The 111284-nt window shown below is 67.4% G+C and carries 105 protein-coding genes and 2 riboswitches (2 of these 107 cut by a window edge); of the genes, 49 read left to right on the top strand and 56 right to left on the bottom strand.

Translation table 11 applies throughout. The features are described from left to right. Positions 1-37: the final stretch of a hypothetical protein gene (locus ACAM55_RS09060; protein ID WP_369655697.1), read on the top strand. 173 nt of this gene lie to the left of the window's left edge; only the last 37 of its 210 coding nucleotides appear in the window; the start codon falls outside the window, past its left edge; its stop codon occupies positions 35-37. Positions 38-62: 25 nt separating this feature from the next. Here ACAM55_RS09060 and ACAM55_RS09055 read toward each other — a convergent pair whose 3' ends face one another. From ACAM55_RS09055 to imuA, 4 genes are all read right to left on the bottom strand, one after another. Further along, the gene (locus ACAM55_RS09055; protein WP_369655696.1) at positions 63-1007 is read right to left on the bottom strand and encodes a hypothetical protein; all 945 of its coding nucleotides are present in this window, start codon (positions 1005-1007) and stop codon (positions 63-65) included. A gap of 73 nt (positions 1008-1080) precedes the next feature. Beyond that, positions 1081-4446 carry an error-prone DNA polymerase gene (locus ACAM55_RS09050; protein ID WP_369655695.1) on the bottom strand — a complete coding sequence of 1122 codons (3366 nt, stop codon included), beginning with the start codon at positions 4444-4446 and terminating at the stop codon, positions 1081-1083. Next, on the bottom strand, positions 4439-5788 hold the full coding sequence (locus ACAM55_RS09045; RefSeq protein ID WP_369655694.1) for a DNA polymerase Y family protein: 1350 nt from the start codon (positions 5786-5788) through the stop codon (positions 4439-4441). Before ACAM55_RS09045 ends, ACAM55_RS09050 begins: the two co-directional genes overlap by 8 nt. After that, positions 5757-6563, bottom strand: a complete 807-nt coding sequence (gene imuA, locus ACAM55_RS09040) for a translesion DNA synthesis-associated protein ImuA (protein ID WP_369655693.1) — start codon at positions 6561-6563, stop codon at positions 5757-5759. The genes ACAM55_RS09045 and imuA overlap by 32 nt, the downstream gene beginning before the upstream one ends. Before the next feature lie 122 nt (positions 6564-6685). On the opposite strand from imuA, the gene ACAM55_RS09035 reads away from it, so the two are divergent. Further along, a complete protein-coding gene (locus ACAM55_RS09035; RefSeq protein WP_369655692.1) occupies positions 6686-7813 on the top strand; it encodes an ABC transporter substrate-binding protein in 1128 nt (375 codons plus the stop codon). Positions 7814-8246: 433 nt separating this feature from the next. Further along, entirely contained in the window at positions 8247-9077 is an 831-nt protein-coding gene (locus ACAM55_RS09030; protein ID WP_369656359.1) for an aldo/keto reductase, read from the top strand. A 13-nt stretch (positions 9078-9090) separates the two neighbouring features. Here the strand turns inward: ACAM55_RS09030 and ACAM55_RS09025 are convergent, their stop codons facing one another. The 7 genes from ACAM55_RS09025 to ACAM55_RS08995 all read right to left on the bottom strand — a co-directional run bounded on the left by ACAM55_RS09025 (position 9091) and on the right by ACAM55_RS08995 (position 17184). Continuing rightward, on the bottom strand, positions 9091-10065 hold the full coding sequence (locus ACAM55_RS09025) for a Bug family tripartite tricarboxylate transporter substrate binding protein (protein WP_369655691.1): 975 nt from the start codon (positions 10063-10065) through the stop codon (positions 9091-9093). A 14-nt stretch (positions 10066-10079) separates the two neighbouring features. Then, a complete protein-coding gene (locus ACAM55_RS09020) occupies positions 10080-11213 on the bottom strand; it encodes a porin (RefSeq protein WP_369655690.1) in 1134 nt (377 codons plus the stop codon). A gap of 116 nt (positions 11214-11329) precedes the next feature. After that, the gene (locus tag ACAM55_RS09015) at positions 11330-13030 is read right to left on the bottom strand and encodes a dihydroxy-acid dehydratase (protein WP_369655689.1); all 1701 of its coding nucleotides are present in this window, start codon (positions 13028-13030) and stop codon (positions 11330-11332) included. Then, positions 13027-13479 carry a DUF126 domain-containing protein gene (locus tag ACAM55_RS09010; RefSeq protein WP_369655688.1) on the bottom strand — a complete coding sequence of 151 codons (453 nt, stop codon included), beginning with the start codon at positions 13477-13479 and terminating at the stop codon, positions 13027-13029. Before ACAM55_RS09010 ends, ACAM55_RS09015 begins: the two co-directional genes overlap by 4 nt. Further along, positions 13476-14771, bottom strand: a complete 1296-nt coding sequence (locus tag ACAM55_RS09005; protein WP_369655687.1) for an aconitase X — start codon at positions 14769-14771, stop codon at positions 13476-13478. Before ACAM55_RS09005 ends, ACAM55_RS09010 begins: the two co-directional genes overlap by 4 nt. A gap of 42 nt (positions 14772-14813) precedes the next feature. Beyond that, the gene (locus tag ACAM55_RS09000) at positions 14814-15656 is read right to left on the bottom strand and encodes an IclR family transcriptional regulator (protein ID WP_369655686.1); all 843 of its coding nucleotides are present in this window, start codon (positions 15654-15656) and stop codon (positions 14814-14816) included. Between the two features lie 73 nt (positions 15657-15729). Then, on the bottom strand, positions 15730-17184 hold the full coding sequence (locus ACAM55_RS08995; RefSeq protein ID WP_369655685.1) for an FAD-dependent oxidoreductase: 1455 nt from the start codon (positions 17182-17184) through the stop codon (positions 15730-15732). Positions 17185-17350: 166 nt separating this feature from the next. Here ACAM55_RS08995 and ACAM55_RS08990 point away from each other — a divergent pair, with 166 nt between their 5' ends. After that, positions 17351-18349: a Bug family tripartite tricarboxylate transporter substrate binding protein gene (locus ACAM55_RS08990; protein ID WP_369655684.1), complete on the top strand. Its 999-nt coding sequence runs from the start codon at positions 17351-17353 to the stop codon at positions 18347-18349. Then, positions 18346-19365, top strand: coding sequence for a Bug family tripartite tricarboxylate transporter substrate binding protein (locus ACAM55_RS08985; protein ID WP_369655683.1), 1020 nt, complete (start codon positions 18346-18348; stop codon positions 19363-19365). Before ACAM55_RS08990 ends, ACAM55_RS08985 begins: the two co-directional genes overlap by 4 nt. A 6-nt stretch (positions 19366-19371) precedes the next feature. Here the strand turns inward: ACAM55_RS08985 and ACAM55_RS08980 are convergent, their stop codons facing one another. Continuing rightward, complete coding sequence (locus ACAM55_RS08980; protein WP_369655682.1) at positions 19372-20256, bottom strand: alpha/beta fold hydrolase; 885 nt, start codon at positions 20254-20256, stop codon at positions 19372-19374. 28 nt (positions 20257-20284) lie between these two features. Next, on the bottom strand, positions 20285-21115 hold the full coding sequence (locus ACAM55_RS08975) for a class III extradiol ring-cleavage dioxygenase (RefSeq protein ID WP_369655681.1): 831 nt from the start codon (positions 21113-21115) through the stop codon (positions 20285-20287). 100 nt (positions 21116-21215) lie between these two features. Between ACAM55_RS08975 and ACAM55_RS08970 the strand changes: the two genes are divergently transcribed. Together ACAM55_RS08970 and ACAM55_RS08965 are read left to right on the top strand one after the other, a co-directional pair. Further along, entirely contained in the window at positions 21216-22157 is a 942-nt protein-coding gene (locus ACAM55_RS08970; protein ID WP_369655680.1) for a LysR family transcriptional regulator, read from the top strand. Positions 22158-22187: 30 nt separating this feature from the next. Next, positions 22188-24044, top strand: coding sequence for an ABC transporter ATP-binding protein (locus ACAM55_RS08965; RefSeq protein WP_369655679.1), 1857 nt, complete (start codon positions 22188-22190; stop codon positions 24042-24044). A gap of 167 nt (positions 24045-24211) precedes the next feature. On the opposite strand, the gene ACAM55_RS08960 is transcribed toward ACAM55_RS08965, so the two are convergent. After that, positions 24212-24640, bottom strand: coding sequence for a VOC family protein (locus ACAM55_RS08960; RefSeq protein WP_369655678.1), 429 nt, complete (start codon positions 24638-24640; stop codon positions 24212-24214). Between the two features lie 73 nt (positions 24641-24713). On the opposite strand from ACAM55_RS08960, the gene ACAM55_RS08955 reads away from it, so the two are divergent. From ACAM55_RS08955 to ACAM55_RS08930, 6 genes are all read left to right on the top strand, one after another. Further along, positions 24714-25334, top strand: a complete 621-nt coding sequence (locus ACAM55_RS08955; RefSeq protein WP_369655677.1) for a TetR/AcrR family transcriptional regulator — start codon at positions 24714-24716, stop codon at positions 25332-25334. A gap of 423 nt (positions 25335-25757) precedes the next feature. Next, positions 25758-27167, top strand: a complete 1410-nt coding sequence (locus ACAM55_RS08950; protein ID WP_369655676.1) for a DUF2868 domain-containing protein — start codon at positions 25758-25760, stop codon at positions 27165-27167. After that, complete coding sequence (locus tag ACAM55_RS08945; RefSeq protein WP_369655675.1) at positions 27164-28576, top strand: GTPase/DUF3482 domain-containing protein; 1413 nt, start codon at positions 27164-27166, stop codon at positions 28574-28576. Before ACAM55_RS08950 ends, ACAM55_RS08945 begins: the two co-directional genes overlap by 4 nt. Positions 28577-28691: 115 nt before the next feature. Next, positions 28692-29312 (top strand): hemolysin III family protein, encoded by a 621-nt coding sequence (locus ACAM55_RS08940; protein ID WP_369655674.1) that lies wholly within the window; start codon positions 28692-28694, stop codon positions 29310-29312. A gap of 94 nt (positions 29313-29406) precedes the next feature. Beyond that, positions 29407-29847 (top strand): helix-turn-helix domain-containing protein, encoded by a 441-nt coding sequence (locus tag ACAM55_RS08935; protein ID WP_369656358.1) that lies wholly within the window; start codon positions 29407-29409, stop codon positions 29845-29847. Between the two features lie 94 nt (positions 29848-29941). Further along, the gene (locus ACAM55_RS08930) at positions 29942-31243 is read left to right on the top strand and encodes a UDP-N-acetylglucosamine 1-carboxyvinyltransferase (RefSeq protein ID WP_369655673.1); all 1302 of its coding nucleotides are present in this window, start codon (positions 29942-29944) and stop codon (positions 31241-31243) included. Positions 31244-31252: 9 nt separating this feature from the next. On the opposite strand, the gene bla is transcribed toward ACAM55_RS08930, so the two are convergent. Next, positions 31253-32146 carry a class A beta-lactamase gene (gene bla / locus ACAM55_RS08925; RefSeq protein WP_369655672.1) on the bottom strand — a complete coding sequence of 298 codons (894 nt, stop codon included), beginning with the start codon at positions 32144-32146 and terminating at the stop codon, positions 31253-31255. A gap of 166 nt (positions 32147-32312) precedes the next feature. On the opposite strand from bla, the gene ACAM55_RS08920 reads away from it, so the two are divergent. The 7 genes from ACAM55_RS08920 to ACAM55_RS08890 all read left to right on the top strand — a co-directional run bounded on the left by ACAM55_RS08920 (position 32313) and on the right by ACAM55_RS08890 (position 36293). Beyond that, on the top strand, positions 32313-32651 hold the full coding sequence (locus ACAM55_RS08920) for an ArsR/SmtB family transcription factor (RefSeq protein WP_369655671.1): 339 nt from the start codon (positions 32313-32315) through the stop codon (positions 32649-32651). Next, positions 32648-32959, top strand: a complete 312-nt coding sequence (locus ACAM55_RS08915) for an SRPBCC domain-containing protein (protein WP_369655670.1) — start codon at positions 32648-32650, stop codon at positions 32957-32959. The genes ACAM55_RS08920 and ACAM55_RS08915 overlap by 4 nt, the downstream gene beginning before the upstream one ends. A gap of 108 nt (positions 32960-33067) precedes the next feature. Further along, positions 33068-33706 (top strand): phosphatidylcholine/phosphatidylserine synthase, encoded by a 639-nt coding sequence (locus ACAM55_RS08910; RefSeq protein ID WP_369655669.1) that lies wholly within the window; start codon positions 33068-33070, stop codon positions 33704-33706. 37 nt (positions 33707-33743) lie between these two features. Further along, positions 33744-34319 (top strand): glutathione S-transferase family protein, encoded by a 576-nt coding sequence (locus tag ACAM55_RS08905; protein ID WP_369655668.1) that lies wholly within the window; start codon positions 33744-33746, stop codon positions 34317-34319. Positions 34320-34329: 10 nt separating this feature from the next. Then, positions 34330-34971 carry a histidine phosphatase family protein gene (locus ACAM55_RS08900; RefSeq protein WP_369655667.1) on the top strand — a complete coding sequence of 214 codons (642 nt, stop codon included), beginning with the start codon at positions 34330-34332 and terminating at the stop codon, positions 34969-34971. Positions 34972-35016: 45 nt separating this feature from the next. Then, a complete protein-coding gene (locus ACAM55_RS08895; protein ID WP_369655666.1) occupies positions 35017-35979 on the top strand; it encodes a DnaJ C-terminal domain-containing protein in 963 nt (320 codons plus the stop codon). Between the two features lie 2 nt (positions 35980-35981). Next, the gene (locus ACAM55_RS08890; RefSeq protein WP_369655665.1) at positions 35982-36293 is read left to right on the top strand and encodes a chaperone modulator CbpM; all 312 of its coding nucleotides are present in this window, start codon (positions 35982-35984) and stop codon (positions 36291-36293) included. A gap of 11 nt (positions 36294-36304) precedes the next feature. Here the strand turns inward: ACAM55_RS08890 and ACAM55_RS08885 are convergent, their stop codons facing one another. The 5 genes from ACAM55_RS08885 to ACAM55_RS08865 form a co-directional block, all read right to left on the bottom strand. Next, positions 36305-36895, bottom strand: a complete 591-nt coding sequence (locus tag ACAM55_RS08885) for a DUF2894 domain-containing protein (RefSeq protein ID WP_369656357.1) — start codon at positions 36893-36895, stop codon at positions 36305-36307. Between the two features lie 22 nt (positions 36896-36917). Beyond that, positions 36918-37577, bottom strand: coding sequence for an OmpA family protein (locus ACAM55_RS08880; RefSeq protein ID WP_369655664.1), 660 nt, complete (start codon positions 37575-37577; stop codon positions 36918-36920). After that, a complete protein-coding gene (locus tag ACAM55_RS08875) occupies positions 37577-39667 on the bottom strand; it encodes a DUF802 domain-containing protein (protein WP_369655663.1) in 2091 nt (696 codons plus the stop codon). The genes ACAM55_RS08880 and ACAM55_RS08875 overlap by 1 nt, the downstream gene beginning before the upstream one ends. Continuing rightward, positions 39660-40352, bottom strand: a complete 693-nt coding sequence (locus tag ACAM55_RS08870; protein WP_369655662.1) for a DUF3348 domain-containing protein — start codon at positions 40350-40352, stop codon at positions 39660-39662. The genes ACAM55_RS08875 and ACAM55_RS08870 overlap by 8 nt, the downstream gene beginning before the upstream one ends. 122 nt (positions 40353-40474) lie before the next feature. Further along, positions 40475-41017: a DUF2867 domain-containing protein gene (locus ACAM55_RS08865; RefSeq protein WP_369655661.1), complete on the bottom strand. Its 543-nt coding sequence runs from the start codon at positions 41015-41017 to the stop codon at positions 40475-40477. 195 nt (positions 41018-41212) lie between these two features. Between ACAM55_RS08865 and ACAM55_RS08860 the strand changes: the two genes are divergently transcribed. The 3 genes from ACAM55_RS08860 (at position 41213) to ACAM55_RS08850 (ending at position 45304) form a co-directional block, all read left to right on the top strand. Next, positions 41213-44293 (top strand): helix-turn-helix transcriptional regulator, encoded by a 3081-nt coding sequence (locus ACAM55_RS08860; RefSeq protein ID WP_369655660.1) that lies wholly within the window; start codon positions 41213-41215, stop codon positions 44291-44293. A 117-nt stretch (positions 44294-44410) separates the two neighbouring features. Next, entirely contained in the window at positions 44411-44770 is a 360-nt protein-coding gene (locus ACAM55_RS08855) for a group 1 truncated hemoglobin (protein ID WP_093017838.1), read from the top strand. Between the two features lie 63 nt (positions 44771-44833). After that, a complete protein-coding gene (locus ACAM55_RS08850; protein WP_369655659.1) occupies positions 44834-45304 on the top strand; it encodes a cupin domain-containing protein in 471 nt (156 codons plus the stop codon). Between the two features lie 42 nt (positions 45305-45346). Here the strand turns inward: ACAM55_RS08850 and ACAM55_RS08845 are convergent, their stop codons facing one another. The 6 genes from ACAM55_RS08845 to ACAM55_RS08820 all read right to left on the bottom strand — a co-directional run bounded on the left by ACAM55_RS08845 (position 45347) and on the right by ACAM55_RS08820 (position 50302). Continuing rightward, positions 45347-45622 carry a DUF4242 domain-containing protein gene (locus tag ACAM55_RS08845; protein ID WP_369655658.1) on the bottom strand — a complete coding sequence of 92 codons (276 nt, stop codon included), beginning with the start codon at positions 45620-45622 and terminating at the stop codon, positions 45347-45349. Positions 45623-45840: 218 nt separating this feature from the next. After that, complete coding sequence (locus tag ACAM55_RS08840) at positions 45841-46179, bottom strand: alpha/beta hydrolase (RefSeq protein ID WP_369655657.1); 339 nt, start codon at positions 46177-46179, stop codon at positions 45841-45843. Positions 46180-46353: 174 nt separating this feature from the next. Next, positions 46354-47232 carry an oxaloacetate decarboxylase gene (locus ACAM55_RS08835; RefSeq protein WP_369655656.1) on the bottom strand — a complete coding sequence of 293 codons (879 nt, stop codon included), beginning with the start codon at positions 47230-47232 and terminating at the stop codon, positions 46354-46356. A 4-nt stretch (positions 47233-47236) separates the two neighbouring features. Continuing rightward, entirely contained in the window at positions 47237-48691 is a 1455-nt protein-coding gene (locus tag ACAM55_RS08830; protein ID WP_369655655.1) for a bifunctional 2-methylcitrate dehydratase/aconitate hydratase, read from the bottom strand. Between the two features lie 34 nt (positions 48692-48725). Next, positions 48726-49892: a 2-methylcitrate synthase gene (gene prpC, locus ACAM55_RS08825; RefSeq protein ID WP_369655654.1), complete on the bottom strand. Its 1167-nt coding sequence runs from the start codon at positions 49890-49892 to the stop codon at positions 48726-48728. After that, positions 49889-50302 carry an acyl-CoA thioesterase gene (locus ACAM55_RS08820; protein ID WP_369655653.1) on the bottom strand — a complete coding sequence of 138 codons (414 nt, stop codon included), beginning with the start codon at positions 50300-50302 and terminating at the stop codon, positions 49889-49891. Before ACAM55_RS08820 ends, prpC begins: the two co-directional genes overlap by 4 nt. Before the next feature lie 106 nt (positions 50303-50408). Here ACAM55_RS08820 and ACAM55_RS08815 point away from each other — a divergent pair, with 106 nt between their 5' ends. Then, positions 50409-51920, top strand: a complete 1512-nt coding sequence (locus ACAM55_RS08815) for a short-chain fatty acyl-CoA regulator family protein (protein WP_369655652.1) — start codon at positions 50409-50411, stop codon at positions 51918-51920. On the opposite strand, the gene ACAM55_RS08810 is transcribed toward ACAM55_RS08815, so the two are convergent. Together ACAM55_RS08810 and metE are read right to left on the bottom strand one after the other, a co-directional pair. Then, positions 51862-52647 (bottom strand): hypothetical protein, encoded by a 786-nt coding sequence (locus ACAM55_RS08810; protein WP_369655651.1) that lies wholly within the window; start codon positions 52645-52647, stop codon positions 51862-51864. The two genes, ACAM55_RS08815 and ACAM55_RS08810, sit on opposite strands and share 59 nt — an antisense overlap. Positions 52648-52787: 140 nt before the next feature. Next, entirely contained in the window at positions 52788-55142 is a 2355-nt protein-coding gene (gene metE / locus ACAM55_RS08805; protein WP_369655650.1) for a 5-methyltetrahydropteroyltriglutamate--homocysteine S-methyltransferase, read from the bottom strand. Positions 55143-55243: 101 nt separating this feature from the next. Here metE and ACAM55_RS08800 point away from each other — a divergent pair, with 101 nt between their 5' ends. Together ACAM55_RS08800 and ACAM55_RS08795 are read left to right on the top strand one after the other, a co-directional pair. Beyond that, a complete protein-coding gene (locus ACAM55_RS08800) occupies positions 55244-56170 on the top strand; it encodes a LysR family transcriptional regulator (RefSeq protein WP_369655649.1) in 927 nt (308 codons plus the stop codon). Positions 56171-56203: 33 nt separating this feature from the next. Further along, complete coding sequence (locus tag ACAM55_RS08795; protein WP_369655648.1) at positions 56204-56359, top strand: hypothetical protein; 156 nt, start codon at positions 56204-56206, stop codon at positions 56357-56359. 3 nt (positions 56360-56362) lie between these two features. Here ACAM55_RS08795 and mmsB read toward each other — a convergent pair whose 3' ends face one another. From mmsB to ACAM55_RS08775, 4 genes are read right to left on the bottom strand one after another with little or no spacing between them, the layout of a single operon-like run. Continuing rightward, positions 56363-57259, bottom strand: coding sequence for a 3-hydroxyisobutyrate dehydrogenase (mmsB, locus tag ACAM55_RS08790; protein ID WP_369655647.1), 897 nt, complete (start codon positions 57257-57259; stop codon positions 56363-56365). A gap of 32 nt (positions 57260-57291) precedes the next feature. Continuing rightward, complete coding sequence (locus ACAM55_RS08785) at positions 57292-58407, bottom strand: enoyl-CoA hydratase/isomerase family protein (RefSeq protein ID WP_369655646.1); 1116 nt, start codon at positions 58405-58407, stop codon at positions 57292-57294. Between the two features lie 28 nt (positions 58408-58435). After that, positions 58436-59590: an acyl-CoA dehydrogenase family protein gene (locus ACAM55_RS08780; RefSeq protein ID WP_369655645.1), complete on the bottom strand. Its 1155-nt coding sequence runs from the start codon at positions 59588-59590 to the stop codon at positions 58436-58438. A 12-nt stretch (positions 59591-59602) separates the two neighbouring features. Continuing rightward, complete coding sequence (locus tag ACAM55_RS08775; RefSeq protein WP_369655644.1) at positions 59603-61126, bottom strand: CoA-acylating methylmalonate-semialdehyde dehydrogenase; 1524 nt, start codon at positions 61124-61126, stop codon at positions 59603-59605. Between the two features lie 139 nt (positions 61127-61265). Between ACAM55_RS08775 and ACAM55_RS08770 the strand changes: the two genes are divergently transcribed. Next, a complete protein-coding gene (locus tag ACAM55_RS08770) occupies positions 61266-62231 on the top strand; it encodes a LysR substrate-binding domain-containing protein (RefSeq protein ID WP_369655643.1) in 966 nt (321 codons plus the stop codon). A 58-nt stretch (positions 62232-62289) separates the two neighbouring features. Here the strand turns inward: ACAM55_RS08770 and ACAM55_RS08765 are convergent, their stop codons facing one another. Then, positions 62290-62928 carry a 3-oxoacid CoA-transferase subunit B gene (locus ACAM55_RS08765; RefSeq protein ID WP_369655642.1) on the bottom strand — a complete coding sequence of 213 codons (639 nt, stop codon included), beginning with the start codon at positions 62926-62928 and terminating at the stop codon, positions 62290-62292. A gap of 1 nt (position 62929) precedes the next feature. After that, positions 62930-63733 carry a CoA transferase subunit A gene (locus ACAM55_RS08760; protein WP_369655641.1) on the bottom strand — a complete coding sequence of 268 codons (804 nt, stop codon included), beginning with the start codon at positions 63731-63733 and terminating at the stop codon, positions 62930-62932. Between the two features lie 104 nt (positions 63734-63837). Between ACAM55_RS08760 and ACAM55_RS08755 the strand changes: the two genes are divergently transcribed. After that, positions 63838-64404 (top strand): LuxR C-terminal-related transcriptional regulator, encoded by a 567-nt coding sequence (locus ACAM55_RS08755; protein ID WP_307576419.1) that lies wholly within the window; start codon positions 63838-63840, stop codon positions 64402-64404. Positions 64405-64552: 148 nt separating this feature from the next. After that, positions 64553-64699, top strand: a complete 147-nt coding sequence (locus ACAM55_RS08750; protein WP_369655640.1) for a hypothetical protein — start codon at positions 64553-64555, stop codon at positions 64697-64699. A 20-nt stretch (positions 64700-64719) separates the two neighbouring features. Here ACAM55_RS08750 and ACAM55_RS08745 read toward each other — a convergent pair whose 3' ends face one another. From ACAM55_RS08745 to ACAM55_RS08730, 4 genes are read right to left on the bottom strand one after another with little or no spacing between them, the layout of a single operon-like run. After that, the gene (locus ACAM55_RS08745) at positions 64720-65715 is read right to left on the bottom strand and encodes a Bug family tripartite tricarboxylate transporter substrate binding protein (RefSeq protein WP_369655639.1); all 996 of its coding nucleotides are present in this window, start codon (positions 65713-65715) and stop codon (positions 64720-64722) included. A gap of 46 nt (positions 65716-65761) precedes the next feature. Further along, entirely contained in the window at positions 65762-66142 is a 381-nt protein-coding gene (locus ACAM55_RS08740; protein WP_369655638.1) for a VOC family protein, read from the bottom strand. A gap of 11 nt (positions 66143-66153) precedes the next feature. After that, positions 66154-67122 (bottom strand): hydroxymethylglutaryl-CoA lyase, encoded by a 969-nt coding sequence (locus ACAM55_RS08735; RefSeq protein WP_369655637.1) that lies wholly within the window; start codon positions 67120-67122, stop codon positions 66154-66156. After that, positions 67119-68294 (bottom strand): CaiB/BaiF CoA transferase family protein, encoded by a 1176-nt coding sequence (locus tag ACAM55_RS08730; RefSeq protein ID WP_369655636.1) that lies wholly within the window; start codon positions 68292-68294, stop codon positions 67119-67121. The genes ACAM55_RS08735 and ACAM55_RS08730 overlap by 4 nt, the downstream gene beginning before the upstream one ends. 113 nt (positions 68295-68407) lie before the next feature. Here ACAM55_RS08730 and ACAM55_RS08725 point away from each other — a divergent pair, with 113 nt between their 5' ends. Next, positions 68408-69319 (top strand): LysR family transcriptional regulator, encoded by a 912-nt coding sequence (locus ACAM55_RS08725; RefSeq protein WP_369655635.1) that lies wholly within the window; start codon positions 68408-68410, stop codon positions 69317-69319. Between the two features lie 13 nt (positions 69320-69332). Here ACAM55_RS08725 and ACAM55_RS08720 read toward each other — a convergent pair whose 3' ends face one another. Together ACAM55_RS08720 and ACAM55_RS08715 are read right to left on the bottom strand one after the other, a co-directional pair. Next, positions 69333-69893 carry an NADPH-dependent FMN reductase gene (locus ACAM55_RS08720; protein WP_369655634.1) on the bottom strand — a complete coding sequence of 187 codons (561 nt, stop codon included), beginning with the start codon at positions 69891-69893 and terminating at the stop codon, positions 69333-69335. 57 nt (positions 69894-69950) lie between these two features. After that, on the bottom strand, positions 69951-70895 hold the full coding sequence (locus tag ACAM55_RS08715; RefSeq protein ID WP_369655633.1) for a LysR family transcriptional regulator: 945 nt from the start codon (positions 70893-70895) through the stop codon (positions 69951-69953). A gap of 104 nt (positions 70896-70999) precedes the next feature. Between ACAM55_RS08715 and ACAM55_RS08710 the strand changes: the two genes are divergently transcribed. The 3 genes from ACAM55_RS08710 to ACAM55_RS08700 all read left to right on the top strand — a co-directional run bounded on the left by ACAM55_RS08710 (position 71000) and on the right by ACAM55_RS08700 (position 75359). Next, entirely contained in the window at positions 71000-72508 is a 1509-nt protein-coding gene (locus ACAM55_RS08710) for a CoA-acylating methylmalonate-semialdehyde dehydrogenase (protein WP_369655632.1), read from the top strand. A gap of 127 nt (positions 72509-72635) precedes the next feature. Next, entirely contained in the window at positions 72636-73481 is an 846-nt protein-coding gene (locus tag ACAM55_RS08705; protein WP_369655631.1) for a class I SAM-dependent methyltransferase, read from the top strand. Positions 73482-73760: 279 nt separating this feature from the next. Next, a complete protein-coding gene (locus tag ACAM55_RS08700) occupies positions 73761-75359 on the top strand; it encodes a glucan biosynthesis protein (RefSeq protein ID WP_369655630.1) in 1599 nt (532 codons plus the stop codon). Between the two features lie 154 nt (positions 75360-75513). Here the strand turns inward: ACAM55_RS08700 and ACAM55_RS08695 are convergent, their stop codons facing one another. Then, positions 75514-75897: an FKBP-type peptidyl-prolyl cis-trans isomerase gene (locus ACAM55_RS08695; protein ID WP_369656356.1), complete on the bottom strand. Its 384-nt coding sequence runs from the start codon at positions 75895-75897 to the stop codon at positions 75514-75516. A gap of 141 nt (positions 75898-76038) precedes the next feature. Between ACAM55_RS08695 and eat the strand changes: the two genes are divergently transcribed. The 5 genes from eat (at position 76039) to ACAM55_RS08670 (ending at position 81688) form a co-directional block, all read left to right on the top strand. After that, the gene (gene eat, locus ACAM55_RS08690) at positions 76039-77463 is read left to right on the top strand and encodes an ethanolamine permease (RefSeq protein ID WP_369655629.1); all 1425 of its coding nucleotides are present in this window, start codon (positions 76039-76041) and stop codon (positions 77461-77463) included. Positions 77464-77470: 7 nt separating this feature from the next. Continuing rightward, positions 77471-78865: an ethanolamine ammonia-lyase subunit EutB gene (locus ACAM55_RS08685; protein WP_369655628.1), complete on the top strand. Its 1395-nt coding sequence runs from the start codon at positions 77471-77473 to the stop codon at positions 78863-78865. Then, positions 78862-79692 carry an ethanolamine ammonia-lyase subunit EutC gene (gene eutC, locus ACAM55_RS08680; RefSeq protein ID WP_369655627.1) on the top strand — a complete coding sequence of 277 codons (831 nt, stop codon included), beginning with the start codon at positions 78862-78864 and terminating at the stop codon, positions 79690-79692. The genes ACAM55_RS08685 and eutC overlap by 4 nt, the downstream gene beginning before the upstream one ends. 75 nt (positions 79693-79767) lie before the next feature. Further along, complete coding sequence (locus ACAM55_RS08675; protein WP_369655626.1) at positions 79768-81030, top strand: haloacid dehalogenase-like hydrolase; 1263 nt, start codon at positions 79768-79770, stop codon at positions 81028-81030. Between the two features lie 79 nt (positions 81031-81109). Further along, complete coding sequence (locus tag ACAM55_RS08670; protein WP_369655625.1) at positions 81110-81688, top strand: peroxidase-related enzyme; 579 nt, start codon at positions 81110-81112, stop codon at positions 81686-81688. Positions 81689-81700: 12 nt separating this feature from the next. Here the strand turns inward: ACAM55_RS08670 and ACAM55_RS08665 are convergent, their stop codons facing one another. From ACAM55_RS08665 to ACAM55_RS08655, 3 genes are read right to left on the bottom strand one after another with little or no spacing between them, the layout of a single operon-like run. Continuing rightward, on the bottom strand, positions 81701-83452 hold the full coding sequence (locus tag ACAM55_RS08665; RefSeq protein ID WP_369655624.1) for a phosphoethanolamine transferase: 1752 nt from the start codon (positions 83450-83452) through the stop codon (positions 81701-81703). Positions 83453-83509: 57 nt separating this feature from the next. Beyond that, positions 83510-84079: a phosphatase PAP2 family protein gene (locus tag ACAM55_RS08660; RefSeq protein ID WP_369655623.1), complete on the bottom strand. Its 570-nt coding sequence runs from the start codon at positions 84077-84079 to the stop codon at positions 83510-83512. Further along, positions 84066-84740: a phosphatase PAP2 family protein gene (locus tag ACAM55_RS08655; protein WP_369655622.1), complete on the bottom strand. Its 675-nt coding sequence runs from the start codon at positions 84738-84740 to the stop codon at positions 84066-84068. Before ACAM55_RS08655 ends, ACAM55_RS08660 begins: the two co-directional genes overlap by 14 nt. A 214-nt stretch (positions 84741-84954) precedes the next feature. On the opposite strand from ACAM55_RS08655, the gene ACAM55_RS08650 reads away from it, so the two are divergent. Further along, positions 84955-85629 carry a response regulator gene (locus ACAM55_RS08650; protein WP_369655621.1) on the top strand — a complete coding sequence of 225 codons (675 nt, stop codon included), beginning with the start codon at positions 84955-84957 and terminating at the stop codon, positions 85627-85629. Continuing rightward, a complete protein-coding gene (locus ACAM55_RS08645; protein WP_369655620.1) occupies positions 85626-86978 on the top strand; it encodes a sensor histidine kinase in 1353 nt (450 codons plus the stop codon). The genes ACAM55_RS08650 and ACAM55_RS08645 overlap by 4 nt, the downstream gene beginning before the upstream one ends. A gap of 151 nt (positions 86979-87129) precedes the next feature. Here ACAM55_RS08645 and ACAM55_RS08640 read toward each other — a convergent pair whose 3' ends face one another. Together ACAM55_RS08640 and ACAM55_RS08635 are read right to left on the bottom strand one after the other, a co-directional pair. Further along, positions 87130-87552, bottom strand: a complete 423-nt coding sequence (locus tag ACAM55_RS08640) for an acyl-CoA thioesterase (RefSeq protein WP_369655619.1) — start codon at positions 87550-87552, stop codon at positions 87130-87132. A 24-nt stretch (positions 87553-87576) separates the two neighbouring features. Then, positions 87577-88359, bottom strand: coding sequence for an SDR family oxidoreductase (locus ACAM55_RS08635; protein ID WP_369655618.1), 783 nt, complete (start codon positions 88357-88359; stop codon positions 87577-87579). 116 nt (positions 88360-88475) lie between these two features. Here ACAM55_RS08635 and ACAM55_RS08630 point away from each other — a divergent pair, with 116 nt between their 5' ends. Next, positions 88476-90173, top strand: a complete 1698-nt coding sequence (locus ACAM55_RS08630; protein WP_369655617.1) for an electron transfer flavoprotein-ubiquinone oxidoreductase — start codon at positions 88476-88478, stop codon at positions 90171-90173. A 64-nt stretch (positions 90174-90237) separates the two neighbouring features. Here ACAM55_RS08630 and ACAM55_RS08625 read toward each other — a convergent pair whose 3' ends face one another. The 8 genes from ACAM55_RS08625 to ACAM55_RS08590 all read right to left on the bottom strand — a co-directional run bounded on the left by ACAM55_RS08625 (position 90238) and on the right by ACAM55_RS08590 (position 101083). Beyond that, positions 90238-93891 (bottom strand): hydantoinase B/oxoprolinase family protein, encoded by a 3654-nt coding sequence (locus ACAM55_RS08625; RefSeq protein WP_369655616.1) that lies wholly within the window; start codon positions 93889-93891, stop codon positions 90238-90240. A 73-nt stretch (positions 93892-93964) separates the two neighbouring features. Continuing rightward, a complete protein-coding gene (locus tag ACAM55_RS08620) occupies positions 93965-94927 on the bottom strand; it encodes a TRAP transporter substrate-binding protein (RefSeq protein ID WP_369655615.1) in 963 nt (320 codons plus the stop codon). Between the two features lie 43 nt (positions 94928-94970). Beyond that, on the bottom strand, positions 94971-96269 hold the full coding sequence (locus ACAM55_RS08615) for a TRAP transporter large permease (protein WP_369655614.1): 1299 nt from the start codon (positions 96267-96269) through the stop codon (positions 94971-94973). A gap of 18 nt (positions 96270-96287) precedes the next feature. Then, entirely contained in the window at positions 96288-96797 is a 510-nt protein-coding gene (locus tag ACAM55_RS08610; RefSeq protein ID WP_369655613.1) for a TRAP transporter small permease, read from the bottom strand. A 94-nt stretch (positions 96798-96891) separates the two neighbouring features. Then, positions 96892-97857 carry a TRAP transporter substrate-binding protein gene (locus ACAM55_RS08605; protein ID WP_369655612.1) on the bottom strand — a complete coding sequence of 322 codons (966 nt, stop codon included), beginning with the start codon at positions 97855-97857 and terminating at the stop codon, positions 96892-96894. Between the two features lie 68 nt (positions 97858-97925). Further along, positions 97926-99218, bottom strand: a complete 1293-nt coding sequence (locus ACAM55_RS08600) for an MFS transporter (protein ID WP_369655611.1) — start codon at positions 99216-99218, stop codon at positions 97926-97928. Positions 99219-99270: 52 nt separating this feature from the next. Continuing rightward, positions 99271-100086, bottom strand: coding sequence for a putative hydro-lyase (locus ACAM55_RS08595; RefSeq protein WP_369655610.1), 816 nt, complete (start codon positions 100084-100086; stop codon positions 99271-99273). Between the two features lie 91 nt (positions 100087-100177). Further along, on the bottom strand, positions 100178-101083 hold the full coding sequence (locus ACAM55_RS08590) for a LysR family transcriptional regulator (protein WP_369655609.1): 906 nt from the start codon (positions 101081-101083) through the stop codon (positions 100178-100180). A gap of 100 nt (positions 101084-101183) precedes the next feature. Here ACAM55_RS08590 and denD point away from each other — a divergent pair, with 100 nt between their 5' ends. The 8 genes from denD (at position 101184) to gcvP (ending at position 110669) form a co-directional block, all read left to right on the top strand. Further along, a complete protein-coding gene (gene denD / locus ACAM55_RS08585; protein ID WP_369655608.1) occupies positions 101184-102200 on the top strand; it encodes a D-erythronate dehydrogenase in 1017 nt (338 codons plus the stop codon). Between the two features lie 63 nt (positions 102201-102263). Continuing rightward, entirely contained in the window at positions 102264-103235 is a 972-nt protein-coding gene (locus ACAM55_RS08580) for a TRAP transporter substrate-binding protein (RefSeq protein WP_369655607.1), read from the top strand. Positions 103236-103318: 83 nt separating this feature from the next. Continuing rightward, positions 103319-103813, top strand: a complete 495-nt coding sequence (locus ACAM55_RS08575; protein WP_021007960.1) for a TRAP transporter small permease — start codon at positions 103319-103321, stop codon at positions 103811-103813. A gap of 37 nt (positions 103814-103850) precedes the next feature. Continuing rightward, positions 103851-105128 (top strand): TRAP transporter large permease, encoded by a 1278-nt coding sequence (locus tag ACAM55_RS08570; RefSeq protein ID WP_369655606.1) that lies wholly within the window; start codon positions 103851-103853, stop codon positions 105126-105128. A 139-nt stretch (positions 105129-105267) separates the two neighbouring features. Then, the gene (locus tag ACAM55_RS08565; protein WP_369655605.1) at positions 105268-105813 is read left to right on the top strand and encodes a hypothetical protein; all 546 of its coding nucleotides are present in this window, start codon (positions 105268-105270) and stop codon (positions 105811-105813) included. A 50-nt stretch (positions 105814-105863) separates the two neighbouring features. Then, positions 105864-105953: riboswitch (glycine riboswitch) on the top strand. A gap of 12 nt (positions 105954-105965) precedes the next feature. Further along, positions 105966-106081: riboswitch (glycine riboswitch) on the top strand. Between the two features lie 45 nt (positions 106082-106126). Further along, the gene (gcvT, locus tag ACAM55_RS08560) at positions 106127-107299 is read left to right on the top strand and encodes a glycine cleavage system aminomethyltransferase GcvT (RefSeq protein ID WP_369655604.1); all 1173 of its coding nucleotides are present in this window, start codon (positions 106127-106129) and stop codon (positions 107297-107299) included. 42 nt (positions 107300-107341) lie between these two features. Then, positions 107342-107713: a glycine cleavage system protein GcvH gene (gene gcvH / locus ACAM55_RS08555; protein ID WP_012748398.1), complete on the top strand. Its 372-nt coding sequence runs from the start codon at positions 107342-107344 to the stop codon at positions 107711-107713. 49 nt (positions 107714-107762) lie between these two features. Further along, the gene (gene gcvP / locus ACAM55_RS08550; protein ID WP_369655603.1) at positions 107763-110669 is read left to right on the top strand and encodes an aminomethyl-transferring glycine dehydrogenase; all 2907 of its coding nucleotides are present in this window, start codon (positions 107763-107765) and stop codon (positions 110667-110669) included. 51 nt (positions 110670-110720) lie between these two features. On the opposite strand, the gene ACAM55_RS08545 is transcribed toward gcvP, so the two are convergent. Together ACAM55_RS08545 and ACAM55_RS08540 are read right to left on the bottom strand one after the other, a co-directional pair. Next, positions 110721-111020 (bottom strand): hypothetical protein, encoded by a 300-nt coding sequence (locus ACAM55_RS08545; RefSeq protein WP_369655602.1) that lies wholly within the window; start codon positions 111018-111020, stop codon positions 110721-110723. Positions 111021-111070: 50 nt separating this feature from the next. Then, on the bottom strand, positions 111071-111284 hold the final stretch of the coding sequence (locus ACAM55_RS08540; RefSeq protein WP_369655601.1) for a DUF3014 domain-containing protein. 728 nt of this gene lie beyond the right edge of the window; 214 of the gene's 942 nt are visible here — the last part of the coding sequence; its start codon lies off the right edge, out of view; the stop codon is at positions 111071-111073.

Below are 111284 nucleotides of genomic sequence, written 5' to 3'. Positions count from 1 at the left end.
AACGACGGCCGGGCAATGGTGGCCGCCGGCCGATTGAGCAGAGAGAAGACCCGGCCTTCGGGCTACCGCGGACTCTTCGCCCCCAGCTCGCCGAGCATGTCCTGCGCATCGTCGTCGAAGCCCGCAATGGGCTGGGCCTTGGCAAGCGTCAGCCACACCCCGAACGGAATGCGCTCGAAGGCGCGGTGCACGGCGGCGCGCGCCACCACCAGCCGTTCGCCTTCGAGCACCAGTACGCCGCATTCCGGCGGAATTTCGTCGGGCGACGCGATCGAGCGGCCGCGCGCGTCGTTGCCCAGCACGTACCAGCACTCGCCGCCCAGGTCGAGATAGGCCGCGCGCTTGTCGGGCTTGCGCAGGTCGCCCAGCAGGTCGGCGCGGCTCACCTTCACCTCGTGCACGATCGGGTGCGCATAGGCTTCGACGCTGGTATTGCGTATCGAGAACACGTCGGGCCTGGCAATGCACCAGCGCGCCTTGCCGCCTTCTTCGAGCGGCGGCAGGCGCGCCCGCAAACCAAGGCCGCGCCAGGCGATGCGGCCACCGCGCGTCATCTCGCGCGCCACGCGTTCGACCAGCGCTTCATGCGGCGAGAGCGCCGCGCGGTTGATGGTGAGCGTGGTGGCGATGCGTGCAATGCCGGCATCGGTCACGCGCAGGGTTTCGTGGCCATGCGAAGTGCGCACGCGTTCGAGGAACCCGCCCGCCAGCAGCTCGATTTCGATGGCGTCGCAGCAGGGCCAGCCCGCCGAGCGGTAGATTTCGCGCAGCCGCCGCGCATGCAGCTTTCCGAACGGCACCGCGCCGGCCGCCCGCTGCATGGGGGGCTCCACCACGGGCGGCGGAAATCCCGGGTCGGTGAACGGCGGCTCGACGGGCGGCGGATCGCCTTCGGGCGGAGGCCCAGGCAGCGGTGGCGGCGGCATCGGGATCGGCACGTCGGGCGCAGGCGGCGGCGGACCGATCGGCCCGGCGGCGACGTGATCAACAAGGGCGAGTGCGGACATGGGAGAAACAGGTTAGCGAAAAGTCGTGGTGCGTGCGAGACATGGAACGATCGGTTGCATTCAATTCAATGCCTCAATGGAAATCGCGGCTGGTGTTGCTCAGCGCCAGCCGCCCCATGAGCGGCGTCAGGTCCTTGAAGCCGGTGGCGATCAGGTGCTGCACCTTGCCGCCGCTGTCGTCGTCGCGCTGCCAGGTGCCTTGCACCGCGAGCAGGTGCGACTTGAGGAGCGGCTCGCGCCAGGCCTCGATGACATGGCTCCAGACGATGACGTTGACGTTGCCGGTCTCGTCCTCGAGCGTGACGAAGATGGTGCCGTTGGCGGTTCCGGGGCGCTGCCGTCCCTTGACGATGCCGCAGGCGCGCGCGGTCTGGCCGCTGGGCAGCGCGCGCAATTCTTCGGCGCTCATGAGGTTCATGCGCGCGAGGCGCGGTCGCAGCAGCGCGAGCGGATGGCGGCGCAGCGTGAGGCCGAGCGCGGCGTAGTCGCCGACGATCTCCTCGCCTTCGGGTGCGGCCGGCAGTTCCAGGGCCTCTTCGTTGATGGGAACGCCGCGCAGCAAGGCGGGCGAGCGGTGCTGCGCGGTGGTGGCGTCCCACACCTGCTGGCGCCGGTGGCCCGAGAGCGACATCAGCGCATCGGCGGCGGCCAGCGCGGCCATGTCCTTGCCATCGAGCTCGGCGCGCAGGGCGAGGTCTTCGGTGCTGGTGAAAGGCGCTTGCGCACGCGCTTCGAGCAGGCGCTTCGCACCGGCTTCGCTGAGGCTCGAGATGCGGCGCAGGCCGAGCCGCACCGCGGGCTGGTTCTCGTTGCCCAGGCGATGTTCGACATAGCGCGCATCGGTGCCGGGCGGCACGCGCGGCGCATCGGGGCTGCGGGCTTCGAGCGTGGTATCCATCTCGCTGCACATGACATCGACCGGCCGCACTTCGACGCCATGGCGGCGCGCGTCCTGCACCAGTTGCGAGGGGCTGTAGAAACCCATGGGCTGCGAATCGAGCAGCGCTGCCAGGAAGCAGGCGGGCTCGTAGTTCTTGAGCCAGCTGCTCACGGTGACCAGCAGCGCAAAGCTCGCAGCGTGGCTTTCGGGAAAGCCGTAGTCGCCGAAGCCGAGGATCTGCTTGAAGATGGCTTCGGCGAACTCGGCCTTGTAGCCGTTGTGGACCATGCCTTGCACGAGCTTGTCGTGGAACTTGTCGAGACCACCCTTGCGCTTCCACGCGGCCATGGCGCGGCGCAGCTGGTCGGCCTCGTCGGCCGTGAACTTGGCCGCGATCATGGCGATCTGCATCACCTGCTCCTGGAAGATCGGCACGCCCAGCGTGCGCTCGAGTGCGGGCCGCAGTTCTTCTTTCTCGTAGTGGATGGGCAAGCCCTTGTCCACGCGCTCGCGCTGCTTGAGATACGGATGCACCATGCCGCCCTGGATGGGCCCCGGCCGCACGATCGCAACCTCGATCACCAGGTCTTCATAGGTGCGCGGCTTCAGGCGCGGCAGCATCGACATCTGCGCGCGGCTCTCGATCTGGAATACGCCGACGGTGTCGGCGTCGCAGATCATGTCGAACACCTTCTGGTCGTCGTTGGGAATGTGGTGCATCTCCACCATCGAGCCGCGCCAGCGGTTCATGTGGTCGAGCCCGCGGCGGATGGCGCTGAGCATGCCGAGCGCGAGCACGTCGACCTTGAGCATGCCCATGGCCTCGAGATCGTCTTTCTCCCACTGGATGACGGAGCGGTCCTTCATCGACGCCTTCTCGACCGGCACCAGCCGCGTGAGCCTGGTGTGCGTCAGCACGAAGCCGCCCACGTGCTGGCTCAGGTGGCGGGGAAAGCCCTTGAGCCGCTGCGTCATCTCGATCCATTGCACCAGCCTGAGCTCGTCTTCCTCCACGCCCACGCGGGCGGCCGCCTTGAACAACTGCTCGCCCAGCACGGTGTCGTCGAACCAGTAGTGGTCCTTGGCGAATTCGTCGATCAGGCGCTCGTCGATGCCCAGCGCCTTGCCCACGTCGCGCAATGCGCTGCGCGCGCGGTAGCAGATGACGACGGCCGCGATGGCCGCGCGCTCGCGGCCGTATTTCTCGTAGATGTACTGGATGACCTCCTCGCGCCGCTGGTGCTCGAAGTCGACGTCGATGTCGGGCGGCTCGTGGCGGTGGCGGCTCAGGAAGCGCTCGAACAGCAGGTGGCCCTTTTCGGGATCGATGGCGGTGATGCCCAGGCAATAGCAGACCGCCGAATTGGCCGAGGAGCCGCGGCCCTGGCAGAGGATGTGCTGCGACTTGGCGAAGCGCACGATGTCTTCCACCGTGAGAAAGAACATCTCGTACTTGAGCTCGAGGATCAGGTCGAGCTCCTTCTGCACCTGCTCGCGCACCTTGGCGGGAACACCGCTCGGATAGCGCTCCTGCGCGCCCTCCCACGTCTTGCGCACCAGCGTCTCGGCCGGCGTCTCGTGGCTGCCCACGGTTTCGAGCGGGTACTGGTAGTTCTCGCGGATCACCTGCGGATCGAACCTGCAGCGCTCGGCCGCCACCAGCGTGTTGGACAGCATCCGGGGCAGATAGAGCTCGGCCAGCCGCACTCGCTGCCGCAGATGGCGCTCGGCATTCGACTGCAGCGCAAAGCCGCACTCGGCCACGGTCCTGCCTTCGCGCACGGCCGTCAGCACGTCGTGCAGCGGCTTGCTCGATCGCGCATGCATGTGCACGTCGCCGGCCGCCACCAGCGGCACGCCGGCCTGCTCGCCCGCCTGCATCAGCGCGGCAAACCACAGGTCGTCGTCGAGCTCGTTGAGCATCTCGACCGCCAGCCACAGGTTGCCCGCGTAGAGCGCCTTGGCGGCCAGCAGGTCTTCATGCAGCGTGGCGCCGTCCATGGCCTCGCCTGGCGCCCGATGCGGCACGAAGAGAACCTGGCAGTCCTGCAGCGAAGCCACATCGCTGCCCTCCCAGCTCACGCGGTATTCGCCCTTGGGCAACTCGGTGTTGCGCGCGGCGGTGATGAACTCGCAGAGGTTGCCCCAGCCCTCGGTGCCGTTCGCGATGACCACGAGCCTGAAGCGCTCGAAGCGGAACTCGCTGCCGAACAGCAGCCGGAAACCGGGGTTGCGCGGAATCGCCGGCTCGTCGGGGTGCTTGCGTTCGTATTCGTCCAGCTTGGCCGGCAGATCGCGCAGGCAGACGTGCGCGCGCACGATGCCCGCCACCGAGCATTCGTCGGTGATGGCCAGGGCCGTGTAGCCGAGCTGGTAGGCACGCTCGACCAGCTCCTCGGGTGTGGAGGCACCGCGCTGGAAGCTGAAGTTGGTGAGGCAGTGCAGCTCGGCATAGTCCGGCAGGCTTGGCAGCCCCGGCTTGGATCGCGCCCGCTGCGGCAGTGCATGCACCTCGGCCGAGTTGCGCCCGCGCAGTTGCTTTTCGCTCAGGTCAGGCATAGAGCCCCTGCAGGTACCAGCGCACTTCGCCCGGGGAAAAACGCGCGGAGGGCCGCTCGCGAAAGATCCACACCAGGCCGGCTTCGGGGCTTTCGGCGATGTAGTAGTCGCGCATCGCGGGCTGGCCGCCGTCTTCCTTGCCGCCCCACCAACCGGCCTCGACGCGCTGCGGCCCGACCAGCTTGCCGAGCGGGCCGCGATAGCAGGGGCGCTCGCCGTCCATCTCGAGCAGCAGGGGTTCGGGCAACAGCCATGGCGGATAGATGGCATCGGGCTGCGAGGCCCGGGCCTTCGCTTCCTTGCGGGTCTTGTCCGGCGGCGCCTTGTCCTTCTGCAGCGCGGGCCGCCAGGTCTGCTTGCGCTCGGGCCGGTGGTCGGCCTCGGGAGCCGGCACCACCACCTGCTGCGGCCCGAGCCGCACGCTGAGCCGCTCGACCATCTCGTGCAGCTTGTCGCCCTTGCGGTTGTCCTCTGGCAGAAAGCTGGTGCTGGCGCCAGCCCACGGATCGGTTTCGAGCGTGCGCAGCCGGAGCCAGCTCGCAGGCGCCGCAAGCGTGGTGAGGGCGAGCTTTTCGGACAGCAGCCGGCGCAGGTGCGCCATGTCCTGCGTAGGCTCGGCCGTGCGCACGGTGACCTGCTGGTGCGGCGGCAGGTTCACGCCGTTGAAGCGCTTGAGGTCGAGCGTCCATTGCAGTTCGAGCGCACGGGCGCCACGCTGGCGGGCGCGCAACCAGATCTGCAGCGCCGTGAGCAGGCGGTTGGCCGACCACATCAGCTCGGGCGCAGTCTCGGCCAGCGCGGGCAGTTCCAGCTTCTGCTCGAACACGTCGGGGAGCGTGAGCCAGTGGTGGCTTTCGGGGCGCAGGCCCCAGGCGGTGTCGAGCGCTTCGCGCAGCACCGCGCCGAAGCGCCGCGTGAGGCCGCCACGCGGCAAGGCCGCCACCTCGCCCCAGGTGCGGCAGCCGAGCCGCGCGAGCAGGTCGAGGTGCTCGCGCGCGGCACTCAAGGTGTCCAGCGGCAGGCCGGCGGGAATGTCCTTGGGCCGGTTCTCATTGCGCTCGAACAGGCGCAGCCGGGCCAGCGCGACCAGGCTCGTGGCGCCCTGCGCGCCCAGCATGCGCACGTCGGGCGCAGGGTTGGAAGCGACCAGCTGGCGCATCAGTTGAAGCCGCCCGCCCCACAGGCGCTCGCAGGTCGAGACTTCGAGCATCAGCGCTTCGTCCTGCCAGGCGACGTGCGGCGTGTAGTGCAGCGCCCACCAGCCCAGCGCCTCGGGCGTGGGCAGGGTCGGCGCTTCAGGCGCGTTGGATTCAAGCGACCACCGCAATGCGATCCAGTGCATTGGGGACTCCCTTCCATGCGTCGATGCGCACCACGGTTGCGGACGTTGCCGCTTCGCCGACGGGCGCCGTGCCTTGTTGCTGCAGGCGCAGCTTGCGGCGCAGCCGGGCGGCGGCCAGCAGTGCGGCCATGCGCTCGTTGCGCGCGGGCAGCATCACCGGGGCGGCCAGCGGCGGGCCGCGGCGCTTGAGGATGCGCAGTTCGATCTGCGAGCTGTCGGCCTCGCAGCTTTCCACCTGAAGCCGCAGCCGCGCGGGCGAAGCGCCGTGCGCGGCCGATTCGGGGCGGCACACGAAGAGCAGCACCTCGTGCTGGGCGGCCGCCAGCTGGAGCCGCCGCAGTTCGCCGACCCGGACCTGCGGCAGCCAGGCCAGCACGGCTGCCACGTCCGCGCAGCGCAGCGCCTGCTCGCAAGCCCACAGCCGCGCGGCCTGGGCCTCGCTGCGGACCCACATCAGCGCTTCCACCGGCAGGCCCTGGGCCGCCAGCGACGGCCCGCAGGGCTCATAGGGCGCGCCGATCAGCACCACCGGCCCGCCGCGCGCCTGGACCGCCTGCGCCAGGGCGGGCAGCAGCAGCCGCCAGACATGCGCCTCGGGCGTGCTTTGCAGCAGTTCCGTCATGGCGCCGACCGGCCAGCCGCCGCCCGGCAACTCCGCGTCGAGCGCGGCGTGGCCGGTGGCGGCGACCTGTGCGTCGGCCAGGCCGAGTTCGTCGGCGTGCCAGACGCCACGGCCGGCGGCAGCGGAAAAGGAGTCGAGGAAAGGAAGGCCCATGATGCAACTGTGAACTGTATTTTTATACAGTATTTTCATGGGCCGCAACAGGGAAGAAGGGTAAAGAACGATTTACCCAAAAGGGCTAGCCCTTTAATATGGGCAATTAACATTTTGTGACCATGAAATACACAAAGATTCACTTGCTCGCTTCGGCCCTGGCTGCCTTCGTCCTGGGACTCTCGCCTGCCGCGCAGGCACAGACCAAGCCGCTCCTCATCGGCCAGACCTACGTGCAGACCGGGCCGTTGGCGTCCCTGTCGACCGAACCCCTGGTCGGCATCCGTGCTTTCTTCACCACACTGAATGCCGCCGGCGGCATCAACGGCCGGCCGGTCGAACTGCGCCAGCTCGACGATGCCTTCGACCCCGCCAAGGGCGCCGAGAACGTCAAGACCTTCGTGAAAGACGGCGCCGTCGGCATCCTGATGCCCATCGGCACGTCGTCGTCGGTCGGCGCGCTGAAGGCGGCCAACGAGCTCAAGATTCCCGTCGTCGGCCCGTACACGGGCGCGGCCCCGGTGGTGAAGGCCACCGACTACGGCTTTCCGGTGCGTATCAGCTACGACGAGGAGTACAACCGCATCGTGAACCACCTGTTCACCATCGGCCTCTCGCGTATCGGCTTTGCACACAACGACAACCCCGGCGCGCGCTCGGCGCTGGAAAGCACGCAGAAGTTCGTTGCCGAACGCGGCGAGAAGCTGGTAGGCAGCGTGGCGATCAAGAACGATGGCTCCGACGCCGCCGAACGCGCCGCGGAACTGGCCAAGCTCAAGCCCAAGGCGGTGGTGCTGTCGGCCACCAACGAGGTGGCGGCCAAGTTCATCTCGGCCTACCGTGCCGCGGGCGGCGAGACGGCCTTCTACTCGTTCTCGCTCCTGAACGGACAGAAGCTGTTCCAGGACATCAAGAAGGACGCGGCCGGCGTGGTCATCTCGCAGGTCGTTCCCTACCCGTGGAACAGCGCGATGCCGGTGATTGCCGAGTACCAGGCGGCCATGAAGAAGATCGGCGTGACCGAGTACAGCTATGCCAGCCTCGAAGGCTATGTGGCGGCCAAGGTCATGGTCGAGGGGCTCAAGCGTGCGGGGCCGAACCCCACACCGGATTCGCTGCACAAGGGCCTCGAGTCGTTCAAGACGCTGGACATCGGCGGCATTGCCGTGTCGTACCGGCCCGGCGAGCACCGCGGGCTGACCTTCTCCGAGCTGTCGATGCTCAAGGCGGACGGGCGCTACCTGCGCTGAGAGCCTGTCTGCTTCTATTCGGGGCCATGTCGTGAGCTGCATGGCGTAGTCGAATTCATTCGGGGCACGCTCCGGGTGTACCGCCGATCAACGGCCGCTCTGACCAACGATCACGTCGATGGGGTGCCTTGCGCAGCGAAATAAAGGAGGAGGCCGCAGGCCGGGGGACATCGCGGAGCAAGGTACCCCGTCGGCGAGATCGCGCCCTGAATGCCGTCCCCGAACAATGCGCGTCGCCCCACATGGATCGTGGACGAACCCGAGAGCTTCCGTTCAAAGCCCTCCCTAGCGCAGAATTTCGTTAGTGACGACTCCATCCACGAACGAACTACGGCGCCCCGCCTTCACGCGCGCCCAACTGCTCAGGCTCGGCGCCGCACTCTGCGCCGGTGCCGCGTTCCCCACGTTCGCACAGCAACAAGTCAGGCCCGTGATGAAGATGAACACCCGCCCCATCCCCTCCACCCAGGAGGCGCTGCCCGTCGTCGGCTGCGGCACCTGGATCGGCTTCGACCAGCGCCCCGGCACCGACGAATACCAACGCCTGCCCGGCGTGCTCGACGCTCTCTTTGCCGCCGGTGGCAAGGTGATCGACAGCTCGCCGATGTACGGCCGCTCCGAGGAAACCACCGGCGAACTGCTGGCCGCATCGACGCAGCCCGAGAGCAAGGCTTTTCTCGCCACCAAGGTCTGGACCTCGGGCCGCGAAGCCGGCGTGGCGCAGATGGAGCAGTCCTTCTCGCGGCTGCGCACCACGCGCATGGACCTGATGCAGGTACACAACCTGATGGACTGGAAAACCCATCTCGCCACGCTGCGCGGCTGGAAGGACAACGGCCGGGTGCGCTACATCGGTATCACGCACTACACGGCCTCTGCCTACGGCGAGGTCGAGGCGGTGCTGCGCGCCGAAAAGCTCGACTTTCTCCAGATCAACTATTCGATCGACGCGCGCGAAGCCGAGCAGCGCCTGCTGCCGCTCGCGGCCGAACGCGGCGTGGCGGTGATCGTCAACATGCCCTTCGGCGGGGGTGGCCTCTTGCGCCGGCTGCGCAACCAGCCGCTGCCCGCATGGGCCGGCGAGATCGGCTGCACGAGCTGGGCGCAGGTGCTGCTGAAGTTCGTGCTGAGCCACCCGGCCGTGACCTGCACCATTCCCGGCACCAGCCGCGCCGAGCACATGGCCGACAACGCCGCGGCCGGCGCGGGCGCGTTTCCGGATGCAGCGTTCTGGCGCAGCAACGCGCGCTCGATCGGGCTCTGAGCCGCCACCGAGGCTATTCGAACTTCACGTTGTGCTGCCGCACCGTAGCGCCGAAGGCCTCGTACTGCGCGCGGAAGAATTCGGCGAACTTCGCGGCACTCATGCCGTAGCCCTCGAAGCCCTGCTGCACCAGCTGCGCATGCACCTCGGGCCGCTTGAGCGTGTTCTGCAGCTCCATCGAAAGCTTGTCGGTGATGGCCTGCGGCAGCCCCGGCGGCCCGAAGAAGCCGGCCCAGGGCGTGATGGTGAGCTTGCCCAGCCCGAGCTCGCCGCCCGTGGGCACGTCGGGCAGCAAGACGCTGCGCTGCGGCAGCAGCGTGACCAGCGCGCGGATGCGCCCTTCCTTCACGAAGCCCGGCGCCAGCGTGCCGGTGGTGAACATCATGTGGATCTGCCCGCCCAGCAGGTCGGTCATGGCCTGCATGTCGCCCTTGTAGCGCGCGTTGACCACCTTGCGCTCGCCCAGCAGCTGCAGCATGGCCAGCTCCGAAGCGCTGTTGCTCGATGCCGAGTTGTAGGCGCCGGGCTTGGCCGCCACCATGGCCAGCAGCTCGTTCACGCTCTTTGCCGGCAGGCTGGCCGGCACCACCAGGAACATAGAGAACTGGCCGGCCGAGCTGATCGGCGTGAAGGCCTTGAACGGGTCGTAGGGCGGCGTCGGCCGTAGCGTGGGCGCAGCAACCATCGCGGTGTTGGTGCCCATCAGCAGCGTGTAGCCGTCCGGCCTGGCGGATGAAGTGGCCTGCGCCGCCAGTACGCCGTCGGCGCCGGGGCGGTTCTCCACGATCACCTGCTGGCCGAGCTGCTTGGAGAGCCCTTCCGCGATGATGCGCGTGAGCATATCGGCACCGCCGCCGGGGGCAAAGCCCACGATCAGGCGCAGCGGCTTGTCCGGATAGGTTTCGGCGCTCCATGCTGCCGCGCCCGGCAGCATGGCCAGCGTGCCAACGGTCGCGAGGGCCGCCAGGGTGAGGTTTCTGCGTCGCATTTTTTGCTCCTTGTTCAAAAGAGATGCCGCACACCAAGCTCCCAGCCCGATGAGCGGCGCCCGCCCGCCGGCGCCACGCCGCCGCTCACCACATAGCGCGCCTGGCCGCCGTTCATGATCCGCGCATAGGTGCCGTAGAGCGCGGTGCGCTTCGAGAGGTTGTGCACGTAGCCGATGCCGAACTGGCGCGCGTCGTCGCGGTTGCGCGGCATGCCGTTGGCGTTGCGCAGGCTCTCGTCGCTGTGGTCGTCCAGGTAGGCGTAGCTCACGCGGATGCGGCCGACCTCGAAGGCCGGAATATGTGCGCCGATCTCGGCGGTGTTCTTGCGCACCGTGCCGGCAGCAAGCTTCACCGCCACCTTGTTGTAGAGCGCAAAGAACTTCGCAAAGCCCGCGTCCCATGTGCCGCCGATGTTGGCATGCGTGTAGTTGCCGATGGCGGCGGCGGCATTGAAGTGCGTGCGCGTGACGGCCGCCGCGATGTCCAATGCACCCGAGGCAAAGCCGAAGCGCGCGCCGGCAAAGTTGCCGTCGTCGCGGTTCGGCGCGGTGGACTCGTTCTCCCCGGTGCCGATCATCGCCATGCCGTAGAAGCCGCCGAGCCCCGCCGGCAGCCAGTAGCTCGCCGTGTTGCTGCCTGTGATGCCGGTGGGCAGCGGCCCGGTGCCCGCGCCCGCGAACGTGAGGTTGCCTGCGCGCGCCACGCCGTTGGCGTTGAAGGGATCGAAGTAGATGCTGTTGTAGTGCGTGGGAATGAAGTCGCGGCCCAGGCGCAACTCGCCGAACTTCTCGTGCGACAGGCTCACGAAGGACATGCGATCGAAGGTGATCGGCCCCGCCGTGCCCGCGCCGCTCGCCTGGTTGTTGCTGTTGCTCGGTCGGCCGGTGCCGGTGTCGGGGTTCAGGCTGCCTTCCATCCAGAAGCCCGCGCGCAGGCCGCCGCCCAGGTCTTCGGTGCCGCGGAATCCGAGCCGGCTCGTGGAAAGTCCGCCGTTCGACAGCGCCTTGACCGAGCCGCCGCCCTCGCCATTGGTGTACTGGATGCCCAGGTCCATCACCCCGAACACGGTGACGCTGGACTGCGCGTGCGTGGCGCCGCTGCTGGCAAGCCCCAGCGCCAGCGCCGGCCCCATCAAAAATCTCTTCATGGTTTCTTGTCTCCTGCTTCTTCTCTTGGTTGAAAAACTCGTGAACGCGCGCAGGGCTGCGCCACCGGGTGCCGACGGGGGTCCGCACCGGTTGGCGAAGGCCGGGTGAAAAGGTCTTAGCTCGAAGACTCGGGTCGTTCGGTGCGCACGAGCACGGCGCCCTTCGACAGCGGGCTCACGTTGCGCCGGTACTGCTGCAGCCAGCCGGTGTCGAAGGCAGGCGGCGGCGCCTGCCAGTCGGCGCGGCGCGCCTGGAGTTCGGCATCGGTCAGCGCAACGTCGAGGCGGCGTTGGTCGAGGTCGATGGTGATCACGTCGCCGTCGCGCACCAGCCCGAGCGGCCCGCCGAGCGCGGCTTCGGGCGACACCTCGGCCACCACCAGGCCCTTGCAGACCAGGCCCGAGAGATGCCCGTCGGTCAGGATCGCGACCTGGTCGCCCAGGCCCGCGCCGTCGATGGCAAACACCACGCGCGAGGCCCCGCCGCCCATGGCCGGGCCGCCGCAGGCACCGGCGCCGCGCATCACGACCACCTGGCCCGGCACGATCTCGCCCTTCTTCAACGCCGCGATGGCCGCGTCCGAGGTCCAGAAGCACACCGCCGGCCCAGCGAAGCTGCGAACCTTGCGCGGGGCGATGCCGGTCTTGATCAGGCCCGACTCGGGCGCGAGGTTGCCGCGCAGCAGCACGATGGCGGGATGCGGCGCGACCGGGCGGTCGATGGGGCGGATCACCTCGGGCTCCGTCACCTCGGCATCGCGCAGGTTGTCCGCCACGGCGGCGCCCGTGACGGTGAGTGCACCGGTGTCGAGCAGCGGCGCGAGCTGCTTCATCAGCGCGCGGCAACCGCCCGCCGCCTCGAAGGCCTCGATGCTGTGCTCGCCGATCGGCCGTACGCCGGCCAGCACCGGCGTCGTGGGTCCGAGGCTTTCGAACAGGCCGTACACGTCGACGCCGCACTCCCCTTCGGTCGACACGGCCTGCAGGTGCTTGGCCGTGTTGAGCGAACCGCCGATGGCCAGCACCGCGCGCACCGCGTTGGCAAAGGCACCGGGCGTGAGGATGTCGCGCGGCTTCAGGTCGTCCCACACCATCTGCACGATGCGCGTGCCCGCGGCGCGCACGTCGGCCATCATCTTCGGGCTCAGCGCCGCCACTGGCGCACTGCCCGGCAGGGCCATGCCGAGCGCCTCGCAGACGATGTGCATCGAGTTGGCCGTGCCCAGGCCCGAGCACACGCCGGGTCCACGGATCGCCTCGCGGCTCATGCCCACCAGTTCTTCCACCGGCAGGTGGCCGGTGACCGCATGCATCGCGCCGATGAACACCTCTTCGATGTCCATGTGCCGGCCGCGGTACTCGCCGCTGGGCTGGTAGCCGCAGGGCACCAGCAGCGTCGGGATGTTGAGCCGCGCGGCCGCCATGAGCTGGCCCGGCACGGTCTTGTCGCAGGAGGTGAGGCAGACCATGCCGTCGAGCTGCGCGCCCTCGACGGCCACCTCGATGTCGTTGGTGACGAGATCGCGCGCACCCAGCATGTAGGCGCCGCGCGCGCCCGCGCCAGTGATGAAATCGCTGGGCGCGGCGGTGCGGATCTCGAAAGGCACGCCGCCGGCTGCGCGGATGGCGGCCTTCACTTCCACAGCTACGCGGTCGAGGTGGCTGAAGCAGGCCGCGAGTTCGGAGGAACTGTTGACGATGGCGATCTTCGGCTTCTCGCAGTCTTCCTCGGGAATGCCGAGCGCGCGCCAGTGCGCATTGCGCACCGACCAGAGATACGAGCCGCGCGGAAAGTTGCTGCGCAGGGGGCGGGTCATGGGCGGTCTCCGAGTTTCTTTTTGGTGACCTCGATCACGCCGCGGTCGGCATCCACGCGCACCCAATCGCCGGTCTCGATGCACTCGAGCGGGTCGCGTTCGAAATCGGTCATCGAGGGCGAGTGCGTGACCACGGCGCCGAGCGCCATCTTGGTCGTCATCTCGTTGAACAGGAATGCCGCCGGCGACGAGTTCATAAGCCGCGTCATATGGAACATCGCCGACCATCCCGACGAGCCCTTGGCCCCCGGAAACACCAGCACCTTGCCCGCGAAGCTCTGGCCGCGCAGTTCGTGCCGCGTCTCGATGACGGTGCCGGTGCGCGGATCGATGCCGCCCCAGCCCGAGATACGGTCGCGCGTGACCAGCGCCTCGCCTTCCGCAATGCCGCCCACCACCTTGCGGCCGCGGATCACGATGGTTAGTTCGTTCATGACGGTGTCGCTCATGCATAGCCTCCATTCCACCGCCCCGTACACGCCGCATCGACGCACTCCGCCGTGCTGCCGAACCACGCCTGCACGCCGAGGATCGCGGGCAGGTAGTGCGCCTGCTTCGCGGAATCGAGCGCCACCGTCTTCGTGCCCTTGGGCACGGCGCGGCTCATGGCGGAACAGCTGTCGGCCATGAGGATGCCGCCCGCGTCCTCGATGATCTTCGTGTAGCCGTTGCGGTCGGCCAGCGACTTGATGGCGCGCGGCGTGAAGATCCAAAGTTCGCAATCCGGGTGCACCTTGCGGCCCTCGATGAGCTGCGCGGCCTCCCAGATCTGCTCGATGGTGTAGTGCGGGCAGCCGAGCATCACGTACTGCACCTCGGCGTCTTTTCCGGTGGCGTTGATCTTCTCGTAGGTGGCGCGGCGCTCGGCCTCGCAGTAGCGCAGCACCTCGACCGGCGCGCGTGCGCCGAGCGCCTGCTCCAGCGTCAGCGCCTCGGGCGTGATGCCGGCGATGTGGTACATCTCCACGCCGCCCGAAGACGAGGCGGCCGCGCCGAAGTGCTTGAGCCTCGGCAGATTCGGCACGCGGCCGATGCCGCGCCTGCTGTGCACCACCGGCACGCGCTCCTGCACATGCTCGCCGATGTAGTAGCCCAGCAAGCCCCAGTCCTGCACCGATTCCACTTCGACGTCGAGTTCGACGACGTGCGTGGCATAGCGGTTCTCGTCGAGGTGGTAGCCCCAGTACGGAATGCGGCCGGTGAGCATCGCCGCACCCGTGCTCTCGCGGCCCTCGGTGTTGGTGCGCGCGCCGAGCACCGAGTTGCAATACACCACGGCCGACGACTCCATCCACGCGCAGTGCTCGCCGCGTGTCGGGATGTTGCCCACCTGGTACGGCGTGCAGGTGTTCATGATCTGCGCGCCGAGGCCGGCCGCATGGCGCTCGCTCTTGTTGTAGAACTGCACGATCTCCTCGCTCACGCCCATGCGCTCGGGCTGGCCCGGGTCGAAGCCCAACTGCAGGTGGCTCGTGAAGACCTTGAACTTCGGGATCTCGACGGTCTCCTGGCTGTCGAGGCTGAACTCGGAGAACACCGCGTCCATGCCGCCGCCCTTGGCGAGCGCGAAGTCGCGCTGGAACGGTGTGGTCGAGGTGATGGTGGCGCAGACGTTGCGCGTCTCCACCAGCCGCTCGGCGCCCAGCGCTTCGCCGTAGCGCATCAGGAGGTCCATCGCCTTCTGCACGGCCGGTCCGTCGCGCCCGTCCATCATGGCTTTTTCTTCATCGCTCAGGTGCATGGCCTGTGTCTCCGTTCTTGTACTGTCGTGGGGTCGGCCGGGCTAGCCCGGCAAGGGCGTGGGCACGTGGCCGCCAATGTCGCGCGCAATGGTGAGCGCGATGTCGTGCAGGCGCGGTGCCAGTTCGTTGCGCAGGCGCTCCTCGGTGAACACGAAGGCCGCGCCGCCGCCGTTGAGCGCCATCACTTCGCCGTCGGGCCCGATGAGGGGCACCGACACGGAGTTGATCTCGCGGTGGAACTCGCCGAGCGAGAGGCAATAGCCCAGCCGCCTGGCTTCGCCGATGGCGCGCGTCATGCCGGGCGCGATGCTGTCCCATTCGGGGCCGCGCAGGAGACGCATCGAATCGACCAGCTGGTTGCGCTGCGCTTCGGGCAGGGCAGAGAGATACGCGCGGCCCAAAGCCGAATTGGCCAGCGGCGCACGCGAGCCCACGTCGAGCCGCGCCGACAGCATCGACGAGCGCGGCCGGCAGGCCTCGATCAGCACCATCTCCATGCCGTCCCGTATCGCCAGGTAGACCGAGGCCCCCACCTCCTCCGCCATCGCCTGCATGCTGGGCCGCGCGGCGGCTCGCACGTCGAGGCTGCCGAGGAATACGCGCGACAGCGACACCACGCCCGGGCCGAGCATGAAGCGGTCGGCAATCTGCGCGGCCTTGAGCATGCCCAGCGAGAGCAGCGTGGCGACGAGCCGGTTGACGGTCGGCCGCGGAATACCGGTCATGCGCGCGATGTCGGCGTGGCCCAGCACGGGACGCTCTTCGCTGAAGCAGCGCAGCACCGAGATGCCGCGCTCCAGCGCGCTCACGGTGTCGGAGCGGTCGCCGCGCGCATCGGCGGATTCGGCAGCGGAAAAGGAGGTGTCGTTTTTGTCAGTGGACATGGAGGAACCCTTTGCAAGACGCTCCAATGTAGAGGCTGGCGAAAGCGCGTCGGCCGGGTTCATGGCAAGACATTCACACGCCGGCTTCGGCCACAGCCGGCGCATGCGCGCCCTGCCCCGCGGCGCCGGCACGCAGGTACACGCCCTGCGCGAGCAGCGCGGACTGCAGCGCGCTCACGTCGATCGCGCGCGGTTCGACGCCGCCCTGCGACGCCAGCGCCGCTGCCACGCCCGCGGCCTGACCGGTGATCCAGCATTGCGGGATCTCGCGCATGAAGCCGTGCGAGTTGCGGTCGCACGAGATGTGGCGCCCGCAGGCCAGCAGGCCGTCGAGCTGCTGCGGCACCAGCGCGCCGTAGGGAATGGAGATGTTCGGAAACTTCGGCGATACCGCGGGCGTCACGCCCACCTCGTCGGCCAGCGCCACGCCGTCGGGCCACTGGCTGCGCAGCACGGCGCCCACGCCGCTCAGGCGCCGCGCATGGCGCACGCCGATCTGCGGTGCGCTGAGCATGAGATAGGCATCCTCGAAGCCCGGCGCATGCGCCTTGAAGTAGTCCAGGTGCGCGGCCATCGCACGGTGCGAGCGCACTTCCACGGCCGTGAGGTCGTCCACGTCGAGCGCAGAATAACCCGACTGGCGCGGCCCCATGAACAGCGCCACGTCGTTGCGCCACGAGACGAAGGGCCGCTCGAACAGGCCGCATTGCTCGCGCCCGCGCGCCATGAAGGCGCTGAACGCCTCGGGCTGGCCGGCCTTGAACCCGATCCAGCGGTTCATGTCCACGCCGCCGAAGAGCCACGAGGTGTTCATGCAGTGGTGCACGTCGGCCTCCTCGATGTCGTTCACGTAGGCGGCGCCGGCACGCGCGAACAGGTCACCGTCGCCGGTGGCGTCGACCACCACGTCGGCCATGATCGCCATGCGGCCTTCCTTGCTCTCGAACACCACGCCTTTCACGGCACCGTCCTGCACGATGGGAATGGCCGCCCACGAGTGGTAGATCAGCTTGACCTTGCGCTCCAGCACGATCTCCTGCGACAGCAGCTTGAGCCGTTCCGGGTCGATGGTGGGCGACCACGTGACCACGCCGTGGTAGGCGGCGGTGCGCTGCGACCAGTGGGCGGCCTTGGCCGCGTCCTGCGAGCCCCAGTCTTCGCGCGCGGGTCCGGCGATGGCATCGGCCGGCAGGCGATCGAACAGCTCTTCGGCAAAGCCGCGGATCACCAGCTGGCCCTCCCAGTCGGTCATGCGGTCGATCCAGATCACGAGGCCGCCGGTGGAAAGCCCGCCCAGGTGGTTGTAGCGCTCGAGCAGCGCCACGTCGGCGCCCGCGCGTGCCGCGGCTGCGGCGGCCGCGGTGCCCGAAGGCCCGCCGCCCACCACCAGCACGCCGCAGCGGTGGTAGACCGGAATGTCCTTGCCGGGCTCGGCCCAGGTGCCGTGGTCAGTACGCTTGACGCGGCTGTCGCGGTCGAAGATGTCGGAGGACAGGATGCGCTCGTCGGTGCGGACGACAGTTTTCATGGATGAGTGTCTTGGATGGGCTGTTTCATCGTATTTTGATTTCAATGTTCATTTTGTCAAACACAAATCCTCTAAAATGGCATTTCTTCGGGGTATTCCCTAGATCATGTGGATTTTTATGATTTTCTAAATCAATATAAGAAGAACATTCCAAACGGAGACATCGATGAAGAAACCCTGCGGCACCCGCCGCGCGTTCGGTGCGGCGCTCGGCGCGGCGGCCCTCCTGGGCGTGGCACCCCTGGCCCTGGCGCAAGACTTCCCCGTGCGCGGCGGCAAGCCGATCCGCATCGTGGTGGGCTTCACGGCCGGCGGCGGCACCGACGCGCAGGCGCGCATCGTGGCGCAGAAGCTCGGCGAGGTGCTGGGCACCGGCGTGATCGTCGACAACAAGCCCGGTGCCAGCACCATGCTCGCGGCCAGCGAGGTGGCGCGCGCGCTGCCCGACGGCTACACCCTGCTCTACGCGCCCTCGTCGACCATGGCGCAAAACCCGCACACCTTCTCCCAGGTGCCCTACGACCCTTGCAAGGACTTCACCGCCATTTCGATGGGCGGCCGCGGGCCGCTGGTGCTGTCGGTGAGCACCACCGTGCCCGCCAACAACGTGAAGGAACTCGTCGCCTACGTGAAGGCGAACCCCGGCAAGGTGAGCTATGCCTCCTTCGGCGCGGGCACCTCGTCGCACATCTACGGCGAGGCCTTCGTGAAGAAGGCCGGCATCGACGCGGTGCACATTCCCTACAAGGGCGGCTCGGACGCGGCCAAGGACCTGATCGGCGGCCGCGTGCAGTACATGTTCGATTCGGCCTCCTCGGCCGTCATCACCTCCGGCACTGGCAAGGTGAAGATCCTGGCGATTGCCGCGAACGCGCGCATTGCCGCGCTGCCCGACGTGCCGACGTTCGCCGAGCAAGGCGTGACCGGGCTCGACCTGCCGAGCTGGCTCGGCTTCTACGGACCGGCGCACATGCCCGCGCCAGTGGTCGCCAGGCTCAACGCGGCCCTCGCGCAGGTGCTGGCGATGCCGCAGGTGCGCGACTTCTACCGCAGCGGCGGCTATGAAGCCGGGGCCAGCACGCCCGAGGAGTTTGCCGGCATCACGCGTTCGAGCTACGAGCGCTGGGGCGCGATGGTGCAGCAGGTCGGGTTGGCCAGGCAATGAACCGCTTGCCTTCCTCCATCGTCCGCCGACGCGCTACCGCGTGGCTCGGGCTCGGGGTCGCATTTGGCGCGGCCGCATTGCCGTTGGCCGCGCTCGCCGCCGGGCCCGCGCCCTTCCCCGAGAAGGGCCGCAGCATCCGCATCGTGCTCGGCCTCGCGGCGGGCGGTGCCTCGGATGCGCAGGCGCGCTTCGTCGCCAACAAGCTCGGCGAGGTGCTGCAGGCGCCGGTCATCGTGGAGAACCGGCCGGGCGCGAGCTTCATCCTTGCCACCGAGGAAGTGATTCGCGCCGCGCCCGACGGCTACACCCTGATGTACGCGCCCTCCTCCGTGGTGGCGCAGAACCCGCAGACGTTGGCGCAGGTGCGCTATGACCCGTTCAAGGACCTGACGCCCATCTCTCTCGGCGCGCGCGGCCCGCTGGTGCTGACGGTGCATGCGAGCGTGCCCGCGCGCACGGTGCAGGAGCTGGTGGCCTACATCAAGGCCAACCCGGGGAAGATGAGCTACGCCTCCTTCGGCACCGGCACCTCGTCGCACATCTACGGCGAGGCGTTCGCGAAGCAGGCGGGGCTGGACGTGGTTCACGTGCCCTACAAGGGCGGTGCCGATGCCGCGAAGGACTTTCTCGCGGGCCGCGTGCAGTACTACTTCGACGCCGCGCCCAACGCGATCCAGAACACCGCCACCGGCAAGGTCCGCATGCTGGCGGTGGCAGCGCCCAGGCGCAGCGCGATGCTGCCCGACGTGCCCACGATGACCGAGCAGGGCGTGAGCGGCGTCGACATGCCGAGCTGGCTCGGCTTCTACGGCCCCGCGCGCATGCCGGCGCCCGTGGTCGCCCGGCTCAACGGCGCGCTCGCGCAGGTGCTCGCGATGCCCGCCACGCGCGACTTCTTCCGCCAGGGCGCCTACGAGGCGGAGTCGTCGAGCCCGGCGCAACTGGCCGAGCTCACGCGCGCGACCTACGAGCAGTGGGGCGACATCATCCGCAAGCTCGGGCTCGCGAAGCAATAGCGCGGCTCAGCCCAGGAAGCGCAGCAGCAGCCGGTTGAATTCGTCGGCGCGTTCGTACTGCGCCCAATGCCCTGCCCCGTCGATCACCACGCCTTCGCGCTGCGGCTGGCCGGCCGTGAGCTGCGCCACCAGCGGACGCGGATCGGCGGTGACGTCGTACTCGCCCCACAGCAGCATTTGCGGTCCGCCGAGCGTGTCGAGCGCGGCCTGCAGTCCGCCTGCCTGCGACACGTCCTTGCTGCGAAAGCGCGTGCCGTGGCACGAGATGTCGTGAATCTCGAAGGCCAGCGGGTCGATGGCCGCCTTGTCGTGCAGCATGAGCGCGCCGAGGTTGTGCAGCAGCGCGGCGCGTTCTTCCTCGCGGCTGGGCGCGGCACGCCAGTTGATCATCTCCACCGACATGCGCCGCATGGTGCCGTGGCCTCCGCTGCCCACGAGCGCCAGGCGCCGGATGGCACCGCGCCGTACGGCGAAGCGCGCGGCGGTGAGCCCGCCGAAGGAGAAGCCGCCCAGATCGATGGGCGTGCCCGCGCCGATCAGCTGGTCGAGCGAGCCGCCCAGTGCATCGAGCAGCGGCCCGAGCGGATCGTCGCCGGGGGCTGCGCGCGGCGGCGCGTCGGAGTCGTTGAACCCGGGCATGTCGGGAAGCCACAGCGTGTGCCGGGCCGACAGCGCCTCGACGTTGCGCAGCCAGTGCATCCAGCTGCCATGGCCGCCGTGCAGCAGCACCAGCGGCGGATGGGCGTTTTCAGCACCGAAGCGGCGCCAGCAGACGCGAACGCCGCCGTGCACCACGTCATGGCGCGTACCGCTCGCGGCGATGCGTTCGATCAAGAGGCGGGCTTCGCGGCCTGAATCTGAAGTGGAATCTGAATCGGGAATGGAAGGCATCGCCCGATTCTGCCAACCCGCCGCCTTTTCAGCTGGCGGCAGCGCCGAAGCGGTAGCTCGACACCACCAGTCCGCCCATGAAACCGTCTTCGTGATAGACGCGTTCGCCGGGCTCCTGCTCGGCCGCCCCGACGGCCACCATCAGTGGAATGAGGTGTTCCTCGCGCGGATGCGCCATGCGCGCCGAGGGGGCCGATGCCCAGTCCTGCAGCCGCTGCGCGCGCGCCTGCGGCGCCGCTTGCACGGCGGTGTCATCGAGCCAGTCGCCGAAGGCCTTCGACACGCCGTGCGCCTGCGGGCCGAAATTGCGCAGGTTGTGATAGCTCAGGCCGCTGCCCACGATGAGCACGTTCTCATCCCGCAGCGGCGCGAGCGCGCGGCCGAGCGCCAGGTGCTCCGCCGGATCGAGCCCGCGGCGCAGCGACAGCTGCACCACCGGCACGTTGGCATCGGGATACATCGCCTTCATGGGCGAGAACATGCCGTGGTCGAAGCCGCGCTCGGGGTCGATGGCCGCCGGCAGCCGGGCCGCGGCAAGGAGCGCCTGCACGCGCTGCGCCAACTCGGGCGAGCCGGGTGCGTCGTAGCGCACTTCGTAGGTGTGGGCGGGAAAGCCGCCGTAGTCGTAGATCATGGGCGGGCGCGGGTTGCCCTGCACCGTGAAGACCGGCGCCTCCCAATGGGCCGACACCATGAGGATGGCGCCCGGCGTGCGGCCGATCTGGCGCGGCATGTCGGCCAGCGCCGCGGCCAGCTGGTCGTAGACCCCGCCCATCTCCTTCTTCATCCAGGGCCAGGGGCCGCCGCCGTGGGAGATGAAATACGTGGGCAGGCGCGAGGTGTTGTCGTCGTGGGTCAAGTCGATGCTCCTTGAAAGCGTTGCATCGACTGTAGACATTTCCCATCAGGAAATCGACAGGCTAGGATGCATCGATTCATTTCTCCACAGGAAAGCCTCCATGGACCGCCTGACCAGCCTTCGCGTGTTTCGAGAGGTCGTCGAGTCGGGCAGCTTCGTGGCCGCGGCCGAGCGCCTGTCGATGTCGCCGCCGATGGCCAGCAAGCACGTGGCGCAGCTCGAAAAGTCGCTGGGTGCGCGGCTGCTGCACCGCTCGAGCCGCCACTTGAGCCTGACCGAGGCCGGCACCGCCTGGTACGACCAGAGCCGGCGCGCGCTCGACCTGCTCGATGCCGCCGAGGCGGCCATCGGCCAGAAGAGCGAGGCGCCGCGCGGCCAGCTCAAGGTGAGCGCGCCGGTGTGGTGTGCCACGCCGCGCTTCGCGCGCGTGCTGGCCGACTACCGGGAGCGCTTTCCGGAAGTGCTGATCGACATTCACCTGGAAAACCGCAAGGTCGACCTCGCGGCGGACGGCTACGACCTGGCGCTGCGTGCCACCCAGGAGCCCTCCCCGGCGCTCATCGCGCGGCCGCTGTGCCGCGTGCCTTTTCATCTGGCGGGCACGCCCGCCTACCTGCGCCGCATGGGCAATCCCGCGCTGCCGGCCGACGTGGGCCGGCTCGGCGCGATCGTGCCGAGCTACGTGAACCTCGACAACCTCACGCTCAAGGGGCCCGGCGGGCGGATGTTTCCGCTGCGGCTCGCACCCGCGATGCGGTCGGACGACACCACGCTCACTCTGCATGCGGTGCGCGCGGACATGGGCATTGCGTTCTTGCCCGAATGGCTGATCGACGACGACCTGGCAGCGGGACGGCTGGTGCGGCTGCTGCCCGACCACGCCCCGCATCCGGTCACGCTGTTTGCGGTGTACACCAGCCGCCAGTACATGGCGCCCAAGCTGCGCAGCTTCATCGACTTTCTCGGCGATCGGCTGGGCGGCCAGCCACCGGCCGCCGCGGAACGCACCCCTTCGGTGCAAGGACATGCGGCCCCGGGCTAAAGTCGTGGCTTCCCCAGGAGACTGCACGCCTTGTTCCGTTTCTTCGAAAAACTCCTTCATCCCTATCCCGTTGCCGAACCGGCGCTCCCTCCAGCAGGCTTCTTCGCCTTTCTGTGGGCCTGCACCCAGGGCCTTCGCCTCAAGATGGCCGTCATGGCCGCGCTCACGGCCGCCATCTCGACTTTCGAGGCGCTGCTGTTCGCCGTGCTCGGGCGCATCGTCGACTGGCTCGGCGGCCAGGTGCCGTCGCGGCTGTGGGCGGAGCGCGGCGACACGCTGATGTGGCTGGCCGCGCTGCTGGTGATCAGCATCGGCGTGGTCGCGCTGCAGACTATCGTCAAGCACCAGACACTGGCGGTGAACCTGCCCATGCGCCTGCGCTGGAACTTTCACCGGGTGATGCTGGGCCAGAGCATGGCCTTCTACCAGGACGAGTTCGCGGGCCGCATCACGGCCAAGGTGATGCAGACCGCGCTCGCGGTGCGAGACACCCTCTTCGTGCTGGCCGACGTGGTGGTGGCCATGGGCGTGTACGTGGTGACCATCATCGTGCTGGTGAGCGTGCTCGATGTGCAACTGGTGCTGCCCTTCATCGTCTGGCTCGTGCTGTATGCCGCATCCCTGATGTACTTCGTGCCGCGGCTCGGCAAGGTGGGCAAGGCGCAGGCCGATGCGCGCGCATTGATGACCGGCCGCGTGACCGACGCCTACACCAACATCGCGACGGTCAAACTGTTCTCGCACACGCAGCGCGAGGCCGGCTTCGCGCGCGAGGCGATGCGCGAGTTCATGTACACGGGCTATGGGCAGATGCGGCTGGTGAGCGCCTTCGAAATCGTCAACCACGCGCTCAGCATGGGCCTGACCGCGGGCATGGCCGGCACCGCGCTGTGGCTCTGGTCGAACGGCACGGTGGGTGTGGGCGCCGTGGCCGCGGCCACCGCGATGGCCCTGCGCCTGCAGGGCATGTCGCACTGGATCATGTGGGAGATGACCAGCCTGTTCGAGAACATCGGCACCGTGCAGGACGGCATGAAGACGCTGTCGCGCCCGCGCACCGTGCTCGACGCGCCCGACGCCGGCGTGCTCGACGTGCCACGCGGCGAGGTGCGCTTCGAGCATGCGAGCTTCCGCTATGCGGATGCGGGGCGCCGCGTCATCGACGACCTGAACCTGGTGGTGCGGCCCGGCGAAAAGATCGGCCTGGTCGGCCGCTCGGGCGCGGGCAAGTCGACGCTGGTCAACCTGCTGCTGCGCTTTCATGACCTGGAGGGCGGCCGCATCCTGATCGATGGGCGCGACATCGCCCACGTGACGCAGGATTCGCTGCGCAGCCACATCGGCATGGTCACGCAGGACACCTCGCTCATGCACCGCTCGGTGGCCGACAACATCGCCTATGGCCGGCCCGACGCCACAGAAGCGCAGATCGAAGCGGCTGCCAAACGCGCCGAAGCGCACGACTTCATCCAGACCCTGAACGACGCCAGCGGCCGCCGCGGCTACCAGGCGCACGTGGGCGAGCGGGGCGTCAAGCTCTCGGGCGGCCAGCGCCAGCGCGTGGCCATTGCGCGCGTGATGCTCAAGGACGCGCCGATCCTGCTGCTCGACGAGGCCACCAGCGCGCTCGACTCCGAGGTGGAGGCCGCCATCCAGCAGAGCCTCTACCGGCTGATGGAAGGCAAGACCGTGATCGCGATTGCGCACCGCCTGTCGACCATCGCGGCGATGGACCGGCTCATCGTGCTCGACGAAGGCCGCGTGGTGGAAGAAGGCGACCATCGCTCGCTGATGGCGCAAGGCGGCCTCTACGCAAGGCTGTGGGCGCATCAGAGCGGCGGCTTTCTTGGCGACTCGCTCGAAGAAGACGAGGCGCTGCGGGCTTGAGCGCAGCCTAGGGCCTGTTCACACTACTAACGGAGTCGCGAAGGCATGCCAAAGCGGACAAATCAAGGCGCACGACGATGCGTGTGCGTCGGCACACGCAAGGAGTGCAACGCGGAGTTGGCCGCTTTGCCGAACAACGCGATCTCCGTTAGTAGTGTGAACAGGCCCTAGCGGGGCAATGCGCCGGCCTCGTACAACGCGGCGAACTCGGCGCTCGGCGGAATCGGCTTGACGATGTCGATCAGCACACCGTTCGGGTCGCTGGTAATGAAGTGGCGCTGACCGAAGTCCTCGTTGCGCGGCGCAAGAAGAATCGGCAGCCCGGCCGCCGCGAGACGGTCGTGAATCGCGTCGGGGTCGTCCACTTCGAAATTGAGCAGCATGCCGCCCACCACCTGACCGCGCGCGGGTGTGGGAATCGTCTCGTGCCGGCCGTCCAGCACGGCGAGGTTCACCGCGGGGTCGCCCGCCAGTTGCAGATGCACATACCAATCGCTCGTGAACAGCGGCGTGAATTCGAAATGCGCCTGGTAGAAGCTGGCTGTTGCGGCCACGTCGCTGGTCATGATCACCGGGTAGTAGCTCGTCACTTTCATGGTGTCGGCCCTTTCAATTAACATACAGACTGCATGTACGTCAGATATTAATCTACAGACAGACTGTATGTAAATGCCAAAGCCAGTTGCCTCCTCTCTGTCCAGAACCAACCGCGAGCGCACGGAAGCCACCCGCCTCGCGCTCATTGATGCGGCACGGGCCCTCTTCGTCAGCAAGGGCTACGGCGAAACCTCAACGCCCGAGATTGCTGTTGCCGCCGGTATCACCCGTGGCGCCCTGTATCACCACTTCGTGGACAAGCGCGATCTGTTCAGGCAGGTGCTGTTGCGCGAGGCCGAAGCCGTGGCGGCAGACATCGAAGCGGCCACGCCCCGGCAACTCACGCCGCGCGAAGCGCTGCTCGAGGGCAGCAAGGCCTACCTGAAGACCATGACCGCGCCGGGCCGCACGCGGCTGCTGCTCATCGAAGGCCCTGCCGTGCTGGGCCTCGCGGAAACCATGGCCATCGACGAAGCCACCTCGGCCAACTCGCTGCGCCAGGGGCTGGAGAAAGCCAAGGTCGGCAAGGATGAGGTTTCGCTCGAAGCGCTCGCCCGGCTACTTTCGGCGGCCTTCGACCGGGCGGCGCTGGAGATCGATGCGGGCGCCAACGCGGAAGAAATTCGCTCGGCGATGCACTGGCTGCTCGAACAGGCGCTGGGCCCGGTACCTGGTCGCAAGGCCGCTCGCTGAGGCGATGCCGGCACGGCACATCCGGTCGCCCGGGCCTTCGCGAGTCCTACAGCACAGGCCGTCCCTCGCCGACAGCAACCCGCCCACCCGGGCGCGATGCTGAATCTGTCGTCAACAACGAGGAGTCCTCGCATGAGTTCCATCATCTATATCGTCGGCCTGATCGTGGTTGTCGTGGCCGTGCTTTCGTTCTTCGGCCTTCGCTGAACCTGGCCCCACCCCCAGGCGCGCACTTCGTGTCGCTTGTTCCGTGCCCTCGTCGGGGGCCACACCAGCGGCCCGGCCAAGCCGGTTCCGCGGTGTTCCACGTCATTCCGCAAACGGGACCGCTCGCGGTCCCGCTTCTCATGGTCTCCCCGTAACGCGCCGGGCATAATTCGCGCGCCCCGCTCACCATGGGGCGCCACTAGCGAAGGGACCCTGTTGACCAACACCGCGTTGCGCGAATCTGCTTTTCCGGACGCGGTCATCACCGAGGCCATCCGATGGACCGAGGAGAAAGGTCCACTCGACGATGTGCAAGCCATGCGCATCGCCGCCTCCCGCGCATCCAATGAACACGCACGCATCACCGCGCGCGCGCTTGAGTTGGGCGAACGCATCGGGCTGCAACCCGAACTGGCACGCACGCGCCAGTGGGGGCCGTGGGTGCTGCTCGGCCTGGTCGCGCTCGTCGTCGTCGCCGGCCTGGGGCTCGCGGGCAACGTGCTCAGCGGCGGCGAACGGCACATCAATGTGATCGTCGCGCTCGTGAGCTTGCTCGGCATTCACCTGCTCACGCTGCTGCTCTGGCTGGTCGGCCTGTGGCTGCCGCTCGGTTCTTTCAACACCAGCTCGCTCGGCTGGATCTGGCTCTCCCTCACCGCGCGCGTGGCCGGCGGCAAGCGCGGACAGGCACCGGTGCTGGTACGCGCCGCCACCGGGCTCTTGGCGCGCGCCAGGCTGCTGCCCTGGGCCTTCGGGCTGGTGAGCCACGGCATCTGGTCGCTCTCTTTTGCGGTGGTGCTGGCCGCGCTGCTGTTCGCGCTGGCATTCCGCAGCTATACGCTGAGTTGGGAAACGACGATCCTCGACCCGACCTTCTTCGTGCGCGCCGTGCAGGTACTGGGCTGGACCCCGGCGCAGATCGGCTTTCCGGTTCCCGACGCGGCGACCGTGCTCTCGGCCACGCCCGGTGCCCCGGGCCAGCGCACGTGGGCGCTGTGGCTCACCGGATGCATCGTCGTGTATGGACTGCTGCCGCGGCTTGCGCTCGTGCTGCTGAGCGCCGTGGTGTGGCACCTGCGCCGGGCGGCACTGCAGCCCGACTGGAGCGAGCCCTATTACCGCAAGCTGAAGGCGCGCTTCGCCGCGCTTGCGCCGCCCGCCATCGTCGATGCCGACCCGGGACGGGCACCAGACATCGCGCCTGACGGGCTGGCGCCTACGGACCTGCGGGATACCCTGTTCGTCATCGGCTTCGAACTGCCTCCAGATGCGCCGTGGCCGCCCGAGAGTCTGCAAGCCCATTCGAACACCGAGATGCACCGCATCGACGGCAGTGCGCCCGCGCGGCGCGCCCTGCTCGACCGGCTGGCGCAGGCCCGCCCGCGTGCGGTGTTGCTCGTGTGCCATGCGGCATCGAGCCCCGACCGTGGCACCGAACGCTTCCTGCGCGACCTGCTGGCCCATTGTGGCAAATGCCGGCTGTGGCTGACCGATGCCGCGCAGAGCGCAGCGGATGCCGGCGCATCGCAACGCTGGATCGACTGGCTGCAGGACACCGGCCTGCCGCGCGTTGCGGCCACGCACAAGCTCGAAGATGCCTTGCAGGGCCTTGGTGCCGCACCATGACGACACAGCAAGCCATCCGCATCGCCGTTGTCGGCCACACCAATGCGGGCAAGACCTCGTTGCTGCGCACGCTGACGCGGCGCGCCGGCTTCGGAGAGGTGTCGCAGCACCCCGGCACCACGCGCCACGTGGAGTCGGTCGATCTCGACGTGAACGGCCAGGCCGCCGTGCGCTTCTTCGACACGCCGGGGCTCGAGGACGCGGTGGCGCTTCGCGAACACCTGGCGGGCCTGGACCCGCAGGCCACGCCGCCCGAACGCATCCGCCTGTTCCTTCAAGGCCCCGAAGCGCATGGCGTGTTCGAGCAAGAGGCCAAGGTGCTGCGCACCATGCAGGGCATCGATGCTGCTTTTCTGGTCATCGACGTGCGCGAGCCGGTGCTGCCCAAGTTCCGCGACGAAATCGAACTGCTCAACTCCTGCGCCCGGCCCGTGATGCCGGTGCTGAACTTCGTGCGCGACGCGGCAAGCCGCGAGCCGGCCTGGAAGGAACTGCTCTCTGCCTATGGCCTGCACGTGCAGGTGAGCTTCGATGCCGCCGCGCCTTTCGTGGGGGCGGAGCGCGAGTTGTACAGCGATCTCTCCACCCTGCTGCGAGACCGGCGCGAGTTGCTGCGCGTCGTGGTGGACTCATTGACCGCCGAGGCCGCGGAACGCCGCCGCGCGGCTTGCACGCGCATTGCCGGTTTGTTGATCGACGCCGCTGCGTTGCGCCGCAGCATGCCGGCCGAAGAGTTTGCCGACACGGCGCGCCGGAAGGCATTCGTCGCTGCGTTGCAGAAAGAGGTATTCGACAAGGCGCAGCGCTGCACCGACGACCTGCTCGCGCTCTACGGCTTCCGCCAGGACGATGCCGGCGAGGCGCCGCTGCCGCTCATCGAAGGCCGCTGGACGCTGGACTTCTTCAGCCCCGAAGCCATGAAGGACGCAGGCCTGCGGCTCGGCAAGGGCGCCGTCATCGGCGCTGCCGTGGGCGTGGTGGCGGATCTGGCGCTGGCCGGCATTTCGCTGGGCACCGGTGCCGCGGTGGGCGGCGCCATCGGCGGCGCGGTGTCGCAAGGCTGGGGGCCCTTCGGTCGCAAGCTGGCAAACAGGCTGCGCAACGTGCACGAGCTCACGGTCGAAGACGGCGTGCTCTTTGCGCTGGTGGCATGGCAGCTGAAACTCGCGCGGGCACTGGAGCGCCGCGGGCATGCGGCCACCGGGCGCATCGCAGCCGAGACGAGTGCGACGCAGGACGCGCCGACGCGCGCCACGGCCGCCGCCGTGCGCGCGGCACGGCCCGCGCGCAGCCATCCGGAATGGGAATCGGCCGGCGTGGCAGCGCGCACCTTCTGGCGCCCCGCGCCGCAACGCGATGCGCTCGCGGCCGATATCGCGCACACGCTGCAGGACGCCTTCGACGCCTGAGCGCTCCGGCGCGGTCGCGCACGCAGGCCCGCGCTGCGGTCACCGCGCCGTCATGAGGCAAACCTAGCATCCGCTGGCCTTTGCCCTCCACAACCAAGACTGCACTCCCGACCCGATGTACCCCGGCGAACGGCTCAACGGCTACACCCATCTGCTGGGCCTGGTGCTCGCCCTGTTGGCCACGGCCCTGCTGCTTGCCAAGACCGTGCCCACCGGCGACCCCGCGCGGATTGCCGGCGCACTGGTGTTCTCGCTCTCCGCGGTGGCGCTGTATGCGGCATCCACGCTGTTCCACAGCACGCGGGGACGCCGGAAGCGCTTCTGGGAACGCGCCGACCACTGCGCCATCTACCTGCTGATCGGGGGTACCTACACACCGTTCGCACTGGTCACGCTGCACGGCTTGTGGGGCTGGCTGCTGCTTGCCGCCGTATGGAGCGCCGCGCTCTTCGGCATCGGCCGCGAGTTGCTGCAGGCCGACGGCGCAGCATCCAAGCCTCCGCTGGCGCTGTACATCGGCATGGGCTGGCTCGGCGTGCTGGCCGCCGTGCCGCTGGCCGCACGGCTCGAGAGCGGCGGCTTGGCCTGGCTGCTGGCCGGCAGCGTGCTCTACACCGTGGGCACGGTGTTCTACCGGAACCGGCGCGGCTTCAGGCATGCGCATGGCACCTGGCACCTGTTCGTGCTTGCAGGCACCGCGAGCCACTTCGTGTCCGTGGGCTGGTTCGTGCTCTGACCACAGGCAGCCGGCCTGCGCCTTCAAGGGCCGCAGGCGCATGTTGCCGTATCTCCCAAGGCAACGCGCCCCAAGAGATGTGCAAAATGCGCGCATGCCAAATATCGCCTCCATCCTCAAAGCCGAGATTTCCCGTGTTGCCCGCAAGGAGGTGCGCACAGAGATCGAAACGCTGAAAAAAGCATCCACGCACCACCGTGCCTCGATCGCCGCATTGCGCCGGCAGGTCGAGAAACTCGAGAAGGAATTGCGGCGCGCCACCAAGGTCTCCGCGCGCGTCTCCCCAGGAGCCGATGCGAACGAAGCAGGCGAGTCAGGACCGGCCCGCCGGTTCAGCGCCAGCCGCCTGGCTTCGCACCGCGAAAAGCTCGGCCTTTCGGCGGCGGCCTATGGCAAGCTGGTGGGCGTCACCGGCCAGACCATCTACAAATGGGAACAGGGCAAGGCCCGTCCCCGCAAGGCCCAGCTCGAAGGCCTGGCATCCGTGCGGGGACTGCGGCCGCGTGAAGCGGCGGAGCAACTGAGCGCGGATTGATGCACACCCGGCACCACGCCTGAGCCCGCCTGGCCGGGTACAGTGCCTGCATTCATCCATCGCAGTTCGACGCGTTCCTGCCTCGCATTCCCCCATGTCCAACCTCATCGTGCACGGCGGCACGCCGCTTCGCGGCCGCATCACCCCTTCCGCCAACAAGAACGCCGTGCTGCCCGTGCTGTGCGCCACGCTGCTCACGAACGAGCCGCTGCGCCTGCATGGCGTGCCTGACATCACCGACGTACGCAAGATCCTCGACATCTTCCGCAGCCTGGGCAGCGAGGCGCGCATGGACCACGCCACCGGCACGCTGGAGCTGCACCACCGCGAAACGGCTTTCGACGCCGCGCGCGACCGCCTGCCCGAGGAAATGCGCTCGTCGATCATGCTGGTGCCCCCGCTGCTCGCGCGCTTCGGCATCGCGCGCCTCGAGGACAACGTTAAGGGCTGCACGCTGGGCGTGCGCGAGATCGATCCCCATGTGGATGTGTTCCGCCGCTTCGGCGGGCAGGTGGAGCGCGCCAGCGGCTCGCTGCTGGTCCGGTGCGACGGACCGCTGACGCCCACCGAGCACTGGCTCGACTACGCATCCGTCACGACGACCGAGAACTTCGTGCTGTGCGCGGCGGCGGCCAACGGCTCCTCCACGCTCACCAACGCGGCGTCCGAGCCGCACGTGCAGGAGTTCTGCCGCTTCATGGCCATGCTGGGCGTGCGCATCGAAGGCATCGGCACCTCGCGGCTCACGGTGCATGGCGGCAATGCCTTGCGTGGCGGGGAATTCCGCTTCGATGAAGACTTCCACGAGATCACCACCTTCCTGGCGCTGGGCGCCATCACGGGCGGCGACGTGGTCGTGCGCAACAGCGCGCCCGAGAATTTTCCGCTGATCGATCGCACCTTCGCCAAGTTCGGCGTCACGATCACGCACGAAGACGGTTGGTCGCGCGCCAGCTGCGCCGGTCCGCTGAAGGTGCAGGCGCCTTTCACCAGCAACGTGCTCACCAAGGTGGAGGCTGCACCCTGGCCCTATTTCCCGGTCGACCTGCTTCCCATCTTCATTGCGCTGGGCGTGCGTGCAGAGGGCAATGCGATGTTCTGGAACAAGGTCTACGACGGCGCCCTGGGATGGACCGGCGAACTGTCGAAGTTCGGCGCCCACGTCTTTTCGTCCGACCCGCACCGGCTCATCAGCTTTGGCGGCAGCCCCCTCACGCCGGCCGTGGTCGAGAGCCCCTACATCATCCGGGTGGCGATTGCGCTTTTCATGGTGGCGGCCAGCATCGAAGGCCGCTCCGAAATCCGCAATGCCACACCGATCCGCCGGGCCCATCCCCGCTTCGCCGAAAACCTGCGCAGCCTGGGCGCGCAGGTGGAGTGGACGAGCGAAGAGTAGGCGCCGGGCTCAGGCCCGCAGTGCGTTCGCGACGATGCGCGCCGCCGATGCGATGACGTCGTTGCGGCCCTCCGCATCCTTGCGCGCCGGAAACGTCAGGTAGACCGCCAGCACCAGTGGCGCGCCGGCCGGCGGCCACAGCACGCCCGTGTCGTTAACGGTGCCGTACGAACCGGCGCCGGTCTTGTCGCCCACCTTCCAGTCGGCCGGCACGCCGGCGCGAATGCGCGTGGCCCCGGTGGTGTTGCCCAGCAACCAGGCCTGGAGCTGGCTGCGCTGTGCCGTGCCGAGCCCGTTGTCCAGCACCAGCCGCTGCAGGCTTGCGGCCATGGCCTCGGGCGTCGTAGTGTCGCGCGGATCGCCTGGAATGGCGCTATTGAGTTCCGTCTCCCAGCGATCGAGCCTGAAGGACTGGTCGCCGATGGAGCGCGCGAAGGCGGTCACCGCAGAAGGCCCACCGAGAATTTTCATCAGCAGGTTGGCGGCGGCGTTGTCGCTGTATTGAATGGTGGCGGCGCACATCGCGGAAACCGCCATGCCCTGTCCCAGGTATTTTTCGGTGATGGGCGAATTGGGCAGGATGTCGCCCTTGCCGTAGTTCACGTGGCGCTCCAGCAGGCTGGCGTCGCGAGTGCTGCGCTCAAGGATGGCCGCGGCCAGCATGGTCTTGAAGGTGCTGCACAGTGGAAAGCGCTCGGTTGCGCGGTGCTGCACGCGCGCGCCGGTGGCGGTGTCGAATGCGGCCACACCGAGCCGGGCGCCCGCGGAGCTTTCGAGCGCCGCGAGCTGTGCCTCGGCCGAAGCCACCTGCGGCACTTTCGCGGACCAGGCGGTACAGGCGCTGGCCAGCGGCAGTGCGGAGGCGGCAAGCAGGAAGGTGCGGCGATGGACGAAGGATTTCATTGCATTGTCAGCGGAGTGGATGGAACGAAGGCCATCGTAGGAGCGGCATCGCACAGGCTCCAGCGCCGGGCGGCGCCAACGCGTCTCGCCTGTATCGGGTGTAACCGTAAAAAATCATTCAACTTTTCGGTTGAATGATGCTCGCCGGGTGACTATATTCAACCACATGGTTGAACTAGACGACGAACGGCTCGACGCCGTGTTCCACGCCCTGGCCGACAGCACGCGCCGCACCATGCTGCAGCTGCTGGCCCAGGGCGAATGCAGCGTGGGCGAGCTCGGCGCGCCGTTTCACATGTCGTTCGCGGGCGCATCGAAGCATGTCAAGGCGCTGGAGCGCGCCGGCCTGGTTTCTCGCACCGTGCAGGGGCGCGCGCACGTCTGCCGGCTGGAGCCGGCGGCGCTTGCATCGGCCAACGCATGGTTGCGGTACTACGAAGGCTTCTGGAGCAACCATCTGGACGCGCTGGAGCGCGAGCTGCGGCGCGAGGCATCCCGTCAGTGAAGACCTTCCCTTCCCAGGCATCGCGTGTCATCCAGATCGAGCCGCTGAAGCGCCTGACCATCAGCTGGGGCAGCGAAAGCGCCACCGCCTCCGAAGTGAGCTTCGAGTTCACGCCCGAGGGCGATGCGACACGCCTCGTGCTCACGCACCGCCGCCTGCCCGACCGCAAGGAAACGCTCGGCGTCTCCAGCGGCTGGCATGCCCACCTCGACGTGCTCGACGACGTGCTGCACCAGCGCAAGCCCCGAGGGTTCTGGACCCGCCATGCAGAGCTCGAAAAGGCTTACGAGGCCCACCTTCCCGCCTGAGCCGCCGGACCCGCCTCGCCGGCCGCTCCCGGAGTCGGATGGCGACTACAGGCAAGCGGCCTGGCTTGCGTTAAGGTGCGGAGCATCCGCCGACTCCGAAGCACGCCCATGACCACCCCCTCCCCCGCACCGGCCCGCAAGCATTTCTCGATGATCCGCGGCTTTCACCTGGCCGACGCATTCACGCTCGGCAACGCGGCTTGCGGCGTGGGCGCGGTGTTCCTTGCCATGGCGTTCATGGCGAGCCAGTCGCTCGCGCAGTTCTTCTGGGCGGCGGCGCTCGCTCCGGCGGCCTTCGTGTTCGACGTGTTCGACGGCCGCATCGCGCGCTGGCGGCAGACGCACTCCGCCCTGGGGCGCGAGCTCGATTCGCTGGCCGACGTCATTTCCTTTGGCGTGGCGCCCGCCGCGCTGGCCTTCGCCGCGGGCCTGGACGGCGGCTGGGACTGCGTGCTGCTGGTCTATTTCGTCTGCTGCGGCGTGAGCCGGCTCGCGCGCTACAACGTCACGGCCGAGGCGCTTTCCGCGGGCGCCGACAAGGTGAAGTACTTCGAAGGTACGCCCATCCCGACCAGCGTGGTGCTGGTCGGCGTGCTGGCCCTTGCAGCCTGGCAAGGCCGCATCGGCGACGCGGTGTGGGGCGGCGCCTTGGCGCTCGGTCCCTGGCAGCTGCATCCGCTGACGCTGCTCTTTGCGCTATCGGGCACGCTGATGATCAGCAAGACGCTGCGCATTCCGAAGTTCTGACCCGCCCCCGGTGCCGATCCATGAAAGGAGTCCCCTCATGAAGTTGTATTTCGATCCACACAGCCGCGCGCAGGTCGCGAAATGGATGCTCGACGAAGCCGGCGTGGACTACGAAATCGTGCCCACCCTCATCCGGGAAAAGGCGCACAAGAAGCCCGAGTACCTCAAGATCAATCCGGCGGGCAAGCTGCCGGCGCTGGTGGACGGCCGCACACGCGTGTTCGAGAACGCGGCCATCTGCATGTACGTGGCCGAGAAGTTTCCGCAGGCCAAACTGGCGCCGCCGGTGGGTTCGCCCGAGCGTGGCCGCTACCTGTCGCTGATGGTCTATTCGACGGCGCAGCTGGAGCCCTCGATGGGCGACAGCCTGCTGGGGCTGCACAGCAACAACAGCGCGCGCGGCTGGACCGATTTCGAGCAGGCCAAGGACGCGGTGGAGCGCGAGCTGGGCTACGGCCCCTATCTCTTCGGCGCTCAGTTCACCGCGGCCGACGTGATGATCGGCTCGATGTTCATCTGGCACCGCGCATTCGGCGGACGCTCCAACCGGGCCAAGATCGATGCCTACATCGACCGCCTGCAGGCGCGCCCCAAGGGCCTGAAGTTCGGCTGAGCCACGACCCATGTCACAGGCACCTTTCCCCCACGGCGCGACCGCAGGCCTCGACCAGCTGGTCCGCATCGCCGCCGAGCAGCCGCTCGCACCGGCCTGCGACCATTTCTACTTCCTGCGCCATGGCCAGACCGGCCGCAATGCGCAGCGCATCTTCCAGGCCGTGGACGAGCCGCTGAGCGAGCTCGGCCTGCAGCAGGCCGCGCGCGCCGCCAAGCTGCTGGCGGGCGAGCCGATCCGCACCATCGTCTGCAGCGATGCGCGGCGCGCGCACGACACGGCGCATACCGTGGCCGCAGTGCTCCGGCTCGCGCCCACGCCCCAGGCGGCGCTGCGCGAACGCAACTTCGGCGCGCTCATCGGCACCTCGTCGGCCAATATCGACTGGGCCTGCGAACCCGAAGGCGGCGAAACGCTCGCGCAATTCGTGGCCCGCAAGCGGCTTGCCCTCGACGCCGCGCTGGCGCAGCCGGCGCCGGTGCTGGTGGTGGCCCATGGCGGCACGCTCTACGCGCTGGCCGCGTTGATCGGCGTACCCATCGATCTGAATCTGCTCGGCAATGCGCAGCCATTGCGTTTTTCGCGCAGCGGCCCCACATGGGCCGTAACGCCGCTACTGCGGCATGCCGACGGCGATTCAGCCCTGGCTTGAACGAGCCGGAGCGCGTACTGTTCGGCGTTCACACCACCAACCGCCATGGAATTCAAGGACTACTACAGCGCCCTGGGCATCGACCGGACCGCTTCCGACGACGAGGTGCGCAAGGCCTACCGCAGGCTTGCGCGCAAGTACCACCCCGACGTCAGCAAGGAGCCCGACGCCGAGAAGCGCATGCGCGACATCAACGAAGCCAACGACGTGCTGCGCGACAAGGAAAAGCGCGCCGCCTACGACGCACTGGCCGACCGCGTGGCGCGCGGTGGCCATCCCGAGGGCGACTTCCAGCCGCCACCCGGCTGGGACACCGGCTTCGAATTTCACCGCGGCCCGAACCAGGGCCCGGCCGACCACGCGGATTTCAGCGAGTTCTTTTCATCGCTCTTCGGCGAGGCCGAGCGGCGCGGGGCGGCAAGGCGCAACTACCGCGCGCGCGGCGAAGACCATCACGCGGCCATCGAGATCGCGCTCGAAGACGCACTCAACGGCGCCGAGCGCGAGATCACGCTGCGTTCGCAGGAACTCGACGCGCAGGGCCGGCCCACGTTCAAGACGCGCACGCTCAGCGTCAAGATTCCGCCCGGCATGCATCCGGGGCAGTTCATCCGGCTTGCCGGACAGGGCATGCCAGGCCATGGCGGCGAACCTGCCGGCGACCTCTACCTGGAGGTGCGCATCGCGCCGCACAGGCTCTACCGCCTGGAAGAACGCGACATCTACATGACGCTGCCCGTCACCCCGACGGAGGCGGCGCTCGGCGCGCAGGTGAAGGTACCTGTGCCAGCCGGCGGCGCGGTCGAGGTGACCGTGCCGCCCAATGCGCGCAGCGGCCTCAAGCTCAGGCTCAAGGGCCGAGGGCTCGGCGGCAAGCAGCCCGGCGACCTGTACCTGCTGCTCGAGATTGCCCTGCCCCCCGCCACCGCGGAGGCCGCACGCAAGGCCTACGAGCAGCTCGCGCAAGCGTCGGCTTCGTTCAACCCACGCCAGCATCTGGGAGTGTGAGCATGGCGACCGTTTCCGTCACAACAGCCATCAGCGCGTCGCAGCCGCTCGCCGCGAGCGAGCTGGCCCATGCCTGCGGCGCCGACACCGAATGGGTGGTGCAACTCGTCGAAGTCGGCATCGTGCAGATCGCCATGGCCGAAGCGCCACCCGAGCGGTGGCAGTTCTCGAGCACCGACCTGCAATACGCGCTCGAGGCGCGCAGGCTCGAGCGCGACTTCGGCGTGGGCCTCGACGCCGCCGCGCTGATTCTCGATCTGCAGCACGAGGTGCGGCGGCTGAAGGCCGTGATCCGCGCGCACGGCTTGCGCTAGCCGGCCAGGCTTCAGCCGGATTTGCCGCGCGCCGTCTTCTTCGGGCTTTCGGCGCGCGGGGTGTTCGCCGCTGCCGGGGCATTGCTGCCGTTCACCTGGTCGACCCACAGCAGGGTGTCGACGTACGACATGAACCGGTTCAGGTATTCGGGCGAGAGCTCGTGCATGAGCATCAGCGACCGATGCACCAGGTGATGCGAATTGAGGGGGCCGGCATTCTCCGGCACCTTTGCCAATGACTGCGTCAGCCGCCGGTCGGCGCTGAGCCGCGACCACGTGCTTTTGAAGTACCGCAGCGTCTTCAATTCGGGAGCGGATGCGGCCTGCCCTCCGGCTGGCGGCGGCGACTGCCGGGCGATGTGCTCGACGAGTTCGGCGAGCGGCCCGCGAGGAGGCGCGGCGTCCTGCTTCACGCCGGCATCGGCGGCCCGGGCTTTTTCGAGATTCTCGCGATAGGCCGCAAGCAGGCTGTGCACCTTGCCGTCGAGGATGCGCCGCGCATCGCCCTGGTGCGCGGATGCCCGCCGGGCCAGCGCCTCGATGAAACGAAAGCGCACCGGGTCCACGCGATGCTCGCCGCGCGCACGCCACGCATCGAGCATCGCCACGGGGTCGTCCATGCGGCTACTCACGGGCCTTCGCGCCGGCGCCGGTCTGCTGGCGGGGCGCAGGCGCCATCTCGACGCGCCGGTTCTTTGCCCGTCCTTCGGCATCGGCATTGGACGCCACGGCCTGCTCCGACCCGAAGGCCGCGGCAAACACCGAGGACGAGGGAATGCCTTCCTCGATCAATGCGCGGGTCACGGTCAAGGCGCGCTGGGCCGAGAGCTCCCAGTTGTCCGCGAACGGCCGGTTGCCTTCCTTCGTCTGCCGCATCTGCCGGTCGTCGGTGAAGCCGCTCACCATCAGCACCTCGTCACGCGCGCGGAGGTAGGCGGCCACGGGCGCAGCCAGGCTCTTGAGCACTTGCCGGCCCTCGGGCTGCAGATCGGCCGAGTTGAAGGCAAACAGCACGTTGCCGCTGATGCCGATGCGCCCGTTGTTGAGCGTGACCCGGCCAGCCGCGAGCGGCCCTGCCAGCGCCTGCTCGAGCGCCTCACGGCGCTGCGTTTCGGCCTGGCGCTGCTGCACCTCGGCCTGCAGCTTGGCGGCGAGGTCCAGCTGCATGCCGAGCGCCCCCACCAGAATCAGCACGAAGGCGCCGACCAGGCCCGACATCAGATCGCCGAAGACCGCCCACACCGGCACGCTCGGCTCGAGGCCGGCGTCGAGGTCGTCCCGCATCACGCTTCGCTCGCCACGGCCTGCTGCCGGCCGGCAATCTGCTGCAGGTCTTCGACGATCTGCTTCTGCGACATGATGCTGAGGTCGATGACTTCCCTCGCCTGCGCCACGTAGTACGCCAATTGCTCATCGCTGCGCGCAATGGACTTGCCGAGCGCGCCTTCCACGCGCTGCAGATGGGCCACCAGCTTGTCGTTCGATTCGCTGAACAGCTGCACCGCAAGACCGAAGGCTTCGCCGAGGCTCGCCACTTCGACGGCGCTGCCGGTGATTTGCGCGGCGACGCCGGCCATCTTCCCGGTTTCCGTCTCGACCTTGTCGATGAAGCGGCTGCCGACACGCTCCAGCACATCCGCCGACGCGCCGACCAGCGCATCGACTGCCGAGCGCTGCTCGGTGGAGGCATGGTTCACGGCGTCGAGCAGGGTTCCCAGCGTTTCCATGATGCGGCTGCGCTCTTCCAGCATCGCGTTGTCGCGCGCCATGCTGTCGGAAAGCTTCTGGCGCAGTTCGGCCACCACTTCGGCCGCCACGCGCGGTGCTTCCGACGCGGCCTGCAGGAGCTGGGCGATTTCGGCCACGGTGCCCTTCGCGTGGGCTTCTGCCTGGGCCGACATGTCGCGTGCGGTCTGCGCCAAGGTCTCGAAGAGTTGCTGCTGGTGGCCCGCCGTGTGCGCGCCCGCCTGCTGCCACTCCTGCTGCAGCGACGTGGCCATTGCCGCCAGCGCCTGCGTCCAGGCCGACAGGCGCTGCTCGTCGCGCGCCGCCATCTCGGTCTGCAGATTGGCGTGCGCCTGGTCCACGGTGCGCAGCAGCGATGCCGCGTGCTGCTCGAAGCCTGCCGCCGCCGCCGCGAAGGACTGGTGCGCGTCTTCCGACAGCTTTTCGCTGACGCGCTGATGCTGCGCGAGCGCATGGCCCCAGGTGTCCGACACGCTGCCCACCGTGCTTTCGAGCCGGGCGGACACGCTCTCCACCAGCGATGCCGAACGTTGCTCGAAGGTCTCTGCAAAACGGTCGTGCGACGCGTGCAGGTCTTTCGACAGCGCCCCGGAGGTACGCTCATGTTCGGCGAGCGCAGCCTTCCAGGTGTCGGCCACGCGGGTCGTCGTGGCTTCGAAACGGCTCGAAAGCCCTTCGAGCTGCTGCTGCATGGTGCGGGCGACGGTGTCGTGCAAGGAAGCCGTCTCGCGCGCAATGCCGGCCATGGTGGCTTCGACGACCGGCTGGATGGTGGCGCCGGCGATGCGGGCGCTCTCGGTCAGGCTCTTCTTCAGCGACTGGTCGACCGAGGAAGCGAGGCCGGCATACACGGCCTCGGCCTGGGTGTGGAATTGCGCCTGGCCGGTGACGAGCCGCTCGTTCAAGGCCTGGGCCTGGCGCTCCATGGCGGCCATCATCGCCTGCAGCTGGTCGACCAGCCGGGGCATCAACTGCGCCTGCTGCTCGAGGAGCTGGAACGACGCTTCGCGCCGATGGGTCTCCGAGTAGATGCGCAAGGTGGTTGCGATCCTGCTGTCGAGCATCTGCCCGGCCTGCAGCCGCTCGCGCCGGCAAAGGGCCGAGGCAAGGCCGAGCATCGCCGAGGCGGCCACGCCGGCCACCGAGGTGCCGAACGCCAGCCCCAGCCCCTTGACCGGGGCCGACAGCGAGGCACGGATGGCCGGCAGGTCGGTCGCGGTCTCCAGCGCCAATCCGGTGCCGTTGAGCGTCACCACCATGCCGAGGAAAGTGCCCAGCATGCCCAGCAGCACCAGCAGTCCCGCCAGATAGGGCGTGAGCGCCGGGCCGGGTAAGCCGACGCGCTCGCCCTCGATGCGCAGGCGCACCGCGTTGCGCAGCGTTGGATGCAGCTGGCCGAGCCAGGCGCCAAGATCTTCCGGGGCGGCAGACAGGTCGGCCACAGCGCGGCTCAAGGTGGACGTCGCCTGCTGGAACCGGTGCAGTTCCAGCGCACCCATGATGTAGAACGCGCCGACGATCATCGTGACGATGAGCGCCAATGGATGCGACCCGACGTAGCCGGCTCCGACCCAGCACACGACGGCCAGGCCCGCGGCAAAAACAGCGTAGTGAAGAAATCTATTCATGGCACTCTGGTTGCCTCATGCGAAGGGCTTCGAGCAGCCCTTCGATCGGTTGAAATCGGAAATCCAGTTCGGCGAGCAGCACGTTCTTCATGTCCTTGCGGAACACATGCAGCCACTCGCCGGCCTGGGCCTCGCTGCCGGGTTCGCCTGTCGTTGACAAGCTGTCCCGGCTCAAGCGGGTGAAATGTTTTTCGAGCAGCGCGGGCACGCCCGCCAGCAGGCTGTGCTCGCGCCCGGCCAGGACCTGCTCCATGACCACGTCCACGGCGGCCAGCCGGGCCATGGCCGGCGACCTGGCCGCCAGTGCCGCCCGCAGGCGCCCGCGCAGGGGGCCGATGCCCGCTTCCATGGCCTGCTGCAGGGCGAGGTAGCGGCGGCGGAATGGGGCGAAGTCGGCCGCAGCCGCGGCAGTGCCGTCTTCTGCGATGGCGTTGGCCAGCGCGGTACGCGCACGGGCGCATTCCCGCTCCTCGGCGTTCGCGAAAGCCCGTTGCCGGGAAGAAGCAGCCGCCGGAATCCCCTCCAGCGCCGCGGACAGCGAAATGGCATCGGTCCAGCCGAACCACTGGCTCAATCGATCCGCGGTGGCTTGTCGGGGTTCGCGCACGCCTGTGTCGGCCAGTCGGGAGAGCAGGCGAACGAGCGCCGAACCATTGAAAACTGTGCGCTGTGAAACTTGCGCCATACCGCCAGAACGAAAAACCTGGCAGTCTACACTGGCCACCCCTCCCGGAAGCCCTGTCCGGCGGCCCCTGCCCCGGTGAAACTTCAGGTAACGCGGCGGACGGTTACCAGGCGTTTTTCCGTTCAGGCCGCCGCGTCGGCCGGCCAGCCCGCCCGCGCCGCGCGTTCGAGTGCCGAACGCACCACCAGCCGATGGAACGGCGCGATCAGCCGGATGTAGTTGCGGCCGAACAGGTTGTGGCAGTGCACCACCGTGACCGCCGTGAGCGAATCGCCCGCCGACGAGCGCATCACCGAGAGGCGGAAGTCCAGGTGCCGGTCGTCCTCGCCCAGCACGACTTCGTCCGCATGCGTCTCGTAGATGCGGAAGATCCCGATACGCGGCGCACCGCCCGGGGTGCCGGCGCGCAGGGCGCTCGCCGTCTTGATGCCGAAGCCGCCGACCAGCCGGTCGCGCAGCGCCATCAGCCTTTCGACCCAGGGTGCCGGGCGTTCGAGTGCGAAGCGCGCGAGCGCCAGGACGTCGCGGGTGGCGCCCGGTGGCAGGTCGATGGCGTAGGCGTCGGCCAGGAAGGCGCCGCGATAAAGGCCGGCCACGCGCGCGCCAGCGGGCAGTGCCTCGCGGCGGGCGTGGCTGGGCGAAACGGGAAGTCGGTCTGGTGCCATGCGGGCCTCGCGGTGTTGATTCCTTGGCTCATCGGCGCCCATCATCGCCGCAAACGAACACGCGGTGACCGTTCAGCCGGGCGGCCGGACTCCCCGCCAAGGCGTGGCGTAAGTCCTAAGCCCTACAAGCGCTCACCGCGTGCAGACTCGTCCATGCCGGCCCCATGGCCGGAAAGCTCTAGGAGCGGCATGGCCATGCAGGATCGGATCGCTTGTCATCGCTGCGGGCGCGTGTGCCTGCACGCCGACGCGCCATGCCCGGCCTGCGGCGCTGCGCCGGTGGCGAGCCCCGCGGTGGCAGGCGCGACCGAGCCCTTCGTGGGGCGCCGCGGCGAACTGCAGCTGGCTCACGACGCGCTCGGCGGCGCACTGGCCGGGCGCGGCCGCGTGATCATGCTCAGCGGAGAGGCCGGCATCGGCAAGACCCGGCTGGCACAAGAGGTGGCAACGCTGGCCGTGCGGCGCGGCATGCTGACCTTGTGGGGCCGCTGCCTCGAGGAGCCCGGCGCGCCGCCTTTCCTGCCCTGGACGCGCGCCATGCAGGCCTGCCTGCGGGCCTGCCGCGACGAGCGCCTGCCGGCGCTGCTCGACCGGGACGCCGCTGCGGCGGTCGAGATTGCACCTGAACTCGCCGAGCGTCTGCCGCCGGGCACCGCGGTGCCGGCCATCGGCGAAGGCGACCAGGCGCGCTTTCGCCTGTTTGCCGCGGTGGCGCATTTCTGGCGCCAGGTGGCAACGCTGCGCCCGCTGCTCCTGATCCTGGACAACCTGCACTGGGCCGATGCTTCGTCGCTGCGGCTCCTGGCCTTCATTGCGCAAGAGCTCGGCGAGAGCCGCATCGTGCTGCTCGGCTCCTACCGCGAGGCGGATCTGTCGCGCCAGCATCCATTGGCCGCAACGCTGGCCGAGCTGTTGAACACGCGGCAGTTCTGCCGACTGCCGCTCCCGGGCCTGAGCCTGGAGGAAACCGAGCGGATGGTCGCCGCGGCAAGCGCCGTGATGCCGCCGCCCGCAGTGATTGCGACCATGCACCGCCGCACCGAAGGCAATCCGCTGTACCTGGTGGAGACGCTGCGCTTCTTGCTGCAGGGCCCGTACGGAACCGACCCGCACGCTGCCGCGGCGCTGGTCGAGACCGTGCCCGGCGGCATTCGCGCGGTGATCGGCCAGCGGCTCAACCGGCTCTCGGCGCCCTGCTGCGCGCTGCTCGCGATTGCCGCCTGCATCGGCCGCGACTTCGATCTGCCGCTCTTGGCCGAACTGGCCGGCGCCGGCAGCGAGGCCGAGCTGCTGGCCAGGCTCGACGAAGCGCTGTCGCACCGGATCATCGAGACATTGCCGCCCGGACCGCAGTACCAGTTCAGCCACGTGCTGATCCGCGAAGTGCTCTACGACGAGCTGCCCGCGGCACGGCGCGTTGCCCTGCACGGGCGCATCGCCGAGTCGCTGGAGGCACGCCATGCCGCCGATCCCGAGGCGGTGCTGGCGCAGCTGGCCTACCACGCGGCCGCGGCATTGCCCGTGGGCAGCCCGGGGCGCGCGCTGGACATTGCACAGCGCGCCGCCGCGCGGGCCGTCGCGGTGATGGCGTACGAAGAGGCCTTGCGCTGCTACCGGCTCGCGCTGCAGCTGCAGGAGCGCTGGCTGCCGGCCGAGCGCGAACGGCACGGCGCTTTGCTGCTGGCGCTTGGCGCGGTGCAGACGCATGCCGGCGAGAATGATTCCGCCGCCGCCACCTTCCTGGAGGCCGCCACGCTGGCGCGCGCGCTCGGCGATGCGGGGCTGTTTGCGCAGGCGGCGCTCGGCTTCGAGAACAACGGCTGGCGTATCAGCGGCCCGGGCGAACAGGCGGCGGCCCTGCTCGAAGAGGCACTGGCGGCCGCCGACCGCTTCGATGCCGCGCTGCGGGTCGACCTGCTCGCGGCGCTGTGCCGCGCCTGCATCTTCTGCGGCCGCCAGCCCGAGGCCAATGCGGCGCAGCGCAGCGCGGTGGCACTGGCGCGCGAACTGGCGATGCCGCGGCCGCTGTTCAAGGCCCTGGCCGCGATCGTGCCCGCGCGCGGCGACCCCGGGCAGCTCGACGAGCGCCTGCGCTGCGCGCGCGAAGCCTTCGACGTGGCGGAGCGCGCCGGACATCTCGAATGGGTCGATTCGCTCACGGGCTGGTACTTTGGCGACCTGGTCGAGAAAGGCGCGCTCGATGCGGCGCGCTCACTGGCGCAGATGCACGTGCGGGTGGCGGACGCGATCCGCCAGCCCTTCATGCAGGCCATGGGCCTGGCCAGCCTGACCCTGCTCGCCGCGTACGAAGGCCGTTTCGCGGATTCCGAACGGCTGGCCGGCGAGACCTTCACGCTCGGGCAGCGCTTCTTGTCGGGCAATGCGCAGGGTGCCTACAGCCTGCAGATCTTCGTGCTGCGGCGCCAGCAGGGCCGGCTCGGCGAAGTGCTGCCGGTGCTGCGCGGGCTGGTCGGCCGCGTGCCGCGCAACAGCCTGTGGCAGCCCGGCCTCGCGCTGATCTGCGCCGAGCTCGATCTGCACGAGCCCGCCCGCGAAGCCTACGAAGCGCTGGCGGCCGACGGCTTCGCGGGCATTGCGCGCGACGGCATGTGGCTGACCAACATCGTCTTTGCGGCCGAGGTCTGCGCCCGCCTGGGCGACCTGCCGCGCGCGGCAACCCTCTACCGGCTGCTCGAACCCTACGCCGGGCGCAACGTGGTCACCGGCACCAACATTGCCTGCTTCGGCGCCGTGGACCGTTACCGCGGCATGCTGGCCGCACTGGCGGGAGACGATGAGAGCGCTGCGCTCCATTTCGCGGCAGCAACCGCACTCGATGAGCAAGGCGGCAGCCGGCCCTGGCTCGCGCACAGCCGCTTCGAATGGGCACGGTGGCTGGCCCGGCGCGGCGGCGACGAGGCCGCCGCAAGGTCGCAGCTCGACGCGGCGCTCGCGATCGGCCGCGAACTCGGCATGGCCGGCCTCGCCCGCCGCTGCGAGGCCCTGCAACGCGAGCTCGAAGGCGCCGCCGCTGCTTCTTCGCCCGCGGCGCCCGAGGGCCTGAGCCGGCGCGAAGTCGAGGTGCTGCGACTGCTCATCGCCGGGCATAGCAACCAGGCCATCGCCGAGCGCCTGTTCATCAGCCCGCACACGGTGGCCCACCACGTGCGCCACATCCTTTCCAAGACCGACTGCCGCAGCCGCACCGAGGCCGCGGCCTGGGCGCACCGCCATCGCGTCGCGTCCGAAGGCTCGGCGGCGGCCGCTGGCCGGTAGCCACCGGCCGCGCGCGGCCGAAATGGTCAATTCGGGCGATGTGCGGCCGCGCGGGCCGTCCTATGGTCTGTCCCAGGCCCGGCGCCGCCGGGTCGGCAACCAGAAGGAGTGTTTCGTATGCCCGCAACCCTCTATGAACGACTCGGCGGCGAGGAGCGCATTCAGCGGCTCGTCACCGACGTCGTCGAGAACCACTACAACAACCCGCTGATTCGTGCCCGCTTCGCGAACAGCAACCGCCCCGAAGTGGAGCGCCACGTGGTCGAGTTCCTCTGCGCCGGCAGCGGCGGCCCGCAGTGCTACACCGGCAAGGACCTGGTGACCGCGCACAAGGGCATGAACATCAACGAGCAGGAACTGGTCGCCGCCATCGACGACATCCTCGCGGCGATGTCCAAGAACGGCTACGACCAGGCCGAAAAGAACGAGGTGGTCGCCATTCTTTATTCATTGAAGGGCGACGTGGTGCGGCTGTAGAGAAAGCCCTGCCTCCCGCTCGCGCCCCGGCGGCGTTCGCCGGTGAACCGGAAAGGAAAGACCATGACACGCCAACCATTTGTTGCCTGGGCGATCGGTGCCACCCTGATAGCGGCCATCGCGACGAGTTGGGCCCAGACCGCCGACCACCGGATGATTTCGCCCGCCGATTTGAAATGGGCCGACGTTCCCTCGCTGCCGCCGGGCGCAAAGCTCGCGGTGCTCGAAGGGCCGATGAGCGAGGCCGTGCCCTTCACGGTGCGCATCAAGGTGCCGGCCAACTACCGGATTCCGGCGCACTGGCATCCGGCCGTCGAGCGGGTGACCGTGCTCTCGGGCACCTTCCACATGGGCCTGGGCGACAAGCTCGACATGCAGAAGTCGATGCCCGTGGCCACGGGCGGCATGATGATCCTGCAGCCCAAGACGCCGCACTTCGCATGGACCCAGGAGGAAACCGTGGTGCAGCTCCATGGCACCGGCCCGTGGGGCGTCACCTACGTCAATCCGGCGGACGACCCGCGGTCGAAATAGCCAGAAGAGCGAACGAGCGGCGCCAGGCCGCTCGCTGCCGGTTCAGGCCACGGCGGCCTCGGCCTGCACCGCCGGTGGGCGCAGTTCGTCGACCTCGATCACCACGTCGGCCGGCAACCCGTTGCGCTGCGCCGCCTCGCGGATCATCTCGGCGCTGGGCGCCTCGTACAGGCAATAGGTCTTCTTCTTGTCGGCGCTCAAGAACGAATACAGCCAACGCACTCCGACGTCGTCGTTGATACGCATGATGCTGGCTGCGCCCTCGGGGGAGACCTCGAGCTTGTCGGCAAAGGTGCGTTCGATCAGATAGAGAGGCATGGCAACTCCTTCGTTCGGATGAGGCTGCCATCGTAGGACCGGCAGGCGCCGGGCGGCCCCAAGTGTTTCCCCCGCCTGGCCGTTCGTACTAACCTGCCGCCTACCCACTCTTCGCGCCCAAAAGCAAAAAAGCCGGACGGTGCTTTGGGCACCGTCCGGCTTTTTTGTTGTTGCTGGGGCAAGCAGCGTGTTGCCGCTGTTCCCCGTGCCTGCCCTGGTTACAGGCCGGCCTGGCGCGTGAAGCTGCGAGCTTGCGAAGGGATCACGCTGTCTGCGAAGGCTTCGCGGCGCAGGTTCTGGCCGGGTGCGTGCGCAGCGGCAACGGCTTCGTTGCGAACTTCGGCGCGGTCGGTCGAAGCCAGCACGGGAGCCACGGTGGCCGAAGCAGCGTCGCTGTAGGCGTTGCCTTCGCGGGCGGCTGCTGCGGCTTGAGGAGCCACGTCGGCACGGCTGTAGCCGGCGCTCAGGGGCTGCACGCCTTCGTAGGTTTCTGCATGGGCGCCAGCGGCGGCGAGCAGGGAGAGAGCGGCGGCGGCGAGGATGTTCGAGGTCTTCATTTCAATTTCCTTCTTGATCGGGCTTTGGATGCCTCGAAGTTTGCACCGCAATTAGCAGGGAAAACCCTAGCCAATCGAATCGCAGTGTTCATGAAACTGAAACAATGACGGGGAACTTTCCGAGGAGAGGGCAAAAGTGAACCTCTCATATAAGAAATTGGACCACTCCGCACCCTACTCCGCGTATTTTTGCTCCAACGCGTCGAGCGCGGGCTTGCCGACCAGGCGCTGCCGTTCGGCAAACGAAACCACGAGCGAGGGGTCTTCGTCGAGGCGGCGAGTATCCCGTAAAACGGTCAATGCACGTTGCATGCCAGCCACCGCGCCCTGCAATGCGGCATTGGCGTACAACACCAGCCCATAGCCCAGCGCACCGAGCTCTTCGGCGCCGAAAGTCGGCGTCTTGCCGCCGATCACCATGTTCATGAGCTGTGGCTTGCCCAGGCGCCGCGGCAAGGCGCGCACCTCGTCGGCCAAGGTCACGGCCTCGACGAAGAGGATGTCGGCGCCGGCCTCGCTGAATTGCTGCGCCCTTTCGATGGCCGCCTCGAAGCCGTGCACGGCCGCTGCATCGGTGCGGGCCATGACGAGCATGTCGGCATCGGTGCGCGCGTCGACCGCCGCCTTGATCTTGCCGAGCATCTCGGCCGTATCGATCACCGCCTTGCCCGCAAAATGGCCGCAGCGCTTCGGACTGACCTGGTCTTCGAGCTGGATGCAGTCGGCCCCTGCCCGCTCGAGCACGCGCACCGCGTGCCGCACGTTGAGCGCATTGCCAAAGCCTGTGTCGGCATCGACCAGCAGCGGGAGCTTCACCGCATCGCGGATGCGCGCGGTGTGCTCCGCGATGTCGTGCAGGCCCATGAAGGCCTGGTCAGGCAGCCCCAAGTGCATGTTGGTGACCCCGGCGCCGGTCACGTAGATGGCCTCGAAGCCGAGGTCTTCGATCACGCGGGCCGACAGCGCGTTGAACGCGCCCGGCACCAGCACCCCGCGCCGCGCCTCGGCCAGTCGGCGCAGCGCCATCCTCGGGGATTCGATGTTCGTTCGCATCGGATCAGGCGGCATAGAGGTCGACATATTCGTGCACCGGCATGGCCTCGAGCTTCTTCGCATCGAGCGACACATCGAGGATGGCCTGCTGCTGCTTCTGCGCGAAGCGGCGTGCCAGGTTGGTGCGGAACTTGGCTTCGAGCAGCGGAATGCCATCCGCCCGGCGGCGCTTGTGGCCGATGGGGTATTCGACCACCACCTCGGCAAAGCTGGTGCCGTCCTTGAACTCCACGGTCAGCGCGTTGGCGATGCTGCGCTTCTCGGGGTCGTGATAGTCGGTCGTGAAGCGCGGGTCTTCCACGCACACGATCTTGTCGCGCAGGGCATCGATGCGCGGGTCGCTCGCCACGCCGTCTTCGTAGTCGGCGGCCGTGAGGCGGCCGAAGATCATCGGCACCGCCACCATGTACTGGATGCAGTGGTCGCGGTCGGCCGGGTTGTCGAGCGGCCCCTTCTTGTCGATGATGCGGATGCAGGCCTCGTGGGTGCGGATGGTCACGCGCTTGATGTCGTTCACCGTCTTGCCGGAGCGCTGCAGCTGCGCATGCAGCGCCATGCCCGCCTCCACCGCCGTCTGGCTGTGGAACTCGGCCGGGAAGCTGATCTTGAACAGCACGTTCTCCATCACGTAGGTGCCGTACGGCCGCTGGAACTTGAAAGGCTGGCCCTTGAACAACACGTCGTAGAAGCCCCAGGTCCTGGCGCTGAGCACGCTGGGGTAGCCCATCTCGCCGGTCTTCGCAATCAACGCCAGGCGCACCGCGCGGCTGGTGGCATCGCCCGCTGCCCAGCTCTTGCGGCTGCCGGTGTTGGGCGCATGGCGGTAGGTGCGCAGGCTCTGCCCATCGACCCACGCGAGCGACACGGCATTGACGATCTCGTCACGCGAAAGGCCCATCAGGCGGGCCACCACCGCGGTCGAGGCCACCTTGACCAGCACCACATGGTCGAGCCCCACCTTGTTGAACGAGTTCTCCAGTGCCAGGCAGCCCTGGATCTCGTGCGCCTGGATCATGGCCGTGAGCACGTCGCGCATCACGAGCGGCTTGCGTCCCGCCGCCACCGCGTTGCGGCTGAGCCAGTCGGCCGTGGCGAGGATGCCGCCGAGGTTGTCGCTCGGATGGCCCCATTCCGCCGCAAGCCAGGTGTCGTTGAAATCGAGCCAGCGGATCATCGTGCCGATGTTGAACGCGGCCTGGATCGGGTCGAGCTGGTGCGGTGTGCCGGGCACCTTGGCGCCGTGCGGCACCACCGTGCCCGGCACGACCGGGCCGAGCAGCTTGGTGCAGGCCGGGTACTCGAGCGCCTCGAGGCCGCAGCCCAGCGTGTCGATCAGGCAGTGGCGCGCGGTTTCATATGCCAGCGCGCTGGTGATCTGCTGGTGGGCGAGAACGTAGTCGACGATATCGACCAGCACCTGGTCGGGTTCGGGGCGGACGTTGCTGATGTGAGCTGACATGATTTTTCTGTGACGTTGAACGGGACGGGATTTTTCAGCGGCGATCGGAGATGGGCACGAAGATCAGGTCTTCCGGGCCGGTGTAGTTGGCGCTGGGACGGATGATCTTGTTGTCCTGCCGCTGCTCGATGATGTGCGCGGCCCAGCCGCTGGTGCGCGCAATCACGAAGAGCGGCGTGAACATTGCCGTGGGCACGCCGAGCATGTGATAGCTCACGGCACTGAACCAGTCGAGGTTCGGGAACATCCTCTTCGCGTCCCACATCACGGACTCGATGCGCTCGGCAATGTCGTACATGCGGGTGGAGCCGGCCTCGTCGGAGAGCTGCTTCGCCACCCGCTTGATGACTGCATTGCGCGGGTCCGACACCGTATAGACCGGATGGCCGAAACCGATGACGACTTCCTTGGCTTCCACGCGGCGGCGGATGTCGGCCTCGGCTTCGTCGGGCGAGTCGTAGCGCTTCTGGATCTCGAAGGCCACCTCGTTGGCGCCGCCGTGCTTCGGCCCGCGCAGCGCGCCGATGGCGCCGGTGATGGCCGAATACACATCGGAGCCCGTGCCTGCCACCACGCGCGCGGTAAACGTCGATGCGTTGAACTCGTGCTCGGCATAGAGATTGAGCGAAGTGTGCATGGCGCGCGCCCAGCTCGCCGATGGCGCGCGACCATGCAGCAGGTGCAGGAAGTGCGCGCCGATCGAGTCGTCGTCGGTCTCCACCTCGATGCGCCGGCCCTGCGTGGACCAGTGGTACCAGTAGAGCAGCATCGAGCCGAGCGACGCCATCAAGCGGTCGGCGATGTCGCGCGCGCCGGGCAGCGAATGGTCGTCTTTCTCGGGCAGCACGCAGCCGAGTGCCGAGACGCCGGTGCGCATCACGTCCATCGGATGGGCGCTGGCGGGCAGGCGCTCCAGCGCCTCCTTCACGCTCGCGGGCAGGCCGCGCATGGCTTTCAGGCGGCTCTTGTAGGCGCGCAGCTCGGACGCATTGGGCAGCTTGCCATGCACCAGCAGGTGAGCGATTTCCTCGAACTCGCAGACATCGGCAATGTCGAGGATGTCGTAGCCGCGGTAGTGCAGGTCGTTGCCGGTGCGCCCCACGGTGCACAGCGCGGTGTTGCCCGCTGTCACGCCCGACAGCGCGACGGATTTCTTCGGCTTGAAGCCGGCGGCGGGCGCGTTCTCTGTCGTCAGTGTCATACAGTCTCCTCGAATGTCTGTTCATGAAGGCGCGGCGGGCTCGCCAGCCGCACCGGCCGTCCGGCGGCGTCCACCGCCACCATCTCGAATTCGCCGTCGAGCACGCGTGTGAGCGCCTCGGTGGCCACGTCCTGCACCCTGCCGGCCACCCGCACGGTGAGCGAGCTGCGGCCCACGCGCGACACCTCTGTGTCGAGCACGAGCGTGCTGCCGAGGCGCACCGGCGCATGGAACAGCACTTCGCCGCAGCGCGCCATCACCACGTCGCCGCGCACGAAGCTGCGGCCCGACAGAAAGGCCGCCTTCGACAGCAGCTGCAGCGCCTGTCCGCCGAACAAGGTGCCGTAGTGGTTGGTGTGTTCGGGAAACACCACCTCGATCAATCGGACGGTGCCGCGCGCGTTTTGCATATTCGCAATTTACGCAAGATCGTGTCCATAATGAAGGACTAAATTGGCGAATGATTGCGAAGACAGCGCAGTCGATTTTGCGAATTTTGCGAATAAAAGGACGACGATGAAGAAGACCTTCATGGGTGTGCGCCTGCGAAGCCTGCGCGAAGAGCGCGGCCTGAGCCAGCTCGCGCTCGCGCAGCAGCTCGGCCTGTCGCCGAGCTACCTGAACCAGATCGAGCAGAACCAGCGTCCGCTCACCGTGCCGGTGCTGCTGCGCCTGCATGCCACGCTGGGCGTCGACATCCAGGCCTTCTCGGAAGACGAAGAGGCGCGACTCGTTGCCAGCCTGCGCGAGGCGCTGGCCGACAACCCCGGCGGCGATGCCGTCGCACTCGCCGAACTGCGTGAAGTCGCCACCCAGATGCCGGCCGTGGGCCGCGCCCTGGTGGCGCTGCACCAGCGGCACCGCGATGCGATGGAACGGCTCGAAGCCATGGCCGCCGAACTCGGCGATGGCCGCGGCGATCTCGCACGCATGCCGCAGGCGCGGCCCATGCCGTTCGAAGAGGTGCGCGACTTCTTCTTTGCGCACCAGAACCACATTGCGCCGCTCGACGATGCCGCCGAGGCCTTCTGCGCACAATGGCGGCTGCGCGAAGGCAACCCTGGCGACCGGCTCGCGCACCGGCTGCTCGAAGCGCATGGCGTGCAGGTGATCCCGGCCGAAGACGACGAAGGCGGTGCGCAACGCCGCTACGACCCGGCCACGCGGGTGCTGCGGCTCTCGCGCTACCTGGAGCCGGGCCAGCACGCCTTCCAGCTCGCAACGCAGCTCGCGTTCCTCGAACTCGGCGACATGATCGACCGGCTCGTCGCGGAAGCGCCGCTGTCGAGCGACACCGCGCGTTCGCTGGCACGCATCGGCCTGGCCAACTACTTCGCTGCCGCCCTGCTCCTGCCCTACGGGATTTTTCTTGAAGCGGCCGAGCAGCTGCGCTACGACATCGACCAGCTCGCGCGGCGCTTCGGCGTGGGCTTCGAGACCATCTGCCACCGGCTGAGCTCGCTGCAGCGTCCCGAGGCGCGCGGCGTGCCCTTCTTCCTCATTCGCGTCGACCGGGCGGGCAACATCTCGAAGCGGCAGTCGGCCACGCACTTCCACTTCTCGAAGACCGGGGGCACCTGCCCGCTATGGAACGTGTACGAGGCCTTCGCACAGCCCGGCCGCGTGCTCACGCAGCTGGCACGCATGCCCGACGGCCGCGCCTACCTGTGGATCGCACGCACCGTGTCGCACGGCTACCGTGGCTACGGCTCGCCCAACAAGACTTTTTCCATCGGCCTCGGCTGCGACATCAGCCACGCCACGCGGCTCGTCTACTCCAAGGGCATGGACCTGCGCGACCCCGATGTGCCGACACCCATCGGCGCCGGCTGCAAGGTGTGCGAGCGAGAGGCCTGCCCGCAGCGTGCCTTTCCATTCGTGGGCCGCCCGCTCGACGTGGACGAGAACCAGAGCCGCTTCATGCCCTATGCCGTGGCGCCCGACAAGTTCGGCACCGCGCGCGCCAACCTCAAGAGCGGGGCCAGCCGCGCACCAGCGTCCGGATCGCCACGCCGCCGCTTGCCTTGACCTCGGCGCGGTAGGTGCCCACCAGCGCTTCGCGCTCGGCCGCGGCCTGCGCATCGTTGCGCCAGGCCAGCAAAGCGGCCACGTCCGCATCCGGCAGGGCAGCGAGCAGCGCTTGCGTGACCTGCTTTTCGAACTCGCGCGCCACGATCAGCAGGTTGCGCGGGCGCGGCGAGGTGACGCCGCGCGACCACAGCGTGTCGACCGCCATGTCGAGCGTGCGGTCGGGCAAGGAAGTGAACTGGCTCGCGTTGCCGCGCGCCAGCTGCTTGACGACGGAACTCAACAGCAGCTGGCTCGAAAAATCGACCTCGCGCACGTCGGCCACCGCCATGCGCTCGAGCAGTTCCGTGCGTGCGGAATCGGCCGGCTTCGCCCGCTCGCGATTGAAGAACTCCAGCTTGCCCGCGTCGTCCATCGCGGCGTAGTCGGCGCGCAGCTTCGAGAACCGGGCCACCGCGGCCTGCGCCTGCGGACTCGGCGCTGCGCCGCCCTTGCCGGCAGCCGCCACTTCCTGCTGGATTGCGGCAACGGATGCGGCCACATCGAAAGACCGCGCAGCGGCCGCGTCCAGCGCCTGGAGCGCCTTGTCGGCGATGGCCTGGTCGGAAGGCTCGAGCAGCTGGCGCGCATCGCGCGACACGGCACCGGACGCATAGGCCGCCTGGTAGCGAGCCTGCACGCCCTCGAACTGCAGCAGGACCTGGGCACGATCTTGTGCCCAGCCCATGACGGGTGCGAGCAACAGCGACAGCAGGAGGAGAAAAGGTGCGAGAAAGAAACGTCTCGGTGAAGCTGAAAATGAAAAGGCAACCATGCGCCATTATTGATTGGCGCTTGCCACGGCCGCCCTCTCCCGCCCCCGGGGCTTCAGGCCGCCGCCAGCTCCTTGCGCAGCAGCTTCGCGGCCGCCACCATGTTCGACAGCGCGGCCTCCGTCTCGGGCCAGCCGCGCGTCTTCAGGCCGCAGTCGGGGTTGATCCACAGGTTTTCATGCGGCACCACGCCCGCGGCCTTGCGCATGAGGCGCACGATCTCGTCGACCGAGGGCACACGCGGCGAATGGATGTCGTACACGCCCGGACCGATCTCGTTCGGGTAGCGGAACCCGCCCGCATCGGTCTCTCCACCCAATCCGCCGAACGCGCGCAGCAACTCCATGTCGGAGCGGCTGGTCTCGATGGTGATCACGTCGGCGTCCATGGCGGCGATCTCGGGCAGGATGTCGTTGAATTCCGAATAGCACATGTGGGTGTGGATCTGCGTCTCGTCGCGCACGCCCGAGGCGCTGATGCGGAAGGCCCGCGTGGCCGACTTCAGGTAGGCCGGCCAGCCGGCGCGGCGCAGCGGCAGGCCTTCGCGGATCGCCGGCTCGTCGATCTGGATGATGCCGATACCGGCGGCCTCGAGGTCCACCACCTCGTCGCGGATCGCCCAGGCAATCTGCTCGCAGGTGGTGCTGCGCGGCTGGTCGTCGCGCACGAAGGACCATTGCAGGATGGTGACCGGCCCGGTCAGCATGCCCTTCATGGGCAGCTTGGTGAGGCTCTGCGCATAGGCGGTCCATTCGACCGTCATGGGCGCGGGGCGCGCCACGTCGCCGAAGATGACCGGCGGCTTGACGCAGCGCGAGCCGTACGACTGGACCCAGCCGTTGGCGGTGAAGGCAAAGCCGTCGAGCTGTTCGCCGAAGTACTCGACCATGTCGTTGCGCTCGGCTTCGCCGTGCACCAGCACGTCGATGCCCAGTTCTTCCTGCTTGCGCACGGCCAGTGCGATCTCAGCGCGCATCTTCTCGCGGTAGCCTGCGGCATCGAGCTCGCCGCGCTTGAAGGCGGCACGCGCGGCGCGGATCTCCGTTGTCTGCGGGAACGATCCGATGGTGGTGGTGGGCAGCGCGGGGAAGGCGAAGCGCGCGCGCTGCACCGACTGCCGCTGCCCGAACGCGGAAGCGCGCTCGTCATCGCCTGCCACGCTGCGTGCCAGCCGCAGCGCCACGTCGACGCGGTGCACCCGCGGGCTGCTGCGCCGTGCGGCCACTGCCGCGCGCGCGGCCTTGAGTTCTTCGGCCACCGAGCCTTCCCGGCCGTCGAGCACGGCGCGCAGCACGCGCAGTTCCTCGAGCTTTTCGACCGCAAAGGCGAGCCATGACTTGAGTTCCGCATCGAGCTTGTTTTCGGCCGCGAGGCTGAACGGCACATGCAGCAGCGAGCACGATGGCGCGATCCACAGTTCGCCGCGGTTCTTGTCGACCACCGGGCGCAACGTGGCAAGCGCCGCATCGGGATCGGTGCGCCAGATGTTCCGGCCGTCGACGATGCCGACCGACAGCACCTTGTGTGCCGAGAGCCAGTCGGCCACGCCGGTCAGATCCTGCGGCGCGCGCACGGCGTCCACGTGCAGGCCGGCCACCGGCAGCTGGCAAGCCAGGCGCAGGTTGTCCGAGAGTGGCGAGAAATACGTGGCCAGCAGCAGCTTGGGAGCGCTGCGAGCCAGTTGCCAGTAGGCGCGCTCGAAGGCGTTGCGCCAGGCGTCGGGCAGGTCCAGGCCGAGGATGGGCTCGTCGATCTGCACCCACTCCACGCCCTGCTGCTTGAGGCGGTTCAGCACCTCCTCATACACGGGCAGCAATGCGTCGAGCAGCGAGAAGCGGTCGAAGCCGGCTTCTTTTTCCTTGCCGAGGTACAGGAAACTCAGTGGTCCGAGCAGCACGGCCTTGACCGCATGCCCGGCCTGCTGCGCCTGTGCCACTTCGTCGAACAGCCGCGTCGATGCGAGCTTGAACTGCGTGGCTGGGGTGAACTCTGGCACGAGGTAGTGGTAGTTGGTGTCGAACCACTTGGTCATCTCGAGCGCGAAGGTGCCTTCGCTGCCGTGGTTGCAGCCGGCATCGTGCACATGGCCGGCCTCGTCTTCCACGCCGCGCGCCATCTTGAAGTAGCGCGAAAGTTCGGGCTCGCCCCCCTTGAAGTCGAAACGCGCCGGCTCGCAGCCGAGCAACTGGATGTGGTTGGCGACGTGGTCGTAGAAGGCGAAGTCGCCCACGGTCACGTAGTCGAGCCCCGCGTCGCGCTGGGCCTGCCAGTGGCGTTCGCGCAGCTGTTCGCCAACGGCCTCGAGCGCGGCACGGTCGATCTCGCCGCGCCAGTGCTTTTCGAGTGCGAACTTCAATTCCCGGTGAGCGCCCATGCGCGGAAAGCCGAGGGTGTGGATGCGGGTGGTCATTGCAGGTATTCCGGTCGCTGTATCTTGAGAATCCGCAATGGTCGGGCTTTGGAGAATATGATTCAAACGAAACGTTTTGCCCTTTCACTTGAAATTCATTCATGTTGCAGTCGATCCTCGAAATACGCCACCTGCGCACGCTCATTGCGCTGCGCGACACCGGCAGCCTGGTGCGCGCGGCGCAATTGCTCAACCTCACGCAGTCGGCGCTGTCGCACCAGATCAAGCTGCTCGAAGACCGCTACGGCACGCAGCTCTTCGAGCGCAAGTCGGTGCCACCGCAGTTCAGCACCACCGGGATGCGGCTTTTGCAGCTGGCCGATACCGCGCTGCCGCTGGTAGAAGAAGCCGAGCGCGACGTGGCGCGGCTTGCCTTGGGACGCAGCGGGCAGCTGCGCATCGTGGTCGAGTGCCACACCTGTTTCGACTGGCTGATGCCTGCCATGGACGCCTTCCGGCAGCGCTGGCCCGAGATCGAGCTCGACATCGTCTCGGGCTTTCACCCCGACCCGATCGCGCTGGTGATGCAGAACCGTGCCGAAGTGGCGATCGTTTCCGAGCAGGACCCCGACGAGACGGTGGACTACCACGCGCTGTTCCGCTTCGAGATCGTCGCGCTGCTTGCCAACGACCATGCGCTCGCGGCCAAGGCGCACCTCACGGCACGCCACTTTGCCGACCAGACGCTCATCACCTACCCCGTGCCCGACGAGATGCTCGACATCGTGCGGCAGGTGCTGGCGCCCGCCGGCGTGGAGCCCGCGCACCGGCGCACGACCGAGCTCACGGTCGCAATGCTCCAGCTGGTGGCGAGCGGCCGCGGCGTGGCGACCCTGCCGCTGTGGGCGGTGCAGAACTACCTGGACCGCGGTTATGTGACGGCGCGGCGCGTGGGCAGCAAGGGCTTGACGGGACGGCTCTACATGGCCTGTACCCAGGCCACTTCCGGCCGGCCGTGGCTGGCCGATTTCGTGCGCATCACGCGCGAAAGCTGCTTCAAGAGTTTGCCGGGCATCGAGCTGCTCTGACGCGGCGGCCGCGACCGCAGGGTACAGTCGGGAATGAACCCACACCCGCCCACCGCCGTCAATCCGCCCGAAACGGCTCCTGCCGAGATCACGGAGACCCAGGCGTTCACGCGCGCGTGGGTCGTGTTCCTGCTGCTGTTCGTGGGCGTGCTGGCCCTTCTGTGGGCCAACGACGCCCTGTTCGGCTAGAGGCTAGGAAACCTTCTGCACCAGCTTCAGCACGCTTGAGAAATCGAGCGCGCCGTGGCCCGCGAGGCTGTGCGCCGCATAGAGGCTGCGCGCCAGCCCGCCAAGCGGCGTGGCGGCACGCACGGCCGTGGCGTTTTCCTGCGCGAGGCCGAGGTCCTTGAGCATCAGGTCGGTGCCGAAGCCGCCCGCGTAGTTCTTCGATGCGGGTGCGGTGTCCATCACGCCGGGCATCGGGTTGTACTTTTCGAGTACCCAGTTCCCACCGGAGCTGCGCCGCATGATTTCGGACAGCACCTTGGGGTCGAGCCCGTTGGCGACGCCCAGCGCCAGCGCCTCGGAAGTACCGATCATCAGGATGCCGAGCAGCATGTTGTTGCAGATCTTCGCGGTCTGGCCCGCGCCGATGCCGCCCGCATGGAAGATGTTGGCGCCCATCTTCTCGAGCACCGGACGCGCGCGGTCCAGGTCATCGGTCTCGCCGCCGACCATGAAGGTCAGCGTGCCGGCAATCGCGCCGCCCGTGCCGCCGGAAACCGGCGCATCGATCATTGCAATGCCCTTGGCAGCCGCTGCCTCGGCCACCTTGCGCGACGTGGCGGCCGCGATGGTGCTGCTGTCGATCACGAGCGCGCCGGCGCGAATGCTGTCGAGCAGTGCCGGCTTGCCCGCGCTGCCGAGAAACAGGCCTTCCACGTGCGCGCTGGCCGGCAGCATGCTGATGACCACGTCTGCGTCCGCCACCGATTCGGCGGCCGATGCGGCGATGGGCAGGCCTTCGGCAGCGTATTTCTTGCAGGCCTCGCCCGAGAGGTCGAAGGCCTTGAGCGTGTACCCCGCCTTGCGCAAGTTCAGCGCCATGGGGCCGCCCATGTTGCCGAGTCCGATGAATGCGATTTTCATTTGCTTGTCTCCGTTGTATTTGTAGAAGAGGCTCAGGCCAGCGCAGCCAGTTCCGCCGGCATCCCTCCGCGCGGACGCAGGTGGTCTTCAATGAAGGCGGGCGTGATCTCTTCGATGGTGGCCGGGTTCCAGCGCGGATTGCGGTCCTTGTCGATCAGCACCGCACGGATGCCCTCGGCAAAGTCCTTGTGCGCGCAGAAGCCCAGCGAAGCCCAGTATTCGAGCCGGAACACCTCGGCCAGCGACATGCGGTGCACGCGCTGCCAAAGCTCGAAGCTCAGCGCGGCGGAGCTCGGAGCGCCCTTCACGAAAGTCTTGGACGCGGACTGCAGCCACGGGTCGTCGCTCTGCAGGCTGCGCAGGCGCTTCGCGATGTCGAGCAGGTCGTCGCCGGCCATCAGCGCGTTGATGGTGTCGTAGTGCTCGCGCACCTTCGAGGGCGGCATCCCGGCGCCCTCGCCGGCACGCGCAAGAATGCGCGAGAGTTCGGCGCGGTCGGCCTTCTGCTCGCCGCTCCAGCGTGCGGCCGCAATGGCTTCGAGCACCTGGCCCTTGCGTTCATGCGGCACCAGCACGTCGGCCAATCCGCAGAAGATGGCATCGGCCGCATTGAGGTTGGCGGCTGTGAGCGCCAGGAAGAGGCCCGTGCGCCCGGGCGTACGCCTGAGGAACCAGCTGCCGCCCACGTCGGGATAGAGCCCGATGCTGATCTCGGGCATGGCGATGCGGCTCTGCGCCGTGACCACGCGGTGCGAGCAGCCCGACATCAGGCCTACGCCGCCCCCCATCACGATGCCGTGGCCCCAGCAGAGAAAGGGCTTGGGAAAGGTGTGGATCAGGTAGTCGAGCTCGTACTCCTCGCGAAAGAAATCTTCGGCGTAGGTGTTGCGCGCGGGGCCGCATTCGAGCAGCGTCTGATACAGCTGGCGCAGGTCGCCGCCGGCGCAGAAGGCCTTCTCGCCCGCGGCCTGCAGCAGCACGCCGACGACGCCGTCGTCGGCCGCCCATTCGCGCAGCTTGGGCGTGAGCAGGCGCACCATGTCCACGGACAGTGCGTTGAGCGAGGCCGGTACATTGAGCGTGGCAACGCCGAAGCGCTGGCCGCCGGCGGTCTTGATTTCGTCGAAGAGAACTACGGAGTCGGTCATTGTCTTGAGAGGTTCTGGATGCGGGGCTTCAGCGGATGTCGCTGTCCCCTTCCAGCAATTTTCGCGCAACGATCACGCGCATGATCTCGTTGGTGCCTTCGAGAATCTGGTGCACGCGGGTATCGCGCACCAGCCGCTCGAGCGGGAACTCGCTCAGGTAGCCATACCCGCCGTGCAGCTGCAGCGCGTCGTTGCAGACATTGAAGCCCGCATCGGTCGCAAAGCGCTTGGCCATGGCGCAGTAGGTGCTGGCATCGGCATGGCCCGCGTCGAGCTTGCTTGCCGCGAGCCGCACCATCTGCCGTGCCGCAACGAGTTCCGTCGCCATGTCGGCCAGCTTGAACTGCAAGGCCTGGAAGCTCGCGATCGGCTTGCCGAACTGCTGGCGCTCGTGCAGATAGCGCCGGGCCGCATCGAGCGCGCCCTGGGCCGCACCCACCGAGCAGGTCGCGATGTTGATGCGCCCGCCGTCGAGCCCCTTCATCGCGATGCGAAAGCCCTCGCCTTCCTTGCCCAGCAGGTTCTCGGCCGGCACGCGCACGTTGTCGAAATTGATGGTGCGCGTGGGCTGGCTGTTCCAGCCCATCTTGTGCTCCTTCTTGCCGTAGCTCACGCCCGGCGCATCGGCCGGCACCGCGAAGGCCGAGATGCCGCCCGCCCCGCCACCGCCCGTGCGCGCCATCAGCACCAGCACGTCGGTGGCCCCCGCACCCGAGATGAAGGCCTTGCCGCCGTTGATGACGTATTCATGGCCCTGGAGCTCGGCGCGCGTCTTGAGCGAGCCCGCATCCGATCCGGCCCCCGGTTCGGTGAGGCAGTAGGAAGCGAGCTTGCGACCGCTCGTGAGGTCTTCGCCCCACTGCTTCGCGACCGCATCGGTCGCCCAGGTGCCGAGCATCCACGTGGCCATGTTGTGGATCGTGATGAAGGCCGTCGTCGACGGATCGACCGCGGCCATCTCCTCGAACACCAGCGCCGCGTCGAGCCGCGGCAGCCCCAGGCCGCCGATGCGCTCGGGCGCATAGAGCCCGCAGAAGCCCAGCTCGCCGGCCTTGGCGATCGCCTCTTTCGGAAAGATGCCCTCCGCATCCCACTGCGCCGCGTGCGGCGCGAACTCGGCCTGTGCGAAGTCGCGCGCACTCTGCGCAAAGGCGCGCTGCTCTTCTGAAAGTTCGAAGTCCATTCGCCGAGGTTCTTACTTGAGGCTGATCGTGGTGTTGACGCCGTGGGAGACGGTGCTGTCGTCGAACCAGCGTGCGGTCACGGTCTTGGTCTGCGTATAGAACATGATGACCTGCTTGCCGTAGGGGCCCAGGTCGCCGAGCTTGGAAGCGCGTGAACCGGTGAACGAGAACATCGGCACCGGCACCGGAATCGGCACGTTGATGCCGACCTGGCCCACGTCGATGTCTTCCTGGAAGCGGCGCGCCGCGGCGCCCGACTGCGTGAAGATCGCCGTGCCGTTGCCGTTCGGGTTGCTGTTGATCAGCTCGATAGCCTCGTCGATGTTCTCGGCGTCGGCCACGCACAGCACGGGCCCGAAGATTTCCTGGTCATAGATCGTCATGCCGGGCTTCACGCCCGAAAAGATCGTCGGGCCCACGAAATTGCCCTTCTCGTAGCCGGGCACGGTGGGCTTGCGGCCGTCGAGCTCGAGCTTGGCGCCGTCGGCCACGCCGCGTTCGATGAGGCCGTTGACGCGCTCGTAGGCCGCGCACGACACCAGCGGGCCCACGTCCACGCCCTTCTCGGTGCCGGCGCCGATCTTGAGCGTCCTGGCCTTCTCGATGAGTTCGGGCACCCAGTTGCGCGCCTCGCCCACCAGCACCGCCACCGACACCGCCATGCAGCGCTGGCCCGCCGCGCCGAAGCTCGCGCCGGCCAGTGCGTTGAGCGTCTGCTCCTTGTTGGCGTCGGGCATCACGATGGCGTGGTTCTTCGCGCCCATCATGCATTGCACGCGCTTACCGGCCAGCGTGGCGCGGTTGTAGACGTGCGTGCCGACCTTGGTCGAGCCGACGAAGCTGATCGCCTTGATGTCCTTGTGGTCGCAGATGCCGTTGACCACGGCCTCGCCGCCATGCACCACGTTCAGCACGCCGGGCGGAATGCCAGCTTCGAGCGCCAGTTCGGCCAGGCGCATGGTGACCATCGGGTCTTGCTCGGAAGGCTTCAGCACGAAGGTGTTGCCGGTGACGATGGCCATCGGGAACATCCACAGCGGAATCATGGCCGGGAAGTTGAACGGCGTGATGCCGGCGCACACGCCCAGCGGCTGGAGCAGCGTGTAGGTGTCGACCCCGTTGGCCACGTTGTTGGCCAGCTCGCCGAGCTGCAGGTTGCCGATGTTCGATGCGTGCTCGACCACCTCGAGGCCGCGGAACACGTCGCCCTCGGCGTCGGGCAGCGTCTTGCCCTGCTCGGCCGTGAGAATGGCGGCCAGCTCACCCATGTTCTCGCGGATGAGCTGCTGATACTTCAGGAAAATGCGGGCGCGCGCGCCGATCGGCGTCTTGCGCCAGGTCTTGAAGGCGTCCTTGGCCGAGGCCACGGCGGCGTCGAGCTCGGCCTGCGTTGCAAAGGGCACGCGGGCCAGTACCTCCTGCGTGGCCGGGTTGACGATGTCGCGCCATTCGGTGGTTTTCGATTCGACGAACTTGCCGCCGATCAGCAGCTTGACGGTGGCGACCTGGGTCTTGGGGGTGGTGGTGGCGTCCATGGGGTTTTGTCTCCTGTGAATCCGGGGCCTGCGTGGCAGGTTCAAGCCGCATCCTAGCTTTGCAGATTTGCCATGACAATAGACAAATATGCGCTATCGCTTTGCAAAAATGCAGAGCCAACCGAGGGAACGCGAGCACATGGACTGGGACAACCTTCGCTACTTTCTGGAGCTGGCCCGCTCGGGCACGCTGATGAGCGCCGCGCGCCGGCTGGAGGTGGACCACACCACGGTGGCGCGGCGCATCCAGGCGCTCGAAAAAGAGGTGGGCGCGCCGCTTTTCTCGCGCGAGGCGGGCGGCCACCGGCTCACCGAAGCGGGCCGCAAGCTGCAGCCGCAGGTCGAGGCCATGGAAAGCGCCTTCCAGGCGGTGGAAAGCACCGCGCCGGCCTCGCAGGAGGGCTTGTCGGGGCTGATCCGCATCGGCGCCACGGAAGGCTTCGGCACCGTGGTGCTGGCCCCGCAGCTCGCGCGCTTTGCGCAGCAGCATCCCAAGCTCACCATCGACCTGCTGGCCATGCCGCGGCTGGTGCACCTTTCGCGGCGCGAGGCCGACATCGTGATCTCGCTGGAACGGCCCGCACGCGGGGCCGTGGTGGTGACCAAGCTCACCGATTACACGCTGCGGCTCTATGCGTCGAAGGAGTACCTGGCCGCCCACAGGCCGATCAAGAGCCGCGAAGACCTGCGCGGCCACAGTTTCATCAGCTACGTGGACGACCTGCTCTTCAGCAAGGAACTGCAGTACCTCGACGAACTGCACCGGCCCGATGCCTTTGCGCTGCGCAGCACCAGCGTGCTCGCGCAGCACCAGGCGGTCGCGGCGGGCGCCGGCATCGCGGTGCTGCCGGCCTTCGTGGCCGAGCGGGACCCGGCTTTGCGCCCGGTGCTGGAGGGCCAGGCGAATTTCACGCGCACGTTCTGGATGTCGATGCCGGCGGAGACCAAGCACCTAGTGCGGATGCAGACGATATGGAACTTCTTGCGCGAAACCGCCGAGGCGCAGCGCGACAACCTGATGCTGCCGCAAGGCACGGAGAACAGGAACGTCGCATCCGCCCGGCCCGCACGCTCCGCCAAGCCATCACCGAAGGCCGCTTCATGAAAAAAGGCAGGGTCCGCGCATTGCGGCCCTGCCTTTTTCGGCAGCGCGTTGCCGCGGCCTACTGGATCAGCTTGGCGCCGGTCTTGGCCTGCAGCGTATCGAAGCTCACGCCCGGCGCGAGCTCCACCACCTTGAGGCCTTCGGGCACCACGTCCATCACGGCCAGGTCGGTGATGATGCGGTCGACCACGCCCACGCCGGTCAGCGGCAGCGTGCACTTCTCCAGGATCTTGAGGTCCTCGGTGCCGTCCTTCTTCCTGGCGACGTGCTCCATCAGCACGATGACGCGCTTCACGCCAGCCACCAGGTCCATGGCGCCGCCCATGCCCTTGACCATCTTGCCGGGGATCATCCAGTTGGCGAGGTCGCCCTTCACGCTGACTTGCATCGCGCCGAGGATCGAGAGGTTGATCTTGCCGCCACGGATCATCGCGAAGCTGTCATGGCTGCCGAAGATGGCCGAGCCCGGCAGCGTGGTGACGGTCTGCTTGCCGGCGTTGATCAGGTCGGCATCGACCTGGTCTTCGGTCGGGAACGGGCCGATGCCGAGCATGCCGTTCTCGCTTTGCAGCCACACCTCCTTGTCGCCCACGAAGTTGGCCACCAGCGTGGGAATGCCGATGCCCAGGTTCACATAGAAGCCGTCTTCGAGTTCTTGCGCCGCACGGGCGGCCATTTGGTCTTGGGTCCAGGGCATCTCAGGCTCCTTTGTTGTTCTTGACGGGGGCGGGCACTTCGCTGCCGGCGGCGGCCTGCGCAATGGCGGCCTGGGCTTCGACCTTGGCGGCCGCCGCGTCGACCGGCAAGGCCGCGCTCACGGTGCGCTTCTCGATGCGCTTCTCGGGGTTCGTGTTGAGCACGATGCGGTGCACGTAGATGCCGGGCAGGTGAATGTCGTCAGGGGCCAGCTCGCCCACTTCGACGATCTTCTCGACTTCGACGATGCAGATCTTGCCGGCCATGGCCGCGGCGGGGTTGAAGTTGCGCGCCGTGAGGCGGAAGCGCAGGTTGCCCGACTTGTCGGCCACGTCGGCCTTCACCAGCGCCACGTCGGGCACCAGCGAGCGTTCCATCACGTAGGTTTCGCCGTCGAACTCGCGCAGTTCCTTGCCCTCGGCCACTTGCGTGCCGACGCCGGTCTTGGTGAAGAAGGCCGGAATGCCCGCGCCGCCCGCGCGCAGCTTCTCGGCCAGCGTGCCCTGGGGCGTGAATTCGAGGGCGAGTTCACCGGCCAGGTACTGGCGTTCGAACTCCTTGTTCTCGCCCACGTACGACGCGATCATTTTCTTGATCTGACGGGTTTCGAGCAGCTTGCCGAGGCCGAAGCCGTCGACGCCCGCGTTGTTCGAGATGACGGTGAGGTTCTGCACGCCGGTGTCCTTGAGCGCATCGATCAGCGCCTCGGGAATGCCGCACAGGCCGAAGCCGCCGACCGCGAGCATCTGCCCGTCGGCCACGACCCCCTTGAGTGCCGCGTCTGCGGAGGGATAAATCTTGTTCACTCGGGCTCCTTGATGGATGGTGGAGAGTTGGCGAAAGCGTTGCGAAAGAGCCTTGAACGATACTACGTAGTCGCATACGTAGTATTTCGTAATGGTGACCCCCGATGCAGGAGATCGATTACCGCCTGGCCTTCGAGCATGCCCCCGTGGGCATGGTGGTTTCGCGCAACCGCACCATCGTGGCCTGCAACGAGCGGGTGTGCGAGATTTTTGGTGCAACGCCCTCCGCGTTGGTCGGGCATTCGTTCAGCATTCTCTACCCGAGCGTGGCCGAGTTCGAGCGTATCGGCAAGCGCATGGAGCCCTTCCTCAACGCCAGCGGCCGCTATGCCGACAACCGCATGATGAAACGCCTGGGCGGCCTGCACGGCGCCATTGCCGGCGAAACCTTCTGGTGCCACGTCACAGGCCACGCCATGAATCGGGCCGCGCCGCACGAGGCCGGCATCTGGACCTTCGAAGACCTGGGATCGCGCCGAGCGGTCAAGGCCGAGCTCACGCCGCGCGAGCGCGAGGTGGCGGCGCAGGTGATGCGCGGGCTCACGTCCAAGGAGATCGGCAAGGCGCTGGGCATCAGCCACCGCACAGTGGAACTGCACCGCGCGCGGCTGATGCGAAAGTACGCGGCGGCTACCACGGCGGAGCTTGTGCAGAAGCTCATTGCCGGCTAATTCTTCGCAGCTACTCTGACCTGGTTCCGCGGGGATCGTTGCAAAAACGGAAACGCGGTGTCGCGCAAAGGCCCGTGCCGCGGTGCCTTGCGATGACTATCTTTGAGGCACGCGGGCAAGTCGCCCGCAGCCACTCAGGAGTATCGATATGACCACACCTCTTCATTCCGAAAAGAACCTGCTTCTCGCGTCGAAGCTGTCGATTGCGCGGGTGCAAGCCCTGGCGTCGCACCGACTGCCAGTCACGCTGACCTTGGCAGCCATCATTCTCTCGGTGCTCGGCGTCAAGCCGTAGCACGTTACGTTCAAGCCGGGTCACTCCGGCTTGATGTCCGCCGCCTTGATTACCTTCGCCCAGGCCGCCAGTTCCTGGTCGACGAACTTGCCCAACGTGGCCGGGTCCATGTAGGTGGCGAAGGCGCCCTGCTCGTCCACCTTCTTGCGGAACGGCTCGCTCTCGACGATTTTCTTGATCTCGGCGCTGAGCTTGGCGACGACCTCGGGCGGCGTCTTTGCCGGTGCGAACACCGCGAACCACGACTCCACCTCGTAGCCGGGCAGCCCGGCCTCGGCCGAGGTCGGCACGTCGGGCATCGACGGATGGCGCTTGCTGCCGGTGTAGGCCAGCGGCTTGATGCGGCCGCCCGCGAAGTGGCCGATGACCGAGGGCGGCGTGGTGATGAACATGTCGACGTTGCCCGCGATCAGGTCGTTGATGGCCGGGCCCGAGCCCTTGTAGGGCACGTGCGTCATCGGCTGCTTTGCCTGCCGCGACAGCAGCTCGCCTGCGATGTGCTGGATGGAGCCGTTGCCCGACGAGGCGTAGAACAGGCCGCCCTCTTTCTTCTTCTTGCCGTATTCGACCAACTCCTTCATCGAGCTGACCGGCAGCTTGCCGCTCACCGCGACGACGTGCGGTGCGCGCATCACCAGCGCCACGGGCACGAAGTCCTTGGTCGGGTTCCACTTGATCTGCGGAAAGAGCGCGGGGTTGCCGACGTGGTAGCCCGAATACTGCATGAGCAGCGTGTAGCCGTCGGGCGCGGCGCGCGCCACGGCCTCAGTGCCGATGTTGCCACTGGCGCCCGGCTTGTTGTCGACCACGATGGGCTGGCCCAATGCGCGCTGCAGCGGGTCGGCCACCATGCGCGCAATGATGTCGGTGGACCCCGCGGGTGCAGTGGGCACGATGAAGGTGATCGGCTTGGCGGGCCATGTGTCGGCGCCGGCCGCGGAGGCCGCCGAAGCCGCCGAAGCGGCAAGTGCGAGGCCAAGGCTTGCGGTGGCCAGAATGCGATGAATGGGTTTCATGGTTTTGTCTCCGATGTTTTTGCAGCTTGTCTTCCCGGCCAGCCTGTCAGGGCACCAGCTCGGATATCTCGATGAGATTCAGGTCGGGGTCGCGCACATAGACCGAGCGGATGCGCGACGTGGCGCCGGTGCGCATCACCGGGCCTTCGAGGATCGGCACGCCCTTGTCCTTCAGCCGCGCGATCACGTCCTCGAGCGGCACGCTCGCAATGAAGCACAGGTCCAGCGAGCCCGGCGTCGGCAGCTGTGCCTTGGGCTCGAACTCGTGCCCCTTCACATGCAGGTTGATCTTCTGGTTGCCGAAGCGGAAGGCCTTGCGGCTGGTGCCGAAAGTCTCCAGCGCCATGCCCATCACATCGACATAGAAGCGGGTGCAAGCCTCTTCGTCGGTGGTGGTCAGCACCAGGTGGTCCAGATGGTCGATCATGCGTGCAGCTCCTAGCCGCGGCGCGCATGCGCACGCGCCGCAATGTCGTTGAAATCCGCCGGCGGCGCATGCCGCGTGAGCCGATGTCCGGCGCGGGCGACCTGGCTCGGCAAGTCGTGCTGCACCAGGGCCTCGAGCTCCGACGCGGCGCCGATCAGGCCTTCGAGATCCATACCGGTGTCGTAGCCCATGCATTGCAGCATGTGCACCACATCCTCGGTGGCCACGTTGCCAGTGGCGCCTGGTGCGTAGGGGCAGCCGCCGATGCCGCCCAGCGACATGTCGAGCCGCTCGATGCCCGCCTCGACCGCGGCCACCGTGTTCGCCTGTCCCATGCCGCGCGTGTTGTGAAAGTGCGCCGTCCATTGCAGGCCGGGATGCCTTGCCATCACAGCCTCGCAGAGGGCCTGCACCTGCGTGGGAAAAGCCATGCCCGTGGTGTCGCACAGCGTGATGCCCTGCACCTGCAGCGCCGCGAAGCGGTCGATCCATTCCAGCACCGCGGCCAGCGGCACCTCGCCTTCCATCGGGCAGCCGAACACGCATGAGAGCGAGACATTCACGGGTACGCCGGCCTGCCTGGCCAAAGCGATGACCTCGGCCAGTTGCGCAAAAGACTGCTCGCGCGTCATGCGCAGATTGCTGAGGTTGTGGGTTTCGCTCACCGACATCACGATGTTGAATTCGCCGATGCGGCTTTCCAGCGCGCGCTCGGCCCCGCGCAGGTTCGGCACCAGCGCGGTGTAGACCACGCCGGGGCGGCGCGCGATGCGCTGCATCACCTCTTCGCCGTCGCGCAGTGCCGGAATCGCCTTGGCCGAGGTGAACGAGGTCACTTCGATCTTGGCGTAGCCCAGCATGCTCAAACGGTCGACCAGCGCGATCTTGTCGTCGGTCGGGATGAAGCGGCTTTCCATCTGGAAGCCGTCGCGGGTGGCCACTTCATTGATGAAGAGCCGCTTGCCCTTGCCTTCTTTCATACGGCCTCGCTTTCTTGGGCGCGGCGCACCGGCCAGCCCGCGCCCTGCAGGTCGCCGGTGTGTTCGCCGAGCCGTGGCGCGGGATGCGCGATGCGCCCCGGCGTCGCGCTGAGCTTGGGCACGACGCCGGGCACCTTGAGCATTTCTCCGTCGGCGGTGCTCGTTTCCACGATCATCTGCCGCGCCAGGTATTGCGGATCGGTGGCAATGTCGGCCACGGTGTAGATGCGCCCGACCGGCACGCCGGCCACGTCGAGCACGGCCAGCACCTCGTCGCGGCTGCGCCGCAGTGTCCAGGCTTCGATGGCGGCGTCGATCTCTTCCACGCGCCGCACCCGGCCGTCGTTGTGCACCAGCTCCGGGTCGTTCTCCAGGTCCGTGCGGTCGATGGCCCGCATCAACCGGCGAAAGATGCTGTCGCCGTTGCCCGCCACCAGCACGTAATGTCCGTCGTTGCACTTGTAGGCATTGGTGGGTGCGATGCCCGGCAGCGCACTGCCGGCGCGCTCGCGCACCGCACCGAACGCGTCGTACTCGGGCAGCAGGCTTTCCATCACGTTGAAGACAGACTCGTAGAGCGCCACGTCGATGAACTGTCCTTGCCCGCCATGCGCCGTGCGGTGATGCAGCGCCGTGAGCACGCCGATCACGCCATGCAGCGCGGCCAGCGTGTCGCCGAGCGAAACGCCCACGCGCACCGGCACCCGGCCCGGCTCGCCGCTCAGGTAGCGCAGCCCGCCCATCGATTCGCCCAGCACGCCGAAGCCCGGCTTGTCGCGGTAGGGGCCGGTCTGCCCGTAGCCCGAGATGCGCAGCATGATGAGCCGGGGGTTGAGCGCATGCAGCTGTTCCCAGCCCAGGCCCCAGCCTTCGAGCGTGCCGGGCTTGAAGTTCTCGATCAGCACGTCGGCCTCGAGCGCCAGAGCACGCACCGCCTCCTGGCCTTCCGCGCTGCGCAGGTCCAGGCACACCGAGCGCTTGTTGCGCGACTGCACCTCCCACCACACCGAGGTGCCTTCGCGCAGCATCCGCCACTTGCGCAGCGGGTCGCCGACGCCCGCGGGTTCGACCTTGATCACGTCGGCGCCGAACTCCGCCAGCGTCTTGCCGGCGAACGGTCCGGCGATGAGCTGGCCGAGCTCCAGCACCTTGAGGCCTTCGAGTGCGTTCATGTCTGCTTGTCTCCTGTGGGAATGCCTGCACTCTAGGAACAGAAGGCGGAGAACGGAATTGCTTTGATCGCAGGAGGCCTTCGCAAAACGCGAAGGCTTTCTAGAATGGCGCGATGGCCGCCCCCATCAACCCCGCACGTGTCGATTTCGTGACGCTGCGCCTGTTCTGCGCCGTGGCCCAGTCGGGCAGCATCACCAAGGGCGCGGAGGCCTGCCACCTGGCGCTCTCGGCGGCCAGCCGGCGGCTGTCGGACTTCGAGGCGGCGACCGGGTCGAAGCTGCTCGAACGCAGCTCGCAAGGCATTGCTCTCACGCCCGCCGGCCACGTGGCCATGCAGCATGCGATGCGGCTCTTCCAGGGCTTCGAGCAGTTCAGCAACGAGCTCGGCGACTACTCGAGCGGAGTGCGCGGCCATGTGCGGCTGTGGGCCAACATGTCGGCGCTCACCGAGTTCCTGCCGGCCACGCTGGCTGCCTTTCTGGGCCAGCACCCGGACATCCGCGTGGAGGTCGAGGAGCAACTGAGCGGGGACATCGTGCGCGCGCTGGTCGACGGCCTGGCCGACGTGGGCGTGTTCGCCGAGAACACGCCGGCCTACGGGCTCGATGTCGCGCAGTTCCAGACCGACGAGCTGGTGGTGCTGTGCGCCAGGCAGCACCCGCTTGCGCGCGTGCGCCGGACGGATTTCAAGACCTGCCTCGCGCACGAATTCGTGGGCCTGAACCGCAGCAGCTCGCTGCTGGAGCTCACCTCGCGCGCGGCCGAGCAGGCGGGCATTCCGATGCGCCTGCGCGTGCAGGTGCGCAGTTTCGATGCGATGTGCCACATGATCGCGGCCAACCTCGGCATCGGCGTGGTGCCGCTCGCAGCCTGCAAGGCGCAGGTGAGCGCGCTCGACCTGAAGGTAGTGCGACTCAAGGACGCCTGGGCCGTTCGCCGGTTGCTGATGGCCACCAAGACGGGCGAGACCTTGTCGCCGGCGGCGCAACTGCTGGTTGCGCAGCTGCTCGCGTCGTCGACCTGAAGCAAAGACCGGCTCAGGCCATCCGCTTCACCGAGCCGATCCACTTCTCGAACGACCTCATCTGGTCGCCGACGAACTTGCGCGTCGTGTCGTCGGTGCAGTTGCCTTCCGCGTCGAACTTGCCGCCCGCGCCGCCGATGAAGACCTCGGGCTTGACCAGCACCATCGCGTTCACGAACAGCATCACGCGGCGCAGGTCGTATTGAACGCGCGCGCCGCCCAGCGGGCCCGGGGCGGCCGAGAGAATGGCCACGGGCTTGTTCGCGAAGGGCTGGTCTTCGCCGCGGCTGACCCAGTCGATCACGTTCTTGAATACGCCGGGAATCGAGAAGTTGTATTCGGGCGTCGCGATCAGCAGCGCATCGGCGCGGCGGATTCGCTCGCGCAATACCTGTACGGGCGCGGGATATCCGTGGGCCAGAAGGTCGGCGTCGAACGGCGGCACCTCGCGCCATTCGACGACCTCCATGCGCATGGAATCAGGCATCAGCGAACCGGCGAGGTTCAGTGCCGCGCGGTTGATGGAACCGCTGCGAAGGCTGCCACAGAGGCCGACGATGTCGAGTGTGCTCATTGCTTTCCTTTTCCTGGGTCATTCGAATATGAAGAAGCGGGGCCGGGACGCCTGGCGTCACGGCAGCTGGAATCCGGCCTTGAGAGTTTCCCTCAAGTGGCTCACGAACAAATTCACCGCACGCGGTATGTGCAGCGAGTACGGGCGTATGGCGTAGATCTGGTCCGCAAAGGCGCCCGTGGGCTGCCAGTCGGGCAGCACCTCGACCAGCTTGCCCGCCTGCAGCGCCGACTGGGCGCTGAAATCGGGCAGCAGCGCAATGCCCAGGCCAGCCTGGGCGGCATCGCGCAATGCTTCGCTGTTGTTGGCCGCCAGCGGACCGGCAATGGGCACGGTGACCCGCTCGCCAAGGCGCGTGCGGCCCGTGCGGCGCTCGAACGACCACACGTTGGTTTCCTGTCCGCGCGGATAGTGGAGGCAGTCGTGGTCGGCCAGCATGGCCGGCGCCAGCGGCGCGCCCTTGCGCCGCAGATAAGCGCGGCTGGCCACCAGCACCGATCGCGTGTCGCACAGCCGCCAGGCCACGTGCGTGTCGGGCGGTGAAGCCGCGTGCCGCACCGCGAGGTCGAAGCCCTCCGTCGCGAGCGAACTCAGCCGGTCGGAGAGCTCCATCTCGACACGGATCGACGGATGCGCCAGGAGAAAGTCGGCCAGCCGGGGCAGCAACTGCTGCCGCCCCAGCGCCACAGGCGCGGTGACCCGGATCAGGCCGCGCGGTTCGCCCGCTTGGTCTTGCGCCTGCAGGAAACTGTGGGCAATCTGCTCGAAGGGTTCGCGGGTCTGGTCGACCAGCTGTTGCCCGGCCTCGGTCAGCCGCATGCTGCGGGTGGTGCGACGCACGAGCGTGACGCCCACGGCCCGCTCCAGTTCGGCGATGTGCTGGCTCATGGCGGCCTTGCTCACGCCCAGGCGCGCCGCGGCGGCGGTGTAGCTGCCCTGCTGGCCGAGCACGATCAGCCAGTGCAGGTGGGCCCAAAGAGACTCGGCTTTTTGCAAATCCATAGATTCATTGTTCACCATGGCGAACAAACAGTTCAGGTTTCGAGTATAGGCAGGCGCCCTTCCCTTTCCTAGACTGTCGCATCACTTCATTCTTGGCGGTACCCATGACCCAGCAGATTGCCCATTTCATCGGCGGCCAGCACGCCGCCGGCGGCTCCACCCGCACGCAGGACGTCACCAACCCCGCGACCGGCAAGGTCACGGGCAAGGTGGTGCTCGCTGCCCAGGCCGACGTCGATGCCGCCGTGGCCGCCGCGCAGGCCGCCTTCCCCAAGTGGGCAGACACCCCGCCGATCCGCCGCGCCCGCGTGATGTTCAAGTTCCTGCAGTTGCTCAACGAGCACAAGGACGAGCTGGCCCACCTCATCACCGCCGAACACGGCAAGGTGTTCACCGATGCCCAGGGCGAGGTCAGCCGCGGCATCGACATCGTCGAGTTCGCCTGCGGCATTCCGCAGTTGCTCAAGGGCGATTTCACCGACCAGGTTTCCACCGGCATCGACAATTGGACGCTGCGCCAGCCGCTGGGTGTGGTGGCCGGCATCACGCCGTTCAACTTCCCGGTGATGGTGCCCATGTGGATGTTCCCGGTGGCGATTGCCGCGGGCAACACCTTCGTGCTCAAGCCCAGCCCGACCGACCCGACCCCCTCGCTGCGCATGGCCGAGCTGCTGAAGGAAGCCGGCCTGCCCGACGGCGTGTTCAACGTGGTGCAGGGCGACAAGGCCGCGGTTGACGCGCTGCTCGAGCACCCCGACGTCAAGGCCGTCAGCTTCGTGGGCTCCACGCCCATTGCCAACTACATCTATGAAACCGGCGCCCGCAACGGCAAGCGCGTGCAGGCGCTCGGCGGTGCGAAGAACCACATGGTGGTCATGCCCGACGCCGACATCGACCAGACGGTGGATGCGCTGATCGGCGCCGGCTACGGCTCGGCCGGCGAACGCTGCATGGCCATCAGCGTGGCGGTGCTGGTGGGCGACGTGGCCGACAAGATCATTCCCAAGCTCGTCGAACGCACGAAGACGCTCCAGGTGCTGGACGGCGAGAACCTCGCGGCCGAGATGGGTCCGATCGTCACGCGCGCGGCGCACGAGCGCATCACGGGCTATATCGCCCAGGGCGAGAAAGAAGGCGCGAAGCTGCTGGTCGACGGGCGCCAGTTCGACGGCAGCAAGGCCGGCGTTGGCTGCGGCGACGGCTTCTGGATGGGCGGCACGCTGTTCGACCATGTCACGCCCGAGATGCGCATCTACAAGGAAGAAATCTTCGGGCCCGTGCTCTCTTGCGTTCGGGTGGCCAACTTCAAGGACGCGGTCGACCTGGTCAACGACCATGAGTTCGGCAATGGCGTGAGCTGCTTCACGCGCGACGGCAACGTGGCGCGCGAGTTCAGCCGCCGCATCCAGGTGGGCATGGTCGGCATCAACGTTCCGATCCCGGTGCCGATGGCATGGCACGGCTTCGGCGGCTGGAAGCGTTCGCTCTTCGGCGACATGCATGCCTACGGCGAAGAAGGCGTGCGCTTCTACACCAAGCAGAAGTCGATCATGCAGCGCTGGCCCGAGAGCATCGGCAAGGGTGCCGAGTTCGTGATGCCGACCGCAAAGTAGGCGGCGATTGCCGGTGGCGACGACGAGCGCCGCCAGAGAGCATGGGCGCGTCCAGGGTTAACGAAAAGCTGACTTGCTCCCCGCCCGGGGAGCGGCCAGACTTGCGCATGCCCCTGTGCCAGCGCCCATGACAACAATCAAGAAGCCCGCGCGAAGCCTGTCGGCCGTGCCGTCCACTCTGCGAATCCCCCTCGCCGCGCGCGCCTCGGGCGATGCGATGTTTCCCCAGATGGCGGTGCGGGACGCCTATGCCGCGTCGATCCTCGAGAAGATCCGCGACGACGGGCAGGCCCTTCCCGAAGATCGGACGACCATCTACGGCATCCTGAGCCGCACGCGGCGCTTTCGCAGCCTCGCGCAGGAGTTCCTCAAGCAGCACCCGGGCGCGCGCGTGGTGAACATGGGCTGCGGACTCAGCCACTATTTTCAATGGCTGGACGACGAAAAGTGCCGCATGACCGATGCCGACCTGCCCGAGGTGCTCGCGCTGCGCCGCGAGCTCATTCCGGAAACCAATACGCGCCACGATGTACGCGCGCTGGACCTGACATCGCCCAGCTGGTGGGAGCAGCTCGACCTGCCGCGCAGGCGCCAGGCGCAACCGGTGTTCCTCTTCGCCGAGGGCGTGCTGATGTACCTCGAGCCGCAGCAGGTGCAGGCCGTGCTCGCGACCTTCGACGAGCGCGCGCCCGCAGGCTCGGTGCTGGCCTTCGATGCGATGTGCTGGCTCGGGGTGGGCCGCGCCGCGCAGCATCCGTCGGTGCGGCCCACTGGCGCCGAGTTTCGATGGGGGCTGCGCAGGGCCGCCGAGTTGACGCAAGGCCATCCGCGCCTGCGCCTGGACTCGACCTACCGGGTGCTGGAAGGCTTCGGCCTGCCCTACACCTTGTTCGCGCCGCTGCTCCTGATGCTGCTTGGCGTGTCGATCTATGCCGTCTATGCGCTGAGCGCGGCGGACAACGCCGATACATAAACGCACAAATTTCTGCTCGAATGCGCAATTCCCGGCCTTGTCCGGCCCGGATTGCGCAGGTTGGCTGACGCGGAACGGGCCGCCGCCCAGGCATGCTCGGCGCTCTTCGCCGCGAAATCCCGGTGCGGGCTGCGCTAGGATGGTTTTCTTCCGAAGCAACCGACAGGCACCCGCCGACGATGCCGCGTCGCCCCTTGCATCCCTTGCATCCCTTGCATCCCTTGCATCCCTTGCGTCTTTCCCAACGTATTTCCAAGACTCGCAACCCTCAAGAAACACATGCTTGATCGCCGATCCTTCCTTGCCGCAGGTGGTGCCGCCGCCGCACTCGCCGCCCTTGGACTGCCTGAAGAGGCGTTGGCCGCCAACGGCCTGCAGCTGAGCCAGCCTTCGCCCTTCTCGTTCGACCGCCTCGTGGCACAGGCCAAGCGCCTGGCGTCGCAGCCGTATGCCGCCGCCGCGCCGCTCGCACCCGACGTGCTCGAGAAGATCGACTACGACGCGCACGGCAAGATCAAGTTCGACCCTGCCAACGCGCTCTTCCGCGATGGCCCCGGTGCCTTTCCCGTCACCTTCTTTCACCTCGGCCGCTTCTTCCAGACGCCGGTGCGCATGCACGTGCTCGAGAATTCCGATGGCGATGCCTTTGCGCGCGAGGTGCTCTACAGCCCTTCCTACTTCTCGATGCCGCCCGACAGCCCGGCGCGCGCGCTGCCGCCCGGCGCGGGCTTTGCGGGCTTCCGCCTGCAAGAGAGCCGCCTGGGCGACCAGGGCAAGCTGGACTGGCAGAAGAACGACTGGGTGGCGTTTCTCGGCGCTTCGTACTTCCGCGCCATCGGCGAGCTGTACCAGTACGGCCTGTCGGCGCGCGGCCTCGCGCTCGACGTGGCAGTGCCCGACAAGCCCGAAGAGTTTCCCACCTTCACGCGCTACTACTTCGAAACGCCGGCCGCCAACAACACCACCTCGATGACGGTCTACGCGCTGCTCGAAGGGCCGAGCGTCACGGGCGTGTTCAAGTTCGTGATGCAGCGCGGCAAGGCCGTGATCATGGACATCGATTCGCGCCTCTTCCTGCGCCGCGACGTGTCGCGCCTCGGGCTGGTGCCGCTCACCTCGATGTACTGGTATTCGGAAACCATCAAGCCCACCGCCATCGACTGGCGGCCCGAGGTGCACGACTCCGACGGCCTGGCCATCTGGAATGGCGCGGGCGAGCGCATCTGGCGGCCGCTCAACAACCCCATGCAAACGCGCGCCTCCGCGTTCGCAGACACCAGGCCGCGCGGCTTCGGCCTGCTGCAGCGCGATCGCTCGTTCGACCACTACCAGGACGGCGTCAACTACGAGAAGCGCCCGAGCCTCTGGATCGAGCCGCTTGGCGACTGGGGCGAAGGCTCGGTGCAGCTGATCGAGATTCCGACCGACGACGAGATCCACGACAACATCGTCGCTTTCTGGGTGCCCAAGGCCGATGCCAAGGCGGGCGCGAGCTACAGCCTGCAGTACCGGCTGCACTGGACCGACCAGGAGCCCTTTCCCTCGCCGCTCGCGCGCTGCGTGGCCACGCGCATCGGCCGCGGCGGGCAGCCGGGCCAGCCGCGCCCGCCGGGCGTGCGCAAGTTCATGGTGGAGTTCATCGGCCAGCCGCTCACCACCGTGCCCTTCGGCGTGAAGCCCGAGCTGGTGCTGACCGCGCCGCGCGGCAAGTTCTCCTACGTCTTTGCCGAGGCCGTGCCCAACGGCGTGCCCGGCCACTGGCGCGCTCAGTTCGACTTCACGCCCGAAGGCAACGAGCCCATCGACATGCGGCTCTACCTGAAGACCGGCGACAAGACGCTCACTGAAACCTGGCTCTATCAGTACCAGCCAGGTTGAAATGAACCCACCCCCGTCCCTCGCTCACTTCGTGTAGCTCGACTCTCCCTCAAGGGGGCAACACCAGCGGCCCGGCCAAGCCGGTTCCGCGGTGTTCCTGGTGTGGACTGCGCCGGTCTCATGCGCTGCGGAACAGCACGGCGCCGGGGCCGCGTCAGCGCTTCTTGACGGAGACCAGCTCGACTTCGAAGTTGAGCGTGGCGTTCGGCGGAATTACGCCGCCCGCGCCGCGCGAACCGTAGGCAATGGCCGGCGGGCAGGTCAGCTTGGCCTTGCCGCCCGGCTTCATCTTCTGCACGCCTTCGGTCCAGCAAGGGATCACACCGTTGAGCGGAAACTCCGTGGGCTCGCCGCGGCTGTAGGAGCTGTCGAATTCCTTGCCGCTGTCGGGGAAGGTGCCGCGGTAATGCACCTTGACCACATCGGTCGCCGCGGGCGAGGCACCGGTGCCTTCTTTCAGCGACTGGTAGACCAGGCCGCTTGGCGTGGTGACGGGAGCGGACTGCGCCCAGGCGGTAGACACGGCGCACAGGGACACGAAAGCAACACAGAAGAACGACGAAGAAGACTTCACTGGAATACCTCGGAAGGATGGGGAAAGCGTGATTATGGCGAGCGGTGGAACAGCCCTTGCTTTGCTGCATATGCACTGTCAACATCCGCCAAGAGAGGAAGCCCCATGCAGTCCATCGAAGCCACACCACCGGCCGCAATCGCTGTTCCGGCCGGCACCGGCCACCTGAAGAAGGTGCTCGGCCCCGTCCAGCTCTGGGGAATTGCGGTGGGCCTGGTCATATCGGGTGAGTACTTTGGTTGGAGCTACGGCTGGAACACGGCCGGCACGCTCGGCTTCCTGGTGGCCACGGTGCTGGTGGCCACGATGTACACCACCTTCATCTTCAGCTTCACCGAGCTCTCGACCGCCATCCCTCATGCGGGCGGCCCATTCGCCTATGCGCGGCGCGCCTTCGGACCGACCGGCGGCTTCGTGGCGGGCTTTGCCACGCTGATCGAATTCGTCTTTGCACCGCCGGCCATCGCACTGGCCATCGGCGCCTATCTCAACGTGCAGTTTCCGGGCATCAATCCCAAGTGGTTCGCGCTGGGCGCCTATGTGATCTTCATCGCGCTCAACTGGATCGGCGTGGGCATCGCGGCGGCCTTCGAACTCTTCGTGACCGTGCTGGCCATTGTCGAGCTGCTGGTGTTCATGGGCGTGGTCACGCCGGGCTGGACCATGGCCAACTTCGTCGCCAACGGCTGGGCCGGAGGCAGCGTGCTCAACGGCGCGGCCATCTCGGGCATCTTCGCGTCGATACCGTTCGCGATCTGGTTCTTCCTGGCCATCGAGGGCGCGGCCATGGCGGCCGAGGAAGCGCGCGACCCGCACCGCACCATTCCCATCGCCTACACCACGGGCATCGTCACGCTGGTGGTGCTGGCCTTCGGCGTGATGATCTTCGCGGGCGGGGTGGGCGACTGGCGCAAGCTCGCCAACATCAACGATCCGCTGCCGCAGGCCATGAAGGCGGTGGTGGGCGACAACAGCGGCTGGCTGCACATGCTGGTGTGGATCGGCCTCTTCGGGCTGATTGCCTCGTTCCACGGCATCATCATGGGCTACTCGCGGCAGATCTTCGCGCTGGCGCGCGCGGGCTACCTGCCGCTCTACTTCGCCGGCCTGAGCCCGCGCTTCGACACGCCGCACCGCGCGCTGCTGGCCGGCGGCGTGATCGGCGTGGTGGCCATCTTCAGCGACGAGTGGGTGCAGTTCGGCGGCCAGACGCTTACCGCCAACATCGTGACCATGGCGGTGCTCGGCGCCATCGTGATGTACCTGATCTCGATGGCGGCGCTCTTCAAGCTGCGCAGGAGCGAGCCCGACCTGCTGCGCACCTACCGCGCGCCCTTCTATCCGGTGTTTCCGGCCATCGCGCTCGGGCTCGGCGTGGTCTGCCTCGGTGCGATGGTGTGGTTCAACGCCATGCTCACGCTGTTGTTCCTGGTGCTGATGGCGGCGGCCTATGGCTACTTCCTGCTGACCTCCGCACAACGCAAGGCGGCGGCGCCCGACGAGATGCTTTCCTCGAGCACCATCGCGTGAACGAAAGATGCGCTATCGCACCACCATCGCCGGCCAGGTCTTCGACTTCGACGACCTGAAGCAGGTCATGGCCGTGGCCAGCCCGGCGCGTTCGGGCGACTACCTGGCGGAAATCGGCGCTGCCACTGCGCAGCAGCGCATGGCGGCGCGCCACGTGCTGGCCGAAACGCCGCTCAAGCAGTTCCTGACCGAAGCACTGATTCCCTACGAGAGCGACAACATCACGCGCCTCATCATCGACAGCCATGACGCGCAGGCCTTCGCGCCGGTGTCGCACCTCACCGTGGGCGACTTCCGCAATTGGCTGCTGTCGGAGCAGGCCACCACCGAAACGCTGACTGCGCTGGCACCGGGCCTCACACCCGAGATGGTGGCGGCCGTGTCCAAGCTCATGCGCAACCAGGACCTGGTGTCGGTCGCCAGGAAGTGCAGCGTGGTCACGCGGTTCCGCGACACCATCGGCCTGCCCGGCCATCTGGCCGTGCGCCTGCAGCCCAACCATCCCACCGACGACCTGCGCGGCGTGGCGGCCTCGACGCTCGACGGCCTGCTCTACGGTGCCGGCGACGCGGTGATCGGCCTCAACCCGGTGTCCGACAGCATGCAGGTGCTGGGCCGGCTGCTGCACATGCTCGACGAGGTGATCCAGCGCTTCGCGATTCCCACGCAAAGCTGCGTGCTCACCCATGTCACCAATACGCTCAAGCTCGCCGAAGCGGGCGCGCCGGTCGACCTGGTGTTCCAGTCGATCGCTGGCACCGAAAAGGCGAACCTCTCTTTCGGCATCACGCCCGAGCTGCTCGACGAAGCCTATGCCGCGGCACTGGCGCTGAACCGCGGCACCGTCGGCAACAACGTGATGTATTTCGAGACCGGCCAGGGCAGCGCGCTCTCGGCCAACGCCAACTTCGGTGTCGACCAGCAGACCTGCGAGGTGCGCGCGTATGCACTGGCCCGCCGCTACAAGCCGCTGCTCATCAACACGGTGGTCGGCTTCATCGGGCCCGAATATCTTTTCGACGGCAAGCAGATCATCCGCGCCGGGCTCGAAGACCACTGCTGCGGCAAGCTGCTGGGCCTGCCCCTCGGTTGCGACATCTGCTACACCAACCATGCCGAGGCCGACCAGGACGACATGGACAACCTGCTCGTGCTGCTCGGCACCGCGGGCATCAACTTCATCATGGGCATTCCGGGCGCCGACGACGTGATGCTCAACTACCAGAGCACCTCGTTCCACGACGCGCTGTTCCTGCGCCAGACGCTGGGCCTGAAGCGTGCACCCGAATTCGAGGCCTGGCTGCAGCGCATGCAGATCACCGATGCGGCGGGGCAACTCGCGCCGCCCTCGGCCAACCGCCTGCTGGCGGACATGAGCGGGCTGACCGCACTCGGGCAATGAGCAGCGGCAACGACCCCGTCACGCCGAACCCCTGGGCGCAGTGGCGTTCGGCCACGCCGGCACGGCTGGCGCTGGGCCGCGCCGGTGCCGGCATGCCGACCGACGAGACGCTGCGCTTCGGCTGGGCCCATGCCATGGCGCGCGACGCCATCCATGCGGCACTCGACGTCGACGCTCTCGAAGCCACCTTGCTTGAACAGCATTGGCAGGTGGCGCGGGCGCGCAGCCGCGCGGAAGACCGTACCACCTACCTGCGCCGCCCCGACCTCGGCCGGCAGCTCGACCCCGCCGACGCGGAGCGCCTGCGCGCAGCGGCGAGCCGCGATTGCGACGTCTGCGTGGTCATCGGCGATGGCCTTTCCTCGCTCGCCGTGGCACGCCATGCCGCGCCGCTCCTGGCCGCGCTGCGCTCGCAGCTGCCGGCCGGGACGCGCTTTGCCCCCGTCGTCATCGCCACGCAGGCGCGCGTCGCGTTGGCCGACGAGGTGGGCGAACTGTTCGGCGCCGCCCTCTCGGTCATGCTGATCGGCGAGCGCCCGGGACTCAGCTCGCCCGACAGCCTCGGCATCTACCTGACCCATTCGCCCAGGCGCGGCCGGCACGACGCCGAGCGCAACTGCATCTCCAACGTGCGGCCCGAAGGCCTGCCCTGCGAAGCCGCCGCGTTCAAGCTGGCATGGCTGATGCGCGAGGCGCTGCAAAGAGGGCTGACCGGCGTCGGGCTCAAGGACGAAAGCGATCTCGCGGTGCTCGAGCCGGGCCGCTCGGCGCCCTCCTTGCCCGCAGCACGCACGGATCCGCGCGTGGCTGGCATGACTGATGCGTAGGTGGTTGCAGAAGTGTCACGGGCGTTGCATACGCTCGGTGCTTCTCATCCACAAACGCACAACAACAGGGAACGCATGCAACGCCGCCTCGTCCTCCTCACCCCGCTCGCCACTGCGCTCGTCGCCACTGGCTGCGCCAGCCTCTCGCCCGCCAAGGGCCTTTCGCCCGCCCACTGGGACGCCTTCAACCGTACCCAGATCGAAGGCCTGATCGCCAGCCTCGGCAAAGGAAGCCCCGGCTACAACGCCGCCAAGCCGCCTTACGTCGTCTTCGACTGGGACAACACGAGCGTGTTTCTCGACATCGAGGAAGCCTCGCTGATCTACCAGCTCGAAAACCTGGTGTTCGGCGCCACGCCCGCGCAGCTCGAAGTGGCGCTGCGCAAGAACATCCCGAAGAAGGACTTCCTGCCGGCGCACAACAACGCGGCGGGCAAGCCCGTCAACATCGATCTGCTGGTGCCCGACATCGTGGCCAGCTACACCTGGCTCTACCAGAACTACAGCGGCCTCAAGGGCAACCAGCCGCTGGCCGCGGTGAAGCTGAGCCCGCACTACATCGCCTTCACCACCAAGGTGCGCTTTCTCTACGAAGCGATCGGCGACACCTTCGACCACGACACGGCCTACCCCTGGGTGACCTACCTCTTCGTCGGCATGACCGAGGCGCAGGTGCGCAAGCTCACGGCCGAGACGGTGGCATGGCAATTGAAGGAGCCCGTGGCCAAGGTCAAGTGGACCTCGCCGGCCGCGCTGCCGGGCCAGGCGGGCGTGGTCTCGGTCAGCTGGAAGAACGGCCTGCGGCTGCAGCCCGAGATGCAGGAGCTGTACGCCGCATTCCGCAACGCGGGCTTCGATGTCTGGGTGTGCTCGGCATCGTTCGTCGACGTGATCAAGGAGATCTCGTCGAACCCCGCCTTCGGCTACAACAACCCGCCCGAGCGCGTGCTCGCGATGGAGCTGGAGCGCGACGCCAACGGCGTGATCCAGCCCGAGTTCCGCCGCGGCTACGACCAGACCCAGGGCCCCGGCAAGACCAAGAACATCCAGCGCTTCCTGGTCAGCAAATACGGCTACGGCCCGAGCTTCATTGCCGGCGACAGCGAGGGCGACCAGAACATGATGGCCGACTTCGCCGACACGAAGAAGGTGCTGATCGTGAACCGGCTGCGCGACCCGAAGACCGACATCGGCAAGTTCTCGGCCATGGCGGTGCAGAACTACGGCAAGCCGGACACACGCTACCTGCTGCAGGGCCGTGACGACAACACCGGCCAGTGGGTGAGCTCGCAGCTGCACACGCCGCTGGGCGCGACGCAGGGCAAGGCGCTCAAGTAAGGCGCAGAAAGCCCCAGGGCGGGGCAAGGGGCGCCGGTTGCCTATGATCGATCCTGGCATTCCACCCAGGAGACGAAAAATGGCCGACCGCTACCCTCTCGCCGAGTTGAAGGACCTGCCGGAAGACATCCGCACCGCGATTCTTGCGGTGCAGGAGAAAGCGGGCTTCGTGCCCAACGTCTTCCTCGCGCTCGCGCGCCGCCCGGCCGAGTGGCGCGCCTTCTTCGCCTACCACGACGCGCTGATGCTGAAGGAGGAAGGTTCGCTCACCAAGGGCGACCGCGAAATGATCGTCACGACCACCAGCGCGGCCAACCAGTGCCTGTACTGCGTGGTGGCGCACGGCGCGCTGCTGCGCATCTACGAGAAGAAACCGCTGGTGGCCGATCAGGTGGCGGTGAACTACCGCAAGGCCGACATCACGCCGCGCCAGCGCGCCATGCTCGACTTTGCGATGAAGGTCTGCGAACGCTCGCACGAAATCGATGACAGCGACTTCCCGCCGCTGCATGCCCACGGCTTCGACGACGAGGACATCTGGGACATTGCCTCGATCACCGCCTTCTTCGGCCTGAGCAACCGGCTTGCGAGCTTCAGCGGCATGCAGCCGAACCCCGAGTTCTTTCTGATGGGGCGGCTGCCCCGCGAGAAGAAATAGCGGGCCGCGGCTTCAGGCCTTGTTGCGGCAGGACGCGAGCGCGTCCAGGGCGGGCTTGTAGGTGGAGTTGCCCACGTCCATCAGCCCCAGCACCGTGTGATAGAGGTTATCGTGCGTGAGCGGCGCATCGAGCCCCGCTTCCATGCACGGGCGAGAGAGCTTGCGGCGCTGGCTTATGCCGTCGCTGAACCAGGTGACCATGGGCACGTGCTTCTGGGCTTCCGGCGCAAAGCTGTAGGGCACGCCGTGCAGGAACAGGCCGTACTCGCCGAGCGATTCGCCATGGTCGCTCACGTAGAGCAAGGCCGGGTCGTACTGGTTCGACTGTGCCTTGAGCCAGTCGATGGTCTGGGCGAGGAAACGGTCGGTCTGGGCAATCGAGTTGTCATACACGTTCTGCAGCTCCGCATGACCGCACTCGGCCAGCGCGTTGGTCTTGCACTCGGGCAGAAAGCGCTTCACGTCCGCCGCCGAACGCTTGTAGTAGGCCGGCCCGTGGCTGCCCATCTGGTGCATGACCAGCACCACGCCCTTGGCGCGGCGTTCGGCCGGCAGCGCCGCAATGCGCGCGTCGAGCCCCTTGAGCATGACGTCGTCCAGGCACTCCTCGCCGTCGCACAGTGCGCTCTTCTGCACCGGTGAAAGACTGTCGAACGCAGAGGCATTCGGAATGCGGGTGCAGACGTCCTTGCAGCCGGCCTGGTTGTCGAGCCACAGCACCGCCAGCCCCGCGGCCTGGAGCACGTCGACCAGGTTCTCGTAGTCGTCCTTGCGCGACTCATAGCCCTGCTTGCCCAGCGGCGAGAACATGCACGGCACGGAGGCCAGCGTATTCGTGCCGCACGAATGCACGTCGCGGTAGCTCAACACGCCGCGCGCGGCCAGTTCGGGCGTGGTGTCGCGCGCATAGCCGTTGAGGCCGAAGTGGTCGGCCCGGGCTGTCTCGCCCACCACCATCACGAACATCGGCGGACGGGCCTGGCCCGCATAGCTCGCACCCAGGGTGGTGCCGGCGGTGATGGGGATCAGCTTGCGGCTGCGCTTGAACATCGGCTTGATGAGCACCGAGCCGGCCGAATACAGGCTCGCGACCGGGTTCATCATGTAGCGCAGGTGGATATTGTTGCGCATCAGCGGCGCGAGTTGCCGGTTCATCGACACGGCAGCCACCAGCGCCACCGCCACCGCCAGCAGGAGCAGCGCCGCATTGCGCCAGAGCCTGGAGACGAAGCGCATCGGCACGATGCGCGCCCTCCAGAGGGCCAGGCCCGGGAGCAGGACAACCACCAGAACATGGAAAGCCATGCGCCAGCTCATCAGGTCGCGCGCCTCGTTCGGGTCGGTCTGCAGCACGTTGGCGATCATGGTCGGGTCCATCACCACGCGGTACTCGAGCATGTAGTGCTGGACGAACGCAGCCAGCAGCACCACCGCGAACCACAGCGGCTTCATCCAGCGCGACCATGCGGTGAAGGACAGCATCGCCACCGTGGCGCACACGACGAGCAGCCCCATGGCAGCGATCGTGGGCATGTAGGTACTGGGCGCGCCGCCGATGCGCGCCAGCTCGTTCCACAGCGGCCAGTTGGCGGCCACGGCCAGGTAGATGCCCAGCCATAGGACGAGCGACTGCGCCGAACGCGGCTCGCACAGCCACAGATCGAAGCGCGCCCAGAGCGCGCGGGCAGGGGCCAGGTGCGGCAAACCGGCCGCGGATGACCCCGTGCTCCGCGCAAGCGGGGGTTCGATTCGCGAAAAAGACATCCACCGAATGTAGGAAGCGCAACTGAAGGAAGCCTGAACTGCGCGTTCAGCCAGCGTTCAGACTCGAGCCCTTCTCGCCCTCAACCTGGGCCGCATGTAGGCCCTGAGCGCCAGGTTCAGCGGGCGGCTGACGCCGCGCTCCACCACGATCGAGACCAGCGCGGCAAGCATCGCCCCGACGACCACGTCGAGCGGAAAGTGCAGCCCCAGGAACACCCGGCTCCATCCGACCACCGCGGCCACCGCCAGCGCCGCGAACATGGGCGCGCGCCAGGGCAGGCACCAGAGGGAAAACGCCGCCGCGAAGGTGCACGCGGCATGCAGGCTCGGAAAACCCGGCCGTGCGCCCTGCGGCGCCCACTGGATGCCCAGCCCGTAGAACGCGGGCCGCTGGAACGGCATGGCGGAACGAAACACGTTCACGAAGAGCCAGACCAGCAGCACGCTGAACAGCGCGGTGAAGCAGGCATAGCGCAGGCGCCGGTCGAGCGCCGCCCCGCCGATGATCGCAACGGCCAGCAAGGCCGGCAGCACATCGGAGGCAAAGCGCGCGAAATAGATGCTCCACGCCGGTGCCGCGGCGCCTGCGTTGATCAGCGCGAACAGGGTGACATCAAGAGCCTGCATGCAGGACGGCGGGTTGAGCCGTTGGCAGTCGAGGGGCCCGGGGTGCGGCCAGGAGGTCGATGGCAAAGCCCACCACCCAGCAGATCCACGCCGTCCACAGCGTGTGGCTCATGTAGTGCGCGCCCCGCAGCTGCTGCGACAGCCCCAGCGCGAGGCCCGCGGCCAGCGACACGCCGAGCCAGACGAGCGCGGCACGCGGCGACACCCTGCGCAGCACGAAATAGCCGCCCAGGTACGCGAAAGCCGCGGAGGCATGGCCGGCGGGAAAACACCCGCCCGGGCCGCCGTCATAGACCTTCCATGCCCAATGCGAAACGTGGCTTGCGACGCCGCCGAATTCCTTCAGGTCCCAGGGGCAGCTTGTGTGGCTCGCATGCTTGAGCACGCTGACCGCAACCACCGAAAGCAGCACTGTGAAGGCCAGCTGTGCCCGGGCGCGAACCGGCAGCCGCCGCAGGATGCCCAGCGGCCAGCGGATGCCGGCGAACAGCGCAATCACGAGCAGCCAGCTCAGGTTCTTGGCGCTTTCGTGCATCACATGGACGAGAAAGGCGTTGTCGCGCAGCGGAAACCCCATGGGCGTGCCCGCGAGGCGCGCCAGGGCGAGGTCGCCGCCGGTGGCGTCCCAGCCCAGCAGGAGTACCAGCGCCAGAAGGGTCATGGCCCCCAGACGAAGATTCGAAACAGTCGGCAGATTCAGCACACGCGTCATGAGCAGGGAAACAAGCAGCAAAAAACCAAGTCCGGGAAACCCCATGAGCCTACGTTCCTGGTCTGAACCAATCCTGAAGCAGCCTGAACGAAAGCTGACGTGCTCCCGGACCACCCGGCGGTCGGCGCTAGACTCGGTTTTTTGAAAGAAAGAGTGACCTCGCGTGCGCATATTGCTCGTCGAAGATGACAGTGCGTTGGCAGACGCCGTTTGCAGCTATCTGATTGCGAAAGCTTTCGTGGTCGACGTGGCGTCCAGCCTCGCCGAGGCCCGGGGCGCCCTGCATTCGGTGCAATACGCCGCCGTCCTGCTCGACCTGCACCTGGGCGACGGCGACGGCCTTTCGCTGCTGCCGCAGGTGCGCGCGCTGCGGGAGCCGCCCATCGTCATCGTGCTGACCGCGCGCGACCAGGTCACCGACCGCATCCGCGGGCTCGATGCCGGCGCCGACGACTACCTCATCAAGCCCTACGACCCGGCCGAGCTGCTGGCACGGCTGCGTGCGGTCGAGCGGCGGCGCAGCGCCGGCAGTTCGCCCGTGCTTCACCTCGGCACGCTCGAGATCGACCTGGCGCAGGACCGGGTCCGCAAGGACGGGAATCCCGTCGTCCTGACCCAGAAGGAATGGGCGCTGCTGCGCGTCATGGCCACACGGCCCGAACGCATCCACACCCGCGAAAACCTGGCCGATGCGCTCTACGGCTTCGGCGACGAGGCCGACAGCAACACGCTCGAGGTGTTCATCAGCCGGCTGCGGCGCAAGCTCGGCCGCAGCCATATCCAGACACTGCGCGGCCTCGGCTATCGCCTGTCGACTTCGGCAGACGACGACGAATGAACGCAGTTCTTCCCCCAACCGGCCCCGACACGCTGGCCGGCCGCCTGACTCGCACGCTGATCGTCTGGGTGGGCGGCGTGTGGATGCTGTGCGTGCTGGCCGTGGTCTGGTATGTGGACCGCGAGATCAACCATAACTTCGACAACGAGCTGGTCGAGGTATCGCACCGCATGTTCGACATGGCGGTGCAGGAACTCGACAAGCTGCAGCAAGGGGGCACGCCTTCGGCCCTGCCGATGGTCGCGCCCAAGCAGCTGTTCTCGGAAGACGCCGTGAACTACCAGGTTGTGGACATCCACGAGCACGTGCTGCTGCGCTCGGCCGAGTCACCCAACGATGCCTTCGACGTTCCGCTGGCGGCGGGCTTCGCGAACAACCAGACCTGGCGCATCTATACCGTGCGGCACCCCACGCGAGGCCTCTACTTCCAGGTGGCCGATCCGCTCGACGAGCGCCGCACGGCGCTGAACCGCACGCTCTACGGCCTGATCATTCCGCTGGGCGCCGTGCTGCCGCTCCTGGCGCTGGTGCTGCGCAACGTGGCGCGCACCGAGCTGCGCGTGCTGCAGCAGCTTGCAGGCGAGATCGAGAAGCGCAGCGGCTCCGACCTGCGGCCCATCACGCTGCCCGGCCTGCCGAGGGAGCTGCGCTCGGTGGGCGACCACGTCAACAGCCTGCTGGAGCGCCTGTCGCAGTCGCTCGACGTCGAGCGCGCGCTGGCCGCCAATGCGGCCCACGAGCTGCGAACGCCTCTGGCCGCGGCGCGGCTGCGCCTGCAGACCGCGCTCGAGCACGACCTGCGGCGCAACGATGTCCAGGCCGCAATCGACGCGCTGCAGATACTCAGCCACCGCACCGAGAAGCTGCTCCAGCTCTCGCGCGCCGAATCTGGCGCGTCGCTGGCCCGCTCACGGGTCAATCTGGTCCAGCTCGCGGGCGCCGTGGTGCAGGAATTCTGGAAAGACCCACAGATCAGCGAACGCCTGGCACTCAAGGTGCCCGACGCCATCGCGCCCATTGCCTCGGGCGACGTCGACGCGCTGGCCATCGCGCTGCGCAACCTGGTTGAAAACGCGCTGCGCTACAGCGGCAGCGGCCGCGTGGTGATCGAGGTGATGGCGCCCTGTACGCTCGCGGTGCGCGACTTCGGCCCGGGCGTCAGCGCGGAGCAGCTCGCCACGCTGCAGCAGCGCCACATACGGCACAGCTCCGACCGCACGGGATACGGCCTGGGCCTTTCGATCGTGGGCACCATCGTCGAGAAGCACAACGCGAAGCTCGAACTGGCCTCGCCACCGGCGGGCGCCGCCAGCGGGTTCGAGGCGCGCATCGTGCTGCGGCCGGCCTGAGGCCGTCGCAAAGCCCTTGCCTCCGGGCAACGATGCGCAACGCGTTCGCGGGGCAGGCATTGTTCTCGGCCTTCGTCTGGGCCTGCCCGTGGCTCGAAGCGGCAAACTGCACGAGGGCCGCAAGCGCCAGCGTTCTTTGCGGCATTTCGCCCTATTCGCTCACCAGCGTGCGCAGCCAGTCGGGCAAGGCCAGCGCCTTCTGCTTCGGAAAATCGACCCAGATGGTGGTCGCCCCGCCTGCGGCGCAGATCACGTCGGGCGCCTCGGCGCGCGCCATGGTGGCCCAGCTTTCGAAGGTGGTGCGGCCCGGGTCGCTCACGTACATCTTGAGCAGCACGTCCCCGGGATATTCGATCTGGCGGTAGAAATTGCAGAAGGCATTGACGATCACCATGCCTTCACCGCCCGGCGTGGGCTCGATGCCGAGCGAATGTATCCAGTCGATGCGCGCAGTTTCCAGGTAGCGAAAGTAGGTGCCGTTGTTGAGGTGGCCCATGGCGTCCATGTCGCCCCAGCGGATGGGAATGGACATCTCGTACACGAACTTCTTCTTCTCGGGGATTTCAATTCTCATCGGTGGATCTTGTGGGATGGAAGATCAGAGCGCGAAACCGTCGTCCGCGGCAATCACCGCGCCGTTCACGAAGTGGCTCTGCCCGCTGGCCAGCAGCACGATCAGGCCGTCGAGATCTTCGGGCTTGCCCACGCGCTTGCGCGGCAGCATGTTCACGAGCTTGGCGCCGCCTTCGGAAAGCCAGTGGTCCTCGTTGAGCTCGGTCGTGATGTAGCCGGGGCACAGCGCGTTCACGTTGATGCCGAAGCGGCCCCATTCGAGCGCCATGGCCTTGGTCATCTGCACCACCGCAGCCTTGCTCATGCAGTAGGTGCCGATCTGCGGCAGCACCTTGAGCGCGGCGACCGAGGCGATGTTGATGATGCGCCCGCCGATGTAGGTGCCCGGCGCCGAGCCGTCGGCGCGCGCCAGCATGCGTTTGCCCACCTCCTGAGCGACGAAGAACGAACCCTTCACGTTGGTGTCGAAGATGTAGTCGTAGTCGTCGGGCGTGACGTCCTGCAGGCGCTGGGTGGTGCTCACGCCCGAGTTGTTGACCAGGACGTCGATCGGGCCCACCTCGGTCTCGGCGCGCGCCACGGCGGCCTTGATGCTGCCGATGTCGGTCACGTCGAGCTCGACCACATGGGCGTCGCCGCCCTCGCCCTCGATGCGCGCACGCAGCTCCTTGAGTTTCTCGATCCGGCGGCTTGCCAGCACCACCGCCGCACCGGCGCGCGCCAGCGTCTTGGCAAACTGCGCGCCCAGGCCGCTGGAAGCGCCGGTGACGAAGGCCACGCGGCCCGAAAGGTCGATGCTGTAAGCCATGAAAGAGGGTCCTGTTGAGTCGTTGCCGAGTCGCCGAGGCGACGCCCCGCACTCCACATAAAATGTTTCGCGCCCTCGAAGCGTCCGAGCCTCAAATCATTATCGACGAGACCCACATGACCCACGACGAAATCCTCGCCCAGTTCGGCCCCCGCGAATCCATGGAATATGACGTGGTCGTCGTCGGCGGCGGTCCGGCCGGCCTCTCGACCGCCATCCGGCTCAAGCAGCTGGCCGCCCACCACGAAAAGGAAATCTCGGTCGTGGTGCTCGAAAAAGGCTCCGAGCCCGGCGCGCACATTCTCTCGGGCGCCATCATGGACCCGCGCGCCCTCAACGAGCTGCTGCCCGACTGGAAGGAACAGGGCGCCCCGCTGAACCAGCCCGTGACCGACGACGCCATGGTGTTCCTCGGCGAAAAGTCGGGCCTGCGCACGCCCAACGCCTTCCTGCCGGCCTGCTTCCAGAACCACGGCAACTACATCATCAGCCTGAGCGACTTCACCAAGTGGCTGGCACAGCAGGCCGAGAGCCTGGGCGTGGAGATCTTCCCCGGCTTCCCGGCGGCCGAAGTGCTCTACAACGAGAACGGCTCGGTGCGCGGCGTCGCCACCGGCAACCTGGGCGTGGGCAAGGACGGCGAACCCACCGAGAACTTCCAGCTCGGCATGGAGCTCCTGGGCAAGTACACCGTGTTTGCCGAAGGCGCGCGCGGCCACCTGGGCCGCCAGCTCATCGCCAGGTTCAAGCTCGACGAAGGCAAGGACCCGCAGACCTACGGCCTCGGCGTGAAGGAAGTGTGGGAAATCGACCCCAAGCGCCACCAGCCCGGCTTCGTGCTGCACACCGCCGGCTGGCCGATGAAGAGCGACACCTACGGCGGCGCTTTCCTCTATCACATGGAAGACAACAAGATCTCCATGGGTTTCATCACGGGCCTGGACTACAGCAACCCCTACCTGAGCCCGTTCGAGGAAATGCAGCGCTGGAAGCTGCATCCCAACATCCGCTGGTACCTGGAAGGCGACGAAGCCAAGGGCATCAAGCCCGCCAAGCGCATCGGATACGGCGCGCGCGCCATCACGGCCGGCGGCCTGATGTCGCTGCCCAAGACGGTGTTCCCGGGCGGCGCGCTGGTCGGCTGCGAGGCCGGCTACCTCAACGTGAGCCGCATCAAGGGCAGCCACGCTGCCATCAAGACGGGCATGCTGGCCGCCGAGGCCGCGTACGACGCCGTGCAGGCCGGCCGCCAGCACGACGAGCTCACGGCCTACCCGGCCGCCTTCGAGAAGAGCTGGCTCTACACGGAGCTGAACAAGGCACGCAACTTCAAGGCCTGGTTCAAGAAGGGCCTCGGCATTGCCACCTTCATGAACGGCGTCGAGCAGTGGCTGCTCAAGGGCCACATTCCATGGACCCTGCGCCGCCACAAGCCCGACCACCTGTACCTCAAGCCCGCGGCGGAGTGCAAGCCCATCGCCTATCCGAAACCGGACGGCAAGCTCACCTTCGACCGCCTGTCGAGCGTGTTCATCAGCAACACCAACCACGAGGAACAGCAGCCGGCCCACCTGACGCTCAAGGATGCGTCGGTGCCGGTGAACATCAACCTGTCGAAGTTTGCCGGCCCTGAAAGCCGCTACTGCCCGGCCGGCGTCTACGAATTCGTGGGCACCGAAGACGGCAAGCAGCGCCTGCAGATCAATGCGCAGAACTGCGTGCATTGCAAGACCTGCGACATCAAGGACCCGACCCAGAACATCGTGTGGGTCACGCCTGAAGGGGGCGGCGGGCCGAATTACGTGGGGATGTAAGCCGCGCGCCGCTTTCTCGGGGCCTCTTCGGCGGGATCGCACCCCCGCCGGCAGAACGCACAATTCAGCGCCCGACTTCGCCCCACCCGCCGCCGCCGGGCGTCTCGATCACGAACACGTCGCCCGGGTGCATCTGCACCTGTCCGATGTGGTCGAGCCTCTCGACGGTGCCGTCGGCCCGCTCGACGCGGTTGATGCCCACCGCGCCGGCCTCGCCGCCTGCTCCGCCGAAGGCGCCATGGCGCCGGCCGTTGCTGAGGATGGACGCCGTCATCGGCGCCAGGAAGCGCACGCGCCGTACGCCGCCGTCGCCGCCGCGCCAGCGCCCTGCCCCGCCCGAGCCGGTGCGCAGGCGGTAGCTGTCGAGCCGCACGGGGTAGCGGAACTCGAGCACCTCGGGATCGGTCAGGCGCGAATTGGTCATGTGGGTCTGCACCACGCTCGTGCCGTCGAAGTCCGGGCCAGCGCCCGAGCCGCCCGAGATGGTCTCGTAGTACTGGTGCTCGCCGTCGCCGAAGGTGAAGTTGTTCATGGTGCACTGGCTCGCGGCCATGACGCCCAGCGCGCCATAGAGCGCATTGGTCACGCAGCTCGAAGTCTCGACGTTGCCCGCCACCACCGCGGCCGGTGGCAGCGGATTGAGCATGCAGCCGTTCGGCACGATCACCCGGATGGGCTTCAGGCAGCCCGCGTTGAGCGGAATGTCGTCGTCCACCAGCGTGCGGAACACGTACAGCACGGCCGCCATGGTGATGGCGCGCGGCGCATTGAAGTTGTTGGCCAGTTGCGCGCTGGTGCCGGTGAAATCCACCGTGGCCGAGCGCGCGACCGCATCGACCGTGACCCGAACGCGAATCTGCGCACCGTTGTCCAGCGGCAGCGTGAATTCGCCATCCTTCAGCGCCGTGATGACGCGGCGCACCGACTCCTCGGCGTTGTCCTGCACGTGGCCCATGTAGGCGGCCACGGTCTCGCGGCCGAACTGCGCCACCATGGCCTGGAGCTCCTGCACGCCTTTCTCGTTGGCGGCGATCTGCGCGCGCAGGTCGGCCAGGTTCTGCTCGATGTTGCGCGACGGATGCGCGCCGCTCCCGAGCAGCGCGCGCAGCTCGGCCTCGCGCAGGCGGCCTCCCTCCACCAGCTTGAAGTTGTCGATCAGCACGCCTTCATCGCCGATGGTGGCCGAGAACGGCGGCATCGAGCCCGGCGTGACGCCGCCCACGTCGGCGTGGTGGCCACGCGAAGCCACATAGAACGAAGGCCGCGCATCGCCCGCTTGCAGGTATACCGGCGTCACCACCGTGATGTCGGGCAGGTGCGTGCCGCCGTGGTAGGGGTCGTTCAGCACGAAGACGTCGCCGGGCTCCATGCCGGGGTTGCCGTCGATCACGGTCTTGATCGATTCGCTCATCGAGCCCAGGTGCACCGGCATGTGCGGCGCGTTGGCGATCAGGTTGCCCTCTACGTCGAACAGCGCGCAAGAAAAGTCGAGCCGCTCCTTGATGTTGACCGAGTAGGCCGTGTTCTGCAGCCGCAGGCCCATCTGCTCGGCGATGTTCATGAAGAGGTTGTTGAACACCTCGAGCATCACCGGGTCGGCGCTGGTGCCCATCGCCTGCGTGGCCACGCGCGGGCGCACCCGATGCATCTCGATGCCGGCCGCGGTGGCGCGTGCCTGCCATCCGGGCTCGATCACCGTGGTGGCATTGCGGCCTGCGAGGATGGCGGGGCCGTCGATGGTTGCACCGGGCGTGAGGGCCGCCTCGTCGAACAGCGCGGCGTCGCGCCAGCCGGCGGCTTTTTCGTCGGCCTCGCAATACATCCGCGCGGCCGCCAGCGGCTCGGGTGAACCGGGGGCAATGCCGGCCTGCGCGGCCGGTGGCGCGCCACGCTCGCCGGCCCCCACGGCTTCGACCGTCACCGCCTCGATCACGAGTGCGCGCTCGGCCATCAGGAAGGCGAAACGGCGTCGGTAGCCGGTTTCGAATTCGTCGCGCATCGCGGCGATGGCCTCGTTGACCGTGCCCGCCATGGGCAGCGCGCAGGCCAGCGCAGTGTCGGTGCCTTCGTAGCGAAGCTGCACGCGGTGCACCACGGCGATGGCCGCACCCGCCACGCCCTGCTCGCGCAACTCGCCCTTTGCCTGCGCGGCGAGGGCGCCCGCAGCATCGCGCGCCGCGGCCAGCCCTTCAGTATCGAGCCTGCGCTCCAGCGCCAGTTCGCGCATCGCCAGCTGGTCGGCCAGCCCCATGCCGAAGGCCGAGAGCACGCCCGCCAGCGGATGCAGGTAGATGCTGCCCATGCCCAGCGCATCGGCCACCAGGCAAGCGTGCTGGCCGCCCGCGCCGCCGAAGCACTGCAGCGTGTACTGCGTGACGTCGTAGCCGCGCGCCACCGAAATGCGCTTGATGGCGTTGGCCATGCTGGCGACTGCGATGCGCAGCGCACCGCTCGCCACTTCTTCCGCGCTCACGGAGCGGCCCGTCGCTTCCGACATGCGGCGCGCCATGGCATCGAAGCCGCTGCGTGCAGCCGCCAGGTCGAGCGGCTCATCGGCGTTCGGCCCGAACACATGCGGAAAGTGCGAAGGCTGGATCTTGCCGAGCAGCACGTTCGCATCGGTGGTGGTGAGCGGACCGCCGCGCCGGTAGCTGGCCGGCCCCGGGTTGGCGCCAGCCGATTCGGGCCCCACGCGCAGCCGCGCGCCGTCGAACGCGATGACCGAGCCGCCGCCCGCCGCCACCGTGTGGATGCTCATCATCGGCGCGCGCATGCGCACGCCGGCTACCTGGGTTTCAAAGGAGCGCTCGAACTCGCCGGCATAGTGCGACACGTCGGTGGAGGTGCCACCCATGTCGAAGCCGATCACGCGCGGGTGGCCCGCGTCGAGCGCGGTGCGCACCATGCCGACGATGCCGCCCGCCGGCCCGGAAAGAATCGCATCCTTGCCCTGGAAGCGGTCGGCCTGCGTGAGCCCGCCCGAACTCTGCATGAAGAACAGCGGCACGCCCGGCATCTGCCGCGACACCTGCTCCACGTAGCGCCGCAGGATCGGGCTCAGGTAGGCGTCGACCACCGTGGTGTCGCCGCGCGGCACCAGCTTCATGAGCGGGCTGGTCTTGTGCGACACCGACACCTGCGTGAACCCGATGGCGCGTGCGATACGCTCGGCCGCGAGCTCGTGCGCGGTGTAGCGCCAGCCGTGCATGAAAACGATGGCGCAGGCGCGCAGGCCGGCATCGAAAGCCTCTTGCAGCGCGGCGCGCAAGGCGCCCTCGTCCAGCGGCTGCACGACGCTGCCCTGCGCGTCCATCCGCTCGCCGGCCTCGATCACGCGCTCGTAGAGCAGTTCGGGCAGCACGATGCGCCGATCGAACAAGCGCGGCCGCGCCTGCGTGGCGATGCGCAGCGCATCGCGAAAGCCCGCCGTGGTGACCAGCACCGTGGGTTCGCCCTTGCGCTCCAGCAGCGCGTTGGTGGCCACCGTGGTGCCCATCTTCACGCACTCGACGCGCTCGGGAGTGACGGGCTCGCCTGGCTCGAGCTTCAGCAGGCGGCGGATGCCTTCGACGGCGGCGTCCTTGTATTGCTCGGGATTCTCGGACAGCAGCTTGAGCGTGTGCAGCCCGCCCTCGGGGTCGCGGCCGACCAGGTCGGTGAACGTGCCTCCGCGGTCGATCCAGAACTGCCAGCGCGGAGGGGAGATGTTGTCTTGCATGGTTGTTTCAGCTGTTGGTTAGGAATGAATACCGCCTTGTCCGGACCGGCCGGACAAGACATGGGGATGGCAACTAGCGTTGGAAGTAATACGGCACGAAGATGTGGTTGGCTTCATTCCCGACCGAACGCACCCATTCGCGGGAGAACCGCTCGCCCAGTCGCTTGAGCTCGGCTTCAAAGCCGGCCGCGATGCGATCGACCTGCATGCCCTCGGCCTTGAGCTTGCGGGTGGAGCCGGCGGCCTCGTCCTGGCTCATGGCCCAGCCACGCAGCTCGGCTTCGCCGGCGGCGTTCAGCACCGCCTGCCTGACGGCGGGCTGCAGTGCATCGAACGCCTGCAGGTTGACGAACACGATGTTCTTCGGAAACCAGGCGTTGATCTCGTGGTAATGCCGGAACTGGCTCCAGACCTGGTTCTCCACACCGGTCACGGCCGAGGTGATCATGCTGTCCAGCTGGCCGCTCGCCAATGCCTTCTTGACATCCACCATCGGCACATCCACGGGCGTTGCGCCCAGCATCTCGGCGATGCGCACGGTGGCCTGGTTGTAGGTGCGCATGCGCATACCCTTGAAGTCGGCCGCCGATCGGATCGGCGCGACTGTGTACAACCCCTGCGGCGGCCAGGGCACGGCATACAGCGCCTTCAGTCCCCGCGCTGCAAAGTGCTTGTCGATCAGCGGGCGCTGCAGGTCCCACAGGCGCTTCGCATCGGCATAGCTGCCCACCACGAAGGGAATGGCGTCGGCCCCCGCGATCGGAATCGCCTCGACCAGGTTGCTCATGATGGTCTCGCCCGCCTGCACCTGGGCTGTCTGCACCGCCTGGCCGATGTCGCCCAGCTTGAACAGCGTGTTGTTCGGCCGCACCTCGATGCGCAGCGCACCCGCCGTGGTCCGCTCCACCTCTCCTGTGAACCACACGATGTTCTGCGTGTGGAAAGACTCGGCGCGGTAGCCGGTGGCCAGTTGCCAGCGCGTCTGGGCGTGCGTCACCGTCGCTGCGAAAAAGGCAGCAATCAATAGCAGTTTCATGAGGTTCTTTCCTTTGCGTCGGTGCAGGCGCTCGTTTCCGGCCTCAGCCCTGCATCCGGCGCGGCAACCACAGAACCACATCCGGGAAAAAGTAGGTTGCGATCACGGCTGCGATCATCAGGAAGAACAGCGGCATGGCGGTGCGTGCAATCCAGGTCACCTCGCGCTTGGTCATGCCCTGCAACACGAACAGGTTGAAGCCCACGGGTGGCGTGATCTGCGCCATTTCCACCACCAGCACGATGAAGATGCCGAACCAGATCAGGTCGAAGCCGGCAGCCTCCACCGTGGGCAGCAGCACCGCGATCGTCAGCACCACCATGGAGATGCCGTCGAGGAAGCAGCCCAGGATGATGAAGAAAACGATCAGCAGCAACATCAGGTTGAACGGCGCCAGGTGCAGCGCGCCGATGAATTCCGCCAGATGCCGCGGCAGGCCGATGAAGCCCATGGCCAGCGTGAGGAAGGCCGCGCCCGCGAGGATCAGGCCGATCATGCAGTAGACGCGGCAGGCGGCAATCAGTCCGTCCTTGAAGCGTGCCCAGTCGAGAGACCCTTCGATTTTTGCCAGGATCAACGCGCCGCCCACCCCGAGCGCGGCGGCTTCCGTGGCGGTGGCAATCCCGCTGTAGATGCCGCCAAGCACCAGCGCGATCAGCGACACCACGGGAATCAGGTGGCGCGAGGCATACAGCTTCTCGCGGAAGCTCATTGCCGCGTCAGCGGCGGGAACCTTGTCCTTGTTGAACAGCGCCCACACGATGATGTAGCCCATGAACAGCGCGGCCAGCAGCAGGCCGGGAATGACACCGGCCAGGAACAGCTTGGCGATCGACACGTTGGCCGCCACGCCATAGACGATCATGATGATGGACGGTGGAATCAGCAGGCCCAGCGTGCCCGCACCGGCCAGCGTGCCGACCGAAATGTCATCGGGGTAGCCGCGCTTCTTGAGTTCGGGCAGCGTGATCTTGCCGATGGTGGCGCAGGTGGCCGCGCTGGAGCCAGAGATCGCCGCGAAGATGGTGCAGCCGACCACGTTGGTGTGCAGCAGCCGGCCCGGCAGGCGGTCCAGCCAGGGTGCCAGGCCCTTGAACATGTCGTCCGAGAGCTTGCTGCGGAACAGGATCTCGCCCATCCACAGGAACAGCGGCAAGGCGGTGAGCGTCCAGCTGGAGGTGGAGCCCCAGATGGTGAGCATCATGCTGTCGCCGACCGGCCGCTGGGTGAACACCTCCATGGCGATCACCGCCACGGCCAGCAGCGACAGGCCGATCCACAGGCCCGAGCCCAGCACCGCGAACAGCAGCACGATCAGGGCGAATGCAATAACGAGGTCCATTTTGTGTTTCCGATGTTCTTATTCGACGTGGGCCGTTTCGTCGGTGGCCTTGATGAAGCTCCCGCCGCGCCAGCGTTCCAGCAGCGCATGGCCGAACGACAGGGCAAAACCGATGCAACCCAGCGCCATGCTGATCTGGGGAATCCACAGTGGCGAGGCATCGGCTGACGGCGAAATGTCATGGGTCGCGTAGGAGACCCAGACCAGCCGGCCCGCATACCAGGCGATGTACACAGCCAGCAGGAAGGCCGAGGCCAGGCACCACCACTCGAGGGCGCTGCGCAGCTTGGCGGGCATGCGGTCCAGCAACAGCGTCACGCGGATGTGGTCGCCATGCTTGAGCGTGGCTGGCAGCGCAAGGAACAAGGCGGCGGCGATGGCATAGCCCGCATAGGCGTCCAGGCCCGGGATGTCCCAATGCGCTTCGCGGGCCACCACGCCGAGCAGCACGGCGGCGAAGGCGGCCAGCATGGCCACGCAGGCCAGTGCCATCAGCAGTTTGTAAAAATTGAGAACGAGCTTGTCCACCGTACGCTCCTGGTTCGGGATCACAACGAGAAAAGGGAGAAGGCGGCGGGAAGCCGGAAACAGCCTTGGCCGTCCCGCCGCGGGGGAAGCGAAGTTACGGCTTGCGGTAAGCGTCGATCACGGCCTGGCCTTCGGCGCCGGCGGTCTTGAGCCATTCGGCGGTCATGGTTTCGCCGATGGCGGTCAGCGCGGCCTTGACGCTGTCCGACGGTGCGGCAATCGTCATGCCCTTGGCAGCGAGTTCCTTGATGTACTCGCCGTCCACCTTCTCGCTGGTGGCCCAGCCGCGGGCTTCGGCGGCAGCGGCGGCTTTCAGCACCGCCTCCTGCACGGGCTTGTCGAGCGCGTCGAACGCCTTCTGGTTCACCACCGTCGCGTTGCGCGGTAGCCAGGCGCTGACCGGGTAGAAATACTTCACCTGCTCGTACAGCTTGCTCTCCACGCCGCTGGCGCTGGAGGTGAGAAAGTTCTGCACGCCGCCGGTCGCCAGGGCCTGGCCCAGTTCGGCCAACTGGATGGTTACCGGCTGCGCCTTGAGCAACTGCGCAATGCGACCCGTGGCCGGGTTGTAGGCGCGCATCTTGGTGCCCACCAGATCGGCCGGCGTGTTGACAGGCTTGATGGAATACAGCGACTGGCCCGGCCACGGCACGGAGAACAGCAGCTTCATGCCCTGCGAGGCCAGCAGCTTGTCTTGTGCCGGTTTGGCGGCCTCGTACAGCCGCCTGGCCGCGGGGTAGCTGGTCGCCAGGAAGGGAATGGAATCGGCACCGAACAGCGGGTTCTCGTTCGCCGCGCTCGAAAGGATGAACTCGGCCGCCTGAACCTGGCCGCTCTGCACCGCGCGCTTGATCTCGTTGGCCTTGTAGAGCGACCCTCCCGGATGCAGCGTGATCTTGAGCTTGCCGCCCGTGAGCTGGTCCACCTCGTTGGCGAACTGCTGCACGTTCTGGGTCTGGAAACTGTTGGCCCCGTAGCCGGTGGGTAGATCCCATTTGGTCTGGGCCGAGGCGGCGCCGGCGAAGACAACGGCGGAGAGGCAGAACATGAAGTTTTTCATCGGGGGCACCTGTTCAGAAGCTGGAGGGCTGGTTGTCGAAAAGATTTGCGAGGGGAAAGGAATTCGAATCAGTTCTGACGCAGGTCGCGTCCGCGCGTCTCTGGGAGACAGAAGGCCACCACGACCACCATGGCATAGGCCACCGCCGCGCACACGCCGATGGCGGTTCCCAGCGGAAGATGCATGCGGTCGCTCAGCACCCCCACCAGCGCCGGGAAGGTGGCGCCGATACCGCGCCCGAAGTTGTAGCAAAAGCCCTGCCCCGAGCCGCGCAGCTCATTGGGGAAAAGCTCGGCCAGGAAGGCCCCCGCGCCGCTGAAGATGCCCGACATGAAGAAGCCGAGCGGAAAGCCGAGCAGCAGCATCAAGCTGTCGGTGATGGGCAGCAGCGTGTAGGCGTAGACCAGCGTTCCGGCGCCCACGGCGAAGAGCATGAACGCACGGCGGCGGCCGAGGCGGTCCGACAGGTAGGCGCCGCACAGATAGCCGATGAAAGCCCCGGCGATGAACATGAACTGGTAGCCGCCCGAACCCAGCACCGTGAGATGGCGTTCGTTCTTCAGGAACGTCGGCAGCCAGACGCCGATGGCGTAGTAGCCGCCCTGCATGCCGGTGAACAGCAGGCTCGCGAGCACCGTGGTGCCCAGCATGCCGGGCTTGAAGATTGCAAGGAAGTTGCCGCTGCGTTCACCGCGTGCCACGGCAGCGCGGCTTTGCACATAGATCTCGGGATCGCGGATCGAGCGGCGGATGAAAACGATCAGCAGCGCCGGCAGCAAACCCAGCATGAACATCACGCGCCATGAATACTCCGGCGGCAAGAACGAGAACAGTGCCATCGACACCAGCACCGCCGCCCCCCATCCGACGGCCCAGCTGCTCTGCACCAGGCCCACCGCCTTGCCCCGGTAGGCGGGCCGGATCATCTCGGCGATGAGCACCGAGCCCACCGCCCACTCGCCGCCGAAGCCCAGGCCCTGCAGCGTGCGGGCGATCAGCAGCTGCTCGGGCGTTTGCGCCAGGCCGCAGGCAAAGGTGAAGATCGCGAACACCAGGATGGTGAGCTGCAGGATGCGCACGCGGCCGTACCTGTCGGCCAGGATGCCGGCGCCCCACCCGCCGAGGGCGGAAGCCACCAGCGTGGCGGTGCCGATCAGCCCCACCTCGGTCTTGCTCATCCCCCACAGAGACAGCAGGATGGGCGTGACCAACGGCAGCGTGTAGTAGTCGAAGGCATCGACCGCATAGCCGCTGAACGATGCGGTGAGCGTGCGTTTCTCGTTCGGATTGAGCGTGCGCAGCCAGCTGCCTTCGGCCTGTGCGTCGTCACCCGCCTGCGTGGCGTCGAGGGTGGTTTTCATGGTTTGTCTCTGGTTGTCTCTAGGTATGAATGAATGAGCAGAAAACGGCGGGCTAGAACGCGGCCAGGCTGTGATGCAGCAGGTCGGTCACCAGCATCGAACCCGGCGCATGCGTGATGGCGAACGGCAGCTTGGCGGCGGCCAGCGCCGCCTGGGGTGTGACGCCGCAGGCCCAGAACACGGGCAACTCACCCTGCATGACCTCGACCGCGTCGCCGTAGTCGGGATCGGCGATCGACCGGATGCCGATCAGCGCGGGATCGCCGATGTGCACCGGCGCCCCGTGCACGGCCGGAAAGCGCGAGGTGATCTGCACCGCGCGAATGGCATCGGCCGCGCGCAGGGGACGCATCGACACCACCATCGGACCGTGGAAAGGGCCGGCCGGCGCAGTGGCCACCGAGGTGCGGTACATCGCCACGTTGCGGCCCTGTGCCACATGGCGCAGCGCGATGCCCTCGGCCATCAGGGCATGCTCGAAGGTGAAGGAGCAGCCGATGACGAAGCTCACCAGGTCGTCGCTCCACAGGGCGCGCACATCGGTGGGCTCGTCCACCAGTTCGCCACCCTGCCACACGCGGTAGCGCGGCAGGTCGGTGCGGATGTCGATGTCTTCGCCGAGCGCCGGCAGCGCCGGATCACCCGCTTCCGACACGCCGAGCAGCGGGCACGGCTTGGGGTTGGCCTGGCAAAAGCGCAGGAAATCGGCGGCGTGCACCCGCGGCAGGATCACGAGATTGCCCTGCACATGGGCGCTCGCGAGCCCGCTGGTGTGGGCGCTCAGCGCACCGCTGCGGCAGGCCTGGCGCACGGCCAGTGCGCTGCTGCCGGCGCCGGGCTGTTCTACGAAGGATGGACGGTTCGACATTTGGCGTTCCCGATGCCCGATGCATCGCTGTGGTGTGATGCGCCGGATTGTGGGAATCCGCGCTCACAAACGCCAACGCAAAGTTTCTTTCTCAACTCATCGATTTTTTCGATGACCCCAAGCGGTGCGATGCATGCACCACGGCAGAGCCGAGCGCGGCCTCCGGCAGCGGGGACGACGGATCGTCACGGTAGCTCGCGTAGATGGGCAGCGGCTCCAGCGTGTCGTCGCAGGGCAGCACGCGCAGCGGCAGGCGCCGCGCCAGCGGCTCGACCACCGCGCGCGGCAGCGTGGCCACCCCGAAGCCCGCCTCCACCAGCTGCGCCATCGCCGAAATCGATGAGATCGCATGCACGCGTGGCGGCGGACTGCCCGCGTCGCGAAACAGCTCGAGCAGCGCCACGTGCGGCTGCGAGCCGCGCTGGAAGGTCAGCAGGTCGAGCGAGAGCAGGTCCGGCAGGCGGTAGCGCCGCTTCAGGTGCAGTTCGCGGTGGCCGACGAAGCACATGGGCATCGGCGGCACGGCACGCGTGCGCACGCCGTCGCCGGCGGCCGGCAGCGCGGCAAATACCAGGTCCTGCTTGCCGCGCTGCAATTGGTCGACCAGCACCGGCGTGGTTTCGACGGTGAGCTCCAGTTCGAAGTCCGGATACGTCGCCTGCATGTGCTTGAGCCAGCCGGTGAGCCAGCTGTGCACCACCGATTCGATGGCACCCACGCGCAGCACGGCCTCGCGCACCGCACCCGAACCCATCTCGGCCTTGATGTGCATCTGCATCTCGAGCAGCTTCTGCGCAAAGGCATGAAAGCGCTGCCCCGCCACCGTGAGGCGGAACTGCTTGTCGCGCCGGTCGAGCAGCAGCACGCCCAGTTCGCGTTCGAGCGCGGCAATGCGGCTGGAGAGCGCCGACTGCGTGATGTGCAGCTTCTCGGCCGCACGGGTGACGCTCTTGAGCGCCACGGCCCAGTGAAAGGCTTCAACGAATCGCAGGTTCATCGTTTTCCGTTCGTCCGGCTCCTTGAATGCGCGAGCCGCGAGTGTCGCCTGCGCCGGGCATTGTGCTGCGCTATGCTCGTTGCAGAAGGAGACAAGACACATGCAGATCGTCATCACGGGCGGTGCCGGCTTTGTGGGCGCACGCCTCGCCCGCACGCTGCTGAAGCAGGGGCAGCTTTCGCTCGCGGGTGCACCGGCCCGGGCCATTTCCCGCATCACACTGGTCGACCGCGTCGCACCGCCGGCCGATCTTGCGGCCGACGCGCGCATTGCCGCGGCACTCGGCGACCTGAACGAACAACTGGCCTCGCCCGATGCGGCACTCTGGCTGGAAGCCGACGCCATCTTCCATCTGGCCGCCGCGGTCAGCGGCGAATGCGAGGCCGACTTCGACCTGGGCATGCGCAGCAACTTTGCCGCCACGCATGCGCTGCTCGAGAAGGCGCGCGCCGTGGGGACCCGGCCGATGGTGGTGTTTGCCAGCTCGCTCGCGGTGTTCGGCGATTCGCCCGAGCAGCCGTTGCCGCCGGTGATCGAAGACCACACGCTGCCGACGCCGCAGACCAGCTACGGCATCCAGAAATTCATCGGCGAACAGTTGGTGGCCGACTACACGCGCAAGGGCTTCATCCGCGGCCGCAGCGTGCGCCTGATGACGGTGAGCGTGCGCCCCGGCCGGCCGAACGGCGCGGCATCGGGCTTTTTCAGCGGCATGATCCGCGAGCCGCTCGCGGGCATTCGCGCCGCCTGCCCGGTGCCCGACGAAACGCCCGTGGCCATTGCATCGCCGGCTCGCACCGTCGAAGGCATCATCCGCGCCGCTGAGGCCAGCGACGCCGAATGGGGCCCGCGCACCGCGCTCAATCTGCCATCGCTTTCCACCACGGTGGGCGAAATGGCCGCCGCGCTGGAACGCGTGGCCGGCAAGGCTTCCACCGATCTGCTCGACCGCACGCCCGATCCGGTCATCCAGCGCATCGTGAAAACCTGGCCCGGACGCATCGAAACCGCGCGCGCCAAACGCCTGGGGCTTTCGGCAGATGCCGATTTCGAGACGGTTATTCGCGATTACGTCCGTGAAAATCCCGACGCAGTCAAATTGGTTATTGCGGCATAGTCATCGGCTGCGCGCGAAGCCGACGCCTCGCGACACCCCCGTTCCATCTCAGGAGACAGAAGAATGAAATTGACCCGACTGGCCGCCGGCCTGGTTCTGGGCACGGGCATGGCCTGCGCCGCTTTCGCGCAGACCACCATGAAGATCAGCATTTCGACCGCACAGAACTCTCACCAGGGCGTCGCGATCGACGTCTTTGCCAAGGAAGTCGAGAAGCGCACCGGGGGCCGCTACAAGGTCCAGACCTTCTACAGCGGCTCGCTGGGCGGCGAGCGCGAGTCGATCGAGGCCGTGCAGCTCGGCACCCAGGAACTGGCGCTCTCCTCGACCGGCCCGGTGCCCAATTTCGTGCCGGAGACGAAGATCCTCGACGTGCCGTTCCTGTTCCGCGACAAGGCCCATGCGCGCGCCGTGCTCGACGGCCCGATCGGCCAGGACCTGTTGACCAAGTTCGACGCCAAGGGCTTCAAGGCGCTGGCCTGGGCCGAGAACGGCTTCCGCCACATGACCAACAGCAAGCGCGACGTGAAGGCGCCGGAAGACCTCAAGGGCCTGAAGATGCGCACCATGGAAAACCCGGTGCACATCGCGGCCTACAAGACCTTCGGCATCGTCACCACGCCAATGGCCTTCCCCGAGGTGTTCACCGCCTTGCAGCAGGGCACGGTCGACGGCCAGGAGAACCCGCTGTCGGTCATCATCGCGGCCAAGTTCGACCAGGTGCAAAAGCACCTGTCGCTCACCGGCCACGTCTACTCGCCCTGCATCTTCCTGATGAACAAGGCGTCGTTCGACAAGCTCAGCGCAGCCGACAAGCAGGCCTTCCTCGAGGCCGCGAAAGAAGGCACCAAGGCCAACCGCGCCCGCGTGGACGAAGACGATGCCAAGGGCGTGGCCGACCTGCGCGCCAAGGGCATGACCGTGATCGACAACGTCGACAAGACCAAGTTCGTTGCCGCCCTGGCGCCGGTGAATGCGCAGTTCGAAAAGGACTTCGGCAAGGCCAACCTCGACAAGATCCGCGACTACAAGTAAACCCGGCTGCCGTCGCCCCGACGGCACGCCCCCGCCCGCCCAGATCGGTCTGGCGGGCTTTTTTGTTTTGAAGACAGGTGCAGATGAAAGAAAAATTTCTCGGCATCGAGCGCTGGACCACCGGCTTCTCGATGATCGCCGCCTGCGTGATGCTGGTCATCGCCTCCGGGTTGGGGGTGTTCCAGATCGTCACGCGTTTCGTTCTCGAGCAACCCGCTGAATGGAGCGAGATCCTGATCCGCATGAGCCTGATCTGGATGGTGTTCCTCGGCATTCCGATGGCTTTTCGCCAGGGCGCGATGGTGAGCGTGGACGTGCTCTACCGCTGGAGTCCGCCACGCATCAAGCGCGTGCTCGACGCCGTGGTCAGCATTGCGGCATTGGCCCTGATGCTGGTCATTCTCTGGTGGGGCTGGGACTACGCCATGCGCGGCCGCGTGCAGTCGATGGCCGGGCTCGAAAGCCTGTCGATGATGTGGTCGTACCTGGCACTGCCGGTCGGTTCCGTTTTCTGCCTGTTCGGCATCGTTGGCAATTTTCTCGATCCCAAGCGGCTCGAACTGGAGACCGCGCAATGAGCACCAAACACGAACTGCCTGACGTGAGGGCTGCATCATGACGCCCGTGATGGTTGCAACGATGGTGCTGTGCTTTGCACTGTCGGTTTCGGTGGCGGTGTCCATCGGGCTCGCGTCGATCCTGGGTATCCAGGTGGCCAACGTCAACATGCTGATCTCCGTGAAGGAGATGTTCAACTCCATCAACAAGTTTCCGCTGGCGGCGATTCCGTTTTTCATCCTGGCCGGCAATTTGATGGAAACCGGCGGCATCTCGCGCCGGCTGGTCGAATTCGCCAAGAGCATCGTGGGGGGCGTGCAAGGCGGACTGCCGATGACCTGCGTGCTCACCTGCATGATCTTCGCGGCGGTGTCGGGCTCATCGGTGGCCACCACCTTTGCCATTGGCGCCATCCTGATTCCGGCGCTCATCAAGCACGGCTATCCCACCGCCTACGCGGCGGCGCTGCAGGCCACGAGCGCCGAGCTGGGCGTGATCATCCCGCCCTCGATCCCGATGATTCTGTACGGCGTGAGCGCCGAGGTCTCGATCGGCGAGCTGTTCATTGCGGGCTTCGGCCCCGGCATTCTCATCAGCCTGGCGCTGATGCTGTTCGTCTGGGTCTACTGCAAATGGAAGGGCTGGGGCAAGAACGACGGCGACGGCCGCATGCCTTTCGGCAAGGCCACGTGGCAGGCCGGCTGGGCGCTGCTGATGCCGGTCATCATCCTGGGCGGCATCTACGGCGGCATCTTCACGCCGACCGAAGCCTCGGCGGTGGCGGTGTTCTATGCACTGGTGGTGGGCGTGGTGATCTACCGCGAGATCAAGCCGAAGGACCTTTACGTCATCCTGCGCAAGTCGGTGCTGTCGTCGGCGGTGATCATGTTCATCATCGCCAACGCGGGCCTCTTCGCGTTCCTGATCACGCGCGCGGGCGTGCCCGACGCCATCGGCCACTGGCTGCAAGAAGTGCTGAAATCGCCCGCGATGTTCCTTTTGGGCGTGAACGCGGCGCTGTTCATCATCGGCATGTTCATCGAGACCAGCGCGGCCATCATCGTGCTCGCGCCCATCCTCGCGCCGGTGGCCGTGCACTTCGGGATCGACCCGGTGCACTTCGGGCTCATCATGGTGGTGAACCTCGCGCTCGGCATGATCACCCCGCCCTTCGGCGTGAACCTGTTCGCCGCCTGCACGGTGGCGCGCATCTCGCTCGACCGGATCGTGAAGTACCTGGTGCCCTTCGTGCTCGTGATCCTGGCCTGCCTGATGGTGATCACCTACGTGCCGTGGATATCGCTGGCGCTGCGCGACCTGGTCTACGCCAAATAGTCGAAACGGCCATCAAGAAAACGGGCAGCCTTCGCCGGGCTGCCCTTTTTTTGTTTCCGGCCTGTAATGCAATGGTTTCACGAAGATGTCACCTCTTGCAACGATGCTGCAGCCTTCGATCCCCGAAAGCTGTTGCGCCATGTTTCCCATCAAGACCGACAAGGCACGCGACGAACTCCAAAGCGGCCAACGCACGCTCAGCCAGCGCGAACGCGCATTGCTGCTGATGGCCGACGGCCGGCGTTCGCTGACCGATTTCAGCCCGCTGTTCGCAAACCGCAGCGAAGCCGAGCAGGCATTGCAGGCCTTGATGAGCCGCGGCTACCTGCACTATCCCCAGGCCACCCCCGCCTCCGCGCCAACCGCCCCTGCGGCGGCCATGGACCGAGCGGCCGAACCAGCCCAGGCCGCGACCGCCGCCGACCATTTCGACGGCAAGCGCTCCCTGGCCACCACGCGCATGTTCCTGTTCGACATCTGCGAACGCATGTTCGTGCGGCGCGACCCCAGGTTTGCGACGCAGATGCGCGACGCGCTGCGCGAAGCTCGCGACCGCGACGCCATGCTGACGATTGCGGCGCTGATGCTCTCGGAGGTCGAGAAAACCGCCGGGGCGGAACGCGCCGAATCGCTGCGCGAGCGTATCGAGAGGTTACTGCCGCTCTCCTCCGAGACCGTGCACTGAGCCCGTCCGCCCACCGGCCGCCGGACCGGGGCGCCGCGATCCACTACACTCGGCATGGTCAGGAGAGAGCTTCGCCATGCGAGGCCGCCGAAGGCGCAGGGGTTTCCCGAACGCTCAGGCAAAAGGACTGACACAGCGCTGGCGCATGCCGGCGTTTCCTTGCTGGAGAGAGGCTGTTGCAGGCATCAAGGCGATGCAGCGGCCCACCGAAGGAGCAAACCCCGATCGTGGGGCGAATCTCTCAGGTAAAGCGGACAGCAGGGGTGGCCCATGGCTTGCGCCATGGAATTCGACTGCCCCTTTGGAGTGCCCTGTGGCCGCTTCCGCTTCATCCGACGCCCAACTTCTCAAGACGCCGCTCCACGACCTGCACGTGGAACTGGGCGCCCGCATGGTGCCGTTTGCCGGCTATTCGATGCCGGTGCAGTACCCCGCCGGCCTCATGGCCGAGCACAAGCACACGCGCGATGCCGCCGGGTTGTTCGACATCTCGCACATGGGCCAGCTGCGCCTGGTGGGCCCGGACGCCGCGGCCGCCTTCGAAACCCTGATGCCGGTCGACGTGATCGACCTCGCGCCCGGCAAGCAGCGCTACGGCCTGCTGCTGAACGACCAGGGCGGCATCCTCGACGACCTGATGTTCTTCAACGAAGGGCACGGCTCGATCTTCGTGATCGTCAACGGCGCCTGCAAGGTGGCCGACCTGGCCCACATCCAACAGAAGATCGGCGCGCGCTGCGATGTGCAGCCCATGCCCGACCACGCGCTGCTCGCGTTGCAGGGCCCCCAGGCGGCCACGGTGCTGGCGCGGCTGTCGCCCGGCATCGAGCGCTTCGTCTTCATGACCGGCGGCGCGGTGCAGGTCGGCGGCATTCCCGCCTTTGCCACCCGCAGCGGCTACACCGGCGAAGACGGTTTCGAGATCTCGGTGGCCGGAAAGGATGCCGACGCGCTCGCCCGCCTGCTGCTGGCCCAGCCCGAGGTCAAGCCCATCGGCCTGGGCGCGCGCAATTCGCTGCGACTGGAAGCCGGGCTCTGCCTCTACGGCAACGACATCGACACCACCACCACACCGGTCGAGGCCTCGCTGAACTGGGCCATCCAGAAGGTGCGCCGCATGGGCGGCGCGCGCGAAGGCGGCTTTCCGGGCGCGGCCAAGGTCCTGGCCCAGCTTGCCGCCGCCACGGCCGGCGCCGCTGGCCATACCGACCACGACACGCTGAAGCGCCGGCGCGTGGGCCTCGTGGCACTGGAGCGCATTCCGGTGCGCGACGGCACGGTGCTGCAATCGTTCGAAGGCCACGACATCGGCTTTGTCACGAGCGGCCTGCTCGGCCCGACGGCCGACCGCCCGATCGCCATGGGCTATGTGGCCACCGCATTTTCCGAACCCGGCACGCGCGTGCAGGCCATCGTGCGCGGCAAGCCGGTTCCGATGGAAGTCTCGACCCTGCCTTTCGTGCCCGCCCGCTACTACCGCGGCTAGGCTCGGCACCCCCCTATCATTTTTTCCACGAGGAGTTTTTTCATGAGCATCAAGTACACCAAGGACCACGAATGGGTCTCGGCCGAAGGCAGCGCGGCCACTGTCGGCATCACCGTGCATGCGCAGGACGCGCTGGGCGACGTGGTGTTCGTCGACCTGCCCGAAGTCGGCAAGACCTTTGCCCAGGGTGAAGTGGCCGGTGTCGTCGAATCGGTCAAGGCCGCGGCCGATGTGTTCATGCCCGTGTCGGGCGAGATCACCGAAGTGAACGAAGCCCTGCGCGCCGACCCGTCGCTCGCCAACACCGACCCGCTGGCTGCCGGCTGGTTCTTCAAGGTCAAGCTCAGCGAACCCGCGCAGCTCGACGCGCTGCTGGACGCCGCCAGCTACGACAAGTTCGCCGCCGAATCCTGATCCGCCGAGTTCCCAAGCCGCCCTTCCTCATCTCCGATCCTTCACCGCCATGCCGATTCCCGCCCTTCCCTCTTTGCAACAACTGGAGAACGCCGAAGAATTCCTCGCCCGCCACATCGGCATCGATGCAGCGGACGAGACGCGCATGCTGCCGGTGATCGGTTCGCAAACGCGGGCGGAGCTCATCGACGGCATCGTGCCCGCGGCCATCCGCCGTGCGAAGCCGATGCGGCTGCCGGCGGCCATCACGGAAGCCGATGCGCTGGCCGAGCTGAAGGCCATCGCGGCAAAGAACAAGGTGTTCAAGAGCTTCATCGGCCAGGGCTACTACGGCACGCACACGCCGGGCGTCATCTTGCGCAACGTGCTCGAGAACCCCGCCTGGTACACGGCCTACACGCCCTACCAGGCCGAGATTTCGCAAGGCCGCATGGAAGCCCTGCTCAATTTCCAGACCATGGTGTGCGACCTCACGGGCATGGCCATCGCCAACGCCTCGATGCTCGACGAAGCCACGGCCGCGGCCGAGGCCATGACGCTCGCCAAGCGCAGCGTGAAAAGCAAGAGCAACGTGTTCCTGGTGTCGGGCGACTGCCATCCGCAGACCATCGAGGTCATCAAGACGCGCGCCGCGCCGCTGGGCATCGAGGTCAAGGTCAGCACCGTATCCGAGACGCTGCCTCACCTGATGGTGAGCGGTGAGTTCTTCGGCGTGCTCGCGCAGTACCCCGCCACCACCGGCCACGTGCACGACCTGCGCCCGCTCGCGGGCCATGCGCACCAGTGTGACGCCGCCTTCTGCGTGGCGGCCGACCTGCTGGCGCTGACGCTGCTCGCGCCGCCCGGCGAATGGGACGCCGACATCGTCTGCGGCACCACGCAGCGCTTCGGCATGCCGCTGTGCAACGGCGGCCCGCACGCCGCCTACCTGGCCTGCCGCGACGAGTTCAAGCGCTCGCTGCCGGGCCGGCTGGTGGGCGTGAGCGTGGACACCCACGGCCAGCCCGCCTACCGCCTTGCGCTGCAGACGCGCGAGCAGCACATCCGCCGCGAGAAGGCCACCTCCAACATCTGTACCGCGCAGGTGCTGCCGGCCGTCGTGGCCAGCATGTACGCCGTGTACCACGGCCCCGACGGCCTGACGCGCATCGCGCAGCGCGTGGCCGCGCTCACGGCCATCCTCGCGCAAGGCCTCGCGCAAATGGGCCGCGAGCCGGTCAACGCCACGGCCTTCGATTCGCTGACCATCCGCACCGGCGAAGACACGCCGAAGATCATCGAGCGCGCGCAGGCGGCGGGCGTCAACCTGCGCCAGCGGCTGCAGCAGCACCTGGGCATTTCGCTCGACGAAACCACCACGCGCGCCGACATCGAGACACTCTGGGCGCTGTTCGTGCCGGCCGGCACACCGATGCCGCGCTTCGACGACCTGGCCAACACTGCGCCGCGCCTGCCCGAAGACCTGCGCCGCACCAGCGCCTTTCTCACGCACCCGGTATTCAACACCCACAAGAGCGAGACCGCCATGCTGCGCTACATCCGCAGCCTGTCGGACAAGGACCTGGCCCTCGACCGCAGCATGATTCCGCTCGGCAGCTGCACGATGAAGCTCAACGCGACCAGCGAGATGATCCCGATCACCTGGCCGGAGTTCGCCAACATCCACCCCTTTGCACCGGCCGAGCAGCTGGTAGGCTACGCCCAGCTCGATGCGCAGCTGCGCGCCTGGCTGTGCGAAGCCACCGGCTACGCGGGCATCAGCCTGCAGCCCAACGCGGGTTCGCAGGGCGAATACGCGGGCCTGCTGGCCATCCGCTCCTTCCATGAAGCCAATGGCCAGGGGCATCGCAACATCTGCCTCATTCCCTCATCGGCGCACGGCACCAACCCCGCAAGCGCGCAGATGGTGGGCCTGCAGGTGGTGGTGACGGCCTGCGACGCGCAGGGCAACGTCGACATGGACGACCTGAAGTTCGCCTGCGAGAAGCACAGCGACAGGCTGGCCGCAGTGATGATCACCTACCCGAGCACGCACGGCGTGTTCGAAACCCGCGTGAAGGAACTCTGCGAGCTCGTGCATGAGCACGGCGGCCGCGTGTACGTGGACGGCGCCAACATGAACGCGCTGGTCGGCGTGGCCGCGCCGGGCGAATTCGGCGGCGACGTGAGCCACCTGAACCTGCACAAGACCTTCTGCATTCCGCACGGCGGCGGCGGCCCGGGCGTGGGCCCGGTGTGCGTGGTCGAAGACCTCGTGCCCTACCTGCCGGGCCATGCGACGGCCGGCGTGGCGTCGAACGGCGTGGGTGCGGTCTCGGCGGCACCGCTCGGCAATGCAGCCGTGCTGCCGATCAGCTGGATGTATTGCCGCATGATGGGCGCCAAGGGCCTGCAGGCCGCGACCGAAATCGCGATCCTGAGCGCCAACTACATCAGCGCGCGCCTCAAGGACCACTATCCCACGCTGTACGCGAGCCCCAACGGCCACGTCGCCCACGAGTGCATCCTCGACCTGCGCCCGCTCAAGGACACCAGCGGCGTCACCGCCGAAGACGTGGCCAAGCGACTGATCGACTACGGCTTTCACGCACCGACGCTGAGCTTTCCCGTGCCCGGCACGCTGATGGTGGAGCCGACCGAGAGCGAGCCGCTGGCCGAGCTCGACCGCTTCATCGACGCGATGATCGCGATCCGCGGCGAGATCCGCCGCGTGGAAGAAGGCGTCTGGCCGAAGGACGACAACCCGCTGAAGCATGCGCCGCACACCGCGGCGAGCCTGCTTGGAACGGAATGGTCGCATCCCTATTCGCGCGAGCTGGGCGCCTTCCCGCTGGCTGAACTCAAGCAAGCCAAGTACTGGCCGCCCATCGGCCGCGTGGACAACGTCTACGGCGACCGCAACCTGTTCTGCAGCTGCATGCCGGTGGGCGACTACAAGGAAACCGAAGAGGCCTGAAGGCTCAAGGCGGACAGCTCGGCGCGGCCCTGCCGCGGCACCGTTCTTCGGTCAGGCTTCGCGGCGATACATCGCCCACTTCACGGTCAGGATGTCCGCCGCGATCTTCGCGGCGTTGACCCCGGCGTAGCTTTCGGACGGGTCGAATTCGAATGCCTCGCGGTATTTGACGATCTGGGCGTAGTCCCGGTCGAAGGTCATCGGACCCATGAGCTCGGCGGGATCGACGCCCGCGGAAAGCGCCAGGAATTTCATTGGATCGGTGGCACTCTGGTAGAGGTCGACGCTCATCAGGTTCATACGGGTGTCCTTGAAGTCTTGGAAGTCGCCGAGGCAGATCATCTGCGCCATCGGCGCCGCACGCAATCGGCCCGCGCCTACACGGGGCGCACCGGGTCAGGTCAGCGCTGCTTCTTCTTCAACATCTCGCCCGTGGCGATCTGCTCGCGGAAGCCCCTCAGGCTGGCCTTCAGCCTGCGCTCGTTCTCCAGCCCCATGCGCACCATGATCTTCTGGCCGGACGAGAGCGACTCGAGTTGCGGATCGGCGTACTCGTAGCGCACCCATGGACGCTGCGACGACACCTTGCCTTTCACCTCGACGAGGCGAACCTGC

This window comes from Variovorax sp. V213 (genome assembly GCF_041154455.1).
In the GTDB taxonomy this organism is placed as follows: domain Bacteria; phylum Pseudomonadota; class Gammaproteobacteria; order Burkholderiales; family Burkholderiaceae_C; genus Variovorax.
Note: the sequence above shows the minus strand (reverse complement) of the source record. Positions and strands in the feature narration are given on the sequence as shown.

What these genes read in the sequence shown, in the direction of transcription:
- ACAM55_RS09015 (WP_369655689.1), bottom strand. Translation starts at nt 13,030, where the DNA reads ATGACCCGCCCCCTGCGCAGCAACTTTCCGCGCGGCTCGTATCTCTGG.
- ACAM55_RS08700 (WP_369655630.1), top strand. Translation starts at nt 73,761, where the DNA reads ATGCTTGATCGCCGATCCTTCCTTGCCGCAGGTGGTGCCGCCGCCGCA.
- ACAM55_RS08855 (WP_093017838.1), top strand. Translation starts at nt 44,411, where the DNA reads ATGCCCGCAACCCTCTATGAACGACTCGGCGGCGAGGAGCGCATTCAG.
- ACAM55_RS09010 (WP_369655688.1), bottom strand. Translation starts at nt 13,479, where the DNA reads ATGAGCGACACCGTCATGAACGAACTAACCATCGTGATCCGCGGCCGC.
- ACAM55_RS09030 (WP_369656359.1), top strand. Translation starts at nt 8,247, where the DNA reads ATGAAGATGAACACCCGCCCCATCCCCTCCACCCAGGAGGCGCTGCCC.
- prpC (WP_369655654.1), bottom strand. Translation starts at nt 49,892, where the DNA reads ATGACACTGACGACAGAGAACGCGCCCGCCGCCGGCTTCAAGCCGAAG.
- ACAM55_RS08775 (WP_369655644.1), bottom strand. Translation starts at nt 61,126, where the DNA reads ATGGACGCCACCACCACCCCCAAGACCCAGGTCGCCACCGTCAAGCTG.
- ACAM55_RS08840 (WP_369655657.1), bottom strand. Translation starts at nt 46,179, where the DNA reads ATGAAGACCTCGAACATCCTCGCCGCCGCCGCTCTCTCCCTGCTCGCC.
- ACAM55_RS08835 (WP_369655656.1), bottom strand. Translation starts at nt 47,232, where the DNA reads ATGCGAACGAACATCGAATCCCCGAGGATGGCGCTGCGCCGACTGGCC.
- ACAM55_RS08970 (WP_369655680.1), top strand. Translation starts at nt 21,216, where the DNA reads ATGGACCGCCTGACCAGCCTTCGCGTGTTTCGAGAGGTCGTCGAGTCG.
- ACAM55_RS09000 (WP_369655686.1), bottom strand. Translation starts at nt 15,656, where the DNA reads ATGTCCACTGACAAAAACGACACCTCCTTTTCCGCTGCCGAATCCGCC.
- ACAM55_RS08940 (WP_369655674.1), top strand. Translation starts at nt 28,692, where the DNA reads ATGTACCCCGGCGAACGGCTCAACGGCTACACCCATCTGCTGGGCCTG.
- ACAM55_RS08905 (WP_369655668.1), top strand. Translation starts at nt 33,744, where the DNA reads ATGAAGTTGTATTTCGATCCACACAGCCGCGCGCAGGTCGCGAAATGG.
- ACAM55_RS09045 (WP_369655694.1), bottom strand. Translation starts at nt 5,788, where the DNA reads ATGCACTGGATCGCATTGCGGTGGTCGCTTGAATCCAACGCGCCTGAA.
- ACAM55_RS08770 (WP_369655643.1), top strand. Translation starts at nt 61,266, where the DNA reads ATGGACTGGGACAACCTTCGCTACTTTCTGGAGCTGGCCCGCTCGGGC.
- ACAM55_RS08660 (WP_369655623.1), bottom strand. Translation starts at nt 84,079, where the DNA reads ATGCAGGCTCTTGATGTCACCCTGTTCGCGCTGATCAACGCAGGCGCC.
- ACAM55_RS08885 (WP_369656357.1), bottom strand. Translation starts at nt 36,895, where the DNA reads ATGCTCGATGCGTGGCGTGCGCGCGGCGAGCATCGCGTGGACCCGGTG.
- ACAM55_RS08945 (WP_369655675.1), top strand. Translation starts at nt 27,164, where the DNA reads ATGACGACACAGCAAGCCATCCGCATCGCCGTTGTCGGCCACACCAAT.
- ACAM55_RS08570 (WP_369655606.1), top strand. Translation starts at nt 103,851, where the DNA reads ATGACGCCCGTGATGGTTGCAACGATGGTGCTGTGCTTTGCACTGTCG.
- ACAM55_RS08870 (WP_369655662.1), bottom strand. Translation starts at nt 40,352, where the DNA reads ATGGCGCAAGTTTCACAGCGCACAGTTTTCAATGGTTCGGCGCTCGTT.
- ACAM55_RS08920 (WP_369655671.1), top strand. Translation starts at nt 32,313, where the DNA reads ATGGTTGAACTAGACGACGAACGGCTCGACGCCGTGTTCCACGCCCTG.
- ACAM55_RS08745 (WP_369655639.1), bottom strand. Translation starts at nt 65,715, where the DNA reads ATGAAACCCATTCATCGCATTCTGGCCACCGCAAGCCTTGGCCTCGCA.
- ACAM55_RS08635 (WP_369655618.1), bottom strand. Translation starts at nt 88,359, where the DNA reads ATGGCTTACAGCATCGACCTTTCGGGCCGCGTGGCCTTCGTCACCGGC.
- ACAM55_RS08755 (WP_307576419.1), top strand. Translation starts at nt 63,838, where the DNA reads ATGCAGGAGATCGATTACCGCCTGGCCTTCGAGCATGCCCCCGTGGGC.
- gcvP (WP_369655603.1), top strand. Translation starts at nt 107,763, where the DNA reads ATGCCGATTCCCGCCCTTCCCTCTTTGCAACAACTGGAGAACGCCGAA.
- ACAM55_RS08930 (WP_369655673.1), top strand. Translation starts at nt 29,942, where the DNA reads ATGTCCAACCTCATCGTGCACGGCGGCACGCCGCTTCGCGGCCGCATC.
- eutC (WP_369655627.1), top strand. Translation starts at nt 78,862, where the DNA reads ATGAGCAGCGGCAACGACCCCGTCACGCCGAACCCCTGGGCGCAGTGG.
- ACAM55_RS08935 (WP_369656358.1), top strand. Translation starts at nt 29,407, where the DNA reads ATGCCAAATATCGCCTCCATCCTCAAAGCCGAGATTTCCCGTGTTGCC.
- ACAM55_RS08850 (WP_369655659.1), top strand. Translation starts at nt 44,834, where the DNA reads ATGACACGCCAACCATTTGTTGCCTGGGCGATCGGTGCCACCCTGATA.
- ACAM55_RS08590 (WP_369655609.1), bottom strand. Translation starts at nt 101,083, where the DNA reads ATGAACCTGCGATTCGTTGAAGCCTTTCACTGGGCCGTGGCGCTCAAG.
- ACAM55_RS08730 (WP_369655636.1), bottom strand. Translation starts at nt 68,294, where the DNA reads ATGAACGCACTCGAAGGCCTCAAGGTGCTGGAGCTCGGCCAGCTCATC.
- ACAM55_RS08985 (WP_369655683.1), top strand. Translation starts at nt 18,346, where the DNA reads ATGAACCGCTTGCCTTCCTCCATCGTCCGCCGACGCGCTACCGCGTGG.
- ACAM55_RS08880 (WP_369655664.1), bottom strand. Translation starts at nt 37,577, where the DNA reads ATGCGGGACGACCTCGACGCCGGCCTCGAGCCGAGCGTGCCGGTGTGG.
- mmsB (WP_369655647.1), bottom strand. Translation starts at nt 57,259, where the DNA reads ATGAAAATCGCATTCATCGGACTCGGCAACATGGGCGGCCCCATGGCG.
- denD (WP_369655608.1), top strand. Translation starts at nt 101,184, where the DNA reads ATGCAGATCGTCATCACGGGCGGTGCCGGCTTTGTGGGCGCACGCCTC.
- ACAM55_RS08865 (WP_369655661.1), bottom strand. Translation starts at nt 41,017, where the DNA reads ATGGCACCAGACCGACTTCCCGTTTCGCCCAGCCACGCCCGCCGCGAG.
- ACAM55_RS08645 (WP_369655620.1), top strand. Translation starts at nt 85,626, where the DNA reads ATGAACGCAGTTCTTCCCCCAACCGGCCCCGACACGCTGGCCGGCCGC.
- imuA (WP_369655693.1), bottom strand. Translation starts at nt 6,563, where the DNA reads ATGGGCCTTCCTTTCCTCGACTCCTTTTCCGCTGCCGCCGGCCGTGGC.
- ACAM55_RS08545 (WP_369655602.1), bottom strand. Translation starts at nt 111,020, where the DNA reads ATGGCGCAGATGATCTGCCTCGGCGACTTCCAAGACTTCAAGGACACC.
- ACAM55_RS08740 (WP_369655638.1), bottom strand. Translation starts at nt 66,142, where the DNA reads ATGATCGACCATCTGGACCACCTGGTGCTGACCACCACCGACGAAGAG.
- ACAM55_RS08605 (WP_369655612.1), bottom strand. Translation starts at nt 97,857, where the DNA reads ATGAAAAACTTCATGTTCTGCCTCTCCGCCGTTGTCTTCGCCGGCGCC.
- ACAM55_RS08715 (WP_369655633.1), bottom strand. Translation starts at nt 70,895, where the DNA reads ATGGATTTGCAAAAAGCCGAGTCTCTTTGGGCCCACCTGCACTGGCTG.
- ACAM55_RS08815 (WP_369655652.1), top strand. Translation starts at nt 50,409, where the DNA reads ATGAAGAAGACCTTCATGGGTGTGCGCCTGCGAAGCCTGCGCGAAGAG.
- ACAM55_RS08580 (WP_369655607.1), top strand. Translation starts at nt 102,264, where the DNA reads ATGAAATTGACCCGACTGGCCGCCGGCCTGGTTCTGGGCACGGGCATG.
- ACAM55_RS08725 (WP_369655635.1), top strand. Translation starts at nt 68,408, where the DNA reads ATGGCCGCCCCCATCAACCCCGCACGTGTCGATTTCGTGACGCTGCGC.
- ACAM55_RS09050 (WP_369655695.1), bottom strand. Translation starts at nt 4,446, where the DNA reads ATGCCTGACCTGAGCGAAAAGCAACTGCGCGGGCGCAACTCGGCCGAG.
- ACAM55_RS08890 (WP_369655665.1), top strand. Translation starts at nt 35,982, where the DNA reads ATGGCGACCGTTTCCGTCACAACAGCCATCAGCGCGTCGCAGCCGCTC.
- ACAM55_RS08600 (WP_369655611.1), bottom strand. Translation starts at nt 99,218, where the DNA reads ATGAAAACCACCCTCGACGCCACGCAGGCGGGTGACGACGCACAGGCC.
- ACAM55_RS08895 (WP_369655666.1), top strand. Translation starts at nt 35,017, where the DNA reads ATGGAATTCAAGGACTACTACAGCGCCCTGGGCATCGACCGGACCGCT.
- ACAM55_RS08795 (WP_369655648.1), top strand. Translation starts at nt 56,204, where the DNA reads ATGAACCCACACCCGCCCACCGCCGTCAATCCGCCCGAAACGGCTCCT.
- ACAM55_RS08670 (WP_369655625.1), top strand. Translation starts at nt 81,110, where the DNA reads ATGGCCGACCGCTACCCTCTCGCCGAGTTGAAGGACCTGCCGGAAGAC.
- ACAM55_RS09055 (WP_369655696.1), bottom strand. Translation starts at nt 1,007, where the DNA reads ATGTCCGCACTCGCCCTTGTTGATCACGTCGCCGCCGGGCCGATCGGT.
- ACAM55_RS08910 (WP_369655669.1), top strand. Translation starts at nt 33,068, where the DNA reads ATGACCACCCCCTCCCCCGCACCGGCCCGCAAGCATTTCTCGATGATC.
- ACAM55_RS08955 (WP_369655677.1), top strand. Translation starts at nt 24,714, where the DNA reads ATGCCAAAGCCAGTTGCCTCCTCTCTGTCCAGAACCAACCGCGAGCGC.
- ACAM55_RS09005 (WP_369655687.1), bottom strand. Translation starts at nt 14,771, where the DNA reads ATGCACCTGAGCGATGAAGAAAAAGCCATGATGGACGGGCGCGACGGA.
- ACAM55_RS09020 (WP_369655690.1), bottom strand. Translation starts at nt 11,213, where the DNA reads ATGAAGAGATTTTTGATGGGGCCGGCGCTGGCGCTGGGGCTTGCCAGC.
- ACAM55_RS09025 (WP_369655691.1), bottom strand. Translation starts at nt 10,065, where the DNA reads ATGCGACGCAGAAACCTCACCCTGGCGGCCCTCGCGACCGTTGGCACG.
- ACAM55_RS08980 (WP_369655682.1), bottom strand. Translation starts at nt 20,256, where the DNA reads ATGCCTTCCATTCCCGATTCAGATTCCACTTCAGATTCAGGCCGCGAA.
- ACAM55_RS08640 (WP_369655619.1), bottom strand. Translation starts at nt 87,552, where the DNA reads ATGAGAATTGAAATCCCCGAGAAGAAGAAGTTCGTGTACGAGATGTCC.
- ACAM55_RS08720 (WP_369655634.1), bottom strand. Translation starts at nt 69,893, where the DNA reads ATGAGCACACTCGACATCGTCGGCCTCTGTGGCAGCCTTCGCAGCGGT.
- ACAM55_RS08565 (WP_369655605.1), top strand. Translation starts at nt 105,268, where the DNA reads ATGTTTCCCATCAAGACCGACAAGGCACGCGACGAACTCCAAAGCGGC.
- ACAM55_RS08735 (WP_369655637.1), bottom strand. Translation starts at nt 67,122, where the DNA reads ATGAAAGAAGGCAAGGGCAAGCGGCTCTTCATCAATGAAGTGGCCACC.
- ACAM55_RS08675 (WP_369655626.1), top strand. Translation starts at nt 79,768, where the DNA reads ATGCAACGCCGCCTCGTCCTCCTCACCCCGCTCGCCACTGCGCTCGTC.
- ACAM55_RS08860 (WP_369655660.1), top strand. Translation starts at nt 41,213, where the DNA reads ATGCAGGATCGGATCGCTTGTCATCGCTGCGGGCGCGTGTGCCTGCAC.
- ACAM55_RS09035 (WP_369655692.1), top strand. Translation starts at nt 6,686, where the DNA reads ATGAAATACACAAAGATTCACTTGCTCGCTTCGGCCCTGGCTGCCTTC.
- ACAM55_RS08620 (WP_369655615.1), bottom strand. Translation starts at nt 94,927, where the DNA reads ATGAAACTGCTATTGATTGCTGCCTTTTTCGCAGCGACGGTGACGCAC.
- ACAM55_RS08785 (WP_369655646.1), bottom strand. Translation starts at nt 58,407, where the DNA reads ATGACCGACTCCGTAGTTCTCTTCGACGAAATCAAGACCGCCGGCGGC.
- ACAM55_RS08845 (WP_369655658.1), bottom strand. Translation starts at nt 45,622, where the DNA reads ATGCCTCTCTATCTGATCGAACGCACCTTTGCCGACAAGCTCGAGGTC.
- ACAM55_RS08665 (WP_369655624.1), bottom strand. Translation starts at nt 83,452, where the DNA reads ATGTCTTTTTCGCGAATCGAACCCCCGCTTGCGCGGAGCACGGGGTCA.
- ACAM55_RS08630 (WP_369655617.1), top strand. Translation starts at nt 88,476, where the DNA reads ATGACCCACGACGAAATCCTCGCCCAGTTCGGCCCCCGCGAATCCATG.
- ACAM55_RS08750 (WP_369655640.1), top strand. Translation starts at nt 64,553, where the DNA reads ATGACCACACCTCTTCATTCCGAAAAGAACCTGCTTCTCGCGTCGAAG.
- ACAM55_RS08575 (WP_021007960.1), top strand. Translation starts at nt 103,319, where the DNA reads ATGAAAGAAAAATTTCTCGGCATCGAGCGCTGGACCACCGGCTTCTCG.
- ACAM55_RS08830 (WP_369655655.1), bottom strand. Translation starts at nt 48,691, where the DNA reads ATGTCAGCTCACATCAGCAACGTCCGCCCCGAACCCGACCAGGTGCTG.
- ACAM55_RS08810 (WP_369655651.1), bottom strand. Translation starts at nt 52,647, where the DNA reads ATGGGCTGGGCACAAGATCGTGCCCAGGTCCTGCTGCAGTTCGAGGGC.
- ACAM55_RS08990 (WP_369655684.1), top strand. Translation starts at nt 17,351, where the DNA reads ATGAAGAAACCCTGCGGCACCCGCCGCGCGTTCGGTGCGGCGCTCGGC.
- gcvH (WP_012748398.1), top strand. Translation starts at nt 107,342, where the DNA reads ATGAGCATCAAGTACACCAAGGACCACGAATGGGTCTCGGCCGAAGGC.
- ACAM55_RS08765 (WP_369655642.1), bottom strand. Translation starts at nt 62,928, where the DNA reads ATGCCCTGGACCCAAGACCAAATGGCCGCCCGTGCGGCGCAAGAACTC.
- bla (WP_369655672.1), bottom strand. Translation starts at nt 32,146, where the DNA reads ATGAAATCCTTCGTCCATCGCCGCACCTTCCTGCTTGCCGCCTCCGCA.
- ACAM55_RS08705 (WP_369655631.1), top strand. Translation starts at nt 72,636, where the DNA reads ATGACAACAATCAAGAAGCCCGCGCGAAGCCTGTCGGCCGTGCCGTCC.
- ACAM55_RS08710 (WP_369655632.1), top strand. Translation starts at nt 71,000, where the DNA reads ATGACCCAGCAGATTGCCCATTTCATCGGCGGCCAGCACGCCGCCGGC.
- eat (WP_369655629.1), top strand. Translation starts at nt 76,039, where the DNA reads ATGCAGTCCATCGAAGCCACACCACCGGCCGCAATCGCTGTTCCGGCC.
- ACAM55_RS08820 (WP_369655653.1), bottom strand. Translation starts at nt 50,302, where the DNA reads ATGCAAAACGCGCGCGGCACCGTCCGATTGATCGAGGTGGTGTTTCCC.
- ACAM55_RS08625 (WP_369655616.1), bottom strand. Translation starts at nt 93,891, where the DNA reads ATGCAAGACAACATCTCCCCTCCGCGCTGGCAGTTCTGGATCGACCGC.
- ACAM55_RS08615 (WP_369655614.1), bottom strand. Translation starts at nt 96,269, where the DNA reads ATGGACCTCGTTATTGCATTCGCCCTGATCGTGCTGCTGTTCGCGGTG.
- ACAM55_RS08595 (WP_369655610.1), bottom strand. Translation starts at nt 100,086, where the DNA reads ATGTCGAACCGTCCATCCTTCGTAGAACAGCCCGGCGCCGGCAGCAGC.
- metE (WP_369655650.1), bottom strand. Translation starts at nt 55,142, where the DNA reads ATGACCACCCGCATCCACACCCTCGGCTTTCCGCGCATGGGCGCTCAC.
- ACAM55_RS08900 (WP_369655667.1), top strand. Translation starts at nt 34,330, where the DNA reads ATGTCACAGGCACCTTTCCCCCACGGCGCGACCGCAGGCCTCGACCAG.
- ACAM55_RS08960 (WP_369655678.1), bottom strand. Translation starts at nt 24,640, where the DNA reads ATGAAAGTGACGAGCTACTACCCGGTGATCATGACCAGCGACGTGGCC.
- ACAM55_RS08655 (WP_369655622.1), bottom strand. Translation starts at nt 84,740, where the DNA reads ATGACCCTTCTGGCGCTGGTACTCCTGCTGGGCTGGGACGCCACCGGC.
- ACAM55_RS08800 (WP_369655649.1), top strand. Translation starts at nt 55,244, where the DNA reads ATGTTGCAGTCGATCCTCGAAATACGCCACCTGCGCACGCTCATTGCG.
- ACAM55_RS08780 (WP_369655645.1), bottom strand. Translation starts at nt 59,590, where the DNA reads ATGGACTTCGAACTTTCAGAAGAGCAGCGCGCCTTTGCGCAGAGTGCG.
- ACAM55_RS08875 (WP_369655663.1), bottom strand. Translation starts at nt 39,667, where the DNA reads ATGAATAGATTTCTTCACTACGCTGTTTTTGCCGCGGGCCTGGCCGTC.
- ACAM55_RS08685 (WP_369655628.1), top strand. Translation starts at nt 77,471, where the DNA reads ATGCGCTATCGCACCACCATCGCCGGCCAGGTCTTCGACTTCGACGAC.
- ACAM55_RS08995 (WP_369655685.1), bottom strand. Translation starts at nt 17,184, where the DNA reads ATGAAAACTGTCGTCCGCACCGACGAGCGCATCCTGTCCTCCGACATC.